Raw genomic sequence first — 115343 nt, forward strand, 5'->3', positions numbered from 1 at the left:
AGGATTTGATACCAGCATCTGTTACCCAAAACAATTGCACACCACGCAAACCCATTTCTGCTAGCCGCTGATTGAACACAGCTAACAAACTAGCTTGAATCTATTCGGTCTGCGTAAACATCGGGTAGCTGAATCATCCACCAAGCCTACTTTGAAGACAGGCAACGTTACTAAACTTTTAATTGGTAACACAGGCAGCCTTACAGATCTGCCAGTGGTGTTTAAGGACCGAGGCATGTAAGCCTCTATAAACAGATGCCTAAAGGTGAATACAATGGCAGTTGAACGATTTGGCGATACCGGGCCCGTCCCCGAGCGCTCCTACCGAGTTTTTGAAAAAAACGCGTACTATTATTATCGCACCCGAGAGGGCATCGACATCGGCCCATTTGATACCAAAGCCGATGCCGAACGTGGCGTTAACGATTTTATTGACTTTATGAGCCACGGGCCTAAATCCGCCCAAGCGTTGATGCAATACTCCCCCCAGGTCGCCTAGCCCAAATTGCACCCTAAGCAACTACGCCACTAAACGCCTGCAAGCACCTGCCGAATGTCGGCTTCGCCTTGCTGCATGGCGGCATGGTGCGCCTGCTGGTCAGCAAACTGCAGCGGCTGCACATCCACAAACGTCATATCTTCCACACCAATAAAACCAAACGCGGCGCGCAGTGCCGGGGTTAATGCGTCCATGTTTTGGTAAGGGCTGGGTGCGGCCAGGTCAGCGCCGCGGGTGGTTATAAAAATACATTTTTGCCGCGTCAGCAAACCACCAATATCACCATTGGCGAGATAGCCGTAAGTCACATCGGTGCGGGTTATCTGGTCGATAAACACTTTAAACACTGATGGATAACACCAATTGTGCATGGGGATCCCCGCCACAATCACATCCGCTGCCAATACTCGCTCACACAGCGCATCCGATTGCGCCAACCGTGCCACCATGTCAGGACTACGCTGATCTTTGGGCGTGTAGGTTGCTTTAGCAAACAGGCCATCAATGTGCGGGATAGGCTCGGCGGCCAGATCTAAATAATCCACACTGGCATTGCCATATTTTGCTTGTAACTGAGCCACGCAATAACGGCTTAATTGTCGTGAATTAGAAATATCCTCTTTGGGGCTAGAATCGATATGGAGTATTTGCACAGTGGGCTTCCTCTATGACCGAGGCTTTTTGCAAGCCAGGGTAGCGCCAACCAACATCAGTAGAGAGCCCAGCATAAACAACCACACCCCAACCTCAGCAACAGCGGCAAACCGAGGCAGAAAACACACGCTACCAAAGAAAAAACACAGGCTGGATACGATGTACAAAACATCGGTGAGAGAGGGAGAGAACACAGTATTATTAGGCATAACTCAGCTTTACGGTTGACCATGAACACCCAACCAAACGCGGTTGAGCAATGACCACTGCAGCTTATAACGCGGCTGCGGCCATGCCTTGTAAATATGCGACAGGTTTAGCTGGCCAGATTTAGCTAGACAGCTTGCGTGCGCGATAGGCACTGGGGGATTCGAGAATGAGACTCTTAAAGGTATGGCAAAAGTGTGCTTGGTCATAAAAACCACAGGCCACAGCCACCTCCGCAATGCTGCCGTCATTGCTCTGCAAAAGTTGCCTTGCCTGCTTAAGGCGAGCAAAGCGCATAAACGCCGCCGGAGTTACGCCCACATAGTTGCTAAAGTAGCGCTCCAAGGTGCGCTTGGTAAATCCTAGTTCGGCGGCCAGCTCTGCCACAGAACGTTGACCGGCGCAGGCTGTGCTAACCATGCCTACTGCCCGCTGCATTGGGCGATCCATGTCGGTTACCCGCCCCAACAACCAGTTTTGCAAGGCAGCTAGTCGCTCCTGGGGAGAGAGCTGGTACAACCGCAGGAGCAATTCATGCAATCTGCCGTACCAGGGTGGCATCAAATCTTGCCCCAGATAAACACGGCCCGAGGTTAAATCCGACAATGGCAACCCCAACAAACCAAAAGCGCCCACAGGTTGGAAGCGCACACTCAATAGATCGACCTGGTCACCAATGGCTTCTTGATAGGTCTGAGTGTTTAAGGCCAACCACACCACCGGGCCGCTAGATTGGAATTCGATGGTCAGGCTAACACCACCGTCAGGGTAGAATTTCTCTTGCTTGGCAACACTGGAGAACTGATCCGCTTGCACAGCCCAAAGGCACTGCACCCAAACCGTCAAGGCCGGCGTCGGCAGGGACAAACTAAAACCCGGCTGAAGGAAAACCCTCGCTGGAACAAAAACCTTGGCCGCATCAGCCATGAATGCCCGCCTCCTTTAGGTGCCTCACTGGATAGATGGGAAAATTTTTTTACAAGTCTACTTCGATACTGAAATTAGCTTTAAAAGCGACGTCTTGATTCGTGCGGTTACAGATAAATTTTGAGAACCTCATCAATAACGCCGACACATAGTTTTGACAGATTATTCAAAATCAAAGATAACGTAAACACCGCCAAGGAAGCGCAGTTGTGAGCAATAAAAGCACTTTACCGACTACTGATAATCTACCCTACCCTCCAGATAAGATTCCACAAACTATCGAGAAAGCGATAGTAGAACTGACTAAAGTTTTAGAGATTGATTTATCCCCCAAGACCGCGAAATCAATCCAAACCATTCAAATTCTTTGCGGGATAGTGCTTTACAGGCACCTCGACTCTCGTCAACGATTTGAAGTAATGAGCGGTATTCAAGACCCAACCGTATTTGCACCATCTGACTGGGGAAAGCTAAGAAGCCTGTGCACTGATGTATTGATTCAACCTCGATGGCATTTATGGTCATTAACCACAAATGAACTCGATACTCTTTTAAAAACACAAAAGAATCTACAGGGAATATTCAACATTCTCGGTTATTCCGTCAGTGTAAGCTCAGCTGTAGACCTTTGGTCAAACTCGAAAAAGCCCTAAACACGCCAAAAGGCCCTTCTCGATCGACACTTATCAAAGGCTCGATGCGCTCTCTGGTATTCTTGGTTGTCGGATCTTCATTGGCATATGTAAATGCCGAGCAACTAAATAACACCAATACTGAGCTCAATCGGCGCACGCCCGAGCCCAGATCCTCCATCTACTACGACCAAAAACATGACAAGCTGGTTACGTTTTATCCGATCAACCTACCCTGTATTAATTGGTTTTTTAATCTGCCTCATCGCTCTAGCCTATTTCAGTGCTCAATTGAGCCACCCCGAGATTTTTTACGTCTTCGGCTCATACGTAATCCTAATATTGGGCTTTAAAAGCCAACATGACTCGGTGAAAGAAAACGAAACCTTAAAGCGGCTACTTGATGACAACGATATCGACTATTAAACGAACACTTTGAATTACAGAAACCTAATATAGGGCCTTGCTATAAGCGCATCTCAATGTTTTGTTCAGCCATAAACGCCTTGGCTTCGGCCACGCTGTATTCGCCAAAATGGAAGATACTGGCCGCAAGCACGGCATCGGCACCGCCCTGAAGTACGCCATCGGCCAAGTGCTGGAGGTTACCCACACCGCCAGAAGCAATCAGTGGCACCGGAATGCGATCGGTCATGGCGCGGGTAAGGGCTAAATCAAACCCGTTTTTGGTGCCGTCCCGGTCCATGCTGGTGAGCAGTATTTCTCCCGCGCCGTAGGCCACCATTTTTTCTGCCCACTCTAGAGCATCAATGCCGGTGGGCTTGCGGCCACCGTGGGTGAAAATCTCCCAACGCGGGTTATCGCCCTGCGCCACCTGTTTTGCATCAATGGCCACCACAATGCACTGGGCACCAAATTTGGCCGAAGCCTCGGCGACAAAATCCGGGTTGAATACAGCGGCGGAGTTAATGGCTACTTTATCGGCACCGGCGTTGAGCATATTACGGATATCTTGTGAGGTGCGAATACCCCCACCCACGGTGAGCGGGATAAACACCTCCGCGGCGATCTTCTCCACCGTGTGCAAGGTGGTGTCGCGGCCTTCGTGGGTGGCGGTAATATCAAGGAAAGTAATTTCGTCTGCGCCGGCTTGGTTATAGCCCTTGGCCACTTCAACCGGGTCTCCGGCATCGCGGATATCAACAAACTGAACGCCCTTAACCACGCGGCCGTTATCGACATCCAGACAGGGAATAATGCGTTTCGCCAAAGGCATAGCTACAACTCCAAAGCAATTTGCGGGCATTCTACCGCACTTTTTGCCATCGGGGAGCAGCAGCTATGGAATGGAAGAGGAAGATAACCCGGCTGCAACAAGCCACCGGGCCAAACCTTACTTGGACTGTTTTTTGTCTTCGTACATGCGGCTGTCGGCCAGCTGCTTGAGGGAGTCTAAGGTGTCGCCATCGTGGGGCCACACCGCCACACCGACGCTAATACCCAACTGCACCAGCTTGCCCTCACCGATGCGGAAAGGACTGGCGACGATTTGCTTTAACCGCTGGGCCAACGACACTTGCTGATCAGCATCCAATGGCTCGCGGATGATGACAAGGAATTCGTCTCCGCCGATTCGACCGATGTGCTCGCCACCGCGCAACTTGGTGCGCAAACGGCGGGAAAATTCTATGAGAACTTGGTCACCGGCCAGGTGGCCGTGGACATCGTTAATTTTTTTGAACTGATCAAAGTCGATAAACACCACGCTAAACCCAGCACCATCGCGCGAACCCTGTGCGCGCAGCTTGCGCAGTTGGTAATCGATGAAACGTAGGTTGGGCATTTGAGTGAGCGGATCGAGGTGAGCCAGTTGGCGTAGCTTTCGCTCGTTGGCTTTGTAACGGCTGACATCGTGGCAGCTCATCATGATGCCGTTTTCACCGTTGGCTAAGGTCACTGGCAAAAACGTGATGTCGAAATGGCCCGCCACGCCAGAGGTATCAAACTTAGATAATAGGCGTTCATGCACGGTGATGCTCTCACCCGCCATACACGCTTGCATGGCAGACATGATGTAGTTATCGAAGGTGGATTCTTCAAACATCAGCGCCAGAGGCATACCGATGATGTTTTCTTTTGGCTTTTGGAGGTGGCGCTCGAACAGCGCGTTGACAGCGATGAAGGCGTAGGAGCTGTCGACCAAGGCGTAAAAATTACGCTGGTCGCCATCGAACATCCTTACGTACTCTGCGTAAGGAGTACTTTGCCCACCATTAATAGAATGCAGCGCAATAACTTTGTCTGACACGCTTAATTAACCCTGATAACCCTTTCACTTTGGTGCCACCGAATCGGCCACCAACCTAAACTTATGTACTGTTTTTTTTGATTAGTTATTCACGCTGTGCTTTGGCTATGTTGGGAAGTGGCCAAAGACTGATCCATCAGTGCGACAAAATATCGTTCAATGAGAATGTTTTCAATCGTTTTGACAGAAAACTTCATAATAAATTGCGCGGCAGATTTTGAATCGAAATTACTGACAATTGTTTGACGACAAACACAACCGACACAGATCAAAAAAAGGTCAGAAATACGTCGTTGACTGTGGATAAAATTATAGAAAGAAAGGCTAAGTTGGATAGGACAAAGGCATACTCGGCGGGGCTAATGTGCCCCGCCGATGAAACAACCGCTTATGGCTGCCATTGGCAGAAATTACGCAGCAGCTGCAAGCCCGCATCGTGGCTCTTTTCTGGATGAAATTGCACCGCGGCCAAATTATTTTGGCACAGTCCGGCACTGAATTTTACACCGTACTCGGTGCTGCCTAATTCCTGCGCAGAGTTATCCAGTTGCACACAGTAGCTGTGGACAAAATAAAAACGCTGCCCATTTTTAATGTTTTTCCACAGCGCGTGATCTTGGCTGTGGAAAACATTATTCCAGCCCATGTGCGGCACTTTTAGTTTAGCGCCGTGCTCGTCGGTAAAGTCATTGCCGAAAAATCGCACATGGCCCGGCACAAGATTTAAACAATCAACGCCACTGTTTTCTTCGCTGTGGGTGAGCAACAATTGCATACCCACGCAAATTCCTAACACTGGCTTGCCGGCGTCAATTTGAGATTTCACCAACTGGTCAAATCCCAACCGTTTTACTTCTTGCATGCAATCGCGCACCGCGCCTACGCCCGGGAACAAAATACGTTCGGCGCTGGCAATAACCTGAGCATCAGAGGTGACGACCACTTGTTGGTCATCAGCACACACGTGCTCTAAGGCACTGGCAGCGGAATGCAAATTGCCCATACCGTAGTCGCAAATGGCGATAATTTTTTTGCTCACGCGTAACTCCTAACAGATTCGGTTGGGTGTGCTGTTTAAAGGATAATATTTCTTCGTTGCCCTGCAGTGGCTTTGTGTACCGGCCGACTGAGCTTACAAGGTGCCCTTGGTGGATGGCATTTGGTCACCCAAACGCGGATCTGGCTCTAGCGCCATGCGCAAGGCGCGGGCAAAAGCTTTAAACACTGTTTCAATTTGGTGGTGGGCGTTGTCACCGCGCAGGCAATCGATGTGCATGGTCACTTTGGCGTGGTTCACAAAGCCGTGGAAAAACTCCGAGAAGAGTTCGGTATCAAAATTGCCCACGCGCTTTTGGGTGAATGGAATATCCAGCATCAGGCCTGGGCGACCAGAAAAATCGATTACCACCCGCGACAGCGCTTCATCTAGAGGCACATAGGCGTGGCCGTAGCGACGAATACCTTTTTTATCACCCATCGCTTGTGCCATGGCTTGGCCCAGGGTAATGCCGATATCTTCTACGGTGTGATGGTCGTCGATGTGGGTATCGCCCTTACAGTAAATGTCTAGGTCGATCAGCCCATGACGGGAGATTTGATCCAGCATGTGCTCTAAAAACGGCACCCCAGTATCGAACTTACCCTTGCCGGTGCCGTCCAGGTTAAGGCTGACCTTAATCTGGGTTTCTAGGGTATCTCTGCTGACGCTGGCGCTGCGCTCGGCCATGGTAACTCTCCGCTAAAATTGAGCGCGGATTATAAGTCCTGAACCCGGCGCACTCCAGTTTTCATGCCAGCCCCAGGGCTCAAAACCGCGGCCGGCACTCAGCTAGGTACCGGGATTAACGCACATGCAGCTCTTTGAGCGATAAACTCATGGCCTCTTGGTCGGCCAAATAGTCTTTACTGATCATTTTGGACAACAGCGGGGTGCGGTCAAACACCCAATCGCGCACCACCGCTAAGGGCGCCGGCATCTGGTGGAAAACATTGCCTAATTTGCGCGCAAACTCTACGTGGTGGTTTACGTAGGCGACTCGGTCTTGCTCAAAGCCAGCAAAGCCCTGTTGCACCGCGTTGCTATCGGTCAAATCCACCCCCGCCAGCGCTCGCCCCAAGAAGTAACCATCCTCGATTGCCATGCCCATGCCATAGGCGGCGTAGGGCGATACCGGATGCACCGCATCCCCCAGGCAGACGACGCGGCCGGATGACCAGGTACTCAGCGAGGGCCGATTGTAGATATCCCAGCAGAAAATCTGCCGATCAAAATCGGTAACCTCAGGGAAACGAGGTAGAGGCTGAGCCCAGTTGGCCAGCAATCCTTGGACATGCGACTTTACGCAGATCGGCTCCGGCGTGTGCTCCGCCACCGGCTCCACAATCCACCATTCAAACCCGGGCTTGCCATCGTGTAACATGGGAAAATAGCTGGCTTGAATGTGCCGGGAATGGGTTATATTGCCCATATTGCGGGGCAAATCCGGTACTTTTTCAGCATCGCACCAAGCCAACCAAACCCGAAGGCCGACGTGGAACAGATCGGGCTCACCAAAGGCTTGGACAGACACTTTAGATCGCACGCCGTCGGCGCCTATAAGGATATCCGTCTGGTCTCCGCCGCCGCCTTTAAAGTGCAGTGTTACGTCGCTGCCAGTATCCTCGTAGCGCTCAAAATCTCGATTAGAAATCAACGTGCCTACTGGCAGTAACGCCATCATTTTGGCAAAGGCGTTGGAGCGCAACATGCCGTAGTACCATCCTTTGATGCCAAAAGACTGCTCAATCAACGAATTAAACGGCAGTCGAGCCCGCAGTTTGCCCTTGTGATTGCGGAATTCCGTCACGGTAAAGGAGCCAAAATCGTTAATGTCGATGCCGTAATCGCGCAGCACCGCCAGTACCGGTACGCTCAACAGTACAACACCACCCAGAGGCTTGGGCGCAGGGTTGCGCTCGTAAATGCGCACATCAAAACCGCGCTTAAGCAACGCCAAGCCAGCAGACACACCACTAGGCCCCGCACCGACGATGGCCACGCGCCTACCGGGCCGCCAATTTTCACTCGCAGTCATTCAAACCACCTCTTTATTATTGGCTAAGGTCGAGGCAACAATCTAAATTGCCTTATTTGGATTAAATACGCTAATTAATCCATAATTTCGGTCATTTAGTCTTATAGGGAGATGGCTTTGGATATGCCCAACGGCTATAGAAGTTCTTGGGCCTGGGTTTCTTGATGATGTGGGTGTCTTGATAACGTGGGTGTCTTGATAACGTGGGTGTCTTGATAACGTGGGTGTCTTGATAACGTGGGTGTCTTGATAACGTGGGTGTCTTGATAACGTGGGTGTCTTGATAACGTGGGTGTCTTGATAACGTGGGTGTCTTGATAACGTGGGTGTCTTGATAACGTGGGTGTCTTGATAACGTGGGTGTCTTGATAACGTGGGTGTCTTGATAACGTGGGTGTCTTGATAACGTGGGTGTCTTGATAACGTGGGTGTCTTGATAGGATAAAGGTAAGGTTGGTTTGGATTTACTTAGCCAAGTGCTGTCCAGTTTAAGAATTGAGTCCACCAGTATTTCGCGCTGGCGGTTATCTGCGCCTTGGGGTGTCGATGTGTCGCGGTTTGAGCCTGGTTTTTGTTTGCGCATTATTAGCGGATCGCTGTGTTGGCAAGGCGAAGATTCTAGGCCAATTTGGCTACACGCAGGCGATACCTTGCTGACCTTGCGAGGTAGCAAAGGGCAATTGCGATCTGAACTTGGCACTCGTTGCACGGCCATTCACGAGCTGCCCTGGCAGGGCGACAGCTACACAGGCCTGGGCGCTAACCGCCAACCAAGCAGCGCTCAGCAGTTGCAATGGGGTGGCGGTGGCGAAGCCTGCGAGCTGTTGGGCTTGGCGTTTACCTTTCAATACTCCAGCAGCGTTCAGCTGCTGTCGTCGCTGCCAGAAATCATCGTCTTACCACAGGGCCAAGCACCCGCCGCGCCCTTTTTTACCAGCGCCATAAACCACCTGATGGACGACCATCAACCCGGCTACCAAGCCGTGGCCGGCCAGCTTAGCGAACTGGTGGTGTTGAGCTTGCTGCGAGAGGTGATGCTGACCACAAATTCTGCCGCCAGCGGATGGTTGAAGGGTCTGCAAGACCGCCATATCCACCCCGCGCTATTGGCGATCCACAACACACCGCAGCAGCCATGGACATTAACCAACCTCGCCCAACAAGCAAAGCTGTCGCGCTCGGCCTTTGCCGCGCGATTTAAACGGATTGTGGGGATGGGGCCGGTGGAATATTTAAGTCGCTGGCGAATACAAATTGCCTGCGACCACCTTCGTAACAGCAGTGATTCCGTGGAGCAGATTGCCGCCCAAACGGGCTTTGGTAACGACAGAACCCTGCGGCGTGTGTTTAAGCAACAGTTAGGAATACCGCCGAGAGATTACCGGCGACACTACCGCGCCGGCAGTTAAATCAAATCGGCAAAGCTAATCGGACGTTACATGCGTCCGAAAGCGCCACTGTTTAAGTCGTTAACGGCCTGCTGAATTTCAGCCCGGGTATTCATCACAAATGGGCCGTAACGGGCCACTGGCTCGTTCATTGGATGGGCGGAGATCAACAGTGCCCTAGCTCCTTCGGTGCTGGCCTCCACGGTAACGCCGCCGCCATCGGATAACACTGCCAGTTGCTGGCTGGCGACGACGACATCTCGGACCATTAGGCTGCCCTGATAGACGTACAACACCGAGTTGTAACCCTTGGGGATATCTATACGGGCGTGAGCATCCTCTTCCATCTGCACGTCGGCTAGCATCGGATGCGAAGAAATTCCGGTGACTGGCCCTTTAACGCCATTAAGAGACCCGGCAATCAACCGTACCAGCACGCCGTTACTCGGGCTAAGTTCAGGAATTTGGTCGGCGGTGAGTTCTTGGTAGCGTGGTTCACGCATTTTTTCGGCAGCGGCAAGGTTGATCCACAACTGAAATCCCCACAACCGGCCCTCGGTTTGCTCAGGCATCTCGGAGTGAAGTATGCCTTTCCCCGCAGTCATCCATTGCACACCACCAGGTTCAATCACGCCGTTGTTGCCCTGGCTGTCGCGGTGGCGCATGCGCCCATCCAGCATATAAGTGACCGTCTCAAAGCCGCGGTGCGGATGGGGCGGAAAACCACCGATGTAATCGGCGCTGTCATCACTGCGTATTTCGTCCAGTAATAGAAAGGGGTCGTGCTCGCTAAGTTGATGCGAGCCGATACTGCGCTGTATCAACACACCATCGCCATCGCGCGTGTGCTGAGCGTTAATCAGCCGAGTTACTTTGGCCATGGGGCCTCCTTCTTATTTCCATACCTCAAAGGGCAATCTAGGCCCTTTCGGAACCACCTGGGTGGGGTTGATATTTTTGTGGCTGTAGTAGTAATGCTGTTTGATGTGCTCCAAATGCACGGTTTCGGCCACGCCGGGCACGAAATACAGTTGTTCAAGGTAGCGTGATAATGCCGGGTAGTCGGCAATACGCTTTAAATTGCATTTAAAGTGGCCCACGTATACCGCATCAAATCGCACTAAGGTGGTAAACAATCGCCAATCGGCCTCGGTGATCTGATTTCCTACCAAGTACTCGTGGGCGCCTAAGCGTGATTCCAGCTGATCCAAGGTAGTGAACAGCGCTTCAAAGGCCTGCTCGTAAGCTTCCTGGGTCGTGGCGAAACCAGCTTTGTAGACACCGTTGTTGACGTTGTGGTACACCAAGTCGTTAATTTCATCGATCTCGGTACGCAGGGCGGGCGGATAGTAATCGTCGGTGTTGCCCGTGATAGCGTTAAATTCGCCGTTAAACATGCGGATAATGTCGGCACTCTCATTACTGACAATGGTCTCGCGCTGTTTATCCCACAGCACCGGTACGGTTACCCGGCCGGTGTACTGTGCATCGGCCCGGGTGTACACCTCGTGCAGATACTGGCTGCCAAACAGTTGATCGCCCTTGGCCGGGCCCCAGGTATCAAAACTCCATCCGTTCTCCAGCATATGCGGGTGCACGATGGACACATCGATCACATCGGCCAGGGATTTAATGCTGCGGAATATCAAAGTGCGGTTTGCCCATGGGCAGGCCAGAGCCACGTACAGATGGTATCGGCCAGATTCCGCCTTGAAGCCACTATCGCCGTTGGGGCCGGGCTCGCCACTGGCAGTGACCCAATTGCGAAATTTAGAGCTCTCGCGACGAAAACGCCCGCCGGAGCTCTCGGTGTCGTACCATTTATCCTGCCACTGACCTTCAACCAGCAAACCCATAATCTGAAGCCTCTACTATCAATTTATGCAGCTATGCTAGCGTTACCGCCAAAAGCACCATAGCGCAGGGTTTTTAGGGAGTTGTTCAGGAAATTTGAGGCACAACGCCGGCACCGAAAATTCAACCGTTTTACCGCCTACGGCTTCCCTCACGAAGTAAGTTTTGCCAGAATAGTCTTTCGAACCTGTTGAATTTCTGTCCAAAATACGTGAACGCACACACCCTCACAGCGCTATTGAGAGATCGCCTGGCAAAGAGCAGCACGCTGTTTGCCTTGCTGGCGCTGTTGCTGTGTGCCCAAATTGCCGATAGCCACCACCTGGCAGAGCATGCCCATGGCGGCGATGAATCCGGCCTGTGCGATAGCTTACACACTCCTGCTGCCGCGCTATCTACCTCGGTGGGTCTGTGCCTGCCAGAGCCGCAAGTCGCCCATTGGCTAAACCAATATCAAACACCGGCGTTTAGTCCTCGTCGCAACGCCTTCAGGGCCATACGCGCCCCACCTCACTCCACAAAACTGGGCTAATAATTAGCCCGCAAACTACCGCTGTCTGACTCCGCCCCAGCAACACCGCTAGGGGTAATTTGTATTTTGTTTTGTGGACAAACTAATGACTTTACATCGCTTTTTGGTCAACACATCTAGCCTGGGCCTTGCGTTGACCTTCGCCAATGCCTCACTCGCCGCCACTGCTAACAACCCTCACCACCCCATGGAAGAGGTGGTCGTAACCGGCCATACCGATAAAACACTGGCAGAAACCGCACTGCCCGTCAGCGTTCTCAGCGCAGAGCAATTGGCAGAGCAACGTGCCACTAACCTGGGCGACACTCTAGCTGCCATGCCCGGTGTGCAATCCACCAGTTTTGGCGCCGGCGTTGGCCGCCCTATCATCCGCGGCCAAAGTGGCAACCGGGTTAAGGTGTTGTCTGGCAGCTTGAGCGTATTGGATGCTTCCACGGTTAGCCCGGACCACGCCAACGCGGTGTCGCCGCTAGGCGCCGAGCGTATTGAAGTCATCCGTGGTCCCGCCACCCTACTGTATGGCAATGGTGCTTCCGGTGGTGTGGTCAACGTATTGGATAACCGCATCCCAGATGCCCAACTGGATGACATCTCCTTGGTAATCAACCAAGAGCACAACACCAACAACGATCAAAACACCACCAGCGCATTACTCGAAACCAGCACCGGCCCTTTTCAGTGGCACTTAAACGGCTACACCTTTAGGCACAACAAAGTCACCATACCTAGCGAAGCCATGCTGGAAGAAGAACTCCACGACGAAGATGGCGATGATCACGAGGAAGAAGAGCACACCAGCACCGACGGCTACATTGGCAACAGCCAGGGCGAAGGCGATGGCATCACCTTGGGTAGCAGCTACGTTGGCGATGGCTGGTACGCCGGTTTTGCGGTTAATCACACGCGCAAAGATTACGGCCTGCCCCCCGGCACACACGACCACGAAGAGCACGAGGAAGACCTCATCGATGGTGCCGCTGAGGAAGAGCACGAAGAAGAATCCGTTGATGTTCGCATCGATATGGAACAAACCCGCTATGAGTTCAAAAGCGGCGTTGATTTAAACGGTTTCTTCAGCAGCCTGGAAGCCAGTATCGCCTACACCGACTACGAGCACGAAGAACTCGAACTGGGCGAACACCACGAAGAAGAAGAGGCTGATGCCGATCACGAGGAAGAAGAGCACCATGGCACGGTGTACAGCAACGAAGGTTTTGACTCTCGCTTTACCCTCAACCACAACCGCATCGCAGGTTTGACCGGCGTTATCGGCTTGCAAGTGCAAAGCCGAGAGTTTGGCGGCGCAGGGGAAGAGGCCTACATTGCCCCCACCGACATCAACAGCGCAGCGATTTTTGCGGTAGAGAGCGTCTCCGCCGGCGACTGGACCTACGAGTTTGGCGCGCGCCTCGAAGCCAACCAAACCGAACTCAGCAGCGGCTGCGATCAAGATCACACCACCTTCTCTGGCTCGGCCTCGGCACTGCGCCCGTTGGCCGGCAACAGCAACGGCTGGATTGGTTACACCTACTCCCAGCGCGCGCCCAGCGAAGAGGAACTTTTCTCTAACGTGGATGGTAGCAGCTGCCAAAACTACGCAGAAGACAACCTTATAGAACATATCGCCACCGGCCGCATCGAGCTCGGCAACCCGGATCTAGACGCAGAAACCAGTCAAAATTTAGAACTGGGATGGCGCAAGTTTGAAGGCACTTGGCTGGCCGAAATTAATCTTTATTACAACCAAGTCAGCGATTACATCTACGCCGCCTTTACCGACGATGAAGAGATGGTTGCCTACCAACAACAAGATGCAAAATTTTACGGCGTTGAAGGCCAATATACCCACCACCTATGGCGGGTGGGCGACAGCCACTTGGATTTGGTGCTCAGCGGCGACTGGGTGAAAGCCACCCTGGATGACGGCGACAACGTACCGCGCCTAGCCCCGGCCAGAGTCGGTATTGCCCTAGCCTGGGTGGCCGAACAGTGGTCTGCACAGCTGAGCAATATGGAAGTGATGAAACAAACCCACACCGCCGAAGGCGAGACAGAAACCGATGGCTACAGCTTGGTAAACGCCTACTTGGACTACCACTTCAACCCAGATCATTCCGGATTGATGCTGTACGCACGCGGTAAAAATCTGCTCGACGAAGACATCCGCGACCATACTTCGTTTATCAAAAACGTGGCACCGGCGCCGGGCCGAGGTGCTGAAATCGGCCTTAGCTGGAGCTTTTAAACCCGCACACAGTCGCCCCAAGTGTGCTTGGGGCGAGCGTTTCTGCCAATGCTGGCAGCCAAAACCGCAATTGGCAGGCCTGCCCTGTGGGGCTACAATGGCCGGGCTTATGACTATGGCCCACCCATGAACGCCCCAGAACCCCTTTACCCCAAGCAGCCCCCGCTTCGCATTGCCCTGTTGGGCTATCGCAGCCATCCCCACGTGGGTGGCCAAGGCATTTATCTCAAATTTTTAAGCCAGGCACTGGTGGATTTGGGCCACAGCGTCGACGTTATCAGTGGGCCACCTTACCCAGAACTGAGCCCTCAGGTTGGGTTGATCAAACTGCCTAGTTTGGATTTGTATGCCAGTGAAAAACCCCACAAAGAGCTGCGTTTAAAGCACTTTTTGAGCGTCACTGACCTATACGAATTCGGCTCTAAAATGACCGGCGGCTTTGCCGAGCCCTACACGTTTAGCCGCAGGGCCGCTCGGTATTTGGCCAAACATCGCCAACGGTACGACATAGTGCACGACAACCAATGCTTGGGCTACGGCTTGCTCACCCTACAGAAAATGGGCATTCCCACCGTGGCCACCATTCATCACCCCATCACCCGTGACCGCGCCCTGGCAGAAGCAGCCCAACCTACAGAACTGTTAAAAAAACTCACTCGGCGCTGGTACCGGTTTGTGGGCATGCAAATTAAAGTGGCGCAACAGCTGAATCACCTCACCACGGTATCGGAATTTACCCGGCAGGATATCGCCCAAGCCTTTGCCATCGCGCCAGAAAAACTGCACGTTATTGCCAACGGAGTGAACACCGATTTATTTCGCCCCCTGGCCGAAGCCAACAAACAGCCTTTGCACCTGGTCACCACGGCATCATCTGACCAACCGTTAAAAGGCCAGCGCTTTTTATTGCAGGCACTGACCCAATTGCGCGCGAGCATACCCGGTGTTTCATTGACCATTATTGGTGCTTTGAAGGCCGAGAGTGAATGCGAGCAAATCATTAAGCAACACAACCTGGGCCCGCACATTATCTTCAAGCAAAGCCTAAGCAACCAAGAATTAGTGGCCGAATACAACCGCGCCACCGTGGCGGTAACACCATCGCTGTACGAAGGCTTTGGCCTGCCCGCCGCCGAGGCCATGGCCTGCGGTACTGCGGTGGTTACCAGCGATGGTGGCGCGCTGCCCGAAGTGGTGGGGGACGCCGGCATTGTGGTACCCGCCGGAGACAGCAAAGCCCTGGCCGAAGCCATTGGCCGAGTGCTTACAAACCCTGCCCTAGCCGCCCAATTAGCGGCCCAAGGCCGCGCCCGTGTGGCCACCCAATTGTGTTGGTCTAACACCGCCACTGCACTCACCGAGTTTTATCATCGCATCCTCAACCCAACCGAAGTCGCACAGCCATGCACACCGTCGACTACCAGCGCTTAACACTGCCAGAAGACTGCAAGCTGTTAGACCTTGGCTGCGGCGAAGGCCGTCATTGCCTGGGCGTTCCCCTGCGTGAGGCAGCCACCGTGGTGGGTGTGGACCTCAACCTCAGCGACGTGCGCACCGCCGTTGCCAAGGTGCCAGAGCACAATGGGTTTTGCCAACAAGCGGGTTTGCCACTCACCCCCACGCCGCATTTTAGTGTCGCCGACGGCACCCAATTGCCCTTTGCCGACGGCTGTTTTGATGTAGTGGTGTGTTCAGAGGTGTTGGAACACATCGAACCCTACCCCGAAGTATTAGAAGAAATCATGCGGGTTTTAAAGCCCGGCGGGCAGCTGGTGGTCAGCGTTCCCAGGCAATGGCCAGAGCGTTTGTGCTGGAGCTTTAGCGAGCAATACCACAACCAACCTGGCGGCCACATACGCATTTTTAACGCTCACAAGCTTGGTAAAGAAATCCAAAACCTGGGCGCAAGTTTTACGGGCCAGCATTGGGCCCACGCCCTGCACAGCCCTTATTGGTGGTTAAAGTGTTTATTGTGGGAAGAGCCCCAGCACCCCATTGTGCAGGCGTACCACCGTTTTCTGGTGTGGGATCTAACCCAATCGCCCTGGCTTACCCGAGGCCTGGAGACACTATTAAATCCCATCATGGGCAAAAGCGTGGTGCTGTATTTTGAGCGTTAATCACTCACCCAGCACACGCAATAAAAGCCTACTGGGCCGAGTACTGGCTGGGGCCGATTATATTGCTAGTCAGCAATTGGAAAACGGCTGCATACCCTGGTTTAGAGGCCAAATTGCCGACCCCTGGGACCACGTTGAAGCCGCCATGGGCTTAACCGTGGCGGGTTTCCATGAGCAGGCCAAACGCGCCTACCACTGGTTGGCCGAGCAACAAAACGACGACGGCAGTTGGTACAGCGAATACGGTCAGCGGGCAGACAGCTATCATGATTTGCCCGATGCCGAACTCAAACAAGCCCACCACGGCATTTATCTGGCCACCGGCCTGTGGCATTTTTATCTTGCCACCAAGGACCTCTCACCTGGGCGGCAACTGTGGCCGTGCCTTGAACGGGCGGCGCATTTTGTGTTGGCCCTGCAAACCGAGCACGGCGACATTTTGTGGGGCAAAGATGGCAACAATCAATTGCTGGATGATTCACTCATCACCGCCTGCAGTGCCATCTATAAAAGTCTGGGGTGTGCGCTAAACCTGTGCGATGCACTGCGCATTCGGCGGCCCAACTGGCAATGCGCCTATAAAAAACTGGGCCATGCTCTTAGGCAAAAACCAGAGCGCTTCGACCGCTCTTGGGCTTCCAAACAACGCTATGCCATGGATTGGTTTTACCCGTATTTATCCGGTGTGCATGCCGGCTCCCCCGGGCAACAGAGCTTGCTTCAGCGCTGGCAGGAATTTGTGGTGCCCAACCTTGGCTGCCTGTGCGTTAACGATCATCCCTGGGTAACCGTGGCCGAGTCCGCCGAGTTATGCCTGGCCCTGGCCAGCGTAGGAATGCAAGATAAAGCAACAGAGCTGTTGGGCCAATTATTGCAGTACCAAGACGAATCCGACGGCGGCTTTTGGACCGGCTACGTGCACAGCGACGAAGCCCTATGGCCAGAAGAAAAAACTACCTGGACCGCTGCCGCGGTTGTGCTCGCCGCCGACAGCCTGTATCGCATCACCCCGGCGGCAGATTTATTTATTAACCACCGGCCAGAGTAAACACCATCGCACGAAGAATGGGATGTTACCGAGTTTCGCAACCTACCCTGGGCTTATCTCGCCGGGTTTATAGGCTATTTATAGGGTTACTGTTGCTGGTGCTCAGCGCCGCTGGCTCGGCACAAACTGACCCGGCTGCCACGTTAACTTCGTCATCAGCCGAGCAAGCCCCACCGAACCCACCACACAAAACCCTTAAAATGGGCTACAGCCATTGGCCGCCCTTCTTTATAAAGCGCCGCGATGGCAGAGTTTCAGGTATCAATGCCGAAATCATCACCGCCGCCCTGGAGCCCGCCGGCTACACCATCGAATTTGTCGACGTACCCTGGACACGGGGCCTTCGTGGCTTACTCACCGGCAGCCTGGACATTATCCCCTCGGCCAGCTTTACCCGCGAGCGTAGCCAATATGCCCTATTCTCCAAACCCTACTACCAAGAGCAATATGTGCTGTATGTAAGGGCCAAAGACCAAACACGATTTGCCGAACAAAGCTTGGCCCAGCTACTAGAGCAAGGTTTTCGGCTGGGTGTATTTCGCGGTACCGATTACGGTGCAAACACAATGAGCCTTTTGCAACAAACGCAGTACAAAGCCCAAATTACCGAACAAACCCAGATGGATGGCAACTATCGGATGATTAAACGCGATCGCTTAGACGGTTTTATTCAAGAGCACTCCGACTACCTCTATCACCGCCAAAATAACCAAATGGGCGAAGATATAGTGCCTTTGTTAGACATTACTGCCATTGCTCAACATATGATGTTTTCTAAGGCCCGCGACAACTCCCAAGCGGTGGAAGATTTCAACCAAGGCCTAAGCCAACTAATTGCCGACGGCCAATACCAACGTATTTTTCAAACTTGGCAGGGCAATGCTTGGATGCTGCCGGATACCACTTACACGCCACGCCATATCGAATAAATCTAGCCACTAAACATCATCCACTTATTTCCCCCCAGATCCCCATATGGCCACCTAGCCTTTCCATTTTCCGAGTACGCAAAAATAAAAATAGCGTTTAGTGGCACATTAAGTGCTGCCAAACACGGAGCGTGCGCGCAACTATGCGCGCCACCGATAAATCCTGACTAACCTATGCAAGTAAAGGTAAAAACCGAGGGCACACCTATAAATGATTGTTTCTATTAAAGTAAGCTTGTTAAACTGCGGCGGCGGCCGAAATTGTCAAAACGATTGGGCGCATTGAATAAAAAAATGCACCAAAACGCATCACCAGCCCAAAATCAGTACCAGAGAAGCACCACCCTAAAAAACAACGGGGCTTACAAGGAATCACAGGTCACCATCAGAGTGATTTATTAACAACAGGAGCTTTGCTCTTTATGAGTATCCGCTGGCAAGACTACCCGAACGAAGGGCTCTACGACGAGCTGATCAATGAGCGTAAAAACCCCCGCAAACCTGCCAAACGCTTAGCCAACTACCTCGCCAAAATGGGCTCTGAAGAATTACAGCAGCGGCGCCAACTGGCTGACTCAAACGTGCAAGATATGGGGGTGAGCTTTACCGTTTATACCGACGAAGGCAACATCGACCGGGCCTGGCCATTCGATATCATCCCTCGCATCATCCCCGCCAAAGAGTGGGAACAGGTGGCCAATGGTTTAAAGCAGCGTTTGCGTGCATTAAACATGTTTATCAATGATCTCTACCACGGCCAGGAGATCATTAAAGACGGTGTAGTACCGGCCTACTTAATTGAAAAATCGAAAAATTTCCGGCCAGAATGTATCGGCGTAAAGCCCGCGTTTAGCGTGTGGGCCCACATTTGCGGCTCCGATTTGGTGCGCGATGCGAATGGCCAAATGTACGTTTTAGAAGACAACCTGCGGGTGCCCTCTGGCGTATCCTACATGCTAGAAAACCGCGCTATTACCAAGCGCGTATTGCCCGAGGTCTTCAGCCGGGAAAACGTACTGCCAGTAGACGATTACCCATCCCAACTATTTGATACCTTAGCCGCACTTTCACCGCGCCGAGTAAAACAACCCGAAATAGTCGTGCTCACGCCCGGTATTTTCAACTCAGCCTACTTTGAGCACGCTTTTTTGGCACAACAAATGGGCGCCGAGCTGGTAGAAGGCAGCGACTTAATGGTGGATACCGATGACTGCGTATACATGCGCACCATCAAAGGCCGAGAGCGCGTAGACGTGATATACCGCCGCATCGACGACATGTTTATCGACCCAGAGGCGTTTAATAAAGATTCCATGCTGGGTGTACCCGGCCTAATACGCGCCTGGAAAAAGGGCAACGTTGCCCTGGCCAACGCCCCCGGTGCCGGCGTTGCCGACGATAAAGTCATCTACGCCTACGTCCCCAAAATTATCGAGTACTATTTGGGCGAGAGCGCGTTGATTCCCAACGTAGAAACCTACCTTTGCAATGACGCCGAACAACGCGATTACGTACTGAAAAATCTCGATAAACTGGTGGTGAAACCCGCCAACGAATCCGGCGGATACGGTATGTTGGTGGGGCCACACTCCACCAAAAAAGACCAAGACACCTTTGCCACATTAATTAAAAAGAACCCGCGCAATTACATTGCCCAACCGACCCTGAGCTTATCCACCGCCCCCACCCTGGTAGACGGCGGAGTACTGGAGCCCAGGCATATGGATTTACGGCCCTTTATCTTGCAAAGCCGAGGCCTTTACTGCACCACCGGCGGGCTCACCCGCGTGGCCATGGTCAAAGGGTCCTTGGTGGTAAACTCCTCCCAAGGCGGCGGCAGTAAGGACACCTGGATTGTAGACACGGAGGGCAAATAAGATGCTGTCTCGAGTTGCTGAACGCCTGTACTGGGCCGCGCGTTATTTAGAGCGCGCTGAAAACACCGCCCGCCTGGTAAGCGTATACGATAACTTGCTGTACGATTTGCCCGCCGGCATGGTCGAAATATCCTGGTTTAATCTGATTAGCCTTAATAGCTCTGCCGAAGAATTCACCAAGCGCTACAAAGTGCAAAATGAACGCAACGTCGTGAAATTTTTGCTGCAGGATGAAAAACACCTGGGCTCCCTAAGTGCATCGGTTCGTTATGTACGTGAAAACTTTCGCACCTCCCGCGATGTGATCCCACCCAGCGCCTGGGAGCAGATCAACGAGCTCAATATTTATGTCAGCAAAAATGCCAAAACGGCACTGGCGCGTAACGGCCGGCACGATTTTTTAAGCGAGGTTATTGAGCGCAGTCAATCTCTCAATGGCTTGCTAACCGGCACCTTAATGCGCGACGAAGCCTGGGAATTTATCATGCTGGGCCGCTTTATCGAGCGCGCCGACATGACCACCCGCATCCTAGATGCTGGCGCCGCCGTGTTGGAAAACAGCGAAGCCTTTGCCCACTCCAACCCCGCCCAGGTTATTTGGGGCAATGTCCTGCGCTCCCAGGGCGCCTACATGAGCTACCGCCGGGCCATCAAATCCATTGTGCGCGGCAGTGATGTAGCCGAATTTTTATTGTACGACACCCACATTCCGCGCTCGGTAACCTTCTGCAGTGACCAAATTAACCAGGCTGCCACAAAACTGGCACAAGACTCTGGTAAAAAGCAGCCACCCAAAATGAAACTGCCCAGGTTTGAAATTGAGAAAGAAGAAGACCTTGGCGCAGACTTTCGCAATTATTTGAACGACCTGCAGTTGTCGATTGGTGAAACCCACAATCACATTTGTAACACTTGGTTTGCCCGCGATTAAACCCACCGGGCCCTAACGGCCCGGTAGCGTGTTTGCCCCAAACCACCGCCCCATTCGTTAAGGAAGCGTAGATATGACCATTCGCGTCAAACTGCTGCACAAAACCCATTACAAGTTCGACCGCCCAGTAAATGTGTCGCCACACATTTTACGCTTGCGGCCGGCGCCCCACTCGCGTACAAAAATTCACGGCTATTCGTTAAAAGTGCTGCCCAAAGACCACTTTTTAAATTGGCAGCAAGACCCATTCGGCAACTACCAAGCGCGTTTAATCTTCCCAGAAAAAACCAAAGAGCTGGGCTTTGAGATTGAAGTTATCGCCGACATGACGGCCATCAATCCGTTTGACTTCTTTGTAGAAGAATACGCCGAAGAATTTCCGTTTAAATACGACAAACAACTCCGTAGAGAGCTTAAGCCCTACCTAGAAAAAGAAGAGCAAGACAGCCCACTGCTTAAAGAGTGGCTAGCCGGCGTGGACACCAGCGAACCCATGCGCTCCATTGACTTTTTGGTGGCCTTGAACTCGCGCCTGCAGCAAGAAATCAAGTACAACATTCGCATGGAGCCCGGCGTACAAAGCTGCCAAGAAACCCTAAAAATTAAACGCGGTTCTTGCCGAGACACCGGCTGGTTACTGGTACAAATTCTTCGCCATCTGGGCCTGGCCGCGCGTTTTGTCTCCGGTTATTTGGTACAACTCACCGCTGATAAAAAATCCCTGGATGGCCCCTCGGGCCCGGAAGAGGACTTCACCGACCTTCATGCCTGGTGTGAAGTGTACCTGCCTGGCGCCGGCTGGATTGGCCTGGATCCAACCTCTGGCTTATTTGCCAGCGAGGGCCATATTCCCCTGGCGTGCACCCCGCACCCAGTATCCGCCGCACCGGTTACCGGTGCTACCGACAAATGCGAAGTGGAATTCGATTTTGCCAATGAAGTTTACCGAATCCACGAAGATCCACGGGTAACCAAACCCTACGCGGAGGGTGAGTGGGATACGATTAAAGCCCTAGGCGACTACGTAGACCAAGAGCTAACCGAGGCCGGCGTAAAACTCACCATGGGTGGCGAGCCAACGTTTGTATCGGTGGACGACATGGAGTCCGCCCAGTGGAATACCGATGCCCTGGGCGACGACAAGCTGCGCCTAGCCAAAGATTTGCTGCTGCGCCTGCGCAACCGATTTGCTCCCAATGGCCTGCTGCATTACGGCCAGGGTAAATGGTACCCCGGTGAAGAAATACCGCGCTGGGCACTGGGCGTGTTTTGGCGTACCGATGGCTTGCCTCTGTGGCACAACACCGAGTTGTTAGCCCGGATAAACAAAAACTACGGTTTTACACACGAGCACGCCCAACAGTTTGCCAACGGCCTAGCCAAAAACTTGGGGCTGGATACACACTATATCCAAACCGCCTTTGAAGACACACTGCACTACCTGGACATGGAAGAGCAGTTGCCGATCAATATCGACCCACTAAACTACGACCTAGCCGACGGCTTAGAACGCAAACGCCTAGCCAAATTATTGCGCCGCGGTTTAAACACGCCCACCGGTTTTGCCCTGCCCCTGGCCTGGGACTACGGCAACAGTAGCTGGATGAGTACCCGCTGGGAATTCCGCAGAGGCCATATGGCGCTAATCCCGGGTGACTCGCCCATGGGCTTCCGCCTGCCACTGGATTCCCTTCCCGCCTGGGATGAGAAAATTCTACGCAAATACCGCGAGCCAGAACGCGACCCCTTTGAGCCGCGCCCAGAAAAAGTAGAAACGCCAGAGCCCAAACCCAGCCCGGCCGAACAAGCCAACCAAATTGTTGCGCCCTACATTTATACCGATGAGTACGGCGCCGTGAGCCCCGGCCCACGCCAGCTGATGACCAACGCCGCCGATGCCACACTAGAAGACCGCTTTGGCGCCCACAACTACGAAGGCGTGCAAGAAGAAGTAGAACGCTATTTAGTGGCCACACTGCGCACCGGACTGTGCGTGGAAGCTCGCGACGGCCGCCTGCATTTATTCTTACCACCTATGCAGTATCTGGAGCACTACGTCTCCCTAATTGCCGCCGTTGAGAAAACCGCCGCCGAGCTGAAAATGCCCGTGGTCATTGAAGGCTACGAGCCGCCCAAAGATCACCGCCTGCAAAAATTACTGGTGACCCCAGACCCTGGCGTAATTGAAGTAAATATTCACCCCTCTCGCAACTGGGACGAACTGGTACACAACACCTGCTCGCTGTACGAAGAAGCGTTTCAGTCGCGCCTGGGCACCGATGCCTTTATGGTGGATGGCCGCCACACTGGCACCGGCGGTGGCAACCACCTTACCCTAGGCGGCGCCTCACCAGCAGAGAGCCCTATTCTGCGCCGGCCGGATATTTTGCGCAGCTTCGTTACCTTTTGGCAGCACCACCCGTCGCTGTCTTATATGTTCTCCGGCATGTTTATTGGCCCTACCTCTCAAGCCCCACGGGTGGACGAAGGCCGGGATGAAATGCTTTACGAGCTGGAAATCGCCTTCCAGCAAATGCCCGACGGCGACGTGATGCAACCCTGGCTGGTGGACCGCTTAATGCGTAACCTACTGGTGGATATTACCGGCAACACCCATCGCGCCGAGTTTTGTATCGATAAACTCTACGCCCCGGGTACCTCCAGCGGTCGCCAGGGTATTTTAGAGTTCCGTGGTTTTGAAATGCCGCCCCACGAACATATGGCCTTGGTGCAAGCGCTGTTAATTCGCTGCCTGTTTGCCCGTTTCTGGAAAGCGCCCTACAAAAAACCCCTGGTACGTTGGGGCACTGAGCTGCACGATAAATTTATGCTGCCGCATTACGCGTGGGCTGACATGCGCAGCGTTGTTGACGACCTAAACCGCCACGGATTCCCCTTTAAATTGGAGTGGCTGGCACCGTTCGAAGAATTCCGCTACCCACATTATGGCCGCGTACAAATCGACGATATTGAAATGGAACTGCGCTGGGCCATCGAGCCTTGGCACGTATTGGGTGAAGAAATCGCCAGCTTTGGTACTGCCCGTTACGTGGACTCCTCGGTGGAACGATTGCAGATCAAAGTCAGCGGCCTCACTGACAGTCGCTACATAGTTTCGTGTAACGGTCGCCGCATTCCCCTGCGCCCCACCGGCCGCCACGGCGAATACGTCGCCGGGGTACGCTATCGCGCGTGGGCACCGCCTTCGGCCTTGCACCCCACCATTGGTATCCACGCTCCGTTGACCTTCGATATTATCGATACTTGGAACGGTCTATCCATTGGCGGGGCAACCTATCACGTAAGCCACCAGGGTGGCCGCAGCTACGAAGACTTCCCAGTGAACGCCATGGCGGCGGAAACTCGCCGCACCAATCGCTTCGAAGACTTCAACCACACCCAAGGGCCATTCACGCCGCGGCCAGAGTACGATGCCCTGCGTGAGTTCTACCCCAACAACCATCCGCCACGTCCCATGGCACCGCCGGCGGAAGAACCCACCGACGAATACCCGCACACCTTGGATCTGCGTCGTATGGGTTACTAGCGCCAAACCATTAGCATAAAGCGGCGCATCAAAAACCGGCCCTGTACTGCAAGGCCGGTTTTTTCATACTCCGCATCCATATAACGTCAGCGCACAAAAATACCCGTTTTAAACATAAATCCGCCTTAAACAGTACGGCACTTGTGGCTTAATTGTTTTGTCTTAGTGAATGAGTGAAACAAAAACCAGGTGAATTTTATGGCATTTCAACAACACGGCTTAGCCATTGGCATTAACCGCACAGGCGACACCTTTTTTCTTACCCTAAAGGCCGTTGGCAAACTGACCCACGAGGACTACGAAATAATAACACCCGTCATAGAATCGGCCTTAGCCGGTGTAAAAAAACCGACCATCAACGCGTTGATTGACGGCACTAAACTGGAAGGCTGGGAACCCAGAGCCGCCTGGGACGATTTTAAGCTAGGCATCAACCATGGCAGCCAATTCAAAAAAATCGCCATAGTTGGCAATAAAAAATGGCAACAAGTAGCAGCCAAAGTTGGAACTTGGTTTGTCGGCGGGCAGGTAAAATATTTCGAGGACGAAACCGAGGCCTTAGGATGGGTAACGGAGCACTAATCGACCCTTCTTATTTTGACACCCACTTTTATTCTTAATGTGACATCCACACTGATACCAACGCTTGACGTGGAATTCTTAATATGACACCCACGCTTATATTGACCAAATTCAAGGGATGACAACAAATAAAGCAGTTGACTACGATAAAATCCGATTAGTAACAAATAAGACAGGAACAAACGAAGTCAACATTATGTAAATCTAACAACACGGCCTAGCCTTTGGTATTAATCGGCGGGCAACTGCCTCATTCTTAAACTAAAGGCCCTTGGCAAACTTACCCACGAGGGCTACGAAACGTTAAACACCCAAACACCTTAGATTTCGACGCGAGGGTCAGTGCAACAAACCGTTGGCGCAAAACGGCGCACCAAAAATTGGTTCGTGCTAAAAGGCCGGTTACGCCCTGTCTGCTTTTCAACTATTTCAGCGAATAAAAAATACCGTTTTAAACACCAATCCGCCTTACTCCACACGGCATTTATGCCTCCGTTAGTTTGTCGTAGTTAATGAGACAGGCATATTTGAGGTAAACATCATGAAAATTCAACAACACGGCCTAGCCATCGGCATTAACCGAACAAGCAACACCTTCTTTCTAACCTTAAAGGCCGTTGGCAAACTCACCCACGAGGACTACGAAACAATGACACCCGTCATAGAATCGGCCTTAACCGGTGTAAAAAACCCAACCATCAACGCATTAATAGACGGCACCGAACTGGAAGGCTGGGAACCCAGAGCCGCCGGGGACGATTTTAAATTAGGCCTAAAACACGGCAGTCAATTTAAAAACATCGCTATCGTCGGCAACAAACAATGGCAACAAGTCGCAGCCAAAATTGGAACTTGGTTTGTCGGCGGGCAGGTAAAATATTTCGAGAACGAAACCGAGGCCCTAGGATGGGTAATGGAACACTAATCGCCCCCTTTATTATGACACCCACATTTATAATGACCAAACTATAGAGATGAGCACATATAAAACAATTGGCTTAAATAGAACTCGAATAGTTACCTTTAACTAGACTAAGGGAAGGGAGGGTTATGAGATTATATGCTAAAGCTAATTGCCAGCGCGATTTTCAAGCAATAGGTACTATGCCAACCTAGCGCTTGGTATTCGCGAATCCTTTACGCCTTAATTCTAGGAGAAATAATGTCTATTTTGGCTAGCTCTCGGCACTCGTTGGTAGCCCAGCACCATCGCAGCAACCTTGGCTTTTTCGTAGGCTCCAGTTAAACCACCGGTTTTTTCTCCAAACTTTTGCGTAAGCTGTAACCACAGATCAGTAGACATGCCTAGACGATCTAATATCGGCGATAGATCTTGGTCTAGCGAACCACGCTTATCGGATCGGACCGCTCTCCCCGTCCAGTCTACTAGCAACAGATAATCCGATAACTCGAAGTAGATACCAGCTTGATTTACGTTGGGTTCCGAAAAAGAACCGATGAAAGGGGCCAAAGCTGCAGGCTGCAGCTGCTGCTTTTGAAACGCCTTAACACGGCTTTGAATGGAGGTATGATCGGAATTTTCAGGGTTATCAGCGATTTTAGCGCGAATTGGGTTGAGGTCTACGTATGCCATACATGCGATTATTGCCCTTTCATCCAATAAGGGCTGAGAAGTAAACCGTCCTTCCCAAAATCTACCAGTACATTCGTCTTCGGCATTTGCTTGCCGAGCAATTGGTTCATTAAGCGCCCTCATAAACCAACTAATATCGTGTAATTGTTTACGCCACAGCTCAAGTTTTTCATCAACAGCGTCTAACTCTTGTTTGGTTAGCGACTCGTTGTTTAAATATCGTTGGGTTAACAGCGTGCCTTTGTACAGTTGGTGCCACCGCTCGCAGACTTCGCGGCTGGTCATCGTTTGTGCCTGCTGCGTATTTACATTGAGCACAACATGCAAATGATTACTCATAACAGCGTAGGCGTAGATGTCGATGGCAAAAACACTGGCAAGTTGCAAGAGCCTTTCCTCCACCCACTTGCGACGATGCTCGTATGACTTGCCCGTATGGCTATCCTCGCCGCAGAGATAGGCTCGACGCACGCAACGAGAAACGCAGTGGTAACAAGTAGTCACATTCAATGATATTTGGTACTTACGCGCTTTTGCCATAACTAACATCCGTGTATAAAATATTTTGAGAATATGTATAGATATACAGCACAACATTTATACAGATTCTAGAATCATCAATCAAGATGTAAAGACAATTTTTTAGCAAGGCATTCAACTACCACTAGTCCCTGGGCGGCACTACTATGGGTGTCCTGACAGAAGAGCTAAACTACTGTGGGTGTCTCGATAAAGATAAAGGGATAAACGACAACTCATGACAATGCTACTGACTAAGATACAAGCTCTGGAAGTGGAGCTACACCACGGCGGATTACAATGCTCGCGGACTCGGGTAGATAACCTTCTGCACTCTGATTTTTATGAAGTTAGCCGGTCTGGCGTGAGGTATGAACGCGCCTTTGTTGTAGATGTTTTAGGCGGCCAAGACAGCGCCCCCAAAAGTGTTGCCGATGAATTCGAATTACAGCAGATCACCTCAGAAAATGTGCTTTTGACCTATCGCACGGCGCGAATAAACGCCCAAGGAGAACTTATAGACCATGCGCTTCGCTGCTCTTTATGGACTCACAAAAATGGCCAGTGGCAACTTCGCTACCACCAGGGTACGCCCGCCGCAAAGAAATGGTAAAGCTCTAGCAATGATTCGAATGAAATTAAGATCTGCCATACACATCGCCCTCTGTTCTGTCGCACTAAGCAACAATATTACTAGCGCTTCCGAGTTAACGCCGTTTACCACCGATGGCTGCAGCATGTTCCCAAATGGAGACTCTGCTAACAAGGTTAAATGGATGCGATGCTGTACTCAACACGACTACGCCTATTGGAAAGGGGGGACCGAAGACGATCGCTTTCGTGCAGATGAAGCGCTAAAACAATGCGTAGCAGATCTTGGTGAAAGCGAAATATCGATGCTCATGCACCTTGGGGTCCGATTAGGAGGCGAACCTTACTTTCCCACTTGGTATCGCTGGGGCTACGGATGGCCCTATTTACGCGGTTATCAATCCCTTTCTGAGAAGGAAAATGAGCAGGTTATGCAGCGAATGATTGAACTCCAGCAGCTAATCAACGAATTTATTGAAAGCGAAAATTGATCACGCTCTACGTTCGCGCGAAGAGGCAAATAGGCACGTAATAAGTTAGCGTTTTGGCGCCCAGTTTAACGTAACGCGTCGCTAAAATTTCCGGATGCATGATTACTCAACCAGAGTAACCAATTGAATATAAAGTTAACGTGGGTGTCTCAAAAAGAAAGCATCCCAAAAAGAAAGCAAGAGAGAATCAAAATGTTCGACCATATAGTATTTGGTGTAAGTGACTATGAAGAGAGCAAATCGTTTTTTCTCAAATCACTCAAGCCGATCGGCATAGTCGTTGTAGATGAAGGCCCCCTAGGCATTGAACTGAGTACGGATGGTAAGTCTTCTTTGTGCATACGCAGGAACGGAGAAAAAACCACTCCTCTCCACATAGCATTGGTAGCGGAAAATCGCCACCAAGTTGATGAATTTTACCAGGCAGCTCTTGCATCTGGCGGTAAAGATAACGGCGCACCTGGCATTAGACCAGAGTACAGCAGCCACTACTATGCTGCATTTATTATCGGCCCTGACGGCCACAATATAGAAGTCGTTTGCCACGAAAACGAAAGCCAATTACCAGACCGAGAATAACGACATCAATATAAGATTAATAAGACACCCACAGCAAGAAAATACTTTTGGCGTTGCACTAACGTGGGTGTCTTGATAGAGAGGGTAAGAGTGTATCTGTCGGTGTCTATTGAGGTGGGTGTCACGATAGGGAAAAAACAGCATTCTGTGGTTTATTGGGTTGCAAACTGGTTGTTGGTTTTTTAGTCTAGCGTTTGCAGCACTGTTTCGTTTGGCTATTAGGAATGTTCTGCCTCACGGTTTGGGGCACTGTTACTTTTATTTTGTTGCGGAATGTTACTTTTTATCGGCAAGTATTAATACCAATTAGGATTTTTATGAGCGATCATCAAAAGAAGGCATTTTGGGCAATACTTACGGGGTTTTTTATTGCGGCCACTGTTATGCTTTATAAACAACAGGTGTTTAATAGCTTGCAGCTTGGTGGCATATTAATACTTGGCGCCTGCTATCTGGTTTGCGGCGTTTTTATCTACCGGTTTGTTAAAACCAACCCCGGTGAAATTGAGTCGTGGTTTAAATAACAGATAATTTATTACTGAACGAATGCATACCAGGATAAGCCTTATCCAACCGACTCGATTGGTTTAAGTTATTTCAATATTAATTAACCTAGCGAGGCTCGAAAGACGTAAAATTTGAAGGTAAGAAACAACACTTGGGGGCAGCCAGCCTAGCGCATGCAAACAGCCGTTAAGAGCAAGCAACTACGGCTAGCTCGAGCATCCAGAAATTACTCAAAACACAACAAACAGGATAACACTCGGTATGGAAGCCAATATTTATAAAACACCAGAGGCGGAATTAGCGCAGCAGGTCAAAACAGAAGAGACTGATCTGGCCTCTAGGGGCAATAGATTTATCGCCGCCCTATTTGATTCTCTCATTATCTTCCCATTCACAGTATTACTCATGCGCTACACCGGCGTATTTGAAGCCATGTCCTCTGGTAAAGAGCCTGCCCTCAAATCAACACTGATTTTAACACTCGCTTCGATCGCTATCTTTCTTGCAATCAACGGCTGGCTCCTATTTAGAGACGGGCAAACCTTAGGCAAGAAGCTGTTTCGGGTTAAAATCGTTACCTTAGCCGGCAGCAAGGCCAGTGTTGCCGATTTAGCAAAGCGCTATGGGTTTAGCTGGGCAATAGGCTACCTGCCCGTTATTGGCGTAATCGCCAGCTTGGTTAACGTTCTCTTTATATTTGGCAAAGAAAGGCGATGTCTGCACGATTTTGTAGCCGGGACGAAAGTCATCGCTGTCAAAAAGCAAAAACACAGCCCAGAGGAAAATAAACAGTCCAAGTAAACATCATCTAAAACGCGCCTAGATGATTAGCCAAAGGCACGATAGCCACTCTTTGACCGGAGCACGCCGGATGTTAAAAAGTGCCATCCCCCTAATATTGCTTTTCTCCGTCACCGTGCTGGCAGAGGAAAGCACCTGCTACGGCACCACAGCTAGTGGGCGGCTTATCGATGGCGTTGCACTGCCGGAATCTGGCGATAATTTCGTTGGTTATAGTTCATTGGCTCGTACTGCGGGCCGTACCTATGTGCACTCTAAGGTGCGCGACATTGTAGTAGCTGCCTATAAATCACTTAATAAAAACTTACCTGGCGTTGTCTTCAAGTACGCAGAAACCGGCTTTAAAAATGGTGGGCAATTCACACCCCATAAGACGCATCAAAATGGCCTTTCCGTGGACTTTATGGTTCCTGTGCGAAACGCTGCGGGCGAATCCGTGCATCTGCCGACGAATCCGATGAACAAGCTGGGGTACGACATAGAGTTTGACCAGGATGGTCGCTACCAGCAATTTACCATTGATTACAACGCGTTAGCAGCACACATCGTAGCATTGCACAAAGCCTCTAAACACAGCGGTTATGATGTATGGCGGGTAATCTTTGATCCGCATCTTCAACCGAATTTGATGCAAACAGCCCATGGCAACTACCTTGCCGAGCATATCCAATTTTCGGAACGGAGATCTTGGGTTAGGCACGACGAACATTACCACGTAGACTTTGCCATTCCCTGCCATTGATTATCACAAGAGGCCAACTATGGAGCCAACAGAACTGGGTTTAAAATACGATAAGATCGCCCAATGGTGGCACAACCAGCACGACCAATCCGCCTACGGCGTGCCCCAGCTAAAACTGGCTTTAGGTTTCGCCTCCGCAGGCGGTAGCGCTTTGGACATAGGCTGCGGCGCCGGTGGTAGATTGATTCGTTTAATGGAAGGCAAAGGCTTCTCGGTTACGGGCTTAGACATCTCCAAAGAGATGATTAATTTGGCCAAGATTAACCACCCACAACACCTATTTATGCACCAGGACATCTGCCAATGGCAGACGGAAAAACGATATAATTTCATCCTAGCCTGGGACAGTCTTTTTCATCTACCGCTTGCTATGCAAAAGCCAGTATTACGCAAAATCAGCAATCTCTTAACCGACAACGGCGTATTAATTTATTCGTTTGGCAACGCTGTGGGTGAGCACACCGATCAATGGCACGAGGATACGTTTTATTACAGTTCAATTGGCATAAACGAGAACCTATCCGTATTAATGCAAATGGGCTTAACAATTATGCATGTGGAGCAGGATCAACTGCCAGAAAAGCATGTATTTGTCATTGCAAGCAAGCTTTAGGCTACTTTACGATACGGCTACACCAAGTATCCTAGTAGCCACTCCCAACCTAAACACCCTCCTCCAAACGCCCGTCCCTAACAACCCTCCTCTGAAGCCCCTCTACCGAACCCCCGCAAAAGAATGTATCAAAAGAAGCGTAGCCAAGGAAACGCCACTACATAATATAAACGTTAAATTCTTATCTAGGTGAGAACAATATCGACTACGAAAAGTTACCAATTTGCGGACTTCTACCGAGAAATATCTGTGATTACAGAGGAGAATACGATCAGGATCATTAACTTAAAAAGAAAGGATGTAACCATGAGAAAAGCAGCCGCCATTGCATTGGGGCTATTACTAGCCGTAAATGTGCACGCCCAAGACAGCAAACAAGAGAGCGTAGAAGCTCTATTAGAGGCATCGGACGCCGATGCTATGGTAGACACACTCTACAGCCAAATGAATCAAATGATTGAAGGCATGGGCCGACAGTTGGGCATAAAGCCAGATGAACAACCCATGTTTGATGCCTACATGAACAACGTATTTACGACTATGAAAGAAGACATGAGCTGGGCAAAAATGAAAGGCCCTATGATTGAAATCTATTCTAAACACTACAGCGAGGAAGAAGTACAAGACATGCTCGCTTTTTATCAGTCAAAATCCGGCCAATCCATGGTTGCAAAGATGCCAGCCGTAATGGCGGATTCTATGCAAGTATCACAACAGCTGTTACAGGCATTTTTGCCAAAAGTTCAAGTAATGGCCCAAGAGCTACAGGTCCAACTGCAAAATCACCGGACCAAACAATAGCGCTAAGTAGTAACACTAAGCGACGGGGCTGGACAATACGGCCATTCCGCAAGACTAGCGAGCACCTTTAACGCCAGTGTTGCGGCCACAGGCCCGTGGGAGTGGCCACTTCCACGGGCCTTTGTGTATCCATTATTACAATCTTTTCGCTTCTTACTTGCTAGCCTGATTGACTGCAATATCAAAATTATCAAACCTACCCAAAACAGAAGGCCAGCAACTTGCCAGCCAAGTTGTAGGTTACAACCGTAGTGAATAACAACACACCGTTTTGTTGGCTTCCCGCCCTGGTGGCACTTTCCAGCATTCAGGCCGAAAAGACTGATCAAGCTGCGCTAACATTTCCACACTCAAAGCACTGAGTAGCCGATTCCTTCACAGGTTTGACATCTCCTTGCGCATATATCCCGTTTGGTTTACATGCTGAGCCCACCCTCATCGGCGGGCCGAATTTATTGCGGCCGAAGGTTTACTCAATTAGCCCACATAGGCAATATACACCAAGCTCAGCCCATGGCGCAGGTAAGACGCCTAGGCTGAAATAAAAGTAATTTACCTACTAAATCTATTGCCATTCAGAGAAAACCATGAACAAAGGTAAATGTGTGTGCGGCGACGTTACCTATGAGATAAACGAGCCAATAACGTCGTTGTACCAATGCCATTGCACAATGTGCCAACAACAAACCGGCTCCGCCTCACAAACAGGGGCTTTCGTTAATATCGATAAATTTAGGTGGTGCTCGGGGGAAGCAAGCATCACAACTTTTAGTAAGCCCACTGGCTACAGCTATTCGTTTTGTCGTTGTTGTGGTGCCACTGTGCCGAACATGTTCCGCTCTGGGGATTTATATTGGGTACCTGCGGGTGCCATCGCAGGCTTAGCCGGAGCAGAAATTAAAATCCATATTTTTGTCGCCAATAAGGCTGACTGGGATACCATCGGCGGCGATGGTGTACAGCACGAGGGTTTTTATCCCGTTTACGAAGATCAACAGGAATGCGAGCACGCCAGCGCGATAAACTCATCGTTTACCAGCTTTTCTGGCATTACCCAGCAACACAAATCTAGGCAGTTATTTTGAATATTAAGCACGATCAGAATTACCAATCCCAAACGTTCTCAGGGGAAGACTTCACTGGCCAGCGCTTGTCCGCTGTTGAGTTTAGCAATTGCACCTTCGATGGCTGTGATTTCTCTGACGCCATTTTCAGCCGCTGTATTTTCTCCGACTGCACTTTCCTTAAGTGCAACCTTAGCCTCGTCAAAATGGACTACAGCAAATTGGATGAGATTGCCTTCAAAGAATGCAAATTGGTTGGCGTTGATTGGGCCAAGGTAGCCTGGCCACGCCTTATACTAAACTCGCCGGTGGCGTTTCATGATTGCTTGCTGAGCGAGAGTTCTTTTTATGGGCTGGCCTTAAGCGATCTGGTTTTGGAAGGCTGCATTGCTCGTAATGTCGATTTTAGAGAGGGTGACTTCAACGGAGCTAACTTTACCAACACGGATTTTTCCGGCGCAATGTTTGCCGAGACCAATCTATCCAAGGTGGATTTTTGTGGCGCCAGCGAATTTGATATCGATTTGTTCAGCAATAAGCTAAAGCAGGCCAAATTTGATCGTTTTGAAGCGGTGCGGCTATTGGGCAGTTTGGAAATTGAGCTAGTCTAACATCCATCTTTTATCCGGTTTATTTCTAACGAATTAAGCACACCGCTTTCATTAAAGCTGGGTTAGTTTATGCTTGACGTTGTTAATCTAGCCACTGGTGCTGCAAGTCACCGCTCACACTCGATATCCCCGGCGGATTCGTACAAAGGGATTCACCCAATGGAATTACACAGCGTCGTACCCTGGGGCAGATCGTTTGCGGAGTACAAACGCATGTTCTGCCTAACCGAAGAGGACCTTAATAAATCCATTTTAGGCTGTGGTGATGGGCCGGCTTCGTTTAACGCCGAGCTGACTCAACAAGGCGGCAAGGTCACCTCTATAGACCCTGCCTACGCCTTCTCTGCGGATCAATTTTCACAGCGCATTAAGCTGGTGTATGACGAGATCATGCCGCAAATGGCCAAAACAAAAGATAACTATGTGTGGGAAGATATCCCTTCTGTTGATGCGTTAGGAGAGATCAGGATGTCTGCCATGAATACCTTTTTGGCGGACTACGAAATCGGCAAACAAAAGGGGCGGTATTTGAATGCCGCCCTTCCCTCCCTGCCGTTTGATGAACATCAATTTGAGCTGGCGCTCTGCTCCCACTACCTTTTTTTATACAGTGAGCAGGTCAACTTATTACAACATTTGGATGCACTGCGCGAGCTTACCCGCATCGCGAATGAAGTTAGAATTTATCCACTGGTTACGCTAAGCGGCGAGCCGTCGCCCTATATTGAACCGGTTATGGATTGGCTAGGGGCCAATAACCTCCGCAGTCAATTACGGCCCTGCCAGTATCAATTCCAAAAAGGTGCCACACAAATGCTGGTTGCCGGCGTAGCCTAGGTAACCCTTCCCAATCCTCCGAGGTATCACCCGGTTACCCCCAAGGTCGCGCTATATGCGACTTGTTACAGCGCACTTTTCAACCACTGCCACCCCCACCAAACTCCTGGCCACTGATTTGAATTTATTCACTCAAGCACAGGGAACCGTAATGAAATTAACTAAAGTAATCAGCGCATTAGGTGCCGGAGTAGCCTTGGTGGCCAGCACTTTGGCCAACGCCGCAGGCCTAATGACACCAGCCAACAGCAACCTGCCAGAGCTGACGCTGCAAGAGCACCACGTTGCCGTCACCATTGACGACGGCTATGCCACTACAGAAATCGAGCAGACTTTTTTCAACCCAAACTCCGCCGAGTTGGAAGCTATTTACTCCTTTCCCGTACCTGAATCAGCGGCCGTGGGTGAATTTACCTACTGGATCGACGGCCAACCGGTTGTGGGGGAAGTGGTGGAGAAGACCCGCGCCAGAAAAATATACCAAGCGGAAAAGGCCGCAGGGCACAATACGGCCCTGGTAGAAAAGAACGCATTTAAAACCTTTGATATTAACGTTTACCCGGTCAGCCCCAACGCCGCGGTTAAGGTGAGGCTGGTCTATATTCAGCCGGCCCAGGTCGATACTGGTGTGGGCCGTTACGTGTATCCGCTGGAGGACGGCGGCGTTGATGAACAGGCGCAGTCGTTTTGGCAGCGCAACGAATCGGTCACCGAGGCGTTCAGCTTTACCATGACGTTTCGCTCCAGCTACCCCATTGCTGCTCTACGCCTACCGAAGCACCCCAACGCCACCATCAATCAGCTATCGGAAAATGAATGGCGCGCGAGCCTGAGTAACCATAAAAATTCGGAAGCCGCTAATCCCGCCGCCAGTGTTATGGAACTCAACCAAGATATCGTTGCTTATTGGCGCCACCAAACAGGCCTACCGGGCAGTGTCGATTTAATTACCCACAAACCAACCGCCAATGAGCCAGGCACATTTATGCTTACGCTTACCCCCGGTGATGATTTAGGTGCGGTCTCGGACGGAAAGGAATGGGTGTTTGTGCTGGATATTTCCGGCTCCATGCAAGGTAAATACGCCACACTTGTGGAAGGAGTACGCCAAGGTTTGGGCAAGCTGCGCCAACAAGACCGCTTTAAAGTAGTGCTGTTCAATGAGCACGCGGTGGCGCTAACCCAAGGGTTTGTTGCTGTAACCCAGGAAAATACAGAGTCAACTTTGCAGCGATTAGAAACCTACCCCATTGGTGGCAGCACCAACTTATACGCGGGTTTGCAGCAGGGGCTGGCCAACATTGATGCCGACCGCCCGGCGGGCATTATCCTGGTAACCGATGGCGTAGCCAATGTGGGTAACACGGAGAAAAAAAGCTTTTTAGAGCTACTTGCAAAAAACGACGTGCGCCTGTTTACATTTATTATGGGTAATAGCGCCAATCGGCCTTTGCTAAAAGAAATGACCGAGGTATCCAACGGCTTTGCGCTGTCGGTTTCTAACTCAGACGATATTGTTGGTCACATAGCACTGGCTACTCAAAAACTCACCCACCAGGCATTTCGTGATGTGCAGCTTTGCATTGAGGGCGGCCGGGTAAGAAATGTTACCCCTGAGCACATCGGTAGCCTGTACCGGGGGGAGCAACTTACTGTATTTGGCCACTACTGGCAGGCCGGCCCAGCAACGCTAACCTTAACCGCCAAGGTGGGTAGCGAGGAAAAAATCTACCGCACGGAAGTGATTTTTCCCGAGCAAAACCAACGCAACCCAGAAATAGAACGCCTGTGGGCCTTCGCTACTATTGAGCACCTACAAGCACAGATGGATTACTTTGGGGCTGATGACGATCAACAACAGGCCATTACCGACATTGCCGTGGAATATGGCTTAGTGACCGATTACACCTCAATGATTGTAGTGCAGGAGCAAGTATTCCAAGCGCAAAATATAAACCGAAACAACCAGCAACGAGTTGCCCAAGAGCAGCAAGCTCGGGCAAACCGAGCCCAACAGCCAGTACAGGATAACCGCATTGACAAGCAACAACCTATGTTCCAATCACCAAGACCTTCCCTAGGTGGCGGCGGTGGCTCGGGTGCCCTAGGGCCGGTATTTTTGATGGCGTTGATGTTGCTGTTGTTGCGAACTCGCCGTGGCAGCTAGACCAAAGCAACTAGGCTAACATCGCTCAAAAAATAAAAAGGCCCGCATCGACTAACCCGATGCGGGCCTTTTCTTTATAACCTCTAGTGTGATAACCCAAAGAGGTTGTTCAAGTTGCTAGTGGCTCATTTCTGCTATCGCACTTCCACTGCCACCCTAACCAAACCACCTTTATCACTGGCCAGGGTAACTAAGCTAGGCAGCTGATCAACATCCCTAAAATTGTTCTGATAAAAACCTTTGTCGGCTTTCCAGCCGACGGCTCCCAGGGAGGAGGTTGCACCATTGATGGTGACACTGGCGGTTATGGAGGCGCTGCCCACGGGCTGGGTGTCTGATTCCGCCCGCACCCACAGACGCTTGCTGGCAGAGAAGTAAATGGCGTTTACCACTGAAAGGTTATCAGCGTTGGAGCCTGTACCCTCCGGCACCATGCCCGCGTCAATGGCGCGGCGCTGGTTGCCGTTATCCATGTTGTAACAGCCGGTTAAGCCGCTGGTGGTGTTGGCGTTGCTATCCCTTAAAAACTCGTTGGTGGCTTTTTCTGGGCTAAAGCTGTAGCCATCCAACAACACGAACTCCAGGCGATAACTGCCGGTTGCTACGCTGTCAAAACTAAAACCGCCTTGGCTGTTGGTAACTACCGAATCAACCGCCGTACCGTCACAGGCCTGTAGATTCACGGTCACCCCCGCAAGGCCCGGCTCATCGGCATCTTGCACGCCATCACCGTTGTTATCTTGCCAAACAAAATCGCCCATTACGCCCTCACCACCCTGGGACTGGCTAGGCACCATACCAGCATCCACCGCCGAGCGGCGGAAGCCCTGGGACATGTTGTAGCAAGGCGAAAGACCGGTGGTGGGGTTGGCGTTGCTGTCCAACTGGAACTGGTCTGTCGCTCTCTCTGGGCTGAATTCATAGCCTGCGGGTAGCACAAATTTAAGTTGAGCATCGTTTGTGCCCAACTCGGTGAAGTTGAAAAGGCCATTGCTGTCGGTGATTTGCGTGGCCAACACAACGCCTTCACAGCTTTGCAGTTCCACAGTCACATCGGCTAGGCCCGGTTCGTCGGTGTCTTGCACACCGTTGCCATTGGTATCGCTCCACACCAAATCTCCCAAGGCACCCGTACCACCAGTAGCTTGTTTGTAGCTGCCGGTGAGCGACACCCCAGTGAAGGTGTTGTATCCGTACAACATAACAATGTAAGTGCCGGCCTCGGGGTCGGTAAAACTGCACATCTCCTGGCTGCCGCTGGCCCAAGAGCGGCAATCGTAAACGGTGGTAGTGGGTGTGGAACCACGGCTGACGTACATATCCGCGTCACCGCTTTGGCCATCGGAAGTGAAATCCAGCTCCGCCACGCCTTCAGGCACGTTTAAGTAGTAATACACAGCTTGGTCAATCTCGGCGCTGATACCAGATTTAACAATGCCGTTTTCCAGCTCGTCTTCGCCCGCCTCTAAAATAGTGGCCTGGGTATAAACAATGCGAGAGCCGCCGTCGTTGTCGGTTGCCCGCAAAGACACATCGTAGGTGCCACCTTGGGCATACGTGTGCTGCGGGTTGGCAGCGCTAAAGGCAGCGTTGCCGTCGCCAAAACCCCAATCAAAACTGATGATACTGCCGTCCAAATCCTGGGAGCCGGCACTGGAGAAATCCACCGGCATGCCTGACACACCGTAATAAGGCCCATTGAGTTTCACCACTGGCAGACGGTTAGTGCCGAGGTCGGTGGCATTAATGCCGTCAATGGCCAGTTCGCCGGTGCCGTTGGCATCCAACCAGCTGCTTAAGCGAGTATCTACGGTGCCGCCACCATCCCAGGAGGTGTAAATGCGGCCGTACCAATCGGCCATGTCGTTGCCACAGGCAGCATCACCGCCGTGCAACTGGCCAATAACCCGTTTATTTTGGTCGAACAGCAGCGAGCCTGAAGAGCCGGGCTCGGTGGTACCTAAATCCCAATCCGCCACCTGGATGTGGGTGCCATCGCCGGGGCTGGCCGGGTTGAGGTAGGAGGTGATCGTGGTGGTGTCGTGATCAAAGCTAATGCGCTTTTCATTTAAATTGGGGTGGTGGATGGCAACCGACGACGACGGCATTTGGTCGTTGGCGTTCCAACCGGCCAAAAATACATTATGGGCTGGGTCCAGAGGATCATCCAGCTCCATTAATGTCATGTCCGATGGCTCGTAACTGGCACGGAAGATGGCACCGGTATTGAACTGATCCAATACACCATCGCCTAGGTCGCCACTGGCCACGCTGCCGGGCTCTCGGCACACGCTGTTCTCGTAGTTCCAGTAGGTCACCATACTGGCGGCATTGCTTTCATCAATGCCACAGTGGTGGGCCGTTAAAAAGAACCCCGTACCGTCGTTGGCGGTGTTGTTCAAAGCACCCCCAGAACAAAATAGAGAACCATTAATACTGATGGCAGCGGCGGATCGAATCTGATCTCGCCATTCATCGCCCACCGGGCAAACCACATCGACATTGCAATTACCGGATTTCTCGCGCGCGAGTTCGGCCATACTGGCGGCAACGTAACCGTGGTTTACCGATGCCAGCTCTAACTTCAGCTGCTTTAATTTACTGGTAGGAACGTTCACTTCAATAATGGCGGTATCGCCAGTGAGCATGGGCGTCCACAGCTCACCGTGAATGTCGTTGTCGGCTGCGGTGAAAGCTCGGATACGCTGTTTGCGATCCGGGGTATAGATGTGAAGAGAGCCGCCCTCTGGCATCTGATAACGGCTAAAGCCAAAGTTAAGCGAAAACGCACCGGGAGATTTAACTTCCGTGCGCCAAACCGACATGGCAATGGCCTTAGAGCCGTTGGGCACCTGAACCTCTTGCCAGGCATTAGGCTTCACCGCCACGCTCTGTGGCTCGGCGAATTGCAGCACGTAGGATTTTGGCTGCTTGGCCCGGGCGGCGGCATCACGCTGTTTTAATTTGGCGTTGTCCAGCCCCGGCAAACGAGTGGTTTGGGTTTTGCCAGTAACCTGAGCGGAGGAAAATGAAATGGGTTCTTTGGCTACAGCGCCAGTGCTGCACAGCAGACCAGCCAAACCGAGCCTAAAGATAGCTTGTTTTGTCACACCACGAAGAGCCTTGCTTCCCTTTTGGTTAAACATCGCACCTTAACTCCCTGTAAAAAAATTATGTTGATAAGAGTTGAGCAGTTTTTGTTGTATAGATCAGTGGTTGCGCAGGGTGCAACAGTGCCTAAAGGGAAGCTGCCGATTAGATACAGCGGGGAGGCCGGAGTGAAATTACAGAAGTGAAATCACTAACTTGCTTGCCCCTAGTCCTTGGGTAAAACGTTATCATTTTTTTGTGCAATTTTGCATAGATTATATAGGCGACATTCCCTGAACCAACCGACGTAAGCCTGCTGGAACACCCAACGGACAGCAAATATAAACTAAAAGCTAAAGTAAATAAATGATACTTTTCGCTTTATTAACTCACTTTTTACATTACATTTCTTAATAAAAATTGAACTGTGTAACTAGCACCACATTGCGGCCGGTTAATTGTAAATTTTGCAATATTTAACGCCGCGAAAAATTTCCTAGCCCACGTATTAATACTAACAACAATCCTTCTGCCACATTTGATCTGTGTAAAAACAAAATCGATGTTTTACAATGTACGAACTAAACCACTCATCATTGTGCGCAAGGCACACCTCCAAGGCTTAATACTTTTTAAGGTTTGCAACAGGTTATGTCTGATTACACTGCAAAAATACAATGGGCTCGAAGCGAGGGTGAAACCTTTGTCGATAAACATTACAGTAGAGGCCACACCTGGGAATTCGACGGCGGCGTAACCGTGCCCGCGTCTTCATCACCCCACGTGGTACCGCCACCCTACTCCGTTGCGGCCAACGTCGACCCAGAAGAAGCCTTTGTGGCTGCGCTGTCCAGTTGCCATATGCTGTTCTTTTTATCGATTGCTGCGAAGCGGCGCTACTGTGTAGAAAGCTACACCGATCACGCCTACGGCATAATGGAACAAGACCAGCGCGGCAAAACAGCACTGACCAAAGTGGTACTGCGGCCGAAAGCGATATTCAGCGCAGATAAAACACCCACCCGGGAGCAACTGGAAAAACTACACCACCTGGCCCATGAGCAGTGTTTTATTGCCAACTCGGTAACAGCTGACGTCGTCACTGAGATCCCGGCGGAGTGAACCAATGCCTGAATTAATCTCCCCAGCGTGCCAATCGGCTTTGGTGTATAAGCTCCAAGCCGATACTGCAGAAGAGCTGTATCGTTGCCAGAATTGCCAAGTTTTGCTTCAGCAGCCAAAGCGGCGCGATAAAAAAGCAGTGGCAGTATTAGGCCTACTGGTAGTGGCTGCATTCATGGCATCACCGCTTTTCTCGGATCAACTTTTTTGAGGCAGACAGTCCTATTCCCATTAGGGGGGGGTACTCATGGCCTACAAGTGTTATCGCTTGCTGAGCATGCGCCACAAGCTACGTGTGGTACACACGCCAGACCAAACCACCCAGGCGATCATCTACACCCCGTAAGCGAATAAGTAATGATTTATATTTTTCTAGCGCTGGTGTTATTTTTTATTACCTACTTGGATTACCGTCGGGCAGAAACAGACACTATTTGTTTGCTGGATTGGTGGAGCTGGTTGGATGTATCACGGGCTTCCATGCCAACCCTGTTTTGGGTTTGTCTGATGGCGCAGTTGGCCATGGCGATCTTTTTATTGGCCATAGGATTGAAGGCGCTTTGACGACTACCTTAGCTTCACGGTCTATCTCCTTGATCTATCTCCTTGATCTATCTCCTTGATCTAACTCCACGAATCATCTCCACCAACTCTCTCCACCAACTCTCTCCATCACATTTCTCCAAGACCAACCGCCCCAATCTTTGAACCAACGTTCTCCAAACAACTTTAATCCGCCCTTATCATTTAAATTCAGAGGCTTACTACGCTTCGTTGATTGGCTGGGATGTTTATTGTGGTTTCGTCTTTGGCCTGCTCCGCTCGCGGTACTTTTGGCGTTGAAGTCTCGGTTTCTACCAAGGGCGCACTACCCCCTAAATTGCAAACGATAACCATTGCCAAAGTAGCCCCCAATTCAGCCGCCGATAACGCCGGCATTGAGGTAGGCGACAAAGAGCTTGCCATCAATGGTTGTGAACCCCCGGGCTGTTGCGCTTTAAAAGCCCGCTAAGAATTGAAAAAAACGTCGGCGAGAGTGTTACGCTTAGAGTTAGATCGGCCAATGGCAGCGCTAAAGACATAACACGCACCACCCAATAACCACTCAAAGGCCCTATTATGTTCTCAGTCGATAGAGTAAACGATAAAAGGCTACACCTTGTGTACAGTGGCTCCCTATCCGCCCAGGCCATGGAAGCCGCCCTGGCAGACTTCATAGGCGCCTGCGAAGGTATCACTCAAGGCCAAATTCTCTACGAGATCGGCGAATTTGAGTTTCCCAGTTTGCAGGCCATTAGCGTAAAACTCAGCAAACTGCCGTTGCTGTTTAAGCTCATTGGTCATTTTAATAAAATCGCTATCATTACCGATAAAAAGTGGATGCAAAGAGCCGGCGAGTTTGAAGACCTGCTCATCCCCGGCCTCAGCATCAAAGCGTTTAATACCGATGACAAACCCCAGGCCGAAGCCTGGTTAGACCAACCGCAAATTTAACCGGTATTTAAGTTCGGTTTGCTTCAGCTCAAAGCATGACTCCACCCCTGCCCGGTTTACGTTACAGCTGCACCGCGTTGCCGTAGAATGCGCCTATCTAAAATGCGCCTATCTAGAACGCTCCTTGCGGCGGGATAGGTTATAAAGAAAGACTCAAAGGGCAAACTTAAAGAGACATCCATGAGCATAGCGACAGACACGCAGATTCTGCAGGGTTTTTTAGGCGGACTATTAATTGGCTCGGCGGCACTGCTTTTGCTGCTGGGCAAAGGCTATATTGCCGGCATTAGCGGCATTGTTGGCAGAGCCGTAACCAGCCCGCGTAACGGCGGCTGGCGCTGGCTATTTATCGCCGGCCTATTGTGTGGCAGCGCCATCTATTTTCTAATCAATGGCAGCCTCAACGCCCAACTCCCCACACTGGATGTAACACTGTTGTTGGCCGCAGCTTTGGTTGGTGTTGGTACCCGGCTTGGTTCTGGCTGCACCTCTGGCCACGGCGTGTGCGGTATTGGCCGCCGCTCACCAAGGTCCCTCATCGCCACCGCCGTTTTTATGGTTGTGGCGATTATTACCGTTGCTGTGGTGGGGAGATAAATATGTGGGTTGCCTTTGTTTCTGGCTTACTGTTTGGCCTGGGCTTAGCCGTCTCCAACATGCTTAACCCCCAGCGGGTACTGGCTTTTTTGGACATCTTTGGTACCTGGGACCCTACTCTGGCGTTTGTGATGGGCGGTGCGCTGCTGGTAACCGTACCGGGTTTTGCATTGGTGTTAAAACGCAGCAAACCGTTGTTGAGCGCAAGCTTTTCCCTGCCGAGCAAAACCGAAATCGACCGCCCACTCATTATCGGCGCGGTGTTATTTGGTTTGGGCTGGGGCTTGGCCGGCCTGTGCCCGGGGCCGGCTTTGGCCGCATTGGTTTCGCTGAACGGCTCAATCATTGTGTTTGTCGCCATCATGCTGATTAGCTGGTGGCTCACCGACCGATATCTGTCTCGCCCTTCAGCGACCAAGTAACATTACCCACACCCCCTACCAATCACCGGCCACCAATCGCCACCGACAAATCCTGGGTTGGGTTGGCCGGCGCGGATACATGCACATTATTGGCCGCGCCCGAAGCGGCCTTTGCTCGCCAACCGCCCCAGCGATAATAAATCAGCGCCATTATCATGGTCGCCATAAAAGCAGCCGGAAAACTCCACCAAATCGCGTCCATGCCAAGGCTTGGGCGTAACCAAACGATGAAACCCAGCCGTATCGGGTACAAAGCAACCCCCAAGATAATCAACGGCCAAATCACTTCTCCGGCGGCTCGCACCGTACCGAACAATACTTGGCTAACGCCAAAGGCGATAAAGCCCCAGGTGGCCACGGCGATAATGTGGCCGGCTAACTCCGTTGCCTGGCTGGAATCCGATAAAAATAATCCAATCGCCCAGGGATGCATAAACCACAGCAACAGCACCAGCCCGCCCGTGAGCAGAAAATTGTAGGCCACGCCAACAGTGGTAATTAGCCGCACCCGCTCTAACTTACCTGCGCCGATGTTCTGCGCGGCCATGGCGGATACCGCCCCTCCCAGGGCCATTGCCGGCATCTGTACATAGGTCCAAATCTGTTGCGTGGCGCCGTAGGCTGCCGTGGCGTCCACACCCTCGGCGTTAATAATCCGCATAACCGTTAATGCCGCCGCCGTTACTACAATCATTTGCAGACCAATGGGAAACCCTTTGCTGACTATTTCTCGCAAAAGCTGAGTGTCCGGTCGTAACCAGCGAAGCTCAGCCCCCGAGAGACGTAACGGCAGCCGCCTTAGGTAAATGTAACCAAGCATGCTAAACAAGCTAATGTAGTTCGCCGTGGCCAAAGCCAGCGCAGAACCGGCTATGCCAAAGGCGGGAATGGGCCCCAGGCCCAAAATAAACACCGGGTTTAGCGCTGCACTAAGGGCAACGGCTAAAATCATAAACCACAGCGGCGTTGTGGCATCACCGGCACCGCGCAGGGTCATCATTAACATAGTTTGAATCAGCAGCGCAGGCATGGCCACAAAGGTCAGCTGCAAATAATCCTTGGCCAAGGCCATGATATCCGTGGAAGTACCTAAAAGAGACAGCAAATGAGGCGCGGTAAAATAGCCGGCCACGGCCACCACCAACACAATGGGTAGGAAGCTGCCCACGGCGGTGCCGACGATGTATCTGGCGCGCGTAAGATTACCCGCGCCCATGGCTTGCCCTACCAATATCGTGGCCGCCATACCAAAACCAAACACAAAACTGGTCAGCAAAAACATGATGAGGTTGCCGTTGGTGGTAGCTGCTAACGCCGACTCACCCAACAAATTACCCACCCAGGCGCTGTCGATTGAGCCTCCGGCGGATTGCAAAACGGAACTGCCCAAGGTTGGCAAAACAAACAGCAATAGCTGCCAGGCGATGGAACCATCAATCAGAGGATTGGGGGATTTGGCGGCGGGCATTACAACATCCTTAGCGCTAACATCGATGGACTGCAGCGCAATTCCATAGCGCGGGGTTTGGGTTAATAGCGGAACTTAAGTTGATTGCGGAGCTTCGGTTAATGATTGAGTAGACCCGTCATTTCAGCTGTAGTTGCGTTGCTGGCATGTTGCGTTCTATGCGGGCACAATGGCCGCCCAATTTTTAACACACTCTAAGATAAAACAACGGCTCCAAGACTATGACACTGGAAGAATTTTTGTCGCAACTGCAATCAGACCCGCAAGCCATCGCATTTAACGACACCATTGCGGTTATCGATAGCCACTACAATTTCACAGAAACGGCATTTGCTAACGGCGATTTGCAAAACCTAGCGGGGCAGAATAATGGCTCATGTAAGATTTTTGCGTTTGGCCAACTTCACAGCCTTAGCCCTGAACATACCCTGCAGTGCTTTGGTGATTTCTACCGCAGGGATGTGCTGGAAAACCCTGATGGCGCGGACCACCAAAATATTCGCAATTTTATGCAACATCAGTGGCAAGGTATTGCCTTTGACAGCCAGGCGCTCACCAACAAGTAAATTCCCTAACGTTTTAAGGCCGCTGTAAAAACAGCGGCCAGCAATAACACTCGGTTACACCTGAATAACCGCAGGTTCCAATCTATAAAGCCCGATACCAATAGGGTAGGCTCTTAGCTCTCTTAACGCTCTCGGCATCACAACCATGGCTCAAGTTTTAACCATCATTGCGCCCATTTTTATTGTAGTGTTCATTGGCTTTTGTGCCACCAAGTGTAAGCTGTTGGATGCAGCTGGCCTAGCAGGCCTGGGCCGGTTTGTACTGTTTATTGCTCTACCCGCGCTGATTATCATCAATGTGGGTAATAGCGATTTTCAGCAGGTATTTGAACCGTGGTTTTTTCTCGCCTATGGCTTGGGCTCGCTGCTCACCTACGGGCTGGTGTTTCTTTACAGCTCGCGTTGGCAGGGGCAAGACACCGTGGGCGCAGGCATCCGCGCCATGGGAAGTTCGTTTTCTAATAGTGGATTTATCGGTTTCCCGCTATTGTTACAGGTGTTTGATTCGCCCCCGCTGGCGGCATTCGCCATTATTTTGGTGTTTGAAAACACCCTACTCATGCCGCTGGCACTCACTGTGCTGGAATACGGTAACCGCGACAAAAACACGCATCTATTAAACACTATTGGCCAACTGCTGGCGCGCCTTGGCAAAAACCCTATCATCATTGCCATTGCGGTGGGTGTCTTGCTAAGTGTGTTACAACTGCCGATTCCCGCAGCACTAAACAACTCATTGCAGTTGCTCAGCAACGCCTCCGCCGGCGTCGCCCTGTTTTTTATTGGCGCCTCCCTTGGTACACACAAAGTCTCTGGGCGCTTGGCGGATATTTCATTGGTGGCCATCTTAAAGCTCACCCTGCATCCGGCCATGGTTGCACTAATGCTGCTTATATTACCGGCGGTGGACCCTCAAATGGCCAAAGCTGCCATTTTGTTTGCCGCTGTGCCAATGCTGTCTATCTACGCCATTATTGGCGCTCGTTTTAATTATGGCGCGTTTTGCAGCAGCACTATTACGCTGAGCACTGTACTCTCCTTTATTACCATCGCTATTTTGCTTCTGCTAATCCAGTAACCGAAGCTAATTACGTGGCGTCTAGTGCCTGATAGGAAAAACCTATCTCTAATAACCATATCTTTCTATAAAGTGATCAAGTAAAACTAATAGTTTCATACCCAAGGCGTATCTCCCGATAGCGGGCAAACGGAGGATCATTGATATGCAACACGTAATTGATGGCGTAGCTAAATTCCAGAGTGAAGTTTTTCCAAAAAAAGAGAACACTTTCAAGAAGTTAGCCAACGGCCAAAACCCTGAAGTGCTCTTTATTACTTGTTCGGATTCGCGTATCGACCCCAACATGCTAACCCAAACCGATCCAGGTGAGCTGTTCATCTGTCGCAACGCAGGTAACGTAGTACCTCCGCATAGCAACCAAACCGGCGGCATGACGGCCTCCATTGAGTTTGCTGTAGCGGCTTTGGGTGTTACTGAGATCGTGGTGTGCGGCCACACCGACTGCGGCGCTATGAAAGGAGCCATGGCACCAGAAAACCTGAATGATTTACCCCACGTCAAAGAGTGGTTGGGCCACTGCCGAGCGGCAACCTCTGTGGTTAAAGAACGCCACGGTGAGGTAACCCATGAGCGCCTGCCCGAAGTAACGCAAGAAAACGTGCTGCTTCAATTACAGCACTTAAGAACCCATCCTGCCGTAGCAGCCAAACTAGCCACAGGCAAAGTGCATCTGCATGGCTGGGTGTACAACATTGAAACCGGCGAGATCCTGTGCTTTGACGAGCGCGAAAAAGGCTTTGTCCCTATGAGCGACGCCTACGCCGAGGAATTTGCCGCAAAGCGGAAAATAAAACTCTAACTTTTTCAGAAGTATCTATAGCCCACTATAAAAATCGAGCACACACAATACAAAGCTCAAACGGTGGGTTTTAGCTAAGGGAAAAAACGATGAAATTCGATTTATCTAACCTCCGAGGTGATTTAACCGGCGGGTTAACGGCCGGTATTGTCGCTCTGCCCTTGGCCTTGGCCCTGGGCGTAGCATCTGGCTTGGGACCAATGGCGGGCATCTACGGTGCTATTGCAGTTGGCTTTTTTGCCTCTCTGCTTGGCGGTACCGCGCCGCAGATCTCTGGCCCCACAGGTCCCATGGTTGTGGTTTTGGCGGGCTTATTTGCCAGCTTATCCGGCGACCCGGCGCTTATTTTCACCGCAGTGATGCTGGCCGGGATTTTCCAAGTAGTATTTGGCTTTTTAGGCGTTGGCCAGTACATCCGCTTAGTGCCATACCCCGTGATTTCCGGTTTTATGACCGGTATCGGTGCCATCATTATTATTCTGCAGTTGGGCCGACTACTGGGCCACGAACCACCTGGTGGCACCCTGGGCGCCCTGGGCTACCTGCCCCACGCACTTGCCAACATTAATTTTATTACCCTGTTGTTGGGTGTGGGCACCTTAGTGATTGCCTACAAATGGCCACCCGCCATTGGTAAATACGTGCCCGGAGCACTAGCTGCACTAATCATCGGCACCCTGGCCGGTTTAGCGGTTGATGTCCCTGTATTGGGTCAAATCCCCACCGGCTTACCAAGCTTGCACCTGCCCGTATTTAGCAGCGAGCACGCGCTGTTAGTGCTGGAGGCGGCGTTTATCCTGGCCGTATTGGGTGCCATTGATAGCCTGCTCACCTCTCTGGTTGCCGACAACCTAACCCGTAGCCGTCATGACAGTAACAAAGAGCTGATCGGCCAGGGCATTGGTAACACCGTTGCGGGTTTGATTGGCGGTATCGCCGGCGCCGGCGCCACCATGCGTACCGTGGTGAATATCCGCAGCGGTGGTAAAACACGTATTTCGGGAATGACCCACTCGTTGGTACTGCTTGCCATCGTATTGGGCTTGAGCCCCTTGGCGGCAGCCATTCCACATGCGGTTTTGGCCGGTATTTTGGTTAAGGTGGGTTTGGATATTGTCGACTGGAGCTACCTAAAACGTGCCCACACTGGCCCACGTTGGGACTTCGCTCTGATGCTGTTGGTATTGGGTTTAACGGTATTTGTTGACCTGATCACCGCAGTCGCTGTGGGTGTTGTTCTAGCCGCCTTGGCTTACGTTCGCCAAATTGCGCAGTTGCAGATTGCCCAATTACAAGAGCTGCCAGATAGCCTGGACGAGCCAGAAGAAAACGCGCTGCTCAAGCAAGGCGACGGTAAAATTAACATCTTTAGTTTCCGTGGCCCACTGAGCTTTGGTGCCGCCGCTGATGTAGGCCATCACGTACGTGAAAAAGTACGCCCCGGCTCACAGGTGTTGATTTTGGATTTCTCCTACGTGCCTACCGTGGATGTTTCGGCCGCCATGGCTGTAGAAACGGTTACTGCCGATGCCATCGACGCCGGCCGTGAGCTGATTATTTGCAGCATGACGGACGAGGTGAAGCAGGTACTCGACAACATCAACGTGCAGCAAAAGCACATTTCGATTTGCGACACGCGTCTAGCTGCTCTGCAATTGGCCGTGAGTATTATCGATAAAAAAAAGCCTAAACCCGAGGCCGTAAAAGAAGAGCTAGCCGAAGCTTAATTTTGGGGTACTCGTAAAGCCGCTGGGTTCCCTGACCAGCGGCTTTTTTTTGCCTAGCGTTTACCCGCGGTTATTGCTTGGTATCGTGGTTTACTGACCGAGTAAGCGCTCATCCGCGGCCACCATGGCGGCCTTGATCATATTGCGATAACTGACGTCACCAAAGGTGATTAACTTGGTCACCCACTTCTCCTGCCCCACATCCATTCGGTTATAAATCTCACTAAAACCGCAGCCGCGCTGACGTAAAGCAACCGCCTGCTCGACTAAACCGTTGAGCTGATCGCGCTTTTGTTTAACCAGTGTTTTGGCGTTTTTATACTGCGGGTTATGGCCGCAAAAAAGAATCTCAAAATCCTGCTGCAACACTGTGTCCAAAGCTCGGATGGTCTGCTCCATATTCTCACTCTTTCGCCAAATTTTTATTTTACTGGCAACAAACAAATCTCCGGAAAACAACCAGCCTTTGTTACGCTCCAAATACACTGTGTGATCATCACAATGGCCAGGGGTAGGTATTGGCGTTAGCTGCACATCACCGCACCGAATGAGCGATAGATAGGGCTCAACGGTGGCGGTTTCCAGTTTGCCGAACATAAAGTGCTCGTAGGGTAACAGCCGCACAGGGTTGGCCAAGCGAGCGGCGGTGTTAGTGTGGCCCAACACAGGCAAGCCGAACTCACGCTGTAAATAACCGGCATTGCCGGCGTGGTCTTCATGAAAATGGGTTAACAGCACCTGACGGATCGGAGACTCCTGCACAAATTGTCGTACTAAGGGCCGCGTGTGATAAGAGGCGGTATCAATCAGCAGGTCACCCACGCGGTAGAGAATCACGGTCATTAACGGTTTGCCAAACAGGCCGCCCCCCACTCGCAGGCCGGTAACACCGTCGACTTCAAACCTATCTTGTGTGAGCAAAGATTGTCCTCTTAATCATTGACATCAATATACCATCTCTCGAAGAGTCGCCCTGGCGGCGCAGTTGTAGCACTATGAATGAAGCCTATCATCAAACAGGCCCAGGGCGCGGTTCAATGACTTTTTCGCCTAGGTGAGTTACCAAAGTCCACTAAACACGCCGAGCTCAGCAATAGACAGCGTTGTCATTTGCATACAGAGCTGGCATGCTGCAGTCTGATGTTTCGGCCCTACAAATCATGACAACACCATAATAAAGAGAGCCCGCTATGAACTCTGCCGTCGCCCACGAGGGTGAATTCTCCCTCAAACTTCTGCTAATCGCCATCACTGCCACCCTAGGCGGCTTCCTGTTTGGTTTTGACAGCGCCATCATTAACGGCACTGTCACTGCGGTGCGAGGGGAATTTAACCTCAGCGCCGGTATGACCGGCTTTACGGTTTCCTGCGCCCTACTGGGTGCCATGATCGGCGCATGGCTGGCGGGCTACTGCGCCACACGCTTTGGCCGCGTCAACACTATGGTCATTAGCTCGGTCCTACTCACTGCCAGCGCCGTTGGCTCGGCCTTTTCGTATTCAGTAGAAGCTCTGATTTTTTGGCGCTTTGTTGGCGGCATTGGGGTAGGCTTTGCGTCGGTGATAGCCCCGGCCTACATCGCCGAGATTGCACCCTCGAGTATTCGCGGCCGCCTGGCCACCACCCAGCAGATGTCCATCGTTATCGGCATCTTTATGGCCTTACTGGTTGGTGCCTTGTTGGTTAAATTATCCGGTGGTGCCGCGCAACCGATATTTGGCGAGTTGGAAGCCTGGCGCTGGATGTTTTTAAGCGAAGTAATTCCCTCTGTGCTGTACGGTGTACTGGCCAGCCGGCTGCCTGAATCACCGCGATATCTCATTCAAAACGACCGCGAAACAGAGGCCCGTGAGGTGCTCAAAAATGTGGTTAATATTGCCAACGACAGCGCGGTGGATAACGCCGTGGCGCAAATTAAAGGATCCTTTAGCACCACCGTAAAGCGAAGCTTCGCCGACCTTCGAAGCCAAAAAGGCTTTTTACTGCCCATCGTTTGGGTGGGAATTTTGTTGTCGGTGTTTCAACAATTGGTTGGCATCAACGTTATTTTTTACTTCTCTACCGTGTTATGGAACTCCGTGGGTTTTGACGAGAGTGACGCCTTTGCCATATCGGTAGTGACTAGCTTTATTAACGTTGCCGCCACGGTGGTCGCCATTGTGCTGGTGGACCGCATTGGCCGAAAACCATTACTGATGATGGGCTCCGCAATTATGTGTGTGTCCCTGGCGGTAATGGCGTTGGCGTTTGGCAGCTCTGACACCGTTAACGGCCAACTGACCCTGCCCGAGCCCTGGGGACCAGTGGCACTGGTGGCAGCCAATTTGTTTGTGATTGGTTTTGGTATTAGCTGGGGGCCTGTGGTGTGGGTGCTACTGGGAGAAATGTTCCCCCAACCGAATTCGCGCCCTGGCCCTTGGCTTGGCCGCAGCAGCCCAGTGGTTAGCCAACTTTATGATCAGCACCAGCTTTCCCGTTTTGGCCGAAGCCGGATTACACATCGCCTACGGTTTCTACGCCATCAGTGCTGGCCTATCGTTTTTGTTTGTTTGGAAATTTGTGCGCGAAACCAAAGGCGTTACCCTGGAAGATATGCCCGAGCATTAACCGGCCTGCTCAGCTGCCGCTCAGCGCGGCAGCTTTCCTCCTTATTTCACACGTTATAACTCCTCGCACGTAAACCCCTGCAAAATCTATATGCATATAGATTAATGATCTTATGCGCTATCTCTAAACTACCCTACTATCCAGCAAATTTTTTCAGTGCAAGGGCACCGATATGGCTTGGCAAGGATGGGTAACGCTGGTTATTACCGCGGCGGTTTTATTGAGTTTGGCCATGAGCCGAGTTGGCCCGCATTTAATTATGATGGCTGCACTAACACTGCTTGGGGCGCTGGGTATTTTAAATGCCACGGAGCTCTTATCTGGGTTTAGCAATTCCGGGTTGATTACCGTTGCGGCAATGTTTGTGGTTGCCGCTGGTGTGCATCAGTCAGGCGGCGTGGATTTATTGGCCGATAAAGTATTGGGCAAGCCGGGTGGCGAACGCTCGGCCATCAGCCGGATTCTGCTCCCGGTGTTATTACTCAGTGGCTTTTTAAACAACACGCCGGTGGTGGCAACGTTGATACCGGCGGTGAATACCTGGGCGCGGAAGATCCGCGTGCCGGCCTCTAAATTGATGATCCCACTGAGCTATGCCGCCATTTTAGGCGGTACCACCACGCTGATTGGCACCAGCACCAACTTGGTCGTGAATGGCCAATACCAAGCACTCACCCAAGGCGAGGGGTTTTCGCTATTTGCCATTACCTGGATTGGTCTTCCGGTAGCCATAGCCGGCGGTTTATTTATGGTTTTGTTTTTTCCACGCTGGTTGCCTAACCGAGGTGAGGAACTGGCCTTTGGCAACCTTAAGGAATTTACCTTGGAAGTCTGCGTTGCGGCCAATGGGCCGCTGGTGGGTAAAACCATTGTTGAAGCTGGCTTACGTAACTTACAGCGAATTTATTTGGTCGAAATTATCCGCCAGGATACCGTGCTCACAGCGGTGTCTTCCGAGCAAACGCTGCAAGGCGAGGACCGCTTAGTGTTTGCCGGTGATACCCAAGCCATTTCTGACCTGCTACGCATAAAAGGCATTACCGCGTCCTCATCCAACCATGATGGCGAAACCATTATCAAAGCCAACCCCGAGCGCTGCTTGGTAGAAGCGGTCGTATCCCCGCATTGCGCAGCCGTAGGGACCAGTATTCGCGACGCCCAATTTAGAGACCGATACGGCGCAGCCATATTGGCCGTGGCCCGTAATGGCGAACGTATAAAAGGCAATTTAGGCACAATACAACTGGCAGCCGGCGATACCTTATTGCTGGAAGCACGGCCCGCGTTTGTTAGCCGGCAGCGATACAACAAAGATTTTTTGTTGATTAACGATTTAGAACAACAGCGGCCGAGGCACGAGAAAGCCTATTTGGCCTGGGCGATTTTGCTGGTGCTGATTACGGCAGCAACCTTTGAGTGGATTACCATGCTCAACGCCGCATTAATTGGCGCAGCATTGATGATCATTACCGGTTGCTGTACAGCCAGCCAAGCGGAAAAAAGCCTGGACCTTACCGTGCTGATCACCATTGCAGCATCGTTTGCACTGGGCTCGGCCATTCAAAAAACCGGTTTGGCGAATTTATTGGCCGAAAATATTGTGCAACTTAGCCTGGGGCAGGCTTGGTTACTGTTAGTGCTCACCTACGTTGCGGTTTCTCTGCTGACCGAAACCATTACCAATAACGCGGCGGCACTCATAATGCTACCCATTGTAATGAGCGTAACGCAACAAGCCGGGCTAAATGCCGAACCCTTTGTACTGGCCATTATGATGGCAGCTTCTGCCAGCTTTGCCACGCCTCTGGGCTACCAAACCAACCTAATGGTGTACGGCCCTGGCAATTACCGGTTTAGCGATTTTCTTAAGGTAGGCGTTCCCATGAATATTTTTATCGGGGCCATAACCCTATCCATCCTATTGTGGCGGTACCCATTGCAGGGTTAGCCAGCGAGCCCCGATACATAAATGCAGTATTGCCGAGTTGATGAGTTTCATTAACCGAGCTCATTAACTCGATGCATTCACCGCTATATTCAGCTCCCCACCAAGCGCGTATGCTGGTAACAGTAAAGAAGGGCTTGGCCTTTCTATCCAAGTCCCCCAACAACATCGCGTCATGACCACTAATACCAGCACAACCCAGCCCGCCATCGGTATCTCAACCGCTGCATTCACCCTAATATTAGCGTCCTTAATGGCGTTTACGTCGCTTTCCACGGATGTCTATTTACCGGCTATGCCAACCATGGAGCAGGAACTGCACGGCAGTATTGAGCTGACTGTGACCAGCTTTCTGGTGGGTTTTATGTTGGCGCAATTGGTTTGGGGGCCGATCAGTGACCGCATTGGCCGCAAGCGCCCCCTAGCCATCGGTATAGGCTTATTTATTATCGGCTCTGTGGGCTGCGCGCTGTCTGAGACGCTCAACCAAATGATCGTTTGGCGGGTGATACAGGCGTTCGGTGCCTGCACCGGGCCAATGATTGCCAGAGCCATGGTGCGCGACAGCTTTGACCGTACCCAATCCGCTCACATGATGTCTACCTTAATGATTGTGATGGCCGCCGCGCCCATCTTGGGCCCGGTGATTGGCGGGCAATTAATTGCGTTTAGCAGCTGGCACAGTATTTTTTGGTTTTTAGCGCTGATTGGGGTTGTGAATTTGGTATCAATCACTAAATTACCGGAGACGCTGCCCGAGCCGCAGCGCGTAACAGCGCCTATCAGCAGCGCATTTGGCCATTACGTTACCCTGCTCAAAAATGGCCGTTTTATGGCCTATACCTTTTGCGTGGCCAGTTTCTACGTTGGCGCTTTTGCGTTTATTGTTGGCTCACCCAAAGTGTATATCGATCACTACTCAGTATCGCCGCAACTTTACGGCTGGCTGTTTGGCATTAATGTGGTGGGGTTGATGTTGGTAAGCTTTGCCAACCGCCGCTTGGTAAAGCGGTTTAGCCTAGAGACATTACTAGTGGCGGCCACATTTATCGCTTTTGCCGCGGTGGCCGCGCTATTTATCATCAACCAAATCCATGAGGTACCACTGCTGGGAATTATTTGCCTAGCACTGATTTTCTTTGCTATGAACGGCATCATCGCAGCCTGCACAACGGCAGCAGCTTTGGATTTAGTACCGCACATGGCAGGTTCCGCATCCGCATTGATTGGCGCACTGCAATACGGCAGCGGTATATTATCGTCAGCGTTGTTAGCCCTTGGCCCAAGCCACAGCCCCAAAGCAATGATCTGGATAATGACCGCGGCCGCGCTAATGAGCCTAGTAATGGCCTTAGCAGTAAACCGAAAACCCGTTGCTCAAAACTAAACTCTCACGCGGTTTATGTCTTCGGTTCTATGATAGATATTTATTACTCTAGTAAATCTAACGAGAGTATTCTTAATCGCTCTTGCCTTTAACATAGGTGCTGCGTTGTTCACCACGGCAGCCCAATGAGCACTAAAGTAACAGCGATTGCGGCGTCAGCCAGCCACAATGTCAATGCATTGCTTAATTAACTGGCGGTGGATGGCAGCGTGGTGTTGGTTGGGTTACCCAACAAGCCCATTGAAATTGGAGCCTTTAATGTCGTGCAGGGAAGGCGCAGTTTCACAGACTCAAACATCGGTTGTGCCGCAGAAACCCAGGAGATGTTGGAGTTTTGCACTGAGCACGAGATTACTGCCGACATCGAAATTATTAAAGCAAACCAGGTTAACAACGCTTTGTTAAGGCTGGAAAAAATAACGTCAAATACCGTTTTGTGATAGACATGAGCACACTTTAAACTGGTAGCTCCCTGTTCACTGGATTCGGTATATATAAGCCAGACGATAGGAGCCGGTTTATGTGCTGGCGATGATCTTAACCGATGAATAAAAGCCAGTTGACAGGCCGATGCATGAGCGATTAAATCAATCGTTCCTTTTTCACAAAACCCCTATTGCCCTATGTTGTCAGGTATTCACCACGTCGCTCTCATTTGTTCCGATTACCAACGCTCCAAACATTTTTATGTTACGGTGCTTGGCCTTCAGATAATCGTTGAAAACTTCCGTGCCGAGCGCGATTCCTACAAATTGGATTTGAGCACGCCGGACGGCGCCACTCAGATTGAATTGTTTTCTTTTAAAGATCGCCCGCCTCGCCCCAGTTACCCAGAGGCACTCGGGTTACGGCATTTAGCCTTTAAGGTGGTCGATTTAGACAAAGCCGTGGCTCATCTGCAGAGCAACAACATCCAGTGTGAACCCATTCGGGTGGACGAATACACGGGCAAGCGGTTTACGTTTTTTGCCGACCCCGATGACCTACCACTGGAGTTGTACGAGAGTTAGCCCCCACCTATAACGGGCTTGGCCGAAATACCGCTCCGTGCTTTGGCTTACGGGCGAGTGTTTTGGAATACAACGAATACAGGCAGCTGTTTTTAAAGGCAATGTAACGCGGCTTCAAGTCAGCGGTAAAATTATTGGCAAAGCGAATGCCACCTTCGCTAATAACACCATCGAAATCGAACACCAAGCCACGGCTACTAGCATCCAAAATAGCCTGCCACACAATCAACGGGGTGGCTCCGCTGTGGGAGTTGGGCGTTCTGGTGGTGAGCAGGTAGTAGCTCGCCTTGGTGTCCCAGGCGCAAAACATAGCAGCGGCTAGGCGACCTCGGTGATCTCGCACTTGGTAGATTTGGCCGCGATTTTTATCCAAGCAGGCCCTGATCAACCGTGAACAGATCAGTTCATCCCGGCGATTTTCTTTGCCTTTTGAATCAATGTTCTGGGCGTAAAATTGGATAAACTCATCCGCATCGTAACCGTATTCAAACTCATGGCAGCGCCTAGCCGAACGAATCATATTGCGCGCTTTGGTACGAAAGCTTTCCCACAGCACCTCTCTGGGCGCCGGGGCAATCTCATGGGTAAATTGTACGGCCGTGTGGAACCCGGCGTTTTGAAACCCTAACGTGTCTTGAATGCCGCCATGGCATTTGAAATAACAACGACCTGCTTTGGGTAGCTGTTTCAGCAACGCCTGGGTGACGCGGTAGTTTTTTAGAAAAAGCGTGTTCGGCTTGCCGCTACCAGCATCCACCGCAGGGCCGAGAAAGTGTGTCATGGGTGGAGGTGTAATCACCTTTAAACCCAGTTTGTTTTTACTAACCCAATAGGGCAACCGGCCAAGGGTACGCTGACCATCGTGATAATCCACGGCTTGCCACTGGTTATCGGTGACGATATCTAACCACCACGGCTGATGAAAAATCGTGGGTTCCAAAGGATTGTAAACTGGCAAAGCTAACGTGATCGACCCTTCCACTCAACGTACCTAAACAAGATTTAATATTAGCTCTCCTTGCTGAAAATTCAGTGCAAGCTCTACCGGTGTAGCCGGGCTTCCGTAAGCTTTACAGCGCGGTGTAGTTTCTACAAAACTCAACTGGAGTTTAGCAGCAATTCTATGAAGCCAACCGTGCAGTCAGACAAGCGCAGCAACAGGGCTGAGTGCTCACCACCCTTTCAAACGCGATCAATCCGTTGATGCCACCGCAATGAAAAACGGTACTAGGCAAAAACCACGCCGTAATATCCGCGGGTCTTTCGTAAGAATGGGATGCGCGATCCGTCGCAAAGGAACGCTGACAAGAAAGGCCCAGCTAACAACTGGGGACTCAAGCGGCGGGCAAGAATATCACTGATTATTTCAACTCGATACGCCGTTGCCAGGCGTAGCGATAAAAATTTCTTTTCCGATCCTCATAATTCATTGTCTGACTTTATCGCGTTCAACGGCAGGTTTGCGCAAAGCCATCATCAGGACGAACGACGCTTCTATTTCCGTGCCCAGCCACTGCCCAACCAATGCAGAGGCTTGGTTAATAACTTAACAAGAGGCTTTGGGGGACGGCAAAGGCTTTTACCGTTTATGTGACCGCAATCAAACAAACTGAGAGTTACCTTAGCCAAAGTAGCGCAAAAAGTGTGAACCACGCTAATACAAGGGCGCACTAATTTTTATCAGCGCGCACGCACGGCGAATGACAAAAAAACAGGGCATTAATTGGGGTTTATTGACTGGAGTTTATTAATCCGTACTGCTTTAAAAATTGATCAAACGAAGGCGTCCAGATAGGAATTCCATCCTTAGCCATCAATATACTGTGGCCGTTATCCTTGAACGCAGGGCCAATAACCAAGGCGCCTTTACCTCCGGCGGCTGTATATGCATCGAACCATTGAGTGGCCGCCTTGGGGGAAAAGAAACGATCGTTCTCAGCGTAATACCACAACACCGGCGCGGTGATGGATTGAGTGTAGCGGGTAATGGCCTCGGCCAGTACTTTCGGGTGGCAGGGCTCGCCCCAGGCGTTGTACCGCCCACCACGGCCACCGCCAAAATTGGCTACCGCGGCGACCTTACCAGGTACCATACTGGCAGCGGCGATTGCGCCGTATCCGCCAGCACTGTGGCCCACTAAAATAATACGGTCACTATTAACCCGAGCTATTGTCGGCGCGAAATTAATAGCGGCAACTATATCCTCTCCAGCTTTTATGCCAGCTTCATAGAAATTAGGGTGCTCCACGGCGCAACCGTCGGTGGTGGCTCTGTATTCACCGCCAGTGGCACCAAAGCCACGCCGCATGGGTATGAGCACGGCAAAGCCACGCTCAATTAACGCATTTACCACATGGGGCTTGCGCCAGTAGTTAAATTTAGCGCGGTTGGCAGCGGAGCTGGTGCCATGGTTGAGAATGGCCAACGGGAAAGGCCCTTCACCCTCGGGCCAAATCACGGTACCCGCCAATGATAGGTCTGTGCCGGGCACAGGAATGCTAACCGATTGCTGCTCGTGCGGGATTTTATTGCAACCCGCCAGCCCAAGCAGTAAGCACAAGGCAATTACAGCGCTGTATTTCATGGGACATCCTTTGTCGTAAGCTGTGCTGGCATGGTTGGCCACCTTTGGTCTATCCATTCCATTAGGCTGCCATAAAACGCCGCCGCAGGAATACGGCGGCCAATAGTAGAGCAAACGCTGAAAAAAAGACAACGCCGGCGGATTACCGGCCCAGGCTAGGGGTGGTTGATGGGTTTTTAATAGACCACCCTGGGGGGGGCGATTAGGTAATAGGCGCAGGGTTGAATAGAGTTAAATCGTTATGCAGCCGGTGCTGTTCGGCCCAGGTTTGTTTGCGGCCACTAGCGACATCCAGGTAATAGTGAAAAAGCTCCCACCCAAATTCTTCTAGGCTACAGGCACCGGTGGCAATTTTGCCGGCATCGACATCGATTAAATCTGGCCAGCGTTGGGCTAGGTCGGTACGGGTGGAGACTTTTACCACCGGCGCCATGGCCAGGCCATAGGGGGTACCTCGGCCAGTGGTAAACACGTGTAGATTCATGCCGGCGGCTAACTGTAAGGTTCCGCACACAAAATCACTGGCCGGCGTTGCGCAAAAAACCAAACCTTTGGTGCTGGCTTTTTCGCCCGGGCCTAGCACTGCAGAGATGGCACTGCTGCCGGATTTAACAATGGAGCCCAAGGACTTTTCCACAATATTACTCAAGCCGCCGGCTTTGTTGCCCGGCGTGGTATTGGCACTGCGGTCGGCCTCGCCTTTGTGTAAATAACGGTCGTACCAGTCCATTTCTCTAACAATGGCATCAGCCACCTCGGAGTTTTTTGCACGGGACGTCAGCATGTAGACTGCATCACGTACCTCGGTTACTTCTGAAAACATCACCGTGGCGCCGGCGCGGACTAATAAATCAGAGGCAAAGCCCAAACCGGGGTTGGCGGTAATACCAGAAAACGCATCGCTGCCGCCACACTGCATGCCCAACACCAAATCGGAAACAGGGCAGGTCTCCCGTTGGCGTTGATTTAACTGCGCAAGCCTTGACTCAGCCAAGGCTAGAATTTGCGCGATCATATCGGTAAAGCCCAAATCCGATTGCTGCAATTTATACAACCAAGTTTGTTCTTCCCCCAGATGGTAGTGCTCGGTGTTAATGATTTGCTCCGGCTGCAGTTTTTCGCAGCCCAAACCGATCACCAAGGCCTGGCCGCCAAAATTGGGGTTGCGCGCAATGTTCTGCACTGTGCGAATGGGAATGTAGGCATCCGCTGCGTTAATCGCCACACCACAACCGTAGCTGTGGGTAAGGCCCACAACATCATCGACATTGGGGTATTTTGGTAGAAGGTCATCCTTAATGCGCTTTATGGCGTGCTCTAACACACCCGCCACACACTGCACCGTTGTGGTAATCCCCAAAATATTGCGCGTACCCACCGTGCCATCGGCGTTGCGATAGCCTTCAAAGGTATATCCTTCCAAAGGGGGTAAATCCGCGGGTGTTTTATCGGCCTTGGGTAAACTTGCAAGCTCCGGTGCCGCGGGCATATGCAATTGTGACTCTTTAACCCAGCTGCCTTGCGGCAGTGGCTCGCGGGCGTAGCCAATGGTTTGGCCGTAGCGAATGACCGCCTCGCCTTCGGCCAACGTCTGCAAAGCAATTTTATGGCACTGGGGAATATCCTCCGTGGCCACGAGGTCGCCATCAAATTGCGCGCCCTTGGCAACTCCGCCACTGTTTACCACAACGGCAACGTTATCCACCTCATTGAGTTTTATGTAACGGGGTGAGTCTTGGTGTTTAATCAGTTGCATGGCTTGCCTTCAAGGTTGGCGAGGGGCTAGATGTTGGTGCACTATTGGAAGCTGATGGCTCCTCGGGTAGTTCTACACGATGAATGGGGCCAACAATAAACAAGTAGGAACACACGGCTACCACCGCGTTAGCTGCCACGTAGACTAATGCCCACTCGAAGGAACCGGTAGCGCTGACAATATAACCGATGATAATGGGCGTTGTGATGGCGGCAAAATTACCGAAGGTGTTGAACATTCCGCCCGACAACCCAGCAATTTTTTTCGGTGAGGTATCCGCCACCACAGCCCAACCCAATGCGCCCAATCCTTTGCCAAAGAAAGCCAGGGCCATAAAACCGATAATTAACCATTGTGCGTCAACGTAGTTGCACGCCAGCATGGATGTTGATAGCAGCAAACCCACCACAATGGGCAGCTTGCGAGCTACGCTTAATGAGTAACCTTTACGTAACAGCGCATCACTTAACACACCACCTAAAATACCGCCGATAAATCCGCAGATGGCCGGTAGCGACGCAAAAAAGCCGGCTTTTAAGATGGTCATATCGTGCTCTTTAACCAAATACACGGGAAACCAGGTTAAAAAGAAATAGGTAATGGCATTAATACAGTATTGGCCCAGGTATACACCCAACAGCATACGATTTTTCAAAAGCGTACCAATGTGCCGTAAACCCGGGCCCGCTTGTTTGGCACTGGCGCTGTCCATATCCACCAAACCACCGTTATTTTGTATGTGGTCCAATTCCGCTTGGTTAATGCGCGGATGCTGCCTAGGGCTATAAATAGTGATCAGCCAAATACCAGAGAAAATAATGCCCAAGGCTCCCATTAAAAAGAACACTTGCTGCCAACCCAAAGTAAAGGTTACCCAACCCATAATGGGCGCAAAGATAACGGTGGCGAAATATTGTGCGGAATTAAATACGGCGCTGGCGGTGCCCCGCTCTGCCGAAGGAAACCAAGCGGCGACAATACGGGCATTGCCCGGGAAGGACGGTGCCTCTGCCAACCCCACCATGGCCCGCAATACAAACAACACAACCACAGCGTTAGCGGCAGCACTAACATGGCCAACAAACGATTGTAGCAGCGTAAACAGCGACCAGGTAAAAATCCCCACTGCGTACACGCGCTTAGAGCCAAACCGATCCAACAACCAGCCACCGGGAATTTGGCCCAACACATAGGCCCAGCCGAAGGCGGAGAATATGTAACCCAAGCTGACCGCACTGATGCCTAGGTCATCTTGAATACTGGCACCGGCAATAGAAAGCGTTGCTCTGTCGGCGTAGTTAATCGTGGTTACCAAAAACAGCATCAGCAGAATATGGTAGCGAACTTTGGTTGGCTTAAGTGAATCCATAATTTTTATAATTAGTTATAATTGAAGGCCTTTATTTAGCGAGGGCCGAGGGACGCTAAGGCAAGGCCCTCGGGCCTTGCCACTTTATTGCCGTTGTGAAACCATCAGAAACAGTAACTGGTTTTTACCGTCGTGTAGAACTCTTGCGCGTAACTACCTTGCTCCCGCGCGCCGTAGGACGAGCCCTTACAACCACCAAAGGGCACATGGTAATCCACCCCGGCCGTCGGTAAATTCACCATCACCATGCCAGCCCGAGCGTGGCGTTTAAAATGGTTGGCGTACTTCAACGATTGCGTAGCAATACCGGCAGACAAGCCAAACTCCGTATCGTTAGCTATGCTCAGCGCATGATCGTAGTCCTGCGCTCTGATTACGCTAGCCACAGGCCCAAACACTTCTTCGCGATTAATACGCATGGTATTTTCGGTATCGGCAAACAGAGCAGGGCTGAGAAAGTAGCCCTGGGTTTCGCGCTGCAGCAACTCGCCACCGGTTAGCAGATTCGCCCCCTCGGCCTTGGCAATATTAATGTAGTCGAGGTTTTGCTCTAATTGTTGCTGGGAAACCACTGGGCCGATATCGGTGGTTTTATCCAGGGCATGGCCGACGCGTATTTTTTCAACGCGCGCCTGTAATCCCTCAACAAACGCCGGGTATATTTTATCGGTAACAATCAATCGGCTAGAAGCCGTACAACGCTGGCCGGTAGAGTAAAAGGCGCTTTGCACAGACAGCTCAATGGCTTGCTCTAAATCGGCGTCATCTAAAATAATTTGTGGATTTTTGCCGCCCATTTCTAACTGAACTTTGGCTTGGCGGGCAACGCACTGCGCTGCAATATTACGGCCGGTAGCCACACTGCCGGTGAAACTGATACCGGCAACATCGGGGTTAGATACCAAGGCGTCACCGACGATTCGTCCACGGCCCAGCACCATATTAAACACACCCTTGGGCAATCCGGCCCGATGGATAATTTCAGCCAGCGCCGAAGCGCAGCCAGGCACTAAATCGGCGGGTTTAATCACCACGCAATTGCCGTAGGCCAGGGCCGGCGCTATCTTCCAGGCGGGAATTGCTATGGGAAAATTCCACGGCGTGATTAGCCCTACCACACCAATGGGCTCACGGGTCACCTCAACGCTCACGCCAGGCCGAACAGACGCTAAAGTATCGCCACGTAGGCGTAAACATTCGCCGGCGAAATATTTAAAAATATTACCAGCACGGCTTACCTCACCAATGGATTCGGCCAGGGCTTTACCTTCTTCTCGCGCTAACAACTCACCCAAGGATCGGGCATTAGCGAGAATTTCGTTACCAATAAAGTCCAAAGCGTTGGCACGCATTTGAATGTTACTGTTGGACCACTCCATGAAGGCCGCCTTGGCTGCGTCCACGGCGAGGTTTAATTGTGCCGCGCTGCCCGCTGCATACAAGCCAACAATATCGCTATGGTCCGATGGATTTTGATTTTCAGTGTACTCGCAGGCCTCTACCCAAGCGCCATTAATATAGTGATGATGCTGTTGCATAACTTGCCTCTTAGTCGGTAATTTCTTGGATAGGATGTTATTCGGGAAGCGTGGCAATAAGTGCCGCCAGGGCGTCTTTTTCAGCAGCGGTTAAATCCGTTAATGGAGCACGTACCTTGCCCGCGCTGCGGCCAACGATTTCTGCACCGGCTTTAACAATACTCACGGCGTAGCCGGGGCAGCGGTTGCGTATATCCAAGTAGGGCAGGAAAAAATCGTCGATTAACTGATTAACAGTAGCGAAGTCATCATTTTTGACGGCATTGTAAAAGCGCATAGCCGTTTTAGGAATAAAATTAAAAACCGCTGACGAATACACCGGTACCCCCAAGGCTTTATACGCTGCGGCGTACACTTCCGCGGTTGGTAAGCCGCCCAAATAGGAGAATCGGTCACCCAGGCGACGACGTATGGTCACCATAGTTTCAATTTGGCCAAGGCCATCTTTAAAGCCAATTAAATTGGGGCAGGCCTCTGCTAGAATCTCTAGGCTGTCTGCGGTTAACTGACAGACATTTCGGTTATAGACAATCACGCCGATGTCCACACTTTGGCAAACCCCGGTAACGTAGCTAATCAGCCCGGCTTGGCTGGCCTCGGTTAAATAATGGGGCAACAACAGCAAGCCTTGAGCACCTGAGGCCTGGGCTTGCTTAGCCTGAGCAATGGCGATTGGCTGCGGGCCGCCGGCACCGGCAATAATGGGCACTTGGCCATCACAGGTTTGCACCGCCGTGGCCACAACCTGCTGATATTCTTCCAGCCCGAGCGAGAAAAACTCACCGGTGCCACCGGCTGCAAATAAAGCGCTTGCGCCGTAGGGAGCCAACCATTCCAGCCGCGCGGCATAGCTTTCTGCGTTGAAACCGCCATCGGCGTTAAAGTCGGTGACTGGGAAAGACAAAAGTCCTTCACCAATGGTATTTTTTAACTGAGCTGGAGTCATAGATGCCTGTCCTGTGAAAACGGATGTGAAAACTTTGAAAAGCCAATTCGAAACGAGAACCGCTAGGCGGGGGCCTGCGGTATCCGCTGCCTGACAACGGCAACTGGCAAAGCGTCCGCCTAGCAATCACCGCTGGTGCGGCCGATGGCGTTTACTGGCCAACCTTACATGGCTCTAGTAAGTGGCTCTTGAGTGGCTTTAGATGCAAGTTATTGTTATCAGTTGTAGGACATCGTACAACTAGAGATAAAAATGCGTCAAGGCCCAATTCGCAATCTCTCCCCCTGCTAACGCCTAATGTTACTCCTGTAGAGACTCTTTAGCCTCGGCGTAGAGCGCCCTGTGGCGCTCTTTACTGTTGGTTAGGTGCATACGCATAGCGGCTCGGGCGGCGGCGGCATCCTGGCGGGCAATGGCCAAATAGATATCCTCATGCTCCATGTTTACGCGTGTTAGGTAATTGCGCAGATCGTCTCCGGAGAAGTTTGCGCACTTTAAACGGGTTCGGGGGATAATCGACTTACCCAGGTGCTCTAGGATTTCGGTGAAGTACCGATTACCCGCTGCTCGAGTAATGCACTGATGGAATTCAAAGTCCGACTCAACGTCGTCTTTGTCGCTATTTTGCCCAGACAACATGTTATCCAGGGCTATTTTTAGCTCTTTTAGCTGCATTTCGCTACGCCGCTCGGCGGCTAGGGCCGCCGCCTCTACCTCTAAACTGATGCGCAATTCCAACACCGCGATAACATCTTCCAAGGTGGTAATGGTGGCGGGGTCTATGGTGATTTTACGCTCCGAGGTGCGCAGCACAAAGGTGCCAATACCGTGACGAGTCTCCACCATACCCGAGGCCTGTAGCTTAGAAATGGCCTCTCGTACCACCGTACGGCTCACCCCATACTGCTGCATCAACACCGATTCTGTGGGCAGTTTATCGCCGGGCACAAAGCCGCCGGACTGAATAGAGCCGGTGATTTCGGACACCAAATTTTGGGTTAGGCTGGGGTTTCGTTTGCGGTTGGAAGAAGCCATGCACAATTTTCTTATTGATTAATTATAAAATACCATTACCATAGTTGTACGATGACGTACGACATGAGCACGTTTGGCATTATATAGGCCCTGGGTGCAAATGTCGCCCGCAAAGCGAGCTTTTGGCACGGCTTTTAAGTCTGCCTTTGGCCGGTAAGAAGCACCGTCGCTTTGCCGATACCCCCTAAAACAGCGATACCAAAATAATAAAAGTGAGTTGCCATGATCCCGCAAAAGCATCCTAAATGCCTTCTCCGTTGGTGCTGCCTAGGCAGTTTATCAGCACTATTGTTGGGCGGATGCCAACCCAGTAATTTGGAATCTGGCCTTGCTAAGCCACAGGCGGCTAGCAGTCAAGCCACCACAGTCACCGAGCAAAGCATCGTAGCGGCCATCGCCCTGCCGGCCATTGCCCAGCAAGATTTCCCCATTACGGATTTTGCCAACCACCAGACATTAACCAAGGATGCTCGGCCTGCCATTTTGGCGGCCATAGACAGCGCCAGCGAGAACGGCGGCGGCCGCGTGGTTATCCCCGCCGGAAATTGGACCAGTGCCGGCCCTATTCACCTAAAAAGTAATATTAACCTGCACCTAGCCGAAGGCGCGCACCTGACCTTCAGCCCTCGCGCGGAGGATTACCTACCGGCGGTATTTAGCCGCTGGGAAGGCACGGAAATGTACGGCTACTCACCCTTAATATACGCCAACGACGTACACGACATTGCCATTACCGGCCCCGGTATTATTGACGGTAATGCCGATAGCGAATTTTTCGCCTGGTACCCAAACGAAAAACCCGATCAGCTTAAGCTGCGCAAAATGGGCATTGCTGGCGATCCGGTGAGCCAACGGCAATTTGGTGAGGGCCATTTTTTACGCCCGGGATTAATTCAAATTATTAATGCCGAGCGGGTATTGCTGGATGGCTTTGAAGCGCGCAACTCACCGTTTTGGATTAACCACTTAATTTATACTACCCACGCCACGGTGAGGAACCTTAACGTAAATAGCCATCATCCAAATAACGATGGTGTAGACGTGGATTCCAGCTCCTATGTGTTGATCGAAAACAATGTGTTTCGTACCGGTGACGACTCGGTGGTGGTGAAATCCGGCCGCGATCAAGACGGCCGCAGTATCGGCAAGCCCTCGGAATATGTGGTTATCCGCAATAACGATATGGGAGGCGAAGATGGTATTGCCGTTGGCAGCGAAATGTCCGGCGGTATACGCCATGTGTATTTTACCGACAACATTCTGCGTACCGGCGTTTCTGCCGTACGTTTTAAAGCCAATTTAGATCGCGGTGGTGTGGTTGAACACATTTATGTGAAAGGTTTGCAGGTAGAATCCTTCCGCGATTTATTTTGGTTTCAACTTAACTACCCTGGGGAGCTCGATGGACAACACCCGTCTACCTATCGCGACATTGTGTTTGAAGATATTCACGTACAAAACACCGATACCTTTTTAGAGATCCACGCCCCAGCACCAACACCGGCCAGCAACATCACCTTTAAAAATATTGTGGTAGAGCACACCAAAAATACCTTTATTTTAAATAATGTAGCCAACCTAAATTTAGACAACGTCACCATCAACAACCAAACCATTAACGCCCAATTAAACTGGCAAGCTAAAACAGACAGCAATTAGCAAATAGTAATACCCGCGTTTATCGCACAGAAGTACCCTTAAAAACTAAAAAAGGGGCGGCAATTTATTTCCCGCACCCAATATTTGCCTGGCACCATTATGGGCACAGGCAAACAACACACAATAAATTTATTGCCAACGAGCAATAATTCGTTGCCAACACCGAAGGAGCCGTCCGCTCTGACGGTGGCTGGCGTTTTGTATGTAGAGAGAGGAAGCGCACCATGAATATAACTCTAAAAAGATCACCGCTGTGGATTGCTCTATCCGCTGTGGGCGCGTTAAGCAGCCACAGTGCCCTAGTGAATGCCCAAGACCAAGCCGCCGCCATTGAAGAAATTGTGGTGGAAGCCAGTTACCGCGCCAGCCTGGCCAAGGCCATCGACGCAGAGCGCGATGCTGCCAACGCTCGCGAAAGTATTATGGCCGAAGACATGGGTAAGATGCCGGATTTAAATCTGGCCGAATCGCTACAGCGTGTACCCGGCGTGGCCATTTCCCGCGAGGGCGGTGAAGGCCGACAAATTACTATCCGAGGCCTGGGCCCAGAATTTACCCGTACCACATTAAACGGCATGGAAGTACCGGCGAGTACCGACGGTTTGGATTCCTCCGGCGGCTTAAATGGCGGCCGCTCCTTCGACTTTAACGTATTTGCCTCTGAGCTGTTTAACCGTATCGACATCCACAAAACGCCCACCGCTGCAGTGGAAGAAGGCGGCCTGGCAGGCACCGTGGATTTATACACGGCTAAACCGTTCGACAACCCGGGCTTTAACTCGGCGCTGTCGATTCAAGGCGGCTATAATAGCCTAACCGAAGAAACCGACCCGCGTATTTCTGTTATGGTGAGTAACACCTTTGCTGACGATACTATTGGGGTTTTGTTTTCACTGGCCTCCACCGAGCGTACCGTGCGCCAGGAAGGGTTTGGCACCGTGCGCTGGCAGCAAGCTACAGGCTGGGCAGACACCAGCAATACCGTAGTTAATGGCAGCTTTGCGCCGGGCTACAGCTTGGACAACGCCTGGACACCACGCCTACCGCGTACGGATTATTTTGCCAACGAACAGGACCGCCTAGGCGCTACGGCATCTTTCCAACTGCGCCCCACAGATCAATTGGAATTGAGCCTAGATCTTGCCCACTCCAACTTTGAAAACAACCGCGAATCGTATAATTTCGACGCGCAATTTCGCAGCAACTACGACGATATGACACCGGTTGAGGTATTCCTCAATGACGCGGGTACCGACATCATCGCCGGTCAGTTCAACGACGTTAACCTGCGAACGGAAAGCCGCCTAACGCAATCCGAAACCGATTTTTACCAAACGGTTTTCTCGGCCAAATACGATATCAATGACAATATGCGCTTAAGCGGATTGTTGGGTGTGGCCAGCTCGGAATTTAGGGTAGAACAATACCGCTTTAATATTATTACCGCCGAGCGCCAAAGCTACGGTTACGATTTCCGCGCAAATAATAATATTGCGGAATTGAGCTACGGCTACGATATTCTCGACCCAAGCTTTTATCAGTTTGCCAACCCTACCCTGCGCGCCAACGACGTTGAGCGAGAAAACGAGACCGCGAAAATCGATTTGGAAATCTTGGGTGATTCGTCCAGCTTCCGCACCGGTATCATCTACAACAGCCGCATGGTTGATTCTTCTCAATCCAATATTTCTGATCGTACCACGCCAGCGACTTTGACAGGCTTAACCCAAGAAGTACCCGTGGACGACTTTGGCACCAGGTTAAGTGCGCCGTCTGGTTTCCCACGCAGCTTTTTGGTGAACAACTTCGGCGCAACCATAGCCGCTTACCAAATCGGTGGCTGGGAAACCGACGAAACCTCGGGTAACACCTGGCGGGTTGAGGAAGAAACCCTAGGCGCCTACTTTGAGTTTGATACCGAAAGCGAATTATTTGGCCGCACCCTACGCACCAACGCCGGTCTGCGCATTGTAGAAACCAGCTCAACCATGCAAGGCGCCGTGGCTTTCAATGATGGTGTTGTGCCCGTAACGGTGGAAAATACCTACGTCGATGTATTGCCGTCTATTAACTTTGCCTGGGAAGTTACTGAAGACCTGCAAATGCGGTTAAACTTTGCGCGCAACCTGTCTCGCCCTGGCCTAGGTAGCCTAACGCCAACGTCGTCCTATTCGGGTGTTAATGGTACTTTATCGGGCGGTAACCCCGAGCTTGACCCAATGCGGGCGGAATCCGTGGATATCGCTGCGGAGTGGTATTTTGCGGAGGAATCTCTACTGGGCGCAACCCTCTTTTATAAAGACATTGAGAGTTTTATCGCCTCGGATACCGTTGAGCGCATCCTAGACCCAGTGTACGCCAACCTCGTATTAAATGACGTTGAGTACGACCCAAACACCTGGCAACCGGTTACCGAGCCCTGGACCCACACCCAACCCATCAACAACGATGGCGCCAAGGTAAAAGGGTTTGAGCTAGCCTACCAACAGCCCTTTAGCTTTTTACCCGCGCCGTTTAATCACCTCGGCTTTACCGGTAACTACACCTGGGTGCAGTCGGAATCTGAGTACGGCACTGGCTCCGATTTGGTCACCGCCGATTTAATTGGGCTATCGGAAAACTCATTAAACCTGACGCTGTACTATGAGACAGAAACCTACGGCGCACGCCTTTCCATGAACGATCGAGACGACTACAACACCCGTGTACCCGGCCGTAACGGCAACTCTATTGAGGCGACTTCCGGTTATACCCAGTACGATCTCAGCGCGTTCTACAACATCAACGACAACATTACGTTAACTTTGGAGGCGATTAATATATTCGACGAAAAAGAGCGTTTGTACGTCGGTGAAGAGAACCGAGTGCGTGAGTATAACCACACCGGAGCGCAGTACTTTTTGGGATTACGCGCCGCTTTTTAAGCCCATAATCCCAACCTAACAACTCTCCCTAGGCGCTGCCAAAGTGATTTGGGCAGTGCCATTTTTTTATTCAAGTAGCACTCACTGTAGAGCATTTAAACATGAACCATCGCATAAAAACCGTTATCTGTGGTGCCTGCATGCTGTTAATGGCTTGCTCAGCTACCAACTCTGCAACCGATCAATTACAGTGGGCAGAGCGGGTTGCACAAACCACCATGGACAGAAGCCCTCAAGCCTGGGCCATGCGGCCACAAAAAGGGCTTACCGAACCGCAGTGGTCTTACACCTATGGTTTGGTTTTGCTAGGCTTTCAGCGCTTATACGAGCAAACCGGCAAGCAAGCCTATTTAGACTACGCCAAAACCTATGTCGATCAGCTGATTGATGAGCAAGGCAACATCAAAGATTACGTAGTCTACGAATTTAATATCGACGATATCAACGCCGGCAAACTGCTGTTTTCCCTGTACGATCAGTTTAAAGACCCGCGGTATCTAACAGCCATGCAAAGCCTGCGACAGCAATTACGGTGGCAGCCCAAAACTCGCAGCGGAGGCTACTGGCACAAACGTATTTACCCCTATCAAATGTGGCTGGATGGCCTATACATGGGCTCTGCTTACTACGCCCAATACGCCGCCGCCTTTAACGAAGGTGATGAGTCCTTCGACGAAATCGCCCACCAATTTATACTGATCGGCGAAAAAACCCGCGATTCAAAAACTGGCTTGCTGTACCACGGCTGGGATGAAAGTAAGCTGCAAAAATGGGCCAATCCAAAAACCGGGCTCTCACCGCACTTTTGGTCTCGCGCCATGGGTTGGTACCTGATGGCGTTGGTCGATAGCTTAGAATATATGCCCGCCAAGCACAGTAAAAGAGATCAGCTGGTCACCTTGTTAAACGATCTCAGTAATGCCGTGGAAACCTACCAGCAGCCATCCGGCCTGTGGTATCAAGTTACCGACCAAGGCCCGCGCGAAGGCAATTATCTGGAGGCTTCGGGCAGCGCCATGTTTGCCTACGCCTTTGCCAAGGGCGCACGGCTAGGCCTATTACCAAAAGCAAAAGGCCAAGTAGCGCAAAAAGCATTTGATGGGCTGGTATCGGAATTAATCGAGATAGACGAATCCACTGACCGCGTGCACTTAAACAACATTTGCGGCAGCGCGGGGCTGGGAGGCAACCCCTATCGATCTGGCAGCTTTGAGTATTATGTCGAAGAGCCCATCGTAGTGGACGATGCCCACGGCATTGGGCCGTTCATCTTGGCGGCGCTGGAGCTTGCAAAGCTGGAGGAATAGAAGCGCTGGATTAATAGAAGCGAAGGAGAAATACCAACGCCGGGCGCACAGTTCTTTGGCGAATCAAGCAACCCGCAGCAACGATTTAACAGCCCCTAAATCTCTACAGAATAAAGCTGGCCATGGATGGCCGGCCCGGTGGGTACTCCAGTAGGAGAGCCGCCCATAGGCTCAACACTAATACCAAATAAAGCCGATTGAATTAATTCCGGAGTGAATTGATCCAATGCTTTTACCATGGGCTTCTCAATGGACGATAACAAGCCGAGAGACCTGGGAGACGGCCCTAATTCATCTGCTTTGATCCAAAGTTGATAAGTTTCTCCAGTTAATCCCTCTGCCGTAACCGACTGAACTTTCAGTGTTCGCGTTTTCAAATCCACGCTCATCAAAAAAGCTGGCTGTGCGTCGTCTTTTTGAAACACGGCTACAAACGGTGGTGGCGCTGTTGGCTCCACAACCACGCTATTGAAAACGACGGCCGCAAGTAGTGTTGCCGCCATTGCGTAGCCAGTAAAACTTGCTCTTTGCCAACGCTTCAGCTTGCGCTGCAATAGCACCACCTCTGAATGCGCGTCCACTACGGCCTGCTCTGCCGCCAATTTTGACTCTTGTGGCTCTAGCTGCGCTGCCATGGCCAGCTCTTTTTGCAACTGTTGCAAGATGTATTGTGGCGGAGTTTCAGATTCGAAATTCGCCAACATTGGCGCCAGTTTTAATTCCCAAGTTGTAATAAACGCGTCTAATTCAGAATCGAGCAATCGCTCTTGCTCAATGGCAGCCCGCTCACTCTGGCTTTGAGTTCCCAGTGCGTATTCGGCTGCTTTAAGCTCTTTCTCATTCATGATTTAGATCCTTCGGCGTTTCCCAGGCAAGATTTCAAATGTTTTAAGCTTCTATGGAGCCAAGTTTTGATGGTACCAAGTGGTTGGCTGTAGCGAGCGGCTAGTTCTTGCCTGCTAGCACCGTGGAGATAAGCGTGACGCACCATTTCCGCTTGCGGCTCTCCGACTTCCGTTAAACAAAATTCTAGCCGTTCCAAATCTCTGCGTATCTCAAAACTTTCGCTGGGCGTGGGTGCATTGTCAGCTGCCCGGTTTATAGACTCCTCGTCCTCCTCCTGTGGCGCTTGCCGCTTACGCAAATGGTCAATGGCGTGGTTGCGAGCTATTACGCACAACCACGTAATTACCGACGACTTCTCGCGTTGGAAGAGGCCGGCCTTGCGCCAAACTTTGATGTATACCTCTTGCAAAATCTCTTCTGCAGTTTCTCTTTGCCGTATTATCTGCAACAGTATTCCGAACACTTTTGCGCTGGTTAATTGGTAGAACTGCGTAAACGCTGAACGATCTCCAACTTGTACCAATTGCATTAATTCAACTAAGCGATTTGCTGCTGCCTCGTCGTTTTTCGCCTCTACGCTATTATTAATATTATCACCGCCAAATTCCGTATTGTTTTGCACCATGTATTCAAACCAAATTGTATCCTGGTGCAAACCTTAACCTAGACAGCACCCTATGAGTAGCCCAGATTAAGGTTTCACTTAACGAACGGTTAGTTTATTTGCGAAGACTTCAGAGCAACACTTTCGGCAGAGGGTAATTCCACACTTGCTGAAGGGCTAATATCACCGCCGGGCGAAGCAAACACATCATCAAACCTTAATATTAGGCTGTTGGATTTTTCCGCCACATAAACTGCTGTGCCATCGAACATTAAATCCACAGGATTGCCGAGCATGGTCGCATCACCAGAGATACTGACGCTCACATCCAGAGGCCCATCGGCCATGGCCGCACCGGGTAAGACGTACAGTTTTCCGTCGTTAGCGATGGCGGCGTCACCGACATCGGATACCACCAACGAATCGCTGCTCGGATCGTAATCAATGCCGTGCAAATTGGTCGGCGCCTGCATAGCCTCGCCATTTATCGTGGGGGTGATGGTGCGGTCTTGCATGGCAACATCCATTGTTCCGTCATTCATTGATGAAACCACATTTTCGTAAATTGCAACGGTGCCATCGGTCAATGCTACGAAAGCGGTGTCCGTTGAAGCATCGTAATCGACATCCCATGGGCTAACGTCACCGCTGTTGCCTAGCGTCATTAGCGGGCTTGAGTTACCACCAGCACAGGCGGAAAAGATTTTGATTCCCGGTTCAACTGAATCATTTTCAGCCACAAAAATCAGTCCGTTCATGCTGTCTATGTCCAAACCTTTTGGGCTCACCAACGTTGTAGCGGCACCGGTAATCATACGGTCGCGGGCCATATCGGTACTGCCGTCGGCACGCACACCGGCACCACGACCAGCGACAAACACGCCTGCGCCCATGTCGCTATCATAGGTAGCGTAGAGATCGCCCGCGTTATCCAAACTGACACTTTCGATACTCATGCCCGTGGCAAAGGTTGAGCTAGCCGCAGATAACGAGGTATCGAAGCCCAAAATTTGGCCGTAGGTGGCGCTACCTTCAGCTGGGTTACTGCTTGCAATTATGGAAGCCACCATACCAGCGTCGGTGGTTTCAGAGGCATCGATCAGGTTAAACGTATCGGGTACCTGAACTAAAGATTCTGGCTTAACGCTGCTAGTGATAAGATCTGGCTCCACATCGCCGCTGTCACCCGAAAAGATATCGGCGTAGACCAAAATGGCATCGTTACTTTTCTCAGCAACACGCAGCTCAGAACCGTTTAAGACGATATCTACCGGATTACCCAACATGGTAGTAGGCCCGCTGATGTGCCGCGCCACCGAAGTGTTGCCATCGGCGGAGGCTGCGCTTTCAATCACAAAAATTGCGCCATCGGTGGCGACATCTGCATCGCCCACATCACTAACGACTAAACGATCGCCCGTGGCATCGTAAGCGATACCGTGGCTATTGATGGACAAAATATTACCGTCACCATCAACCGGGGTAATGATACGATTGGGAGTACTGACAAACCCATTGGCGACGTAATCGTCATAGACAGCGACGGTGCCATCGGTTAAAGCCACAAATAATCGGTCATCGGCATCGACGTAGGTCAAATCCCAAGGCTTAACCGACAACGCCGAAACAGCCACCGGCGTGGCATCTCCGCCAGCGGCAGAACCAAACACCGTAATTTGTGTTGCATTAAAATTAGCGACCAACACTAGACCATGGCTGTCAGCGTAGGCGATACCTTTGGGGTTTAACAAACCCGTGTTTGACCCACTTAACTCACGATCTCGATTTACGTCAAAGTCGGCCTCATCGCCCCGCAATGTAATCGCACAGGCAAATCTCAGTGCGCTGTCGGTGATGTCTGCTGCTTGAATAAGATTTCCATTAGAGTCCAACTCAAGCCCTTCATTGGCACCTGAGTTAAACTGCTTTTGCAAGTCGTCGTATTCGGTTATCGTTTCAACAGTACCCGCGTTTTCTGAGCCGTTATTTGCCTTTAAATAAGTAGCTTCGGTAAGTACAAGTTCTTCACCGCCATTGCCTTCCCCGCCACCATTTCCGTTATTGCCGTTGCCATTGCTGTCACTACCACAGGCCATCAAGCCACTGGCCAGCGCAACCGCCGCCGTAAGCTGGGACAAGCGTATAAGTTTCGTTTTGGAGTGGCCCTTCAATAACGATGAAGCAGCAACTGCTGATATCTCTTCCTTTCCTGGCCCTATTAATTTGTTGTTCACAATGCGTTCCTCTTAATAAATTTTGCAAGCTGGATGTGCCGTAATACCAAACACCTAAATTGGCTTGCTCGTAGGTAGCTACGAGAGGATTCACTTTGGGTTTCAAAAAAAAAAAATAATTTTTTTGTAAGTTTTACAACACTTTTAACAGATGGATGGCGCCATAAAAGTTAGGGATATTCGAGATAAGGCTGAGTTGACAGAAAATAACATAATGCTTGTATTACCGACCTAAGAATTCTGGTATGCCAGAAATACTATGTGATTACTGTTTACCAAATGGATATTGGGGCAAGTTGGATCTCTCCAAACCTAGAGAAGTGTTGGCCCGAGAAAGCTGATAAATATCAAGCTAGTAGAGCTTTTAACCAGGAAAGGCGACGCTAGAGATCGCCGACAAATAAGCCGGCGGTTTCGAATTTTTTACTTTACAGAGAATTAGAATCGTATGCGGAGCAAGAGTATCAATTTAATGCTCTATACTGATTAAACGAAATCTCGATTTATGATTTATAGACCGATTAAAGCCCTAAATCACTGAGACTGGGATAATCCGCTGGGCGCACGCCGGCGTCCCATTTAAATTTTCGCTCGCTTTCTTTTATGGCCACATCGTTGATACTGGCGTGGCGTTGTGCCATTAACCCCAGCTCATCGAACTGCCAGTTTTCGTTGCCATAGGACCGAAACCAATCTCCGCTGGCATTGTGCCATTCGTAGGCAAAGCGTACGGCTATCCGGTTTTCTCTGTAGGCCCAGATCTCTTTGATCAGCCGATAATCCAGCTCTTTGCTCCATTTACGCTGCAAAAAGGCAACAATCTCTTCTCTGCCGCTAATAAACTCGGAGCGGTTACGCCACTGAGAATCGGGGCTATAGGCTAGGGCTATTTGTTCTGGTTTTTGAAGATTCCAAGCATCTTCGGCTTTGCGCACTTTGATGCAGGCGGATTCGTAGTCAAAGGGTGGCAAGGGTGGTCTTGGTTCGCTCACAATGGTCGGTCTCGGGTTGATCTATTCTTAAATTTTTTGAAGTGGCAAAGGGAATTTTTGAAGTGGCACAGGCCTACCTAACTCGCAAACCTGTGCCACTATAAATGATTACCAGGATTTATACGGTAGGAATTTGCCGTTGAGTGTTAACAAAACTCGATCTCCCTTGGGATCTTCGATTTTGTCCACCTCCATGGAAAAATCGATGGCACTCATGATGCCATCGCCGAATTTTTCTTGGATAACCTGCTTTAATGTGTCACCGTAGACACCAACCACTTCGTAAAGGCGGTAGATTAACGGGTCGGTGGGAACCGCTTGGTCCCAAACCTTGGTAGGATACACTTCTAACGCAGTTGCGACTTCCGGGCCTACTTCTAAGTATTCGGCAATCGCTTTGGCTTTTTCTGCCGGGGCACTGTTCATTCCCAAGCAAGCCGATGCCACCCACACCGGAGACATATTCAAATCGCTGCCAATGGTTTCCCAACTTAAGCCCTTAGCCAATTTTGCAGCCATTAGTGCGTCGGTCATTGCTAACTTGTCCATCTCATTATCCTTTATTGAGTGAAGTGTGTTCCCTGGGAATCACCCAGAGAGTTTGATTACCAGAAAGCTTGATTAATAAACATCGCGCTGATAACGGTGCTCGGCTGATAGCTTATCCATATAGTCTTGCACGCCGGTTTCGTCCAGCCCACCGTGCTCGCCAATGACGTCTCTGATGGCCGCATCGACGTCGGCTGCCATACGAGACGCATCACCACAGATATAAATGTACGCGCCTGACTGCAGCCATTCATAGAACTCCTGGCCGCGCTGTTTAATTAATGTTTGCACATACACTTTTTGGGCGGTGTCCCGCGACCAAGCCAAACTTAAATTGGTTAACAAGCCGCTTTCTTGCCAAGCTTGGATTTCCTCTTGGTAGAGGTAATCCTGGGCTTCGTGTTGGTCGCCAAAAAACAGCCAATTCTGGCCTCCGGCAGCGCGCACTTCACGCTCCTCCAAAAAGGCTCTAAAGGGCGCGATTCCGGTACCCGGGCCAATCATAATGACCGGCGCACTATCGTTTTGGGTGATATGGAAATGTGCAGAAGGCTGAACATAGACACCTAGGCTCGCGCCGGCTGCTAGCCGCTCTCCAAACCAGGTAGAAGCCACGCCTTTGCGCTTTTTACTGTGTAATTCATAGTGCACCTCACCCACGGTAAGATGTACTTCGCCTGGGTGTTTATTGGGGCTCGAAGCAATGGAATATAATCGCGGTTGCAAAACACGCAGCCCATCAGCAAATGTCTGAGCATCCAGCGTTGGTTTTAGCCGACTAAGTACGTCTATAACTTGATATTCTTCCGGCGAGGCATCGATTCCCCAGGTAGCCAAGGCCTTAGCGTTGACCGTGTGTATATCCAACTTAGTTTGTAACAAAACGCGCAGAGTCGCCCTTCCGCTTTTTTGCTCGATAAGCTCTTTACCGGTGAACCCTCCTGCGGCTAGGATTTCACTAACTTCGGTAGCGCAGTTCATTGGCCACACGCCCAGGGCATCACCCACTTGGTAGGCCATATCCTCGCCACCGCCAGCCAGAGATATTTCTATATGGTTTACTCGCTTAGCCGATTCCTGGCCGCTAAGGTTGTGGGTATCGATTAACGTGGCAATAAACGGCGTATTTTTACTGAATTTCGGCTCTGGCTCAGACTCGGCAGCAGACGGACTGGCAGCCGCACCGGCCGCCGACGCAAACACCTCGGTTTGAAAAACCGCCTCTTTCCAAGCGGCGTAGTCGTCTTCAAAGGCAACGTCGCAGGAGACCCATTCAAGACAGGGCGTTGCACCCAGCTCTACCATACGCGAATAGATATCTTGCGCTGCGCGGTTAAAATGCGTGTAGCTCGAATCGCCCAAGCCGCACACACTAAAGCTGAGGGACGCAGGTAATTGCGGGGCGTCGTCGGCCATTAACGCAGTGTAAAAATGCTTGGCGTTGTCCGGTGGCTCACCTTCGCCAAAGGTAGAGCAGAGGATCACCGCGTGACTGATGGTTGCCAGATCCGCTGGTGTAATGTCGTCCAACTCAATGATCTCGGCCTCGAACCCCTGGGTAGCCGCGAATTTTTTTAGATCCTTTGATAATACTTCGCAGTTACCCGACTGCGAGCCGTACAATACCGTTAATGGTGTCCCCGGTGCGTCTTCCATGGCCCCTTTCGCTGCCGCTGCAGCAATAGCGTTGATGCCCGTCAACAAACCGTTTAACCATTGGCGCTGTTCGGCATCAAAGGGCGCCTCCTCTGGTAACTCAACCACACTGCTGGAATCTGCACTGGCATTCATTATTGAGGATAATTGGTCAATTAAACTATCGTTCATTGTGTTGTTCCGAATAATGCTTTTATTTCGATGAATTGGTTATCAAATCTGTTATCAGTCTCTGTTAGCGTGGCATAAGCATAATAAGAATAAAGAGAGGCAGCCGATTTCATTCATTCACGCCTCTACCCTCATTACTTTAAATTCATTCCTTTACACCCTCGCCACACAATCACATATCACTCCGTTTTCTTATTATGTCAATTAGCTCAAGCTTGGCTCTAACCACCATTGCTACAATAAGATGTCTTTTAGCTGACTTTCATCGTAGCGACCGGTGAATGCGATAAAGCTTTCGTTACCTTCTCGCTTATTCAGGTAATTAGCGACAATGGTTTCTGCAACACCGCAGATGTCACGGGAGGCAATAGGCCCACACAGAAATTTTGCCAGGTTCTGGTCATCGTCAACGCCGCCCCCAACAACCACGTTATAACCTTCAGTGCCGTCCTTTGCGGCAGTGCCGATCAACCCTATATCACCAATATAATGTTGTGCGCAGGAATTGGGGCAACCTGTAAGATGAATGTTAATTGGAGAATCCAGCTCAAAGCGTTGGTTAAGATGATCAATAATGGCGTTACCATCGGCTTTGGTATAGGCGTTACCCAACTTACACGCCCAACGGCCGGTGCATGCCACAGCGCCAGCCTCAAATGAGGTAGCCGTGGTCGTCATGCCTAACGCTTCTAATTCTTGAATGACTTTATCCACATCTTCATTTTTAATGTGGGGTATCAAAAAGTTTTGCCACACCGTCAGCCGCACATCGTTTTTGCCATATTTCATGGCGATGTCTCCAACACCGCGCATTTGCTCCGGTGTCATTTTACCTAGCCGCAGAGCAACGCCCACATAGCTGTAGCCATCCTGCGCCTGCGGGTGAACACCAATGTGCCCCTGCCGATTAATCTTGGGGCGAGGCGCATCGAATCTTGCCGACAGCGGAATAATTTTTACCCCGTTGCCGTATTCATCGAGCTTTGCTTGCACTTTAGTGCACACCCAATCAAAGCCATGGGCGTCCAAAACGTATTTAAAGCGCGCTTTTTTACGATTTGTGCGGTCGCCGTGCTCAACAAATACTCTTAAAATGGCATCTGCGATCTCTGGGGTATCTTTAGGGTGGCAAACAAAGCCGGTATCGCGGGCAAAATCGTTGTGGCCCGTAATGCCGCCTAAAATGATGCGGCAATAAATTCCCGGCTCCACACCCTGGTCATTGTCTTGCACATCCACCGCCACAAAAGCGACATCGTTGGTATCTGAAACACAGGAAGCCGTGCCTGCGTTATCGAAGGAGAAGTTAAATTTACGGGGTATGCCCTGAAAATCTCGGGTATTTAAAATTCGATGACTCAGCGCGACTGCATACTTTTGCAGGTCAATTAATTCTTCGGGGTCAAATCCGGCTGTGGGAATACAGGTAATATTGCGGGCGCTGTCCGCCCCCGTGCCTTTGCAAGATAAACCCGTATCGTGCATTAGCGTAAGCATCTCTAGAACACGGTTGGGCTCGACTTCTCTAAATTGAAAACTGCCCCGCGTCGTGACATGGGCATAACCCCCTGCGATATCTTCGGCGATATCCCCTAGCACAATCATCTGATCGCCACGAACCTTACAGGCCGGTATGCGCATGCGAACCATATAACCTTCCATGGCTGGCGTGACGTTAAACAACCCATAGTGCCGCGCCATAAATTGGTCCAGCCCAGTCAATAACTGATTGGTATCGTTGCTGCGAACGATGTCCTGCCAGATATCGAGCACATGGGTCTCATATTTCCGCTTTTCTTCTTTACACAGGTCTTCTACCGGAGTGCCCCAAAACGACTCTGGCACAGCGGAGGCTTGGGCTTGCTGAGACCCACCCAATGCTAGGTGCAAATTCGCACTTACTAGGGTATCCGCCAGGTAACGTTTTTGTTCAGCAGTGAATCCGTGCTGTTGCTTGCTGCTGGCGATGACATTGGCTGTTGCTGCTTGATCGCTGGATTGGCCTGCAGAGTAGGTAGGTGAATGAGACAACGCGCAACCCCCTGAGATTACTTCTTTAAGTATAGAGGACTGTGAAATGCAAAATACCTGCCCAGTGTGCAGAACTGCAGTCAACACGACCGCGCTTAGTTGTGTAGTTATTCTGCTGGTCAACTCAGCTCAGTTTTTGCACAACCAGAAGGCAAGGTGTTTTGAAATGATCCAAAATCGCACCCCAAAAGTCATTTTAAAAATTTCATGACTTTTAGGTGCACCACAAATGAACCTTAACCCTCGAGCACTTGTGCAAGATTGGAGCTGACAACAGAAAATAGCACCAAATAAACGCACGCATTTTCACCTCTATTTCTTGAAGCACCATTATTTTTCACCAAAACGCCCTTTTTTTGGGGCTTGGCACTCCCCTTGCTAAAACAGATTTGCCTTGTTCACAAACATCGCGATTGCGCTGCTTAAGTTTTGCTATATCACCTTTGCCCCTACGAAGGGTTTTCACGGATTTTAGGGAGTTACCTGTTATGTCTTATTTGGAACCATCAGAGTTTGCCAAAAAAATGGTAGACGCTGGCGAGCAAAAGATTTTTATGTCTACCAAGGATACGTTTATTCGCGCCTACATGGCCGGAGCCATTCTCGCCTTGGCCGCCTTTTTTGCGATTACCGTTATCACACAAACCGGTAATGCGGTATTGGGAGCCTGCCTGTTCCCGGTTGGCTTTATTATGCTTTACCTAATGAAGTTTGATTTGCTCACCGGTGTATTTACATTGGTACCTTTGGCGTTGATTGATAAGCGCCCTGGCTGCGATATGAAAGGCCTGCTACGCAATTGGGGATTGGTTTTTGTCGGTAACTTTGCCGGCGCATTAACCACCGCGTTCTTTGCTTCTTTTATTTTGACCTACGGTTACCAAGTAGACGGTGGCGCAGTAGCGGCTAAAGTTTCCACCATTGGTGAGTCACGTACTCTTGGCTACAAAGCGCAGGGTATTTTGGGTTGGTTCACGATTTTCATCCGCGGCATGCTGTGTAACTGGATGGTTTCCATGGGCGTTGTGTTAGCCATGGTTTCTACCTCTGCCATTGCTAAAATCTTTGCCATGTGGATGCCAATTATGCTCTTCTTCTATATGGTATTTGAGCACTCCATCGTAAACATGTTCTTGTTCCCATTCTCTATGATTATGGGTGGCGACTTTGAGATAATCGACTACTTCCTTTGGAATGAAATCCCAACGGCTTTGGGTAACCTTGTGGGCGGATTCTGTTTAGTGGGCCTCCCCCTATATTTAACCCATGTGCGGGAATCAAAAGCGACAGCTGCGGTTTAAACCGACAACAGCAAAGCTGCTAAAGGGAGGGCGTAAGTGGGTACCACTTGCGCCCTTTTTTGTGTTGTGAATAGCCGTGGATTAATTAATATAGTCCGAATAAATCTATACCCCCCTAAAAAGAGTTACACGCTTACCTATGGCAGTAAAACTATCCGTCCGCGTTGGACAACACAGCGACAAGGGCAGAAAGCCGGTAAACCAAGACTTTTACGGGGTTTCAATTCCGCCTGCGCCTATTTCAACCAACAAAGGCATGGTGATAGCGCTAGCCGATGGCATTAGTAGCAGTGACGTTAGCCAGGAAGCCAGTAAAGCGGCAGTAACAAGCTTTATAGAAGATTATTGCAGCACACCGGAGTCTTGGAGCGTTAAGAAATCCGCCCACTGTGTGCTCAACGCGATCAATTCCTGGCTGCATTTTCAAAACCAGCGCAGCCACTTTCGCTACAACCTCGACAGAGGCTACGTGTGTACTTTTAGCGGTATTATTTTTAAATCTGCAACGGCCCATATATTTCATATTGGCGATGCACGGGTTTACCAAGTATTAGACACCACGCTCCATCAACTCACCACAGACCACCGAGTGCAGGTATCGCGGGATGAACACTATCTTCAACGAGCCTTAGGTACCAGTCAGTTTCTTGAATTTGATTACCACTCTATTACTCTGCAACCCGGCAGCCTGTTGTTTCTAGCAACGGATGGTATCTACGAATATGTTACCGAGGCCGATATTGCCAGCATCAGTAGAGCGCATATTGATGACCTCGATAAAGCCGCCAAAGAGCTGGTGGACCTAGCATACCTCAATGGCAGCGACGACAACCTGACCTGCCAAATTGTGTATATAGAGTCGATACCGGATCAGTCCAGCGAAGAGGTTATCGAAACCCAAACCGATTTACCCTTTCCCCCAGTAATGCATGCACGCCACAAAATAGACGGCTACACCATCGTGAGGCCGCTGTATAACAGCGCTCGCAGCCATGTGTACCTAGCCGTAGATGATAAGAGCCAACACGAAATCGTGATTAAGGTTCCGTCTAACGAATTGCAAGGTGATAAAAAATACCTAGAGCGTTTTTTGCTGGAGGAATGGATTGCCCGCCGCATCGATAATGCTCATGTTCTTAAGCCAGCAGCGTTAGACCGTAGCAAGCAGTATTTTTACGTCGCTACGGAATACATAAAGGGCCAGACCCTGGCCCAGTGGATGGTGGATAACCCCACCCCACGGCTGGACCAAGTAAGGGCCATTGTTGAGCAGATCGCCAGGGGGTTGCAAGCGTTTCACCGGCTGGAAATGCTGCACCAAGACCTACGCCCAGAAAACATTATGATCGACTACACCGGCACCGTACAAATCATTGATTTTGGCGCAACCTGGGTGGCCGGCTTAGAAGAGATCTCGCCAACCATCACTCGCAGTGAAATTTTGGGCACCGCTCAATACACTGCTCCGGAATATTTTGTGGGTGAATTTGGCACGCCGCAATCGGATTTGTTTTCTCTGGCGGTAATCACCTATCAGATGTTGTCCGGCCGGCTGCCCTACGGCGCCAAGATCGCCCGAGCACAAAGCCGGGCGGCGCAAAAAAAGCTTACCTACCACAGCGTTACCAGCGATAGAAGAGAAACCCCAGCGTGGGTTGATTTGACGTTACGCAAAGCCCTAGCCATAGACCCGCGCAAACGCTACAGCCAGCTCAGCGAGTTTATCTACGATTTACGCCAACCCAACGTAAAATTTGTTAACCAAACCAAGCCACCCTTAATAGAGCGAAACCCTCTCGCGTTTTGGCAATCGCTCTGCGCCATACTCGCCGTTATTGTTATAGCGCTGGTGTACCACATACTATCTACCTAATACTTTATGTCGATTAAACCCACCTACTCCCACAACGGAAAACCGGCTTCCGTTGTGGCTGCTTGCAAGGCCGGCGCAAATACCTGTGCCGGTGCCAATCGATCCAAGGTCGCCACTAAATTCGAAAGATTCTTCGCCTGCAACCGGCAACAGGCGAGGTAATCTTTTAACACAGCCACCAATGACGATTGCTCGCGCTGCAGCCGAGCATCTAGCGACTGAAAAAAGGCCGCTCCGCCCCAGTAGTACACAGGGTATTGTTTTGATTCGCGTAGAATTTGGGCCGCGTAGTGGAACGGAATTTTGTGGTAAATATAGTTATCCTGGGCTTGGCTGATTTTAGCGTGAGTCTTTTGGCTGACTTGCTCTGGCGTTAAAACGCCTAGGGTATGCATAACTCGGTACTGCAAATAGCTGGCGAAGCCCTCCGCAAACCAACTGTAATCTTGGCCAACATAGGGAATCAGCAAATGGCTAAGCTCGTGGGGCGCCGTCCAATCCTTCAAAAACTGCTGTAGGGAATAGCTTGGGTCAACGTGAAAATGAATAGCCTGATTTGGCCGCCGCCGGGTATTGGCCCAGGGCACAGGCTCACCTTTACCTGCCATACGATGAAAATAGACGTGCACATCGAACGGGTAAGGTGCCACGGTTTGCTCCACTGCGGCAGCGGTTTTACTTACCCAATGTTTTAACCGAGTTTTTTCTTGGGGGGAGAATGGATCTTGCCAATGCCATATGAGCTCAGCCTGGGCATTGGTAATACTCAAAGCCATGGCCAGTAACAAGCACGCGCTAGCCTTGTTAATGGCCCTAGGCGTGGTACCTGTAATTGCTAACGTTAAGTAACAAGCCAATCGTATCATCGTCGTTAACCTGTTGTTGCGTTGCCTCCGGCTCGTACCGCACCCACCGTGGTACCCATGGTTTTTTTAAACACCCGGGCGAAGGCAGCTTCCGAGGCGTAACCCACGGCATCTGCCACCTGCTCTACGCTGTGGCCCTTTTTTAACTCGGCAAAGGCCACTTGCATGCGCCACCACACCAAGTATTGGGTGGCCGTCATACCGGCTACCTCGGAGAACAATTGCGCAAACCTCGAACGCGACATATTGGCCTGCTCCGCCAGAGAGGCCAACTGCCAATCTCTGCCTGGGCGGCTGTGCATGGCTTTAACGGCCTTAAACAGCCTTGGGTGGTTATACACCGCCAGCAAGCCGGTTGGATGACTGCTGTTTTGTATATGGCAACGCAAGGTATAGCTCACCAGCACCTCACACAGGCGCGCCAGTACGGGGCTATTGAGCTCTTCGCCGGCCAGGCTTTCGTGCACGATCAGTTCACTCAGGGGCTTCAGCCACTGGCCAGCCTCCGCCATACGCACCACCACAACCTTGGGCAACAAACCCACCAATTGTGCGCCGCCACTGTGATGAAAATGGATGACACCGCACAGCAAGCTAGTGCCGGGTTGGCCTTGAGACTGAGCGATGGGTAGATGTTGCTGCTGCCCACTTAACGGCTCTGTGGGCACAATGCTGTGGGCCAGCTCCCGAGGAAAGATCGCCACATCGCCCTGGTGTAAGTGCCACTCGCCCTCCCCAGGCACCTGCAAGCGGCACTCCCCTTGGCTCGGCATATGAAAACACGCCCGGTTGGTGGCTTCTGCCTCTAGGTGCCAATCACCGCACACCCGCGCGTTATGGTAAACCTCGACCTTAAGCCTCAGTAAATTGACCAAATCATCAATTAACGACACAACGCCCCCACTTGATACGAATGAGCAGAACAAGGAAACCATACAGCATTAATTAACCTGTAAGCCAGCCCTAAACTGGACACTCCTAATTCATTAACCCCAAGGAGTTGATTATGTCATTTACCTTTTACGAAATTGAAACCGCCCCAGAGAACGTAAAGCCACAACTGGAAGCCTCTAAAAAGGCCTTTGGCTTTGTACCGGGTTTGCATAAAGCACTGGCAGCCTCACCCCAGGTGCTGGAAATTTACAAGCACCTACACACTGAGTTTCAAAACAGCAGCTTTAATAACGCCGAACTCACCGTGGTGTGGCAAACCATCAACTATTACCACCACTGTAACTATTGCCTACCAGCACACACCGGCATTGCCCATATGATGCAAGTAGACGAAAAGTTAATTGATGCTTTGAGTAAAGGCGAGCCAGTGGCAGACCCAAAACTAAGAGCGCTGCAAGAAACCACCTACGCCATAGTAGACCAGCGTGGCAATTTAACGGATGCGCAATTGGATAAATTCTACAGCGCCGGTTACGGCAACCAGCAACTACTAGAGATATTATTGGGTTTGGCGCAGAAGGTACTGAGCAACTACACCAACCACTTGGCGAAGACGCCGGTGGATGAGGCGTTTAAGAAGTTTGTTGTGTAATTCGCCCTACTCAATAGCGCGCCTGAATCTCTCATGCGCGCTATTGACCAGTGACGACAGCAATAACGCCCAATTTATTACTCGGGCACTTGCCTTCCCCAGACCTTCCACTGTAAAGAATTTCACATATCACTTTAGGCCCTTGAATACCGAATAAAGCCACCGCTCTCCCACCAACCACATATTTGCGATATTCATGTAAATCAGATGCACTGACCAAAATAAAAAGTTTAGCCGCATTAACTTACCGGTCAAATTAATTAACGCTCAACTCCTTACCCTCAATTGCAAATATCCGAAGCTTGTACTGACTTTCACGCCGCTATAATTCATAACTTACTTTAAGCACTGTTTTGTTAATGACACCTCTTATATCATTAAACCCGGCCAGACTCTCAACTGGGCAATATTAAAGTCATCAAGGCAACCGTATTCCTTCTCGCCCCCGGACGTGCTAACTTTGTCATTCGCAAGACGAAAGTTTTCTATTCACGGCTGAACAATTAAGCGCTTGAACTGCTTGAATGACTTACCGCTTGTTCTCCATTGGTGGTTGTTACCTATTTTTTACTGAACAACTTAGCTCGCCGCGCGGGGATGCATGACAGAGATTCAAATACGTTTAATTGATGTGGCCGATCTATATTATTCTGGTTATTACTACGAGGGATTTGACAGACTCAGCCGCGCCGATTCGCGTTTGGGTGAAGTAGCGCTTCGGACCAATGTATCCTTAAATATTCCGGCAACCATCAAAAACGCGCTACAGGATAAGAACGCGCGCCATCTATTATTTGCGATAAGTATCTACAGCATTCGCACCGATTCCGTTGAATATTTTATATGTATCGATGCTCATGACAGCAATAAAACCGCAGGAATATCTGACCATACTGAAGGATATCACCGGTCATTACTCAAGGTAGTGGACAGATACTATAAAGTAAATTTTAACGAAGACTTCTTAAAACACAGTGATTTGCCACTTGCACTACAGCAAAAAGTTCGGCCCATTGCTCAGTTCGCACCAATTATAACGTCCGCCATATTACCATTTTGCAAACGAATAATTTTCCCGTTGAATCCCATAAGAATCAAACCGGGGCTAAGCCATTCAAAACCCTACTCGGGATTTTGGCAAGACGTTTTACAGCGGATCAGACGTTTACGTAAGCTACAATCCTTAGACCAATTATTAAAACTCCGTTACGAACCCAAAACCATCGATATATTCTTTGTCACATCCTATCGCCCGAACCCAAGGCACAACGCAGCGATGGAATTTCGACACAGCTTGATGGAGCTAATTAATAAAAAACCACATTTACACTGCACTATCGGGTTTACGTCCCACGCCGATATACCCCCTCAGTATCGAAAAATGAAGCAGCCTAGACTGTCTCAGGCGGATTACCTAAAAGCCATGAGCCGAGCCAAGATAGTAATTTATACGCAAGGCATGGACGGGTGCATTTCCTCTAAGTTTTTATTAGCAATGAGCGCCGGCTGTGTAATGCTTGGAGATCCGATTAACAACAACACCGACATGATAGCCAAGTACACACACCTAAAAGATCAATTTGGTTATTCCAATCCGAGTACAGTTGTCGATAGCGCTATCGCAATACTTAGTGAAAATTCAAGTTTGGAGAGACTGTCTCGATTAAACCTTGAGCTGTTTGATAATTATCTATCCCCTACCAAAGCAGCCCAGTGGATACTGAAAGATTTGGGTTTGGCCGCCTAGCGCAACTAATAATTTTGCCATCATGGATACGAGTGTAGGGAATTAAACGTCGTTACATCATCTATTAGCCCGGAGATTCTAATATGCAGGACGAAGTAAAAAAAGACCAGCAATCTACCGATTCAGAATGGTCCTTGCCCGAAAGCATTATCGATGGCGTTCTATTCAGGGAAACGAAGAATATTATCACCGGAAACGGCACTACTTCCGAGGGCTATAGAGAGGATTGGAATCTACACTCAGATCCGATTAAACAAATTATTCAGGTAACCTTACGTCCCGGTGCGATTTCAGCTTGGCATATGCACCGCTTACAGAAAGACCATGTCTTCGTGATTTTAGGCACGTTTAAACTAGCGATGTACGATGGCCGCCCTCAGTCACCCACCTATCAAAAACTGGAAGTCAGAAACCTAAGTAACTTACGGCCGGGGGCTTTAGTAATACCGCCTGGCATCTGGCATGGCTTTAAAAACCTATCACATCAAGAGTCAATTTTTATAAATTACTTTGATAGGGCCTATCAGTATTCCGATCCAGACGAATACAGATTACCTCCGGACACCACTGAAATCCCCTTTACTTTTTAAATTCTACCGGAGCCACCAATGAACGATGACGCAAGCAACAGTGATTTCGGTGATAACTTCGTACTTACCATGATTACCAATTGCCCAACGGAAGCAAGGCGAGGTGTTCTGGCCGGTATCAATAGGATTGGGGTAGATTTAGAAAAGATAGGTAAAGCACAACGTCAATCAGGGCTCAATTCTAGAGTATCCAGCCACGACCTGAACGATCTCGAAGACATCCGCCGAGCCATTGATCACCACCCGCTATTTGTAAGAGTAAACAGCATGCATGCTGGTAGCGAGTTTGAGATTAACGCGGCTCTGGATATTGGCGCTACGCATATAATGTTGCCCTACTTTCATCGGCCACAGGAGGTTAAGGATTTCTCTCGGCTCGTCAATGGCCGTGCTACCACTATCCTGCTGGTAGAAACTGCCGCCGCTATTTTTTATATCGAAGACTTGGTTAAGATATCGGGTATCGATGAGATTCATATTGGCTTAACCGATCTAAAAATTTCGCTCAATATCCCGTCCCGCTTTGAAACACTAACACATTGGATTGCTGAACATGTTAGCAAGGTCGTAAACGGAGCAGGCTTACCATTCCACGTTGGCGGCGTGACCTGTATTGACGACCAACGCTTGCCCATTCCTGGCTGGCGAGTTGCAAGCCAATACCCAAGGCTAAACGCTACCGGGGCGCTGGTTACCAGAGCATTTCTCGAAGCCGCCAACAGTGACTCGAAGTTAATCACCGAGGTTGATACATTTCGCCGCTTTTTAAATGAGTGTGCCAGCTCTTCAGCCAAATCATGGGAACAGGAGCGATCATCATTAAAGACATTTATACGGCAGGAATTAGCTCAAGGGAAGGTTTTGCCGTAACTGACTAGATTATTTCTTAGAACAGATAAATTCGGTAGCGCTAGCGATAACAAAACGACCATTTCGCAGGCCGATCAATGGGCCAGCACTAGCCAGCCGCCACCAGCAGATACGCCTGCACCATTACCAGTAAAAACAGTATCGCCGAGACCACCATCCAAAAGCGCTCTGGATGACGCTCCATCAAAGGCGCTTGGTTAATTTGCCGCAGCATTACCGGGTTGGGTTTGGTTAGGTCGTGAAGAAATTCCGAATACGCGGGGTAGCGCCGAGCCACCGAGGGATTACAGGCTTTTTCTAAAACCATATCCACCCATGCCGGTAGATCTTTACGTTTTGTTTTTAAGCTTTGGTAGTGCCATTGGTGCAGTTGTTTGGGCGGTGAGCGGTGGGCATTTTCTAAAGCGTAGGGTACTGAGCCTGTGAGCATCTCGTAGGTAATAACGCCAAGAGAAAATAAATCCGATTGAAACACGCCATGACCTCCCAACAAGTATTCCGGTGCAATATAATTTACAGAACCCACGGGCACACCGTTTTCTAGTACGCTGCCCACTTCCTCCAAGCTATCTACCTGCACGGTACCCAAGTCAATAATTTTGACTTTGCCATCGTTGCCGATAACAATGTTCTCCGGTTTTAAGTCGCGGTGTACCATTCCTGCTCGCTGAAACACACGCAGACCTCGGATAATTTCCTGCAGTAAATCACGCACGCTATTTAAAGACGGTAAAGGATGCTCCAGCATCCATTGCCTTAACGTTTCACCTTCGACGTATTCACACAGATGGTATAAAAACTTTTCTCCATCGTGAGGAAGAATTTTCATTACGTACGGGCTATTTAATTTTCGGCCTACCCATTGTTCTCGAATGAAACCCTCTAAATATTGGGCATCCTCGGTGAAATTTTCCGAGGGCGCTTTGAGTATCAGAGGCCGTTGGTAATTGGGGTGCTTTACCAAATACACGTGGCTGCGGGTGCCACTATAAAGCACCTTTAATACTTCGTAGCCGTCAATCTTCATACCCACATCCAGCACTGGCGGAATAATTAATTCGGTCAGCGCCCGATGAGATTCGTTTATGTCTTCTAGTGGCAGCTCATCCACACTGACCAGTAAACAAGTGACGTTATCGTCGCTACCACCTGCCAAGGCCTTAACGGCAATAGCTTTGGCTTTTTCTTCCCAGCTGAGAGAGGGAGATTGCGCCAGGGCTATAATGTCTTGTTCCTGCACAAATTCGTGCACACCATCGGTGGACAAAAACAGCACGTCGCCCTGCTTTAATTCCGTTGGCAGGTAATCCATTTCTAAGCGGGTATCGATTCCCAATGCACGCACCAGGTGGCTTTTATTGCCGGCCAAAAAACGACAGTGATCCTGGGTGAGCAACTCCAACTTATTGTCACGCAGCAAATAGGCTCGGGTGTCGCCGGCGTGGAAGATATGAGCCGTTGTGGATTTAATGACCGCCGCGGTAAACGTAGTGACGTAAGCGTCGTCATTGCGATTTAACAGCCCGCCTTGGGAAAACAACCAGTTGTTAAGCGATTTGAGCACTCGGCTAACCGAATCTCGGATGGACCAGCTATCCGGTGTGGCGTAGTAGTCGCTAATAAAATTGGTCACGCTGGTTTGGCTGGCGATGTGGGAGTTTTCGCTACAACTGACACCATCGGCAATGCATGCCACCGCGCCTTTGATCAGCTTAACCGAGCCCTCTGGTGTGTAAGCAGCGAAGGCATCATCGTTGCCGTCTTTTGCACCGGCATCACTGTAACCACCAATGCTGAGTTTGAGTGTGTCTGGTTGTAGCACACCGGATTCTATGGCGGTGGCGGCTTTGGTTTTAGTCATCATTGGTTACCGGCCGAGAAAGAGTTACCCATCAAAAAGGGGTGCCATAATAGCACCCCTTTTGGTATTGCAACGGATGCGCGCAGCGCTTAGGAAGATACGTTGATTAGCTCTACCGAGCCATCCTCGCGCACTTCTGCCATTTGGCCCTGCGGCTCTTCCAAGAATAAGAGGGCCACAAAACCCAACACTGCGGTGGCCGCGATAACGAAGAAGAAGGTGCTGGCATCCACGGCTGCAAACACCGCCAAATAGGTTACTGCTCCCACATTACCGTAGGCACCGGTCATACCCGCAATTTGGCCGGTTAAACGACGCTTAATTAAAGGCACCACGGCAAATACAGCACCCTCACCGGCCTGTACAAAGAAAGAACACGCCATGGCAGCCACTACGGCCAACCACAATGGCCAAGAGCTATTAACCTGCCCCATAGCAAAGTAACCAATGGCCAAACCAGCGGTAAGAATCAATAACACCGGCTTGCGACCAAAGCGATCCGACAACCAACCACCACCAGGGCGAGACATCAGATTCATAAAGGCGTAAGCTGAGGCAACCATACCGGCCATAACGGGTGACAACTCAAACGTTGTGGCAAAGAACAACGGCAACATAGACACCACCGCCAACTCAGAACCAAAAGTGGCGAAGTAAAGCACGTTAAGAACGGCCACCTGCTTGAATTGGTACTGGTGCATTTCTGGCACTGGAGTGTGGAACACGTCTTTGTTCACATCCCAGATTTTTTTCACTTCCACAAAGTACAGCGCAACTAAGAATACCCAGATGCCGATGGCCGCGGTTTGGCTAAGCATGCCCATCTTGGCGGGTGACAGATTGTAGGTAAGGAAGGCCAGAATGGCGTACATTGGGATTTTCATTAACAGCAAAAAGTAGAAATCGCCCTTGCTGGTAACTTCCAGGGCGCCCAGATTTTTAGGACGGAAGTACGTTGAGCCCTTGGGGGTATCACTGACTGAAGCGTAGAAGATAAACGAGTACACCAGCGAAATAACGCCGGTAATACCGACGGCATAGCGCCAGCCGTCATCGCCACCAAAAATAAGCGCAACGGTTGGCAAGGTAAAGGCAGCGGCGGCAGAACCAAAGTTGCCCCAGCCACCATAAATGCCTTCGGCGGTGCCTAGCTCGTTGTGCGGGAACCACTCAGACACCATGCGAATGCCGATCACAAAGCCGGCACCAATACCACCCAACAAGAACCGAGCGATAGCGGCCTGGGTGAAAGTGTCCGCCATGGCGAAGGCAAAGCAAGGCAGGGAAAAGAGCGCTAGCAACGCGGAGTAAACGATGCGCGGGCCGTATTTATCGGTGAGCATACCGACGATCACCCGAGCCGGGATGGCCAGTGCAACGTTGAGCGTCAGTAGCATTTTTACTTCGGCATCGGTTAAGCCCAGAGTTGCTTTGATGGCTTGTAACATGGGGGCAAGGTTGAACCAAACCACAAAGGTGATAAAGAAGGCAATCCAGGTAAGATGCAACACTCGCATCTTGCCGGTAAACGACAGCAGGTTGAACTTTTCGGTGCTCATTGCGGCAGAACTCCTAATAAAGGTGTGTAGTTGCCGCCAGTATTACAAGAAGCGTGCCTAAGGCACCAAAAACTGTCAAATTTATTTAAAAGGCCCCAAAAAGCCACTTATTTCAGTTGCTTATCAGCACCCCTGAGAGACATGAAAAACTTTTATGCGCAACGATGGTGCTTTATTCAAAGAAAATTATGCACCAGCAGATTACACAAACCTTAAGGTCATGACACTTCTAGTGCAATTTTGTTTTATACATCCGCCGCACGACAGGCTGCAACAACCCAAATAACTGGGATTACCCATAACCAAGGATAGGGCAACCGAGGGCAAGGTGTGTGACTGAGAGAAAAGTAGCCATAGGAAACGCACCCCGAAAAGGAAGACAATCCGGGGAATACTGGTGCGAAAGTTGCGAAAGCTAATAGAGAGAAGGCCGGTAACTAATGGAAGCCCCACATAATGGAAGACTCCTCCAATTAAAGCAGGCACACCTAGAAAGACATAGGCTAGAAGGAGACAGGATCTTGCAAATAGCCATACAAATACTCGTTTGCACTCAGCTCACCCTGCCCCCGGTACACCGCTAGGTAACTGTACCAAGCATCATCGCTGACTGGTTTTTCTGCGTGGCGGGCGAACAAGGCTTCGTTTCCTTCCCAGGCAAATTGCGACGCTTCAGCGTCCGCCGGCCAATCGGCCACGGCACCCGTCGTTGAACCTGCGAACCCCCGGGCCCCATGATCGCCGGCTGCAAATTGGCGCCCCAGGCTTGCGCCCACCAGCTGATCCAACAGAGTTTTGCTTTGCGCTTGCAACCGCAAACCCACCTGATGGCACACCCCCAGGACCGCTGTGGAGCCGCTATTTATCTGGCACAGGGCGCTGAGCTGCCGGTAATCCGTAACACTGCTGTTCACCGCCACACGTAAAGACTCACCCAGCGATTGAGCGTTGCGTTCAATATTGTGATACCGAAAGGACGCGTCCACGGCCACCAAATGCCGATACAGGTAGTCTTCCTTGAGTTCGCCCTGGGCCGCCCGGTTTAGGTAGTTCAGGGCACTGGGGTTATCGCCCAGCCGTGCGTAGTAAAGCGCGATGTTGAGCAACGTGGCCATATTGTCGCCGTCATTGCGAATGAGCGAATCAACTATAGGCAGCCCGCACAAGCTGGAGGCCGGGTTGTGAACGCAATGGGACAGTACGTGGTAATTGACGAGCACTTCATCGGCGTTGAAGGCGTAGGCATCGAGTAGATATCGCTCTTTGAGGTCGAGATCGGCGTGGCTGGCGATGGCCATTAACACCAAATCCTCGTTGCGCTGCCCCTGTACCATGGCCTTTTGCCAGGGCGTGGTAGCCCATGCTGGCACTGTTCCAACAATGTCTGTTGAAGACAGATGGCCATCGGTAAGCAGGTCGCTGGCCGGCCCCGATGCTAGTGAGGTAAGGGAATAACCTGCCAGCTCGGTGTTGTGCGCCATTTGCGGCAGGGATACGGCCAATTGGCTAGGGCTTGGCGGGGCCTTCTCCGGCTGTGCGTTTTGCCACCGAGCCATCATCCTTGTATCGACAGCTGCCACCACCATAGCAACCAACCCCAGGCACCCCAGTAACTTATAAACGCTGGTAGAAAAGCTGTTTTCTGTAAAACCTCGGGTGAACACTGGCACGTCCCTATGCAGAATGTTAAGTACTTTGGCGCTGAATCACACCGTGAAAGTCAGTGTAGTCAACCTTACCATCTGGAACGGTTATTAAACGCTTTAGGCGACAACCGGTCGGATTCTTGTGTAGAGCTACTCAAATACTTAACCATCTGGTAATGTTTGCCTGTGCCCCTCCTGCGGACAGCCCGAGCCAATTCGTTTATGGCGATCTACACTTAATTTTAAGAGCACGCAAGCAACACTCTCGGGTATTTCGTTTACCAAAACCGTAAGTCTCAGTTAAATGGCCCAACAACAAACACAAACCACCGGCCCAGCGCCCGAACCGCTGCGCTATGACGCCACTGGCGGCCAAGATGAAGCCTTGGCATCCGATGGCAGGCTGCTGCCCCAATGGCAACAATTGTTGTCTCGCGTTGAAGAAATGGGCGTGGTGGGATTAGCCGATCGCACCGATAAAATTCGCCGCATACTGCGCGACGACGGCGCCATCTACAGTGCCGCCGGGCGCACCTCGGTTTGGGGGCTGGACCCGCTGCCAATTGTTTTGTCCGCCGATCAATGGCGAGAAATCGAAGTGGGCCTGGTAGAGCGTGCCCAGCTGTTGGATTTCGTCTTAAAAGACCTCTACGGCAACCAAGAGATCATCCGTCGAGGCTTGGTGCCACCAGAGGCCATTTACAACCACCCTGGGTTTATTCGCGCCTGCCATCACACCCACTTACCTGGCCAGCATCAGCTAATATTGTACGCCGCAGATCTTATCCGCACACCGGATGGCCGCATTATGGTACTCAGCGACCGCACCCAGGCCCCATCGGGCACCGGTTATGCGCTGGAAAACCGCCTGGTAATGCAGCGGGTATTCCCACTGATGTTCCGCGAAAGCGGCATTCGCATGTTGCGCAGCTTCTTTAACACTATGCGCAACCAGATGGTGCGCTTGGCCCCCACCAAGAACCTGCGCAATGGCGAGGGCCCCAGGATTGTTATCCTCACTCCCGGCTCCTACAGCGAAACCTTTTTCGAACACGCCTTTTTAGCCAACTACCTGGGCTATCCCCTGGTACAGGGCAAAGACCTTACCGTGCGCAAAGGCCACGTGTGGATGAAAACCCTGGACGGTCTGTCTCGGGTTGATGTGATTCTGCGCCGGGTGGACGACTCCTACTGCGACCCAGTAGAACTGCGCGGTGATTCTCAGCTGGGCGTGCCCGGCCTACTGGAAGTGGTGCGAGCCGGTAACGTATCCATAGCCAACCCACTGGGCAGCGGCATTTTAGAAGCCGGCGCCTTAATGAAGTACCTACCGGCCATTAGCGAACACTTTTTTGGCAAAACCCTGCGCCTACCCAGCGCCCCCACTTACTGGTGCGGCGATAAAGACGACTGCGATTACGTCATCAATAACCTGCGGCAAATGCGCATCAAACCGGCCCAGGGCCACTTCGACAGCCACGCCATCTATGGCAGCAGCCTGTCGGAGAACGAGCTCAACGATTTGTCGCTGCAAATACAGCAAACCCCCGCCAATTTCGTTGCCCAGGATTATATTCAGCCAGTTACCGGCCCCTGCTGGCGCAACAACAGTCTACAACCCAGGCCCTTCGCCCTGCGTACCTTCGCCGTGGCTGACGAACAAGGCTATAAGGTCATGCCTGGCGGTCTAACCCGCGCCGCCGCCAACGCCCGCGACCAATTAATCTCTAACCAACTGGGTGCCGTCAGTAAAGACACCTGGGTGGAGCTACCCAGCGAGCAAGACGAAGCCAACGCCCCCGCGGCACCGCCGCCGTTGATGAACCGAACCGTGGACAGCAGCTTGCCTAGCCGGGTGGTGGAAAACCTGTTTTGGGTGGGGCGCTATGCCGAACGCAGTGATATGTCCCTGAGGCTGCTGCGCACGGTGTTTATGCAGCTCAATGGCGCCAACCAACTGCCGGCGGAAGCCGAGCGGCAACTCCTGTATTCCGTTACTCAGCTCACCATGACCTACCCCGGCTTCACCGAAGCCAAAGACGGCGTGTTCGAAAATCCAGAGCGAGAGCTCATGAGCGTGGTACTCGACCACAAACGCATGGGCAGCATCAGCAGCAGCCTGCGCAGTATGTTGCGTTCGTCGGCGGAGGTGCGCGAGATGTTGTCGTCGGATACCCAGCGGGTAATGAACGACATTGACGATGAAATTGAGCAGCTACACATTAACCTGCGCACCGGCATGTCCTCTGCTCCGGAAGAAGCACTAGATCCACTGGTAACTGCACTGCTAGCCCTGGGCGGACTATTCAGCGACAGCATGTTCCGTGGTATGAGCTGGCACTTTTTAGAGATTGGCCGCGGCATTGAAAAGGTGTACCAACTCACCACGCTGATGCGCTCGTTGCTGGTGCCAGCCTGCTCGCTGGACGAATCCGAAGCTGCCTGTGTGGAATCGATCCTATCAACCACCGAAGGGTTAACCACCTTTAGACGCCGCTTCCGCAACGACGCCAGCCTCTACAACGTGCTGGCAACGCTGATGCTGGATCGCACCAACCCGCGTTCTTTAATTTACCAACTTGAGCAACTCAAGCGCTTTGTTGGAGCTCTACCCAAAACCCGAACCGCCGCGCCGGAGTCTTCCCGGGAAGAGCGCGCAATGATTGAGGCCATTGCCAACTTGCAACTGGCGGATTTAACCAAACTAATTGAAGTTAATCGCAAAAAACCCAACGTGCGCAGCCAGCTAGACCAACTGCTGGTGCGCCTGCAAGAATTGATGGACACCACCGCCACGGCCATCAGCGACGTGTACTTTGACCACGCCGCCGGTCCACAACAATTGGTGCAAAACCCCTGGGTGATTGATTAACTTGGCTGTTAACAGATAATGCTCTACAAAATACGACACATAACTTGCTACAACTACAACACGCCGGTGAGCTTAGCCTACAACAACGCCTGCTTGTTGCCTCGTAACACCGAATACCAAACCTGTTTGGACCACAAGCTCAACATATCGCCCAAAGCCAGCACCATTGCCAAGCGCAAAGATTACTTTGGCAACAATGTGTTCAATTTTTGCTTGGAAGACCCACACAAAGAACTGAAAGTGGATATCCAATCCACAGTGCGTATTGCCGATGTTCGATTAATCGACATGAACCTGGATATTGGAAACAGCTGGGAATACGCCCTGGAGTTGCTGCGCTCCTCGAAGGACGAAGCCACCCTGCGAGCCCGTGAATACGCCATGGATAGCAGCGTGATTCGAGCCAACGACGAGCTGGCCAAATACGCCGCGCCGTCGTTCACCCCCAATCGGCCACTGTTATCCGCCGCCCGCGATCTTACCCACCGTATCTACACCGATTTCGCCTACGACCCAGGGTTTACCACGGTAAGCACCCCTCTGGCCGATGTGTTAAAACATCGCAGAGGTGTGTGCCAAGACTTTGCCCACCTCGCTATTGGCTGTTTGCGCGCTTTGGGCTTTGCCTGCCGATACGTCAGCGGTTACCTAGAAACCCTACCGCCCCCCGGCAAGGAAAAGCTGGTCGGCAGCGATGCGTCACACGCTTGGTTTTCGGTCTATTCACCCGGGGAAGGCTGGTTCGAATTCGACCCCACCAACGACAATATGCCCTCCAAGCAACACATCACCACCGCCTGGGGCCGGGACTACACCGACGTTGCGCCATTAAAAGGCGTGATCTTTGAAGGTGGGGGCTCACAAACCCTGTCGGTCTCGGTAGACGTGGCTCGCCTGGAGGGTTAACGGGCACCGGTTCGCACTGGGCGGTAGCGTTGATGGCCACTATCCAACCGCTAGTCGAGATGAACGACAATATAAAAATAAAACACGTCAAGGAGTGGCTGATGTCATATTCTGAATTACACTAAAGGCGAATGACTTTTTTGTATTGGAAACCATAAGGCAAGGAATATGACCCACCGCCATACGGTGCAGCAAGCCAATGTAATCTCAGCCAAAAGCATCGAGTTTTTAGGCAAGTACGAAATCCCCGCCATGCCGACCAACTTCGCCGTGGCTTACGAACTGATGCTGGGTAAAAACGACCCTTTGCTATCCTCCGTGCGTGACCTCGCCGACAAAGACATGCTGGATGCGTTTCGTTTCCAGGAGCTGTATTCCACCTTTATCGACAAACGCCCTGACATTAATGAACAAATGATCAATCCAATTGCGCATTTGTTGGGCACCATGATGACCGCCTGTGCGCAGTCGTCCAAAACCGTGGACCGCTACCAACGCCAACTCAATGAGGGCGGCGATGCGCTGGAAGAACAGGCCGCGGACCCACAAGAAATTATTAAAGCCTTGGCGCAAGCCACACAACAAGTGCGCGACGAGCAAACGCAAATGAACGCCCGCCTCACCGAGGCTGAAAAAGAAGTCAAAACCCTACGTACCAATTTAGAACAGTTGGAAATCGAAGCCATTACTGACCCGCTATCAGAGCTGAGCAACCGCAAGGGGTTGGAAAGAGTATTGGAAGATAATCCCATTTGCGCCGAGCATAACTGCCTGGGATTATTTGACATTGATCACTTTAAAAAGATTAACGACAACTACGGCCACAACTTTGGCGATTACGTCATCAAACAAGTCGCTCGGGAAATTAAAAACCACATACGTGGCTCCGACATTGCCGTGCGTTGGGGCGGCGAAGAGTTTTTATTAATACTGCGCGATACCGACTTAAAAGGAGCGGTATTTGTGGGCAACAAAATTCGCGAAGCCATACGCGCCCTGCGCTGGAAAAACACCCGCACCGGCGAGCAATTACCACCGGTGACGATATCCGGTGGCGTTACCCAGATGGACCCAACTAACCTACTGCTGAAAGACCTAGACGCCACGGTCGAACGAGCAGACCAAAGCCTCTACCGAGCCAAGCAAAGCGGCCGTAATTTAATCTGCGCCTAGGGCCTGCCACTTGGCCCTAGCAGTTGGTAACCGCGGGGCTAAGCCTTGCGGTTAGCTTCCAACCCAAAGGTCTGTTTCCAACCAGACGCACACCTTTGCCATCGCCGTTTATAAATTAATGCGCTGCCGCTTAATCACGTCGTAGCTTATGTCTAAGCTTACCGGCTGCTCGGTGGCAAAGGCTTGCGAATCTATGGTGACGGTAAGGGTTTTAGAGCGTGCAAACGCGCTGGGCGCGTCCTTACACACCAATTGCAATTGAGCCGTTTCGCCAGGCTGAATATTCTGCTGGTTGTGGTTAAGCGCCAGTACCTTAAATTGCTTCCCACGCTGATCGGCAACTGAGAAATAGTCGGTTTTTAGATCGCTCAGCTGCAACGGTTGCGACGCCGTGGCGGCTACGCTAACGGTGAGGTCGTAAACGGTTTGCGACTCGGTGCGAAAGTTTTTGCCAGAGCCGACTTTTTCGCGGGTTTCTTTGATCAGCGCACCGGAAATAGCCACCTCCACCATAAGCTCGCGGTATTGGTCGTCTTTCACCACCGGCGCTAAACCCACGTAGCTCCACCTGCCGTCGGCCTTAAGCACAACCCTACGGCCTTCGGCGGTATCCAAATAAATGTCGTCCGACACGCGCTCCCAGGAGCCATCGTCGTTTAAACGGATTTGTGTACCGTCGCCGTTGAGGATAATTTCTTCGGCAACAACGGGGTTGGCCGTAAGCGCATTAGCGATGATCGCCGCGCCCGCAGTGGTAAGAGAGATTTTTTTTATCATAAAAATAGTTCGTAAATGTTAGAAACGTGTTGTGTGTTACTAACCAACCAATTGCTCGGAGAAGCCGGCTTGCAGTAACACTTGGTAAGCTTGCATCACCCCCTCGGGAATTGCCACCGGCGGTAGCCAACCCCGCTGCGGATAATGCACCAACCGGTTAATTTCCCCCACCATAGAATGCCTCACCCCAGGCAGAGTCTGCTGGGCAGACACAAATTGAGCGTAAGTTAACGGTGGGCTCGCCAATAAAAATGCTTGCTCTGGTTGCCACCGTTGTAGCGTGGCCGCCACCCGTGGGCGATATATATTTCGGCAAACCACCAGTAAAGGCTCGCTACCACTAAACTCGGCAACCGGCCCGGTGCGGAAAAATTCGAAACTGCGGGTAACGTTTTCCGCCGTGTTGGTGGCCGTGGGCTCACAATACAGGTGTTCCTTTGGCACACCCTGGGCGTGAGCAATATCAGCAAACACGCTGGCTTCTGTGTCATTGGATTGCGCAAATTGTGTTTTGGTCACCCGGCCGCGGCCACCGCTAAAAAGTAAATGCTGAGCCCTGCCCTGGTGATATAGCTGGGCACTGTACTCGGCAACCCGCGTATCGGCACAGCCCATGACCAATAGCCACCGGCACGGTGCTAGCGGTTGCAGCTGATAACTGTTTAAATATTGCCAAAGCGTCGCCTCGGCCTGGGCCAATTTATTCACGCGGCCTCGCACAAAAAATCAGCCCGCTTAGTGGCCGGTAGCACTGCCCGGCGCCAAATCCTCTGCCCAGCCTTCGTAGGGCACATAACCTAACATGGTACCGGGGTGTTTATCGGTTACCATTAAAAAGCCGACGTCCTCAAAGCGAACAATGCCTTCCCAATTGCGACCATTACGCTCGGTCAGCAACAAATTAATGGGGGCTCGGCCGGTGGTGGTGACTTCGGTTCCAGTCCACTGCAGTTCTATTAAGCGCTCAACGTGTTTGCTTTTGGCGTGGCTAGCACCCTGGCCATATTCTTGCCAAAAGGCGTCGTGGTCGCGCTGAATGGACACATCCCCCGCCCAAAGATAATTAATCACCCAAAACTTACCGTCGTCGCTGGCGGCGGTGGCATCGGTGATGCGGTAGGGCACATCCACCATGGGCACCTTGCCAATGCTGCGCAGGGATTTTTCCACCAACAGTGCCTGCGGTTTGCCGGTAATTTGTAAATCGGCGCTGTTGACTTCGTGCAGGCTCAATAGGCCTTGCTCGGTAATCACTAGGGCCTCGTTGCCTTTGTTGGCGATTTTGGTTTGGCTTAAGTGACGCTGGGATACCTCATCAATGCGCCACACCCCGGCTTCATAAAGTGCCGTGGCCAGCACCGTGGCCTCGCGCCTACCCCAGCGGTTTATCTCTATGGCCAAAAAAGCTTTATTACCTTCACAGGCAAAGGCTTCAATGCCTTGGTAACCGCTCAGTGCCTCCAGCTTTTGGTTTTCTTTAACCGTTACCGGCAGCGGCGCCAGCGGTTTGGCTGGTGTGCCTTTGTTTAGGGTGGTTAGGTATTCAGTGACTTCACTGCGAGTAAGGCGATAAAACTGGCCGCTGGTGGGATCGTTGGGACGATTAAAATTCAAATACTGCGGTATCAACCAAAGATAGTCACCACACCAACCCAAGGCGGATAATTCGGCGTTGGGTGTAGCAATAGAGCCGGATAACTCAATATTGGTGACCAAGGTTTCATTGGCGGGGGGGTAATCCTCAGCGCTGGCTGGCAGACTAAAACAACTAACAACACAAACTAAATAAACCAGCCAGGCGTGAAAATTTTTCATAACTAAGACGGCATCCCTTGCTCATCATCGGGGGGAGAAACAGATTTAATAGCGACTTTTTCGTGCAATAAGATGGCCAGGGCCACACCTAAAAAGCACATGCCCCGCGCTGCGGACTTCCAAGTTTCCGGGTACACTGCGGAGTAATCGTCGGTGGCTAAACGCATAAGGCCAAAGAACCAAGCGGCGGCAACAAAATAGCCCCAACGCCTACGCATAACCACACCGGCTACACAGCCTACGGCGGCGACGCCCATAACATAACCAAAGGTATCTGCGGTGCTAACCCAAAACGCACCACCGGCTAATATCAATGCGGCGAAGATATAATTTAATACAAGAAAAAGACAACTTGGTTTCATTGTTAAATACTATTTGAGGAGTTAACAGTAGCAAAGGCCATCAATTTACCGGTGCGGCGCCGAAGACTCATCGCCGGCTAACATCAGTTTGATGATTTGCTGTTTCAGCCAACCCATTCGGTTAACCCGGCGCAGGCCCACATTACGCAGCAACCGCACGGGCAGCGCCGTGGCGCCAAATAACCGCTTAAACCCTTCCATAACGGCCAAGGCCAACAGATTGTGGCTTTTACGCCGGCGCTGATAACGGCGCAGAATGGATGCGTCGCCCAGGGATAAACTGCGGCGGCGGGCGCGGGCGATTTCTTCGGCCAACACCTGGGTATCGGCTAGGCCCAGGTTGACGCCCTGACCAGCCAGTGGATGAATACTGTGCGCCGCATCCCCTACCAACACCAAACCCGGTCGGTGGTAGTCACTGGCGTGGCGCGCCGTCAGCGCAAAGCTAAAGCGCTGGTCGCTGTGAGTTATCGCGCCCAGAGTATGTTCAAAGGCCCGGCTCAGTTGGTGATTGAACTCGGTTTCACTCAGCGCCATTAGCGCATCGGCTTGGTCGTTGGTTACCGACCAAACAATAGAGCTGGCGTGTTCTTCGCCCCCAGCTTGTGCCTCGGCTTGCAGCGGCAAAAACGCCAGCGGGCCGGTGGTTAAAAAGCGCTGCCAGGCGGTAAATTGGTGGGGCTTTTCAGTCACCACCGTGGTCACAATGGCCTTGTGGCCATACTCCCACTGACGCAAGGGCATGGCCGCCAGCTCACGTATTTTTGAGCGCGCTCCGTCGGCTGCGATAATTAAATCCGCACTGAGCACGCGGCCGTCGGCCAAAATAATGTCTCTAACTTGCTCAGTGCCGCCCAAGGCTTCCACCTCGGCGTTATGCCAGCAATGGATGTGTTCGATTTGATTTATCTGGTCATAAAGGGCGGCCTTCACCGCGCGGTTTTCGACGATGTGGCCCAAGTTAGCAGCATCTACTTCCGCGCAACTAAAATGGATAACACCGGTGCCATCGGCATCCCATACGTGCATATCGGTGTAGGCGCAGGCCCGGTCAGCTTGGATGGCAGCCCAGGCATCTAAGCTGTGTAGCAGTTGTTCCGATCGGCGCGTGAGTGCGACGACACGCGGGTCAAAGCCGCCGGGCTTAGATTTGGGCTCAAGATCAGGCTGGTCTGCGTTTACCGGAGCGCCGGCCTCCACCAAGGCGATGGCCAGGGGCGTGGGCTTATCAATGGCTGCCAATTGCAGTGCCAGGGTAGCTCCTACCACACCGCCGCCAACGATAACGATATCAAATTTCACCGGGGCCGATTGGCTTTGCTCGTTCACCATGCACGGGGTTCCTTGGTTTTACCGGTTGAGTTCATAGGCGGCCACCCAGCCCCATGCTTTGCTTGGCCAGGCGCCGTTTGCCGGCGGGCACAAGCTCTAGGGCCAGCAGCCCCGCGCCGCGCACTGCGGCCTGGGCTAGGCCGGGGTTGGAGAACCAACGCGGTAATTGATCGCTAAATTGGGTGGTGAGCCACTGGTCTGCCTGTTGTTGGCTCTGATAGGCCTGTAAGGCGCAGAGCTGGGCGAATTGATCATCGCCGGCGTCGTGCTTGGCCAACGAAGTCGCCAAGCTCTGGCAATCGCGCAGGGACAAATTAAACCCTTGCCCAGCCACTGGGTGTAAGGAATGGGCAGCGTTGCCCATGACCACCAAATGCGGCCGTACCTGCTCTTTGGCCTGGGTTAATTGCAACGGGTATAAGGTGCGCTGGCCGATGCGAGTGAAGCGCCCCAGGCGCTGACCAAAGGCGGTTTGTAATTGGGCCAGCAGGGTATCGTCACCCTGCTCGGCCACCGCCTCGGCTTGCTCGCTGGGCAGCGTCCAAATCAGCGCGCCCTCTTGCTTGGCTCGGGGTAGCACGGCCACAGGGCCGGTGGCGGTAAAGCGCTCGTAGGCTACCCCTTGATGGGGCTGCGTAAAGGCCACGTTGGCTATTAACGCATGGTGTTGGTAATCGGTAACCTGGCTGGCGATTCCCAAGCGTTGGCGCAAGCCAGACTGGGCCCCGTCGGCAATCACCGCCAGGCGCGTGTTGTGGTCGACGACTTGGCCTTGGTTTTCTAACTGCAAACCATAACCCCCACGGCGCGGGGCCAAGGCTTTAACCGAGGCCGGAGCGTTGATGGTTAAATTGGTAAACTGCTGCGCCCGGGCTAACAGGCAGGCGCCCAGCCAGGCGTTGTCCACCACAAACCCCAGGGCTGGCACTCCGTACTCCTGGGCCTGCATTCGGCAGCCGCCTACGTGGCCCTTATCCGATACGTGCACGGTGGCGATGGGCGTAAGGTGCTGCTGCAGTGCCGGCCACACCGCCATGGCGGAGAATATGCTTTGGCTACCCCAGGCAATGGCGCTGCTGCGAGCATCGAAGCTGGGCTGAAACATAGGCTGGTCGGAACCGCCAGCGGCCGGGTAAGGCAGGCTTTCTACTAGAGTTATACGCCGGTGGGGCAACGCCTGCGCTAATAAAATGGCCAAGCTAAGCCCCACCATGCCGCCGCCTAAAATGGCCACGTCGGAATGCAACTCGGCCTCATCGATGGCAGCGTGTGGAGTCGGCTTTGAGGCGGGCATAAATGTCACTTCTGTATTGCGTTGGAACAGCTAAGAGCGGCTATTGTCGGCCATGGCCGAGGTGGATTCAACCGAGCTGGCCGGCAGGCTATAGCGCAGTATTAAATAGCCCACCACACCGGACAACAACGACCCCAATAAAATACCCATACGCTCGTTATAAATTTCACCGGCCGGCAGGTTCTCAAAGGCTAGGCCGCCGATGAACAGGCTCATGGTGAAGCCTATGCCACAGAGCGTGGCGGTGCCGTAGAGGCTCAGCCAACTCATGCCAGCCGGGCGTTTCAACCAACCCAATTTGATGCACAAACCACACAGCACAAAAATCCCCAGTTGTTTGCCCACAAATAACCCTGCGGCAATGCCCATGGGCACCCCGTGGGTGAGTTGTTCTGCCGTCATCCCTTTAAACACCACGCCTGCGTTAGCAAAGGCAAATACGGGCAACACAAAAAAGTAGACCAAGCCGTGGATGTCGTGCTCGATTTTTCGCAGTGGTGAGTAGTTGTCTTCGGCGCGGGCTTTCAACGGAATAAACAAAGCCAGTATCACCCCGGTGAGCGTGGCGTGCACACCGGATTTAAGCATGGCCGTCCACATAATTAAGCCGATGACATAGTAAGGCCCATGGCTGTACACCTTGGAGCGATTCAGCCAAAACAGCAGGGGTAGGCACAGCGCCACAACGATGAGCGCAGTGGTAGAAATTTTGGACGTGTAAAACAGGGCAATAACAATGATTGCACCAATGTCATCGAAGATGGCCAGGGAAGTCAAAAAGATTTTTAAGGCAACCGGCACCCGTGTGCCCAGCAGAGATAACACCCCCAGGGCGAAGGCGATATCGGTGGCCGCGGGAATGGCCCAACCGGCCAGGGCAGCGGGCTCATGTAAATTAAAAAACACATAAATTGCCGCGGGGACAACCATTCCGCCCACGGCACCCGCCGCCGGCAGTACAACATTGCGCTTGTCTGATAGTTCTCCCTCAACCAACTCGCGCTTGAGCTCTAAGCCGACCAAGAAAAAAAACATTACCATCAATCCGTCGTTAATCCATAACAATAACGGTTTGGCAATCAGCAGCTCGCCGATTTGTACCACCACCGGCGTGGACAGCAGCATGTCGTAATAAACCCCGGCCGGGGAATTGGCCGCCACCATGGCCAACACCGCAGAGGCGATCAGTAACATCCCCGCCGCGGGTTCCCAGTGCAGAAAGTTTTGCAATTTATTGCTGAAAGAGGACGATTGCGTGTTGGCTCTGTGCATGCTGCGCTCCTGGCAATTGCCTGGTCATTGTAAGTGGGCCTGCCCACTCAACCACCGAAGGCAAATCAGGCCAGTGCCACGCCGAAAACGGCGCGGCAATCGGTTATTGCGCCATCAGCGCTTCGATATCCGCCACGGTTTTAGGCACATCTGCGGTGAGAATTTCGCAGCCATCGCTGGTGACTAGCACGTCGTCTTCAATACGAATACCAATGCCACGCCACTGCTCGGCGACGTTTTGGTTATCCGGGGCAATATAAATTCCCGGTTCGATGGTAAGGCACATGCCCGGCTCCAACACCCGCCAATCACCAGCCACTTTGTAGTCACCCACATCGTGCACATCCATACCCAGCCAGTGGCCGGTGCGATGCATGTAAAAATCGCGGTAGGCGGTTTGCTCTATAAGCTCGTCCACGTCACCCTCAAGCAGACCCAGATTCACTAGGCCCTGGGTGATTACTCTCACCGCAGCCTCGTGGGGCGCGTTCCAATGGTTGCCCGGCTTGGTGGCCTCAATGGCAGCGAACTGCGCCTCTAGCACCACGTTGTAAACCTGCTTTTGTGGTTCGGTGAATTTGCCATTAACCGGAAAGGTACGAGTGATATCGGCGGCGTACATTTGATACTCACAACCGGCATCGATCAGCACTAGATCACCGTCCTGCATTTTTTGGGTGTTTTCAATGTAATGCAAAATGCAGCCATTAGGGCCGCTGCCGACGATAGAAGAATAAGCCGGATAGTGAGCGCCGTTTTTAGCAAACTCGTGTTCGATTTCGGCTTGTAGTTGATATTCGTACACACCGGGCTTGGCCATTTGCATGGCACGCACATGGGCCTGGGCGCTGATTTTTCCCGCCGTGCGCATGAGCTTGGCCTCAGCCGAGCTTTTAAACAAACGCAGGTCGTGCAGGTAATGGTCTAAATCCAGAAATTCGCCGGGAGGGATGGCACCGGAACGCTCTTTGGCCCGCAGAGCGTTGAGCCAGCTCATGATTTGGCGATCGAATTCGGGATCTCGGCCCAGGCTGTAATACAACCGCTCTCGGCCTTCCATAAGGCCTGGTAAGATTTCATCGATATCGCTAATGGGAAAGGCATCGTCGGCGCCGTAATTGGCCATCACGCCCTCCGGCCCCTCTCGGTAGCCGTCCCAAATTTCTTTTTCTCGGTCTTTATCGCGCACGAACATCACAAACTCGCCGTGTTCGCGGCCGGGCACCAACGCCAGCACAGCGCCGGGTTCGGCAAAGCCTGAGAGATAGAAAAAATCGCTGTCTGGTCGAAAAGCGAAATGGGTATCGCGGCTGCGGATTTTTTCTTCGGCGGTAGCCACAATGGCAATGGAATTAGGCTCCAGCATGGCCATCAGGTCTTTGCGACGGCGAGCAAACTCACCGGCTATAGATTTGGTACTCAAGGGCTATCCTCAGTGTACTGTGGGCGCTTTTTCGCCCCCTTGGGTTAATTCTTCAAACAAACTAAATACCGCGACGCGTACGTACTCCACCACTTCAATAAAATCTTGGTCGCTACCGCTGTCGCCTTCAATGGAGATTTGGGCAATGGCGGCCATATCATTAAGCAGTTCTTTGGTGTCTTCGGTGAGTTTATCGGCGCGCACGCCCTGCTCGCCCAGCGCGGCTAAAAAGCCGGTGACCCACTCTCCTAGACAACGGGCGGACAGAGATAGCTCAACTTCCACCGGCGGCAATAATAGTTGGAATTGAAAGTCGCGCTCGGCCAGCTGTTTATTGAACACCGCGTACATCTCTTTACCCGCCACAGTGAGTGACTCAGGCGTGGCCTCGGGTAAGTCTAGATTGTCCTCGGCCAGTGCTAACCAAGTTGTTTCATCGGCACCACAGCAAATTGCGCCAACCAACAAGCCGTGGTATTCGGAAGCGCCCATAATGGAGCCGTAGTTGGTGAGCAGGCTGTCGAGCGGCTCGTACAAGTTGCTTTCATCAGACATGGATTACCTTTTGATTGTCTACTACATTATCAATGAACAATTTACGCGCCAACCGCTGGGTAAAACAAGTTACCGGCTCTATTTTTGGCAGCAAATACAACTTAGTCTGCGACTGGCTAGCTTACTATGCTACCACCGACCCGGCTGCGACTTAACCACAACACGCGTGAGTTGGCATCCAGACTGAAGAGAGATTGACCACCCAATACCGGCACAATATATTAGCTGGCTAAATACAGGAACAACGCCCCGGTTATGTCTGCCACTGCTGATTTTACCAAGGCCCTCGCGGCCATCGAAAACAAACTCGACGCCCTTTTAGAAGAGCGCCAAGCACTGTTGCAAGAAAACCAAGCGTTGAAACACGCCGAGCAGCGTTGGCTGCAAGAACGCACCAGTCTTGTGGAGAAAAATGAACTGGCTCGCGGTCGTATAGAAGCCATGATTGCGCGCTTGAAAAGTTTGGAATCTGACGCCTAAACAACCGAAACCTTTACCATGAAAAAAACCGAAACCGTTACCGTGATGATTCTCGGCAAGGAATACCAAGTTTCTTGCCCCGCCGACGAACAGGGCGAGCTGCTGCAAGCAGCCCGGCAACTCGACGAGCGTATGCGCACCATTCGCCAAAGCGGCAGTGTGATTGGACTGGAGCGCATAGCCGTAATGGCAGCATTGAATTTAAGCCACGATTTACTCCTCGCCAAACAGGCCTCTGCGGCCAATGAGCGCGTGGTAAACCGAGTGGCCAATAAATTAGATGCCACCTTGGCGCTTTCGCGCAAAGCCAACAATAGCAATGGCTAGCGCCAATTTAACCCGGCTTCAGCCGCCCTATTTTAGGAACAATTGCGTTAGGGGAGTTTAAGTCTGCTGTGATTTGGCTATACTGTAATAGCCCTGAGGTATTCGCGAGCTGACTATGTCCTTGAGCCGATAATGTAAACCTCGGATGCGACTCGCTGATGTTGGTGTGCATGTCCGCGTGACGGAAAGCCTAATGCATTTCAGTTGCTTCCCCCTTGAACTTCACGGTTCAAGGCCCCGTTGGCTGCGGTATCCTGGGGCACCTTTTCTTTCCTGCCAAAACTTCGTCTGCGTTATTTTTCTCAAACGGTATTCACCAACCTGTTTCCTCAAAGACTTAGTACGACATTGATCAGCAGCGACCTAGAGCAGAGTAAACGACGTATTCGGGCCGACAAAAAGCGTGCTCGGCGACAACTTGCGCCCAGCCAACAAAAACGCGCCAGCCAGCAGTTGTGCAAACGCATCGCCAGCAGCCTAACGTTCATCACCGCGCAACGGGTCGCCTTGTACTGGCCGATGGGGGGCGAAATCAGCCCGCTTCCTTTGCTAAAGCACCCCACAGCACGCCACAAGCAGTGGTATCTTCCGGTAATTGATGGCGAGAACATGCAATTTTTCAGGCTAAAGCCCGGTGACCGTTTACAACACAACCCGTTTGGCATTGCCGAGCCAGAGCACCGACAGGTGCTCCCCATTGCCGGCTGGCAGCTGGATATGGTAATCGTACCGCTGGTGGCCTTTGACCCTCAGCGTAACCGATTGGGAATGGGAGGTGGCTTTTACGACCGTTACTTTGCGCTGCGCCCTGGGGTCATCAAACGTCCTATCTTGATGGGGGTGGCCCACGAATGCCAACGGGCTGAAAAGCTGCCGCTGGAGCCCTGGGACGTGCCGCTACAAAACATCGCCACCGATCAACGCTGGTATTAATGCCAACGCCGGCTTTATAAAAACCATCGCTGTAACCAGGGAGATTATTAAACGCTTTGGGTATAAGAGAGGGGTGTTAAAGATTTTGCTAATGTAGCAAGTAGATCTACCCGCCAGGGCAGATTGGGCCATGCATTAGCGGGAGCTAACGCCCTGGTGCAATTGCGCTGGAGGAGTCACTTCGGTTTTGAACAGGTCACTAGCCGCTACGCTAGAGGCCAGTACACCTACCAAAAATGCCACCGCGGCCAAAGTTAGTACGTCGTTTTTCATGTGAGCTTCCCTTCCAATGTGCTCATGCCAAACCGTTACAAAAGGAACCCTTTTATACCGAAAAATTGTAGTTTCACCAAGTATCTATTTTCCTGTGGTTACTAAATAACCAGTGTTGGCCTTGGTGGGCATGTATGCAAATTTGTACAACCCTGTTTGATAACCGTATCACACTATTTTGTGAATAGCCGCTTACGGTGCTGGCTACGGCACAAAACACCGCACTGGCTAAGATACGACAGCAAAGAGTTCGCCAGCTATGGCGCTTGGAACGACGACATCTATTTCGGCGACAAAAGGTGCCGCTAGGTTTTAAGTCGGCGCCAGATCGTCGCTAAAAAAGTTTGTCGCTAAATTAGCTTGCGGTGAAACGACCTAGGCGAGATACAACTGATAGGCCGGATTTTCGGTCTCGTCCCAGTAGCGGCCGGCCGGCATGGCGTCGAGAAACGCCGTGAGCGCGTCTTGGTCTGCCACCGGCACCTGAAACGCAACCAAAATTCTGGCAAAGGCACTGCCGTGGTTGCGGTAGTGGAACAGAGAGATATTCCAGCGATCACCCAGGTGGCTGAGAAATTTCATCAATGTGCCCGGGCGCTCGGGAAACTCAAACCGAAAAACCCGCTCGGTGATGGCAGCGTCGGCGTCGCTGTCTGGGTTGTGGCCGCCCACCAAATGCCGAATATGCGCCTTGGCCATTTCGTTTTCGGTGAGATCCAGTACTTGGTAGCCCTTGTCGCTTAGTTCGTTGACCAGGGCCTTGCGATCGTCCCCACCCGGTGCCACCGCCACGCCAACAAACACATGGGCGGCCCGGTGGCTGGCAAATCGGTAGTTGAATTCGGTGATATTACGGCGACCCAAATCGGCACAAAACTGGCGGTAGGCGCCCGGACGCTCCGGCAGGGTTACCGCCAGTACGGCTTCGCGTTGCTCGCCTATTTCAGTGCGCTCGGAAATATAGCGCAAGCGATCAAAGTTAGTGTTTGCGCCGCTGTCGATGGCGATGAGGGTCTGCCCAGACACTTTGTTTTGCGCCACGTATTTTTTTAAACCCGCCAGGGACACCGCGCCGGCCGGCTCGGCGATGGATCGGGTATCTTCAAAAATATCTTTAATGGCGGCGCAGATTTCGTCGGTATTGGCGGTGATAACACCGTCGATAGTGTCTTGCAGCACCCGAAATGGCTCTTCGCCGATTTGCGCCACGGCAACACCGTCGGCAAAAATACCCACCTCTGGCAGCACCACTCGCTCGCCGGCCTTCATGGCCGCATCCAAACAAGCGGCGTCTTCCGGCTCCACGGCGTAAACCTTGATGCCGGGGCGGACAAACTTTATGTAGGCCGCCATACCCGCCGCCAGGCCACCGCCGCCCACGGGCACAAACACCGCATCAATATTGCCCGGGTGCTGGCGCAGTAACTCCATAGCCACAGTACCCTGGCCGGCAATAACGTCTGGGTCGTCGTAAGGCGGGATATAGATGCGGCCCTGCTCTGCCACCAGTTCATGGGCGTGGGCGGCGGCTTCATCGAAGGCATCTCCGTGCAACACGACACGCCCGCCGTAGCCGCGTACGGCCTCAACTTTAATGGCTGGCGTGGTGCGCGGCATCACGATGGTGGCATCAATGCCCAAATGCTGAGCGCTGTAGGCCAAACCCTGGGCGTGATTACCGGCCGAGGCGGCGATTACACCACGGCTTCGCTCCTCGGCAGTTAACTGCAGCAAGCGATTGTAGGCACCCCGAATTTTAAAGGAGAACACCGGCTGCAAGTCTTCGCGTTTGAGCAGCACACGGTTATCCAAACGCCGTGTTAGCGACTTGGCAATATCCAAGGGCGTTTCCACGGCGAGATCGTAGATACGGGCGTCGAGGATACGTTTGATGTAGGTGTGCGGCATGATGGGCTACGTTTGGCTGAAATTTAAAAGGCGGCAATAGTACCCAAGAACGCTCGGCAAGTCATGAAATAGGGCTATAATAGCCGCCCCTCGCGAGACATTTTACCGACTCGCTGCAACCACACGTCCATCCACCAGCAAGATTGCCAACTATGAACCAAGACGAACTGAAACAGGCCGTGGCCAAAAAAGCCATCGATTACATACTGCCGAAACTGGAATCCGACAGCATTGTGGGGGTGGGCACGGGCTCCACGGCCAATTATTTTATCGACTACTTGGCTGAAATTAAGGGCCATTTCGACGGCACTGTGGCCAGCTCCGAAGGCTCCGCCGAGCGCTTAAAGCAACATGGCATCCCGGTCTATGACCTAAACAGCGTGGACAGTGTGGTGGTGTACGTGGATGGCGCCGACGAAACCAACCCCCAGCGTGAGCTGATTAAAGGTGGCGGTGCCGCCCTTACCCGGGAAAAAATCGTCGCCGCCGTGGCCGATGAATTTGTCTGCATCGCCGACGGCAGCAAGTGGGTAGAAATCCTAGGCGGATTTCCGCTGCCGGTGGAGGTGATTCCCATGGCTCGCGCCCACGTAGGCCGAGAACTCCTCAAATTGGGTGGCAACCCGGTATACCGCCAGGGTGTGGTTACCGACAACGGTAACGAGATCATCGACGTGCACGGCCTGGCCATCACCGACGCCAAGCAAATGGAACAAGATATCAATCAGATTGTGGGCGTGGTCACCAACGGCCTGTTTGCCGCTCGCCCGGCCGATGTTCTGCTGCTGGGTAAAGAGTCTGGCGTAGTGCAAATTTAGTCACAGTAATGCTGTATTTGAGGGGGTGCACCGGGGTTCTGGCACAGGTATAGTGTGTTGCTGAAAATTCGCACGACAAATACGCATCTGCACGAGCACCCCGCACTGAGCCATGGATACCGATAACAAAGGCAATAACACCCCCTGTCAGCAGCAAGAAACCCTGCGTCTTGCCTCCCTATGTGGCTACGACATTCTGGATACGCCAGCCGAACAGGAGTTTGACGATCTCACTGCTCTAGCGGCGGATATCCTAGACATACCCATTTCAATTATCAGCTTTGTGGCCCGTGACCGGCAGTGGTTTAAATCTCGAGTCGGATTGGAAGCGCCGGAAACGCCCATAGAGGTGTCTTTTTGCAAACACGAGCTCTACCAGCAAGATCTGCTGGTGGTACCGGACGCCACTGCCGACCCGCGTTTTGCCAATAACCCATTGGTGACAGGCGAGCTCAATGTGCGCTTTTACGCCGGTGCCGTAATTCGCTCCCACGACGGTTACCCGCTGGGCCGATTTTGTGTCCTCGACACCCGCCCGCGGGATATCAGCGCCAAACAACTGAATGTACTGAAGGTGTTTGCCCAACAGGTTACTGCCCAGTTGGAGCAGCGTCGGTTGTACCAAATTTCTGAGCACGCACGGCAGGAGCTCACCCGCGCCAACGACGATTTAAAGCACCGTGATGAAACCAAAGATCAGTTTCTGGCCATGGTGTCCCACGAGTTACGCAATCCGCTGTCACCGATTTTAATGACGCTGGACAAACTCAAACTCACCGGCCCCCACGGCGCCGGGGTAGACAAAGACATTGATGTAATCCATCGCCAGTCCAAGCATTTGGCCCGCTTGGTGGACGATATGTTGGATGCCTCTCGGGTGGCCACCGGCAAAATATCCTTGGATTTAAAACCGGTGGCGGTGGCCGATGTGGTGCAGCGCAGCCTAGAGATGATTAAAAAAGCGGCCACAGAGAAACAACAGAGTGTCTCGGCTCAATTGCCCGAGCAAGCTATTTGGCTGCAAGGTGACGACGTGCGCCTGTGCCAGCTAATCGCCAACCTACTCACCAATGCTGTGCGCTATTCGCCCAACCACAGCTGCATCAATATCAGCGCTGAACAAATCGATGCCGAAGTCGCCATTACGGTCGCCGACAATGGCCAGGGCATTGCGCCGGAATTTCTCGATAAAATCTTTGAGACGTTTGTGCAGGCTCCCAGCCAGGGCGGGAATCACAGCGGCGGCTTAGGTATTGGCCTAAGCCTGTGTCGCCACCTCGCCAATTTGCACCAAGGCAGCATTAGCGTGCACAGCGAAGGCCTTGGTAAGGGCAGTCAGTTTTGCGTGCGCTTACCGGCATTAGCGATGGGTTCACCCACACAAACCCAAGCTCCGGCCCAATCCCATGACCGATACCAGCCGCCGATCCCAGACAATAAACAATACACAGCCCGAGGCACTGAAAGCCTAGGGCGGTAAACCTTAGGCAGGCTTTAGCCTTTAAACGCCTTGGCGAAAACATCCATGGCAGTGGAACGCGCCACTTTGTAATTGATGATGGGCAGCGGATAGCCCAAGGCTCTGCACTGCTGCTCGCTGGGCTGATGAATTTTTTTATCGGTGATGGATTGCAGCTCCGGCACAAATTTGCGTACGTAGTCGCCGTTGGGATCAAACTTTTCTGCCTGCCGGTAAGGGTTAAAAATTCTAAAATAAGGCGCCGCATCTGCCCCCACCGAGGCACTCCACTGCCAGCCGCCGTTGTTGCTGGCAAAATCGCCATCGATTAAATGCGCCATAAAATGCTGCTCGCCCAAATGCCAATCCACCAGCATTAATTTGCTTAAAAACGCTGCCACAATCATGCGCACGCGATTGTGCATCCAACCGGTTTGCAGCAGCTGGCGCATGCCGGCATCAACAATGGGCACACCGGTTTTACCCTGCCGCCAATCCTCAAAATATTCAGGCTTGGCCCACTGCACCTTTTCGCCATCCGGGCGAAAACATTTGCCCATGGACAAGCGAGGCTTGGCCGCCATTAAATGGCGATAAAATTCTCGCCAAATTAACTCCGTTACCCACTGTCCGTGGAATCCATCCGGGCCCTGGTCTTTTTGCACCTGCTCTATGCAGTGCCGAATGCCCAGTGCCCCCAAGGCTAGGTAGGGCGAAATTAAACTGGTACCACGGTGGGCGGGGATGTCCCTGGTG

General features: G+C 51.5%; 103 protein-coding genes, 1 other RNA gene and 1 pseudogene (1 of these 105 running past the window's edge). 60 read left to right on the forward strand and 45 right to left on the reverse strand.

The genetic code is table 11. The features are described from left to right. Positions 1-274: 274 nt before the first annotated feature. Positions 275-499: a DUF6316 family protein gene (locus ACGHM3_RS22990; protein ID WP_345424342.1), complete on the forward strand. Its 225-nt coding sequence runs from the start codon at positions 275-277 to the stop codon at positions 497-499. 29 nt (positions 500-528) lie between these two features. Here ACGHM3_RS22990 and ACGHM3_RS22995 read toward each other — a convergent pair whose 3' ends face one another. The 3 genes from ACGHM3_RS22995 to ACGHM3_RS23005 form a co-directional block, all read right to left on the reverse strand. Beyond that, entirely contained in the window at positions 529-1152 is a 624-nt protein-coding gene (locus ACGHM3_RS22995; RefSeq protein ID WP_345424345.1) for an NAD(P)H-dependent oxidoreductase, read from the reverse strand. 12 nt (positions 1153-1164) lie between these two features. Further along, positions 1165-1362: a YrhK family protein gene (locus tag ACGHM3_RS23000; protein WP_345424348.1), complete on the reverse strand. Its 198-nt coding sequence runs from the start codon at positions 1360-1362 to the stop codon at positions 1165-1167. 121 nt (positions 1363-1483) lie between these two features. Further along, positions 1484-2287 (reverse strand): AraC family transcriptional regulator, encoded by an 804-nt coding sequence (locus ACGHM3_RS23005; RefSeq protein ID WP_345424350.1) that lies wholly within the window; start codon positions 2285-2287, stop codon positions 1484-1486. Between the two features lie 209 nt (positions 2288-2496). On the opposite strand from ACGHM3_RS23005, the gene ACGHM3_RS23010 reads away from it, so the two are divergent. Together ACGHM3_RS23010 and ACGHM3_RS23015 are read left to right on the forward strand one after the other, a co-directional pair. Further along, entirely contained in the window at positions 2497-2940 is a 444-nt protein-coding gene (locus ACGHM3_RS23010) for a hypothetical protein (protein WP_345424352.1), read from the forward strand. Between the two features lie 177 nt (positions 2941-3117). Next, positions 3118-3345: a hypothetical protein gene (locus tag ACGHM3_RS23015; protein ID WP_345424355.1), complete on the forward strand. Its 228-nt coding sequence runs from the start codon at positions 3118-3120 to the stop codon at positions 3343-3345. Positions 3346-3385: 40 nt separating this feature from the next. Here the strand turns inward: ACGHM3_RS23015 and hisF are convergent, their stop codons facing one another. The 5 genes from hisF to ACGHM3_RS23040 all read right to left on the reverse strand — a co-directional run bounded on the left by hisF (position 3386) and on the right by ACGHM3_RS23040 (position 8262). Beyond that, on the reverse strand, positions 3386-4156 hold the full coding sequence (gene hisF / locus ACGHM3_RS23020; protein WP_345424359.1) for an imidazole glycerol phosphate synthase subunit HisF: 771 nt from the start codon (positions 4154-4156) through the stop codon (positions 3386-3388). 117 nt (positions 4157-4273) lie between these two features. Then, positions 4274-5188 carry a diguanylate cyclase gene (locus ACGHM3_RS23025; RefSeq protein WP_345424363.1) on the reverse strand — a complete coding sequence of 305 codons (915 nt, stop codon included), beginning with the start codon at positions 5186-5188 and terminating at the stop codon, positions 4274-4276. Positions 5189-5576: 388 nt separating this feature from the next. Then, entirely contained in the window at positions 5577-6227 is a 651-nt protein-coding gene (gene hisH / locus ACGHM3_RS23030; RefSeq protein ID WP_345424366.1) for an imidazole glycerol phosphate synthase subunit HisH, read from the reverse strand. Positions 6228-6320: 93 nt separating this feature from the next. Further along, a complete protein-coding gene (hisB, locus tag ACGHM3_RS23035; protein WP_345424369.1) occupies positions 6321-6914 on the reverse strand; it encodes an imidazoleglycerol-phosphate dehydratase HisB in 594 nt (197 codons plus the stop codon). A 115-nt stretch (positions 6915-7029) separates the two neighbouring features. Beyond that, the gene (locus ACGHM3_RS23040) at positions 7030-8262 is read right to left on the reverse strand and encodes an NAD(P)/FAD-dependent oxidoreductase (protein WP_345424371.1); all 1233 of its coding nucleotides are present in this window, start codon (positions 8260-8262) and stop codon (positions 7030-7032) included. Positions 8263-8720: 458 nt separating this feature from the next. Here ACGHM3_RS23040 and ACGHM3_RS23045 point away from each other — a divergent pair, with 458 nt between their 5' ends. Further along, the gene (locus tag ACGHM3_RS23045) at positions 8721-9671 is read left to right on the forward strand and encodes an AraC family transcriptional regulator (protein ID WP_345424374.1); all 951 of its coding nucleotides are present in this window, start codon (positions 8721-8723) and stop codon (positions 9669-9671) included. Between the two features lie 26 nt (positions 9672-9697). On the opposite strand, the gene ACGHM3_RS23050 is transcribed toward ACGHM3_RS23045, so the two are convergent. Together ACGHM3_RS23050 and ACGHM3_RS23055 are read right to left on the reverse strand one after the other, a co-directional pair. Then, positions 9698-10531: a pirin family protein gene (locus tag ACGHM3_RS23050; RefSeq protein ID WP_345424377.1), complete on the reverse strand. Its 834-nt coding sequence runs from the start codon at positions 10529-10531 to the stop codon at positions 9698-9700. 12 nt (positions 10532-10543) lie between these two features. Then, positions 10544-11506, reverse strand: coding sequence for a glutathione S-transferase family protein (locus ACGHM3_RS23055; RefSeq protein ID WP_345424380.1), 963 nt, complete (start codon positions 11504-11506; stop codon positions 10544-10546). Positions 11507-11715: 209 nt separating this feature from the next. Between ACGHM3_RS23055 and ACGHM3_RS23060 the strand changes: the two genes are divergently transcribed. The 11 genes from ACGHM3_RS23060 (at position 11716) to ACGHM3_RS23110 (ending at position 26240) form a co-directional block, all read left to right on the forward strand. Then, positions 11716-12036, forward strand: a complete 321-nt coding sequence (locus ACGHM3_RS23060; RefSeq protein ID WP_345424383.1) for a hypothetical protein — start codon at positions 11716-11718, stop codon at positions 12034-12036. Positions 12037-12121: 85 nt separating this feature from the next. Then, positions 12122-14281 (forward strand): TonB-dependent receptor domain-containing protein, encoded by a 2160-nt coding sequence (locus tag ACGHM3_RS23065; RefSeq protein WP_345424386.1) that lies wholly within the window; start codon positions 12122-12124, stop codon positions 14279-14281. 48 nt (positions 14282-14329) lie between these two features. Then, on the forward strand, positions 14330-15712 hold the full coding sequence (locus ACGHM3_RS23070) for a glycosyltransferase family 4 protein (protein ID WP_390517710.1): 1383 nt from the start codon (positions 14330-14332) through the stop codon (positions 15710-15712). After that, on the forward strand, positions 15685-16401 hold the full coding sequence (locus tag ACGHM3_RS23075; protein ID WP_345424393.1) for a class I SAM-dependent methyltransferase: 717 nt from the start codon (positions 15685-15687) through the stop codon (positions 16399-16401). The genes ACGHM3_RS23070 and ACGHM3_RS23075 overlap by 28 nt, the downstream gene beginning before the upstream one ends. Then, entirely contained in the window at positions 16391-17449 is a 1059-nt protein-coding gene (locus ACGHM3_RS23080) for a hypothetical protein (RefSeq protein ID WP_345424396.1), read from the forward strand. The genes ACGHM3_RS23075 and ACGHM3_RS23080 overlap by 11 nt, the downstream gene beginning before the upstream one ends. A gap of 98 nt (positions 17450-17547) precedes the next feature. Continuing rightward, positions 17548-18378: a transporter substrate-binding domain-containing protein gene (locus ACGHM3_RS23085; protein WP_345425009.1), complete on the forward strand. Its 831-nt coding sequence runs from the start codon at positions 17548-17550 to the stop codon at positions 18376-18378. 422 nt (positions 18379-18800) lie between these two features. Next, the gene (locus ACGHM3_RS23090; RefSeq protein WP_345424399.1) at positions 18801-20255 is read left to right on the forward strand and encodes a circularly permuted type 2 ATP-grasp protein; all 1455 of its coding nucleotides are present in this window, start codon (positions 18801-18803) and stop codon (positions 20253-20255) included. A gap of 1 nt (position 20256) precedes the next feature. Then, positions 20257-21186, forward strand: coding sequence for an alpha-E domain-containing protein (locus ACGHM3_RS23095; protein WP_345424402.1), 930 nt, complete (start codon positions 20257-20259; stop codon positions 21184-21186). A 73-nt stretch (positions 21187-21259) separates the two neighbouring features. Further along, a complete protein-coding gene (locus ACGHM3_RS23100; protein ID WP_345424406.1) occupies positions 21260-24733 on the forward strand; it encodes a transglutaminase family protein in 3474 nt (1157 codons plus the stop codon). Positions 24734-24931: 198 nt separating this feature from the next. After that, complete coding sequence (locus ACGHM3_RS23105) at positions 24932-25315, forward strand: STAS/SEC14 domain-containing protein (RefSeq protein ID WP_345424409.1); 384 nt, start codon at positions 24932-24934, stop codon at positions 25313-25315. Between the two features lie 541 nt (positions 25316-25856). Then, a complete protein-coding gene (locus ACGHM3_RS23110; RefSeq protein ID WP_345424412.1) occupies positions 25857-26240 on the forward strand; it encodes an STAS/SEC14 domain-containing protein in 384 nt (127 codons plus the stop codon). A gap of 225 nt (positions 26241-26465) precedes the next feature. On the opposite strand, the gene ACGHM3_RS23115 is transcribed toward ACGHM3_RS23110, so the two are convergent. After that, positions 26466-27449: a transposase gene (locus tag ACGHM3_RS23115; RefSeq protein ID WP_345424415.1), complete on the reverse strand. Its 984-nt coding sequence runs from the start codon at positions 27447-27449 to the stop codon at positions 26466-26468. A 217-nt stretch (positions 27450-27666) separates the two neighbouring features. Between ACGHM3_RS23115 and ACGHM3_RS23120 the strand changes: the two genes are divergently transcribed. From ACGHM3_RS23120 to ACGHM3_RS23175, 12 genes are all read left to right on the forward strand, one after another. Beyond that, positions 27667-28041, forward strand: coding sequence for a DUF4440 domain-containing protein (locus tag ACGHM3_RS23120; RefSeq protein WP_345424417.1), 375 nt, complete (start codon positions 27667-27669; stop codon positions 28039-28041). A 19-nt stretch (positions 28042-28060) separates the two neighbouring features. Then, entirely contained in the window at positions 28061-28510 is a 450-nt protein-coding gene (locus ACGHM3_RS23125; protein ID WP_345424420.1) for a hypothetical protein, read from the forward strand. Positions 28511-28702: 192 nt separating this feature from the next. Then, positions 28703-29089, forward strand: coding sequence for a VOC family protein (locus ACGHM3_RS23130; protein WP_390517711.1), 387 nt, complete (start codon positions 28703-28705; stop codon positions 29087-29089). Between the two features lie 317 nt (positions 29090-29406). Continuing rightward, complete coding sequence (locus ACGHM3_RS23135; protein ID WP_345424426.1) at positions 29407-29613, forward strand: hypothetical protein; 207 nt, start codon at positions 29407-29409, stop codon at positions 29611-29613. A 244-nt stretch (positions 29614-29857) separates the two neighbouring features. Next, positions 29858-30397, forward strand: a complete 540-nt coding sequence (locus ACGHM3_RS23140) for an RDD family protein (protein WP_345424429.1) — start codon at positions 29858-29860, stop codon at positions 30395-30397. A 70-nt stretch (positions 30398-30467) separates the two neighbouring features. Next, positions 30468-31139 (forward strand): penicillin-insensitive murein endopeptidase, encoded by a 672-nt coding sequence (locus ACGHM3_RS23145; protein ID WP_345424432.1) that lies wholly within the window; start codon positions 30468-30470, stop codon positions 31137-31139. A 19-nt stretch (positions 31140-31158) separates the two neighbouring features. Further along, positions 31159-31752 (forward strand): class I SAM-dependent methyltransferase, encoded by a 594-nt coding sequence (locus tag ACGHM3_RS23150; RefSeq protein WP_345424435.1) that lies wholly within the window; start codon positions 31159-31161, stop codon positions 31750-31752. A gap of 306 nt (positions 31753-32058) precedes the next feature. Continuing rightward, the gene (locus ACGHM3_RS23155; protein ID WP_345424437.1) at positions 32059-32553 is read left to right on the forward strand and encodes a DUF2059 domain-containing protein; all 495 of its coding nucleotides are present in this window, start codon (positions 32059-32061) and stop codon (positions 32551-32553) included. Positions 32554-33140: 587 nt separating this feature from the next. Then, complete coding sequence (locus ACGHM3_RS23160; protein ID WP_345424440.1) at positions 33141-33638, forward strand: GFA family protein; 498 nt, start codon at positions 33141-33143, stop codon at positions 33636-33638. Continuing rightward, complete coding sequence (locus ACGHM3_RS23165) at positions 33635-34228, forward strand: pentapeptide repeat-containing protein (protein WP_345424443.1); 594 nt, start codon at positions 33635-33637, stop codon at positions 34226-34228. The genes ACGHM3_RS23160 and ACGHM3_RS23165 overlap by 4 nt, the downstream gene beginning before the upstream one ends. A gap of 159 nt (positions 34229-34387) precedes the next feature. After that, positions 34388-35065, forward strand: coding sequence for a hypothetical protein (locus tag ACGHM3_RS23170; RefSeq protein WP_345424445.1), 678 nt, complete (start codon positions 34388-34390; stop codon positions 35063-35065). Between the two features lie 151 nt (positions 35066-35216). Next, the gene (locus ACGHM3_RS23175) at positions 35217-37232 is read left to right on the forward strand and encodes a VIT and VWA domain-containing protein (RefSeq protein WP_345424448.1); all 2016 of its coding nucleotides are present in this window, start codon (positions 35217-35219) and stop codon (positions 37230-37232) included. A 134-nt stretch (positions 37233-37366) separates the two neighbouring features. On the opposite strand, the gene ACGHM3_RS23180 is transcribed toward ACGHM3_RS23175, so the two are convergent. Continuing rightward, on the reverse strand, positions 37367-40342 hold the full coding sequence (locus ACGHM3_RS23180) for an SdrD B-like domain-containing protein (RefSeq protein WP_345424451.1): 2976 nt from the start codon (positions 40340-40342) through the stop codon (positions 37367-37369). A 631-nt stretch (positions 40343-40973) separates the two neighbouring features. Here ACGHM3_RS23180 and ACGHM3_RS23185 point away from each other — a divergent pair. The 6 genes from ACGHM3_RS23185 to ACGHM3_RS23210 all read left to right on the forward strand — a co-directional run bounded on the left by ACGHM3_RS23185 (position 40974) and on the right by ACGHM3_RS23210 (position 43957). After that, on the forward strand, positions 40974-41444 hold the full coding sequence (locus ACGHM3_RS23185; RefSeq protein WP_345424454.1) for an OsmC family protein: 471 nt from the start codon (positions 40974-40976) through the stop codon (positions 41442-41444). A 357-nt stretch (positions 41445-41801) separates the two neighbouring features. After that, positions 41802-42008 carry a hypothetical protein gene (locus ACGHM3_RS23190; RefSeq protein ID WP_345424457.1) on the forward strand — a complete coding sequence of 69 codons (207 nt, stop codon included), beginning with the start codon at positions 41802-41804 and terminating at the stop codon, positions 42006-42008. Positions 42009-42231: 223 nt separating this feature from the next. Further along, entirely contained in the window at positions 42232-42456 is a 225-nt protein-coding gene (locus tag ACGHM3_RS23195) for a PDZ domain-containing protein (RefSeq protein WP_390517712.1), read from the forward strand. A gap of 149 nt (positions 42457-42605) precedes the next feature. After that, complete coding sequence (locus ACGHM3_RS23200) at positions 42606-42938, forward strand: STAS/SEC14 domain-containing protein (protein ID WP_345424463.1); 333 nt, start codon at positions 42606-42608, stop codon at positions 42936-42938. A gap of 180 nt (positions 42939-43118) precedes the next feature. Beyond that, positions 43119-43535, forward strand: a complete 417-nt coding sequence (locus tag ACGHM3_RS23205; protein ID WP_345424466.1) for a YeeE/YedE thiosulfate transporter family protein — start codon at positions 43119-43121, stop codon at positions 43533-43535. A 2-nt stretch (positions 43536-43537) separates the two neighbouring features. Then, positions 43538-43957, forward strand: a complete 420-nt coding sequence (locus tag ACGHM3_RS23210; RefSeq protein ID WP_345424469.1) for a YeeE/YedE family protein — start codon at positions 43538-43540, stop codon at positions 43955-43957. 22 nt (positions 43958-43979) lie between these two features. Here ACGHM3_RS23210 and ACGHM3_RS23215 read toward each other — a convergent pair whose 3' ends face one another. Then, positions 43980-45425 (reverse strand): MATE family efflux transporter, encoded by a 1446-nt coding sequence (locus tag ACGHM3_RS23215; protein WP_345424471.1) that lies wholly within the window; start codon positions 45423-45425, stop codon positions 43980-43982. Between the two features lie 221 nt (positions 45426-45646). Between ACGHM3_RS23215 and ACGHM3_RS23220 the strand changes: the two genes are divergently transcribed. The 4 genes from ACGHM3_RS23220 (at position 45647) to ACGHM3_RS23235 (ending at position 49598) form a co-directional block, all read left to right on the forward strand. Further along, complete coding sequence (locus tag ACGHM3_RS23220; protein WP_345424473.1) at positions 45647-45991, forward strand: HopJ type III effector protein; 345 nt, start codon at positions 45647-45649, stop codon at positions 45989-45991. Between the two features lie 145 nt (positions 45992-46136). Beyond that, the gene (locus ACGHM3_RS23225) at positions 46137-47069 is read left to right on the forward strand and encodes an AEC family transporter (protein WP_345424476.1); all 933 of its coding nucleotides are present in this window, start codon (positions 46137-46139) and stop codon (positions 47067-47069) included. Positions 47070-47214: 145 nt separating this feature from the next. Then, complete coding sequence (locus ACGHM3_RS23230; RefSeq protein ID WP_345424479.1) at positions 47215-47871, forward strand: carbonic anhydrase; 657 nt, start codon at positions 47215-47217, stop codon at positions 47869-47871. A gap of 89 nt (positions 47872-47960) precedes the next feature. Beyond that, complete coding sequence (locus ACGHM3_RS23235; protein WP_345424482.1) at positions 47961-49598, forward strand: SulP family inorganic anion transporter; 1638 nt, start codon at positions 47961-47963, stop codon at positions 49596-49598. Between the two features lie 90 nt (positions 49599-49688). Here ACGHM3_RS23235 and ACGHM3_RS23240 read toward each other — a convergent pair whose 3' ends face one another. Beyond that, complete coding sequence (locus tag ACGHM3_RS23240) at positions 49689-50519, reverse strand: MBL fold metallo-hydrolase (protein ID WP_345424485.1); 831 nt, start codon at positions 50517-50519, stop codon at positions 49689-49691. A 269-nt stretch (positions 50520-50788) separates the two neighbouring features. Here ACGHM3_RS23240 and ACGHM3_RS23245 point away from each other — a divergent pair. The 5 genes and pseudogenes from ACGHM3_RS23245 to ACGHM3_RS23265 form a co-directional block, all read left to right on the forward strand. Beyond that, positions 50789-51934 (forward strand): annotated as a pseudogene (locus ACGHM3_RS23245) (sugar porter family MFS transporter); the annotation flags it as partial. A gap of 85 nt (positions 51935-52019) precedes the next feature. Next, complete coding sequence (locus ACGHM3_RS23250; RefSeq protein WP_345425011.1) at positions 52020-52205, forward strand: MFS transporter; 186 nt, start codon at positions 52020-52022, stop codon at positions 52203-52205. 172 nt (positions 52206-52377) lie between these two features. After that, positions 52378-54153 carry an SLC13 family permease gene (locus ACGHM3_RS23255; protein WP_345424488.1) on the forward strand — a complete coding sequence of 592 codons (1776 nt, stop codon included), beginning with the start codon at positions 52378-52380 and terminating at the stop codon, positions 54151-54153. A gap of 172 nt (positions 54154-54325) precedes the next feature. After that, the gene (locus tag ACGHM3_RS23260; RefSeq protein ID WP_345424490.1) at positions 54326-55537 is read left to right on the forward strand and encodes a multidrug effflux MFS transporter; all 1212 of its coding nucleotides are present in this window, start codon (positions 54326-54328) and stop codon (positions 55535-55537) included. Between the two features lie 623 nt (positions 55538-56160). Beyond that, positions 56161-56547 (forward strand): VOC family protein, encoded by a 387-nt coding sequence (locus ACGHM3_RS23265; RefSeq protein ID WP_345424496.1) that lies wholly within the window; start codon positions 56161-56163, stop codon positions 56545-56547. A gap of 7 nt (positions 56548-56554) precedes the next feature. On the opposite strand, the gene ACGHM3_RS23270 is transcribed toward ACGHM3_RS23265, so the two are convergent. From ACGHM3_RS23270 to ACGHM3_RS23300, 7 genes are all read right to left on the reverse strand, one after another. Continuing rightward, positions 56555-57529, reverse strand: a complete 975-nt coding sequence (locus tag ACGHM3_RS23270) for a GNAT family N-acetyltransferase (RefSeq protein WP_345424499.1) — start codon at positions 57527-57529, stop codon at positions 56555-56557. Between the two features lie 748 nt (positions 57530-58277). Next, the gene (locus ACGHM3_RS23275; protein ID WP_345424502.1) at positions 58278-59132 is read right to left on the reverse strand and encodes an alpha/beta fold hydrolase; all 855 of its coding nucleotides are present in this window, start codon (positions 59130-59132) and stop codon (positions 58278-58280) included. Between the two features lie 202 nt (positions 59133-59334). Further along, complete coding sequence (gene garD / locus ACGHM3_RS23280; RefSeq protein WP_345424505.1) at positions 59335-60888, reverse strand: galactarate dehydratase; 1554 nt, start codon at positions 60886-60888, stop codon at positions 59335-59337. Continuing rightward, a complete protein-coding gene (locus ACGHM3_RS23285) occupies positions 60875-62257 on the reverse strand; it encodes an MFS transporter (RefSeq protein WP_345424508.1) in 1383 nt (460 codons plus the stop codon). The genes garD and ACGHM3_RS23285 overlap by 14 nt, the downstream gene beginning before the upstream one ends. Before the next feature lie 104 nt (positions 62258-62361). After that, positions 62362-63795 carry an aldehyde dehydrogenase family protein gene (locus tag ACGHM3_RS23290; RefSeq protein ID WP_345424511.1) on the reverse strand — a complete coding sequence of 478 codons (1434 nt, stop codon included), beginning with the start codon at positions 63793-63795 and terminating at the stop codon, positions 62362-62364. Positions 63796-63832: 37 nt separating this feature from the next. Then, entirely contained in the window at positions 63833-64741 is a 909-nt protein-coding gene (gene kdgD / locus ACGHM3_RS23295) for a 5-dehydro-4-deoxyglucarate dehydratase (protein ID WP_345424514.1), read from the reverse strand. A gap of 300 nt (positions 64742-65041) precedes the next feature. Beyond that, complete coding sequence (locus ACGHM3_RS23300; RefSeq protein WP_345424517.1) at positions 65042-65776, reverse strand: FadR/GntR family transcriptional regulator; 735 nt, start codon at positions 65774-65776, stop codon at positions 65042-65044. Positions 65777-65998: 222 nt separating this feature from the next. Between ACGHM3_RS23300 and ACGHM3_RS23305 the strand changes: the two genes are divergently transcribed. The 3 genes from ACGHM3_RS23305 (at position 65999) to ACGHM3_RS23315 (ending at position 71666) form a co-directional block, all read left to right on the forward strand. Further along, on the forward strand, positions 65999-67435 hold the full coding sequence (locus ACGHM3_RS23305; RefSeq protein WP_345424519.1) for a glycoside hydrolase family 28 protein: 1437 nt from the start codon (positions 65999-66001) through the stop codon (positions 67433-67435). Positions 67436-67659: 224 nt separating this feature from the next. Further along, positions 67660-70359, forward strand: a complete 2700-nt coding sequence (locus ACGHM3_RS23310; protein ID WP_345424521.1) for a TonB-dependent receptor — start codon at positions 67660-67662, stop codon at positions 70357-70359. Between the two features lie 101 nt (positions 70360-70460). Beyond that, complete coding sequence (locus tag ACGHM3_RS23315) at positions 70461-71666, forward strand: glycoside hydrolase family 88 protein (protein WP_345424524.1); 1206 nt, start codon at positions 70461-70463, stop codon at positions 71664-71666. Positions 71667-71761: 95 nt separating this feature from the next. On the opposite strand, the gene ACGHM3_RS23320 is transcribed toward ACGHM3_RS23315, so the two are convergent. The 7 genes from ACGHM3_RS23320 to ACGHM3_RS23350 form a co-directional block, all read right to left on the reverse strand. After that, positions 71762-72511, reverse strand: coding sequence for an anti-sigma factor domain-containing protein (locus ACGHM3_RS23320; protein WP_345424527.1), 750 nt, complete (start codon positions 72509-72511; stop codon positions 71762-71764). Further along, a complete protein-coding gene (locus tag ACGHM3_RS23325) occupies positions 72508-73167 on the reverse strand; it encodes a sigma-70 family RNA polymerase sigma factor (RefSeq protein ID WP_345424530.1) in 660 nt (219 codons plus the stop codon). The genes ACGHM3_RS23320 and ACGHM3_RS23325 overlap by 4 nt, the downstream gene beginning before the upstream one ends. A 59-nt stretch (positions 73168-73226) precedes the next feature. Further along, the gene (locus ACGHM3_RS23330) at positions 73227-75350 is read right to left on the reverse strand and encodes a hypothetical protein (protein WP_345424533.1); all 2124 of its coding nucleotides are present in this window, start codon (positions 75348-75350) and stop codon (positions 73227-73229) included. Between the two features lie 521 nt (positions 75351-75871). Continuing rightward, positions 75872-76342 carry a DUF1348 family protein gene (locus ACGHM3_RS23335; protein ID WP_390517713.1) on the reverse strand — a complete coding sequence of 157 codons (471 nt, stop codon included), beginning with the start codon at positions 76340-76342 and terminating at the stop codon, positions 75872-75874. 108 nt (positions 76343-76450) lie between these two features. Then, the gene (gene cynS / locus ACGHM3_RS23340) at positions 76451-76891 is read right to left on the reverse strand and encodes a cyanase (protein WP_345424536.1); all 441 of its coding nucleotides are present in this window, start codon (positions 76889-76891) and stop codon (positions 76451-76453) included. A 72-nt stretch (positions 76892-76963) separates the two neighbouring features. After that, a complete protein-coding gene (locus tag ACGHM3_RS23345; protein WP_345424539.1) occupies positions 76964-78718 on the reverse strand; it encodes a sulfite reductase flavoprotein subunit alpha in 1755 nt (584 codons plus the stop codon). Positions 78719-78952: 234 nt separating this feature from the next. Further along, entirely contained in the window at positions 78953-80749 is a 1797-nt protein-coding gene (locus ACGHM3_RS23350) for a NirA family protein (protein WP_345424542.1), read from the reverse strand. Between the two features lie 488 nt (positions 80750-81237). Here ACGHM3_RS23350 and ACGHM3_RS23355 point away from each other — a divergent pair, with 488 nt between their 5' ends. Both ACGHM3_RS23355 and ACGHM3_RS23360 read left to right on the forward strand, forming a co-directional pair. Further along, complete coding sequence (locus ACGHM3_RS23355) at positions 81238-82050, forward strand: formate/nitrite transporter family protein (RefSeq protein ID WP_345424545.1); 813 nt, start codon at positions 81238-81240, stop codon at positions 82048-82050. 139 nt (positions 82051-82189) lie between these two features. Next, positions 82190-83923: a bifunctional protein-serine/threonine kinase/phosphatase gene (locus ACGHM3_RS23360; RefSeq protein ID WP_345424548.1), complete on the forward strand. Its 1734-nt coding sequence runs from the start codon at positions 82190-82192 to the stop codon at positions 83921-83923. Positions 83924-83946: 23 nt separating this feature from the next. Here the strand turns inward: ACGHM3_RS23360 and ACGHM3_RS23365 are convergent, their stop codons facing one another. After that, on the reverse strand, positions 83947-84693 hold the full coding sequence (locus ACGHM3_RS23365) for a hypothetical protein (protein WP_345424551.1): 747 nt from the start codon (positions 84691-84693) through the stop codon (positions 83947-83949). 101 nt (positions 84694-84794) lie between these two features. Beyond that, positions 84795-85682 (reverse strand): AraC family transcriptional regulator, encoded by an 888-nt coding sequence (locus tag ACGHM3_RS23370; protein ID WP_345424554.1) that lies wholly within the window; start codon positions 85680-85682, stop codon positions 84795-84797. A gap of 110 nt (positions 85683-85792) precedes the next feature. On the opposite strand from ACGHM3_RS23370, the gene ACGHM3_RS23375 reads away from it, so the two are divergent. The 4 genes from ACGHM3_RS23375 (at position 85793) to ACGHM3_RS23390 (ending at position 89542) form a co-directional block, all read left to right on the forward strand. Next, the gene (locus ACGHM3_RS23375; protein ID WP_345425017.1) at positions 85793-86335 is read left to right on the forward strand and encodes a carboxymuconolactone decarboxylase family protein; all 543 of its coding nucleotides are present in this window, start codon (positions 85793-85795) and stop codon (positions 86333-86335) included. Between the two features lie 601 nt (positions 86336-86936). Further along, positions 86937-88082 carry a hypothetical protein gene (locus ACGHM3_RS23380; RefSeq protein ID WP_345424558.1) on the forward strand — a complete coding sequence of 382 codons (1146 nt, stop codon included), beginning with the start codon at positions 86937-86939 and terminating at the stop codon, positions 88080-88082. Between the two features lie 83 nt (positions 88083-88165). Then, complete coding sequence (locus ACGHM3_RS23385) at positions 88166-88672, forward strand: dTDP-4-dehydrorhamnose 3,5-epimerase family protein (RefSeq protein ID WP_345424561.1); 507 nt, start codon at positions 88166-88168, stop codon at positions 88670-88672. 18 nt (positions 88673-88690) lie between these two features. Further along, positions 88691-89542, forward strand: a complete 852-nt coding sequence (locus tag ACGHM3_RS23390; RefSeq protein ID WP_345424564.1) for an aldolase/citrate lyase family protein — start codon at positions 88691-88693, stop codon at positions 89540-89542. An 88-nt stretch (positions 89543-89630) separates the two neighbouring features. Here the strand turns inward: ACGHM3_RS23390 and ACGHM3_RS23395 are convergent, their stop codons facing one another. From ACGHM3_RS23395 to ACGHM3_RS23405, 3 genes are all read right to left on the reverse strand, one after another. Continuing rightward, positions 89631-91406 (reverse strand): bifunctional protein-serine/threonine kinase/phosphatase, encoded by a 1776-nt coding sequence (locus ACGHM3_RS23395; RefSeq protein WP_345424567.1) that lies wholly within the window; start codon positions 91404-91406, stop codon positions 89631-89633. 86 nt (positions 91407-91492) lie between these two features. Beyond that, complete coding sequence (locus ACGHM3_RS23400; protein ID WP_345424570.1) at positions 91493-92962, reverse strand: NarK family nitrate/nitrite MFS transporter; 1470 nt, start codon at positions 92960-92962, stop codon at positions 91493-91495. Between the two features lie 503 nt (positions 92963-93465). Then, positions 93466-94626 carry a hypothetical protein gene (locus ACGHM3_RS23405; protein ID WP_345424573.1) on the reverse strand — a complete coding sequence of 387 codons (1161 nt, stop codon included), beginning with the start codon at positions 94624-94626 and terminating at the stop codon, positions 93466-93468. A 286-nt stretch (positions 94627-94912) separates the two neighbouring features. On the opposite strand from ACGHM3_RS23405, the gene ACGHM3_RS23410 reads away from it, so the two are divergent. The 3 genes from ACGHM3_RS23410 (at position 94913) to ACGHM3_RS23420 (ending at position 99559) form a co-directional block, all read left to right on the forward strand. Continuing rightward, positions 94913-97480 (forward strand): circularly permuted type 2 ATP-grasp protein, encoded by a 2568-nt coding sequence (locus ACGHM3_RS23410; protein WP_345424576.1) that lies wholly within the window; start codon positions 94913-94915, stop codon positions 97478-97480. 18 nt (positions 97481-97498) lie between these two features. Further along, positions 97499-98386: a transglutaminase family protein gene (locus tag ACGHM3_RS23415; protein ID WP_345424579.1), complete on the forward strand. Its 888-nt coding sequence runs from the start codon at positions 97499-97501 to the stop codon at positions 98384-98386. 168 nt (positions 98387-98554) lie between these two features. Further along, positions 98555-99559, forward strand: coding sequence for a diguanylate cyclase (locus ACGHM3_RS23420; RefSeq protein ID WP_345424582.1), 1005 nt, complete (start codon positions 98555-98557; stop codon positions 99557-99559). Between the two features lie 108 nt (positions 99560-99667). On the opposite strand, the gene ACGHM3_RS23425 is transcribed toward ACGHM3_RS23420, so the two are convergent. From ACGHM3_RS23425 to ACGHM3_RS23465, 9 genes are all read right to left on the reverse strand, one after another. Then, entirely contained in the window at positions 99668-100336 is a 669-nt protein-coding gene (locus ACGHM3_RS23425; protein ID WP_345424585.1) for a hypothetical protein, read from the reverse strand. A gap of 39 nt (positions 100337-100375) precedes the next feature. Further along, positions 100376-101044, reverse strand: coding sequence for a YdcF family protein (locus tag ACGHM3_RS23430; protein ID WP_345424588.1), 669 nt, complete (start codon positions 101042-101044; stop codon positions 100376-100378). 27 nt (positions 101045-101071) lie between these two features. Then, complete coding sequence (locus ACGHM3_RS23435; RefSeq protein ID WP_345424591.1) at positions 101072-102151, reverse strand: hypothetical protein; 1080 nt, start codon at positions 102149-102151, stop codon at positions 101072-101074. Positions 102152-102153: 2 nt separating this feature from the next. Further along, positions 102154-102513, reverse strand: coding sequence for a hypothetical protein (locus tag ACGHM3_RS23440; RefSeq protein ID WP_345424593.1), 360 nt, complete (start codon positions 102511-102513; stop codon positions 102154-102156). Positions 102514-102558: 45 nt separating this feature from the next. Then, positions 102559-103845 carry a UbiH/UbiF/VisC/COQ6 family ubiquinone biosynthesis hydroxylase gene (locus tag ACGHM3_RS23445; RefSeq protein WP_345424595.1) on the reverse strand — a complete coding sequence of 429 codons (1287 nt, stop codon included), beginning with the start codon at positions 103843-103845 and terminating at the stop codon, positions 102559-102561. Between the two features lie 31 nt (positions 103846-103876). Further along, positions 103877-105139, reverse strand: coding sequence for a 2-octaprenyl-6-methoxyphenyl hydroxylase (gene ubiH, locus ACGHM3_RS23450; protein ID WP_345424597.1), 1263 nt, complete (start codon positions 105137-105139; stop codon positions 103877-103879). 30 nt (positions 105140-105169) lie between these two features. Next, positions 105170-106411: a Na+/H+ antiporter NhaA gene (gene nhaA, locus ACGHM3_RS23455; RefSeq protein ID WP_345424600.1), complete on the reverse strand. Its 1242-nt coding sequence runs from the start codon at positions 106409-106411 to the stop codon at positions 105170-105172. A 103-nt stretch (positions 106412-106514) separates the two neighbouring features. Continuing rightward, positions 106515-107834, reverse strand: coding sequence for a Xaa-Pro aminopeptidase (pepP, locus tag ACGHM3_RS23460; RefSeq protein ID WP_345424602.1), 1320 nt, complete (start codon positions 107832-107834; stop codon positions 106515-106517). Positions 107835-107843: 9 nt separating this feature from the next. Continuing rightward, positions 107844-108389: a UPF0149 family protein gene (locus tag ACGHM3_RS23465; protein ID WP_345424605.1), complete on the reverse strand. Its 546-nt coding sequence runs from the start codon at positions 108387-108389 to the stop codon at positions 107844-107846. Between the two features lie 255 nt (positions 108390-108644). On the opposite strand from ACGHM3_RS23465, the gene ACGHM3_RS23470 reads away from it, so the two are divergent. The 4 genes from ACGHM3_RS23470 to ACGHM3_RS23485 all read left to right on the forward strand — a co-directional run bounded on the left by ACGHM3_RS23470 (position 108645) and on the right by ACGHM3_RS23485 (position 110129). Continuing rightward, a complete protein-coding gene (locus tag ACGHM3_RS23470; RefSeq protein WP_345424608.1) occupies positions 108645-108869 on the forward strand; it encodes a TIGR02449 family protein in 225 nt (74 codons plus the stop codon). A gap of 18 nt (positions 108870-108887) precedes the next feature. After that, the gene (locus ACGHM3_RS23475; protein ID WP_345424611.1) at positions 108888-109196 is read left to right on the forward strand and encodes a cell division protein ZapA; all 309 of its coding nucleotides are present in this window, start codon (positions 108888-108890) and stop codon (positions 109194-109196) included. Positions 109197-109283: 87 nt separating this feature from the next. Next, a non-coding RNA gene (gene ssrS / locus ACGHM3_RS23480) (6S RNA) lies at positions 109284-109461 on the forward strand. 83 nt (positions 109462-109544) lie between these two features. After that, positions 109545-110129: a 5-formyltetrahydrofolate cyclo-ligase gene (locus ACGHM3_RS23485; protein ID WP_345424614.1), complete on the forward strand. Its 585-nt coding sequence runs from the start codon at positions 109545-109547 to the stop codon at positions 110127-110129. Positions 110130-110264: 135 nt separating this feature from the next. Here the strand turns inward: ACGHM3_RS23485 and ACGHM3_RS23490 are convergent, their stop codons facing one another. Both ACGHM3_RS23490 and ilvA read right to left on the reverse strand, forming a co-directional pair. Beyond that, a complete protein-coding gene (locus ACGHM3_RS23490; protein WP_345424617.1) occupies positions 110265-110402 on the reverse strand; it encodes a hypothetical protein in 138 nt (45 codons plus the stop codon). A gap of 375 nt (positions 110403-110777) precedes the next feature. Then, entirely contained in the window at positions 110778-112310 is a 1533-nt protein-coding gene (gene ilvA, locus ACGHM3_RS23495) for a threonine ammonia-lyase, biosynthetic (protein WP_345424620.1), read from the reverse strand. 152 nt (positions 112311-112462) lie between these two features. On the opposite strand from ilvA, the gene rpiA reads away from it, so the two are divergent. Both rpiA and ACGHM3_RS23505 read left to right on the forward strand, forming a co-directional pair. Further along, positions 112463-113128: a ribose-5-phosphate isomerase RpiA gene (rpiA, locus tag ACGHM3_RS23500; RefSeq protein WP_345424623.1), complete on the forward strand. Its 666-nt coding sequence runs from the start codon at positions 112463-112465 to the stop codon at positions 113126-113128. A 112-nt stretch (positions 113129-113240) separates the two neighbouring features. Next, positions 113241-114608, forward strand: coding sequence for a GAF domain-containing sensor histidine kinase (locus tag ACGHM3_RS23505; RefSeq protein ID WP_345424627.1), 1368 nt, complete (start codon positions 113241-113243; stop codon positions 114606-114608). A gap of 14 nt (positions 114609-114622) precedes the next feature. Here ACGHM3_RS23505 and ACGHM3_RS23510 read toward each other — a convergent pair whose 3' ends face one another. Further along, positions 114623-115343 carry the 3' portion of an FAD-binding domain-containing protein gene (locus ACGHM3_RS23510; protein WP_345424630.1) on the reverse strand. Its footprint extends 680 nt past the window's final position, so the window shows 721 of its 1401 coding nt (coding positions 681-1401); its start codon lies beyond the right edge, outside the window — the gene reads right to left on this strand; its stop codon occupies positions 114623-114625.

Source organism: Halioxenophilus aromaticivorans, from assembly GCF_042850945.1.
GTDB classification, from domain to species: Bacteria; Pseudomonadota; Gammaproteobacteria; order Pseudomonadales; family Cellvibrionaceae; genus Halioxenophilus; species Halioxenophilus aromaticivorans.

Excerpts from the sequence above, each read along its gene's own strand:
- ACGHM3_RS23215 (WP_345424471.1), bottom strand. The coding sequence starts at position 45,425 with ATGCCCGCCGCCAAATCCCCCAATCCTCTGATTGATGGTTCCATCGCC.
- ACGHM3_RS23260 (WP_345424490.1), top strand. The coding sequence starts at position 54,326 with ATGACCACTAATACCAGCACAACCCAGCCCGCCATCGGTATCTCAACC.
- ubiH (WP_345424597.1), bottom strand. The coding sequence starts at position 105,139 with ATGCCCGCCTCAAAGCCGACTCCACACGCTGCCATCGATGAGGCCGAG.
- ACGHM3_RS23490 (WP_345424617.1), bottom strand. The coding sequence starts at position 110,402 with ATGAAAAACGACGTACTAACTTTGGCCGCGGTGGCATTTTTGGTAGGT.
- ACGHM3_RS23185 (WP_345424454.1), top strand. The coding sequence starts at position 40,974 with ATGTCTGATTACACTGCAAAAATACAATGGGCTCGAAGCGAGGGTGAA.
- ACGHM3_RS23090 (WP_345424399.1), top strand. The coding sequence starts at position 18,801 with ATGAGTATCCGCTGGCAAGACTACCCGAACGAAGGGCTCTACGACGAG.
- ACGHM3_RS23420 (WP_345424582.1), top strand. The coding sequence starts at position 98,555 with ATGACCCACCGCCATACGGTGCAGCAAGCCAATGTAATCTCAGCCAAA.
- ACGHM3_RS23310 (WP_345424521.1), top strand. The coding sequence starts at position 67,660 with ATGAATATAACTCTAAAAAGATCACCGCTGTGGATTGCTCTATCCGCT.
- cynS (WP_345424536.1), bottom strand. The coding sequence starts at position 76,891 with ATGGACAAGTTAGCAATGACCGACGCACTAATGGCTGCAAAATTGGCT.
- nhaA (WP_345424600.1), bottom strand. The coding sequence starts at position 106,411 with ATGCACAGAGCCAACACGCAATCGTCCTCTTTCAGCAATAAATTGCAA.
- ACGHM3_RS23075 (WP_345424393.1), top strand. The coding sequence starts at position 15,685 with ATGCACACCGTCGACTACCAGCGCTTAACACTGCCAGAAGACTGCAAG.
- ACGHM3_RS23115 (WP_345424415.1), bottom strand. The coding sequence starts at position 27,449 with ATGGCAAAAGCGCGTAAGTACCAAATATCATTGAATGTGACTACTTGT.
- ilvA (WP_345424620.1), bottom strand. The coding sequence starts at position 112,310 with ATGCCGCACACCTACATCAAACGTATCCTCGACGCCCGTATCTACGAT.
- ACGHM3_RS23400 (WP_345424570.1), bottom strand. The coding sequence starts at position 92,962 with ATGAGCACCGAAAAGTTCAACCTGCTGTCGTTTACCGGCAAGATGCGA.
- ACGHM3_RS23440 (WP_345424593.1), bottom strand. The coding sequence starts at position 102,513 with ATGAAACCAAGTTGTCTTTTTCTTGTATTAAATTATATCTTCGCCGCA.
- ACGHM3_RS23470 (WP_345424608.1), top strand. The coding sequence starts at position 108,645 with ATGTCTGCCACTGCTGATTTTACCAAGGCCCTCGCGGCCATCGAAAAC.
- ACGHM3_RS23130 (WP_390517711.1), top strand. The coding sequence starts at position 28,703 with ATGTTCGACCATATAGTATTTGGTGTAAGTGACTATGAAGAGAGCAAA.
- ACGHM3_RS23120 (WP_345424417.1), top strand. The coding sequence starts at position 27,667 with ATGACAATGCTACTGACTAAGATACAAGCTCTGGAAGTGGAGCTACAC.
- ACGHM3_RS23150 (WP_345424435.1), top strand. The coding sequence starts at position 31,159 with ATGGAGCCAACAGAACTGGGTTTAAAATACGATAAGATCGCCCAATGG.
- ACGHM3_RS23220 (WP_345424473.1), top strand. The coding sequence starts at position 45,647 with ATGACACTGGAAGAATTTTTGTCGCAACTGCAATCAGACCCGCAAGCC.
- ACGHM3_RS23110 (WP_345424412.1), top strand. The coding sequence starts at position 25,857 with ATGAAAATTCAACAACACGGCCTAGCCATCGGCATTAACCGAACAAGC.
- ACGHM3_RS23170 (WP_345424445.1), top strand. The coding sequence starts at position 34,388 with ATGGAATTACACAGCGTCGTACCCTGGGGCAGATCGTTTGCGGAGTAC.
- ACGHM3_RS23160 (WP_345424440.1), top strand. The coding sequence starts at position 33,141 with ATGAACAAAGGTAAATGTGTGTGCGGCGACGTTACCTATGAGATAAAC.
- ACGHM3_RS23070 (WP_390517710.1), top strand. The coding sequence starts at position 14,330 with ATGCTGGCAGCCAAAACCGCAATTGGCAGGCCTGCCCTGTGGGGCTAC.
- ACGHM3_RS23230 (WP_345424479.1), top strand. The coding sequence starts at position 47,215 with ATGCAACACGTAATTGATGGCGTAGCTAAATTCCAGAGTGAAGTTTTT.
- hisF (WP_345424359.1), bottom strand. The coding sequence starts at position 4,156 with ATGCCTTTGGCGAAACGCATTATTCCCTGTCTGGATGTCGATAACGGC.
- ACGHM3_RS23385 (WP_345424561.1), top strand. The coding sequence starts at position 88,166 with ATGCAGGACGAAGTAAAAAAAGACCAGCAATCTACCGATTCAGAATGG.
- ACGHM3_RS23360 (WP_345424548.1), top strand. The coding sequence starts at position 82,190 with ATGGCAGTAAAACTATCCGTCCGCGTTGGACAACACAGCGACAAGGGC.
- ACGHM3_RS23300 (WP_345424517.1), bottom strand. The coding sequence starts at position 65,776 with ATGGCTTCTTCCAACCGCAAACGAAACCCCAGCCTAACCCAAAATTTG.
- ACGHM3_RS23255 (WP_345424488.1), top strand. The coding sequence starts at position 52,378 with ATGGCTTGGCAAGGATGGGTAACGCTGGTTATTACCGCGGCGGTTTTA.
- ACGHM3_RS23205 (WP_345424466.1), top strand. The coding sequence starts at position 43,119 with ATGAGCATAGCGACAGACACGCAGATTCTGCAGGGTTTTTTAGGCGGA.
- ACGHM3_RS23100 (WP_345424406.1), top strand. The coding sequence starts at position 21,260 with ATGACCATTCGCGTCAAACTGCTGCACAAAACCCATTACAAGTTCGAC.
- ACGHM3_RS23225 (WP_345424476.1), top strand. The coding sequence starts at position 46,137 with ATGGCTCAAGTTTTAACCATCATTGCGCCCATTTTTATTGTAGTGTTC.
- ACGHM3_RS23445 (WP_345424595.1), bottom strand. The coding sequence starts at position 103,845 with ATGGTGAACGAGCAAAGCCAATCGGCCCCGGTGAAATTTGATATCGTT.
- ACGHM3_RS22990 (WP_345424342.1), top strand. The coding sequence starts at position 275 with ATGGCAGTTGAACGATTTGGCGATACCGGGCCCGTCCCCGAGCGCTCC.
- ACGHM3_RS23305 (WP_345424519.1), top strand. The coding sequence starts at position 65,999 with ATGATCCCGCAAAAGCATCCTAAATGCCTTCTCCGTTGGTGCTGCCTA.
- ACGHM3_RS23425 (WP_345424585.1), bottom strand. The coding sequence starts at position 100,336 with ATGATAAAAAAAATCTCTCTTACCACTGCGGGCGCGGCGATCATCGCT.
- ACGHM3_RS23210 (WP_345424469.1), top strand. The coding sequence starts at position 43,538 with ATGTGGGTTGCCTTTGTTTCTGGCTTACTGTTTGGCCTGGGCTTAGCC.
- ACGHM3_RS23505 (WP_345424627.1), top strand. The coding sequence starts at position 113,241 with ATGGATACCGATAACAAAGGCAATAACACCCCCTGTCAGCAGCAAGAA.
- ACGHM3_RS23380 (WP_345424558.1), top strand. The coding sequence starts at position 86,937 with ATGACAGAGATTCAAATACGTTTAATTGATGTGGCCGATCTATATTAT.
- ACGHM3_RS23145 (WP_345424432.1), top strand. The coding sequence starts at position 30,468 with ATGTTAAAAAGTGCCATCCCCCTAATATTGCTTTTCTCCGTCACCGTG.
- ACGHM3_RS23275 (WP_345424502.1), bottom strand. The coding sequence starts at position 59,132 with ATGAAATACAGCGCTGTAATTGCCTTGTGCTTACTGCTTGGGCTGGCG.
- ACGHM3_RS23415 (WP_345424579.1), top strand. The coding sequence starts at position 97,499 with ATGCTCTACAAAATACGACACATAACTTGCTACAACTACAACACGCCG.
- ACGHM3_RS23410 (WP_345424576.1), top strand. The coding sequence starts at position 94,913 with ATGGCCCAACAACAAACACAAACCACCGGCCCAGCGCCCGAACCGCTG.
- ACGHM3_RS23055 (WP_345424380.1), bottom strand. The coding sequence starts at position 11,506 with ATGGGTTTGCTGGTTGAAGGTCAGTGGCAGGATAAATGGTACGACACC.
- ACGHM3_RS23095 (WP_345424402.1), top strand. The coding sequence starts at position 20,257 with ATGCTGTCTCGAGTTGCTGAACGCCTGTACTGGGCCGCGCGTTATTTA.
- ACGHM3_RS23290 (WP_345424511.1), bottom strand. The coding sequence starts at position 63,795 with ATGCAACAGCATCATCACTATATTAATGGCGCTTGGGTAGAGGCCTGC.
- rpiA (WP_345424623.1), top strand. The coding sequence starts at position 112,463 with ATGAACCAAGACGAACTGAAACAGGCCGTGGCCAAAAAAGCCATCGAT.
- garD (WP_345424505.1), bottom strand. The coding sequence starts at position 60,888 with ATGCAACTGATTAAACACCAAGACTCACCCCGTTACATAAAACTCAAT.
- ACGHM3_RS23125 (WP_345424420.1), top strand. The coding sequence starts at position 28,061 with ATGAAATTAAGATCTGCCATACACATCGCCCTCTGTTCTGTCGCACTA.
- hisB (WP_345424369.1), bottom strand. The coding sequence starts at position 6,914 with ATGGCCGAGCGCAGCGCCAGCGTCAGCAGAGATACCCTAGAAACCCAG.
- ACGHM3_RS23175 (WP_345424448.1), top strand. The coding sequence starts at position 35,217 with ATGAAATTAACTAAAGTAATCAGCGCATTAGGTGCCGGAGTAGCCTTG.
- ACGHM3_RS23015 (WP_345424355.1), top strand. The coding sequence starts at position 3,118 with ATGACAAGCTGGTTACGTTTTATCCGATCAACCTACCCTGTATTAATT.
- ACGHM3_RS23105 (WP_345424409.1), top strand. The coding sequence starts at position 24,932 with ATGGCATTTCAACAACACGGCTTAGCCATTGGCATTAACCGCACAGGC.
- ACGHM3_RS23390 (WP_345424564.1), top strand. The coding sequence starts at position 88,691 with ATGAACGATGACGCAAGCAACAGTGATTTCGGTGATAACTTCGTACTT.
- ACGHM3_RS23345 (WP_345424539.1), bottom strand. The coding sequence starts at position 78,718 with ATGAACGATAGTTTAATTGACCAATTATCCTCAATAATGAATGCCAGT.
- ACGHM3_RS23320 (WP_345424527.1), bottom strand. The coding sequence starts at position 72,511 with ATGAATGAGAAAGAGCTTAAAGCAGCCGAATACGCACTGGGAACTCAA.
- ACGHM3_RS23000 (WP_345424348.1), bottom strand. The coding sequence starts at position 1,362 with ATGCCTAATAATACTGTGTTCTCTCCCTCTCTCACCGATGTTTTGTAC.
- ACGHM3_RS23065 (WP_345424386.1), top strand. The coding sequence starts at position 12,122 with ATGACTTTACATCGCTTTTTGGTCAACACATCTAGCCTGGGCCTTGCG.
- ACGHM3_RS23315 (WP_345424524.1), top strand. The coding sequence starts at position 70,461 with ATGAACCATCGCATAAAAACCGTTATCTGTGGTGCCTGCATGCTGTTA.
- kdgD (WP_345424514.1), bottom strand. The coding sequence starts at position 64,741 with ATGACTCCAGCTCAGTTAAAAAATACCATTGGTGAAGGACTTTTGTCT.
- ACGHM3_RS23265 (WP_345424496.1), top strand. The coding sequence starts at position 56,161 with ATGTTGTCAGGTATTCACCACGTCGCTCTCATTTGTTCCGATTACCAA.
- ACGHM3_RS23005 (WP_345424350.1), bottom strand. The coding sequence starts at position 2,287 with ATGGCTGATGCGGCCAAGGTTTTTGTTCCAGCGAGGGTTTTCCTTCAG.
- ACGHM3_RS23195 (WP_390517712.1), top strand. The coding sequence starts at position 42,232 with ATGTTTATTGTGGTTTCGTCTTTGGCCTGCTCCGCTCGCGGTACTTTT.
- ACGHM3_RS23475 (WP_345424611.1), top strand. The coding sequence starts at position 108,888 with ATGAAAAAAACCGAAACCGTTACCGTGATGATTCTCGGCAAGGAATAC.
- ACGHM3_RS23155 (WP_345424437.1), top strand. The coding sequence starts at position 32,059 with ATGAGAAAAGCAGCCGCCATTGCATTGGGGCTATTACTAGCCGTAAAT.
- ACGHM3_RS23190 (WP_345424457.1), top strand. The coding sequence starts at position 41,802 with ATGATTTATATTTTTCTAGCGCTGGTGTTATTTTTTATTACCTACTTG.
- ACGHM3_RS23140 (WP_345424429.1), top strand. The coding sequence starts at position 29,858 with ATGGAAGCCAATATTTATAAAACACCAGAGGCGGAATTAGCGCAGCAG.
- ACGHM3_RS23395 (WP_345424567.1), bottom strand. The coding sequence starts at position 91,406 with ATGATGACTAAAACCAAAGCCGCCACCGCCATAGAATCCGGTGTGCTA.
- ACGHM3_RS23465 (WP_345424605.1), bottom strand. The coding sequence starts at position 108,389 with ATGTCTGATGAAAGCAACTTGTACGAGCCGCTCGACAGCCTGCTCACC.
- ACGHM3_RS23355 (WP_345424545.1), top strand. The coding sequence starts at position 81,238 with ATGTCTTATTTGGAACCATCAGAGTTTGCCAAAAAAATGGTAGACGCT.
- ACGHM3_RS23050 (WP_345424377.1), bottom strand. The coding sequence starts at position 10,531 with ATGGCCAAAGTAACTCGGCTGATTAACGCTCAGCACACGCGCGATGGC.
- ACGHM3_RS23435 (WP_345424591.1), bottom strand. The coding sequence starts at position 102,151 with ATGAAAAATTTTCACGCCTGGCTGGTTTATTTAGTTTGTGTTGTTAGT.
- ACGHM3_RS23135 (WP_345424426.1), top strand. The coding sequence starts at position 29,407 with ATGAGCGATCATCAAAAGAAGGCATTTTGGGCAATACTTACGGGGTTT.
- ACGHM3_RS23040 (WP_345424371.1), bottom strand. The coding sequence starts at position 8,262 with ATGACTGCGAGTGAAAATTGGCGGCCCGGTAGGCGCGTGGCCATCGTC.
- ACGHM3_RS23235 (WP_345424482.1), top strand. The coding sequence starts at position 47,961 with ATGAAATTCGATTTATCTAACCTCCGAGGTGATTTAACCGGCGGGTTA.
- ACGHM3_RS23285 (WP_345424508.1), bottom strand. The coding sequence starts at position 62,257 with ATGGATTCACTTAAGCCAACCAAAGTTCGCTACCATATTCTGCTGATG.